The organism is Castellaniella sp. GW247-6E4 (genome assembly GCF_040276065.1).
GTDB lineage: Bacteria > Pseudomonadota > Gammaproteobacteria > Burkholderiales > Burkholderiaceae_B > Castellaniella.
On the sequence record NZ_JBELOI010000012.1, the window covers coordinates 1 to 110982 of the forward strand.

Annotated in this window: 108 protein-coding genes, 1 tRNA gene and 1 pseudogene (1 of these 110 only partly in view); 53 read left to right on the top strand and 57 right to left on the bottom strand. The window is 65.6% G+C overall.

Annotated features, from left to right (window positions below):
* Nucleotides 1-62: 62 nt before the first annotated feature.
* Both ABS761_RS14030 and ABS761_RS14035 read left to right on the top strand, forming a co-directional pair.
* Nucleotides 63-194 (top strand): annotated as a pseudogene (locus tag ABS761_RS14030) (hypothetical protein); the annotation flags it as partial.
* A 60-nt stretch (nucleotides 195-254) separates the two neighbouring features.
* A complete protein-coding gene (locus tag ABS761_RS14035; RefSeq protein ID WP_350409062.1) occupies nucleotides 255-3992 on the top strand; it encodes an Ig-like domain-containing protein in 3738 nt (1245 codons plus the stop codon).
* 60 nt (nucleotides 3993-4052) lie between these two features.
* Here ABS761_RS14035 and ABS761_RS14040 read toward each other — a convergent pair whose 3' ends face one another.
* The 6 genes from ABS761_RS14040 to gshA all read right to left on the bottom strand — a co-directional run bounded on the left by ABS761_RS14040 (nucleotide 4053) and on the right by gshA (nucleotide 11901).
* Complete coding sequence (locus ABS761_RS14040; RefSeq protein WP_350408962.1) at nucleotides 4053-4679, bottom strand: response regulator transcription factor; 627 nt, start codon at nucleotides 4677-4679, stop codon at nucleotides 4053-4055.
* A gap of 12 nt (nucleotides 4680-4691) precedes the next feature.
* A complete protein-coding gene (locus ABS761_RS14045) occupies nucleotides 4692-6035 on the bottom strand; it encodes an HlyD family type I secretion periplasmic adaptor subunit (RefSeq protein ID WP_350408963.1) in 1344 nt (447 codons plus the stop codon).
* Nucleotides 6032-8221 (bottom strand): type I secretion system permease/ATPase, encoded by a 2190-nt coding sequence (locus tag ABS761_RS14050; protein ID WP_350408964.1) that lies wholly within the window; start codon nucleotides 8219-8221, stop codon nucleotides 6032-6034. Before ABS761_RS14050 ends, ABS761_RS14045 begins: the two co-directional genes overlap by 4 nt.
* Entirely contained in the window at nucleotides 8199-8423 is a 225-nt protein-coding gene (locus ABS761_RS14055) for a hypothetical protein (RefSeq protein WP_350408965.1), read from the bottom strand. The genes ABS761_RS14050 and ABS761_RS14055 overlap by 23 nt, the downstream gene beginning before the upstream one ends.
* 14 nt (nucleotides 8424-8437) lie before the next feature.
* Complete coding sequence (locus ABS761_RS14060) at nucleotides 8438-10033, bottom strand: TolC family outer membrane protein (RefSeq protein WP_350408966.1); 1596 nt, start codon at nucleotides 10031-10033, stop codon at nucleotides 8438-8440.
* 305 nt (nucleotides 10034-10338) lie between these two features.
* Entirely contained in the window at nucleotides 10339-11901 is a 1563-nt protein-coding gene (gene gshA, locus ABS761_RS14065; protein WP_350408967.1) for a glutamate--cysteine ligase, read from the bottom strand.
* 96 nt (nucleotides 11902-11997) lie between these two features.
* Here gshA and ABS761_RS14070 point away from each other — a divergent pair, with 96 nt between their 5' ends.
* Nucleotides 11998-12504 carry a hypothetical protein gene (locus ABS761_RS14070; protein WP_350408968.1) on the top strand — a complete coding sequence of 169 codons (507 nt, stop codon included), beginning with the start codon at nucleotides 11998-12000 and terminating at the stop codon, nucleotides 12502-12504.
* On the opposite strand, the gene ABS761_RS14075 is transcribed toward ABS761_RS14070, so the two are convergent.
* On the bottom strand, nucleotides 12392-12703 hold the full coding sequence (locus ABS761_RS14075; protein WP_350409063.1) for a helix-turn-helix domain-containing protein: 312 nt from the start codon (nucleotides 12701-12703) through the stop codon (nucleotides 12392-12394). The genes ABS761_RS14070 and ABS761_RS14075 overlap by 113 nt on opposite strands.
* A 215-nt stretch (nucleotides 12704-12918) precedes the next feature.
* On the opposite strand from ABS761_RS14075, the gene metX reads away from it, so the two are divergent.
* Genes metX through ABS761_RS14090 form a run of 3 tightly spaced genes read left to right on the top strand, consistent with a single transcriptional unit; the run spans nucleotide 12919 to nucleotide 16015 of the window.
* Nucleotides 12919-14145: a homoserine O-succinyltransferase MetX gene (gene metX / locus ABS761_RS14080; RefSeq protein WP_350408969.1), complete on the top strand. Its 1227-nt coding sequence runs from the start codon at nucleotides 12919-12921 to the stop codon at nucleotides 14143-14145.
* On the top strand, nucleotides 14142-14771 hold the full coding sequence (gene metW / locus ABS761_RS14085; RefSeq protein ID WP_350408970.1) for a methionine biosynthesis protein MetW: 630 nt from the start codon (nucleotides 14142-14144) through the stop codon (nucleotides 14769-14771). The genes metX and metW overlap by 4 nt, the downstream gene beginning before the upstream one ends.
* A complete protein-coding gene (locus ABS761_RS14090; RefSeq protein WP_350408971.1) occupies nucleotides 14768-16015 on the top strand; it encodes a muropeptide transporter in 1248 nt (415 codons plus the stop codon). Before metW ends, ABS761_RS14090 begins: the two co-directional genes overlap by 4 nt.
* Nucleotides 16016-16071: 56 nt before the next feature.
* Here the strand turns inward: ABS761_RS14090 and ABS761_RS14095 are convergent, their stop codons facing one another.
* A complete protein-coding gene (locus tag ABS761_RS14095) occupies nucleotides 16072-16908 on the bottom strand; it encodes an AraC family transcriptional regulator (protein ID WP_350408972.1) in 837 nt (278 codons plus the stop codon).
* 84 nt (nucleotides 16909-16992) lie between these two features.
* Here ABS761_RS14095 and ABS761_RS14100 point away from each other — a divergent pair, with 84 nt between their 5' ends.
* Nucleotides 16993-17997, top strand: a complete 1005-nt coding sequence (locus ABS761_RS14100; RefSeq protein WP_350409064.1) for a bile acid:sodium symporter family protein — start codon at nucleotides 16993-16995, stop codon at nucleotides 17995-17997.
* A gap of 7 nt (nucleotides 17998-18004) precedes the next feature.
* Here the strand turns inward: ABS761_RS14100 and ABS761_RS14105 are convergent, their stop codons facing one another.
* From ABS761_RS14105 to ABS761_RS14120, 4 genes are all read right to left on the bottom strand, one after another.
* On the bottom strand, nucleotides 18005-19330 hold the full coding sequence (locus ABS761_RS14105; protein ID WP_350408973.1) for a sensor domain-containing diguanylate cyclase: 1326 nt from the start codon (nucleotides 19328-19330) through the stop codon (nucleotides 18005-18007).
* Nucleotides 19314-20108, bottom strand: a complete 795-nt coding sequence (locus ABS761_RS14110; protein WP_350408974.1) for an exodeoxyribonuclease III — start codon at nucleotides 20106-20108, stop codon at nucleotides 19314-19316. The genes ABS761_RS14105 and ABS761_RS14110 overlap by 17 nt, the downstream gene beginning before the upstream one ends.
* Before the next feature lie 86 nt (nucleotides 20109-20194).
* Nucleotides 20195-20992, bottom strand: coding sequence for a DODA-type extradiol aromatic ring-opening family dioxygenase (locus ABS761_RS14115; RefSeq protein ID WP_350408975.1), 798 nt, complete (start codon nucleotides 20990-20992; stop codon nucleotides 20195-20197).
* Between the two features lie 21 nt (nucleotides 20993-21013).
* Nucleotides 21014-21424 (bottom strand): DoxX family protein, encoded by a 411-nt coding sequence (locus ABS761_RS14120; RefSeq protein ID WP_350408976.1) that lies wholly within the window; start codon nucleotides 21422-21424, stop codon nucleotides 21014-21016.
* A 183-nt stretch (nucleotides 21425-21607) separates the two neighbouring features.
* Between ABS761_RS14120 and pyrE the strand changes: the two genes are divergently transcribed.
* On the top strand, nucleotides 21608-22276 hold the full coding sequence (gene pyrE / locus ABS761_RS14125) for an orotate phosphoribosyltransferase (RefSeq protein WP_350408977.1): 669 nt from the start codon (nucleotides 21608-21610) through the stop codon (nucleotides 22274-22276).
* A gap of 5 nt (nucleotides 22277-22281) precedes the next feature.
* Here the strand turns inward: pyrE and ABS761_RS14130 are convergent, their stop codons facing one another.
* The 7 genes from ABS761_RS14130 to gatC form a co-directional block, all read right to left on the bottom strand.
* Entirely contained in the window at nucleotides 22282-22989 is a 708-nt protein-coding gene (locus ABS761_RS14130) for a class I SAM-dependent methyltransferase (protein WP_350408978.1), read from the bottom strand.
* A gap of 25 nt (nucleotides 22990-23014) precedes the next feature.
* Complete coding sequence (locus tag ABS761_RS14135) at nucleotides 23015-23827, bottom strand: endo alpha-1,4 polygalactosaminidase (RefSeq protein ID WP_350408979.1); 813 nt, start codon at nucleotides 23825-23827, stop codon at nucleotides 23015-23017.
* The gene (locus tag ABS761_RS14140) at nucleotides 23805-24869 is read right to left on the bottom strand and encodes a glycosyltransferase family 4 protein (protein WP_350408980.1); all 1065 of its coding nucleotides are present in this window, start codon (nucleotides 24867-24869) and stop codon (nucleotides 23805-23807) included. Before ABS761_RS14140 ends, ABS761_RS14135 begins: the two co-directional genes overlap by 23 nt.
* Nucleotides 24866-25123 (bottom strand): hypothetical protein, encoded by a 258-nt coding sequence (locus ABS761_RS14145; protein WP_350408981.1) that lies wholly within the window; start codon nucleotides 25121-25123, stop codon nucleotides 24866-24868. The genes ABS761_RS14140 and ABS761_RS14145 overlap by 4 nt, the downstream gene beginning before the upstream one ends.
* 579 nt (nucleotides 25124-25702) lie before the next feature.
* Nucleotides 25703-27157: an Asp-tRNA(Asn)/Glu-tRNA(Gln) amidotransferase subunit GatB gene (gene gatB, locus ABS761_RS14150; protein WP_350409065.1), complete on the bottom strand. Its 1455-nt coding sequence runs from the start codon at nucleotides 27155-27157 to the stop codon at nucleotides 25703-25705.
* Nucleotides 27157-28680 carry an Asp-tRNA(Asn)/Glu-tRNA(Gln) amidotransferase subunit GatA gene (gatA, locus tag ABS761_RS14155; RefSeq protein WP_350408982.1) on the bottom strand — a complete coding sequence of 508 codons (1524 nt, stop codon included), beginning with the start codon at nucleotides 28678-28680 and terminating at the stop codon, nucleotides 27157-27159. Before gatA ends, gatB begins: the two co-directional genes overlap by 1 nt.
* A 9-nt stretch (nucleotides 28681-28689) precedes the next feature.
* Entirely contained in the window at nucleotides 28690-28998 is a 309-nt protein-coding gene (gene gatC, locus ABS761_RS14160; RefSeq protein WP_350408983.1) for an Asp-tRNA(Asn)/Glu-tRNA(Gln) amidotransferase subunit GatC, read from the bottom strand.
* A 241-nt stretch (nucleotides 28999-29239) separates the two neighbouring features.
* On the opposite strand from gatC, the gene ABS761_RS14165 reads away from it, so the two are divergent.
* The 5 genes from ABS761_RS14165 (at nucleotide 29240) to rodA (ending at nucleotide 34985) form a co-directional block, all read left to right on the top strand.
* On the top strand, nucleotides 29240-30283 hold the full coding sequence (locus tag ABS761_RS14165) for a rod shape-determining protein (RefSeq protein WP_269496766.1): 1044 nt from the start codon (nucleotides 29240-29242) through the stop codon (nucleotides 30281-30283).
* Nucleotides 30284-30348: 65 nt separating this feature from the next.
* Nucleotides 30349-31224, top strand: coding sequence for a rod shape-determining protein MreC (gene mreC, locus ABS761_RS14170; protein ID WP_350408984.1), 876 nt, complete (start codon nucleotides 30349-30351; stop codon nucleotides 31222-31224).
* Nucleotides 31217-31780 carry a rod shape-determining protein MreD gene (mreD, locus tag ABS761_RS14175; RefSeq protein WP_350408985.1) on the top strand — a complete coding sequence of 188 codons (564 nt, stop codon included), beginning with the start codon at nucleotides 31217-31219 and terminating at the stop codon, nucleotides 31778-31780. Before mreC ends, mreD begins: the two co-directional genes overlap by 8 nt.
* Nucleotides 31781-31791: 11 nt before the next feature.
* On the top strand, nucleotides 31792-33849 hold the full coding sequence (gene mrdA, locus ABS761_RS14180) for a penicillin-binding protein 2 (protein WP_350408986.1): 2058 nt from the start codon (nucleotides 31792-31794) through the stop codon (nucleotides 33847-33849).
* The gene (gene rodA, locus ABS761_RS14185; RefSeq protein WP_350408987.1) at nucleotides 33846-34985 is read left to right on the top strand and encodes a rod shape-determining protein RodA; all 1140 of its coding nucleotides are present in this window, start codon (nucleotides 33846-33848) and stop codon (nucleotides 34983-34985) included. The genes mrdA and rodA overlap by 4 nt, the downstream gene beginning before the upstream one ends.
* 7 nt (nucleotides 34986-34992) lie before the next feature.
* On the opposite strand, the gene mutY is transcribed toward rodA, so the two are convergent.
* From mutY to ABS761_RS14200, 3 genes are read right to left on the bottom strand one after another with little or no spacing between them, the layout of a single operon-like run.
* Nucleotides 34993-36060 carry an A/G-specific adenine glycosylase gene (gene mutY, locus ABS761_RS14190; RefSeq protein ID WP_350408988.1) on the bottom strand — a complete coding sequence of 356 codons (1068 nt, stop codon included), beginning with the start codon at nucleotides 36058-36060 and terminating at the stop codon, nucleotides 34993-34995.
* Nucleotides 36060-36968: a cell division protein FtsX gene (locus tag ABS761_RS14195; protein WP_350408989.1), complete on the bottom strand. Its 909-nt coding sequence runs from the start codon at nucleotides 36966-36968 to the stop codon at nucleotides 36060-36062. Before ABS761_RS14195 ends, mutY begins: the two co-directional genes overlap by 1 nt.
* Nucleotides 36965-37636, bottom strand: a complete 672-nt coding sequence (locus tag ABS761_RS14200; protein ID WP_350409066.1) for a cell division ATP-binding protein FtsE — start codon at nucleotides 37634-37636, stop codon at nucleotides 36965-36967. Before ABS761_RS14200 ends, ABS761_RS14195 begins: the two co-directional genes overlap by 4 nt.
* 163 nt (nucleotides 37637-37799) lie before the next feature.
* Between ABS761_RS14200 and ABS761_RS14205 the strand changes: the two genes are divergently transcribed.
* The 5 genes from ABS761_RS14205 (at nucleotide 37800) to ABS761_RS14225 (ending at nucleotide 42719) form a co-directional block, all read left to right on the top strand.
* The gene (locus tag ABS761_RS14205) at nucleotides 37800-38816 is read left to right on the top strand and encodes an amino acid ABC transporter substrate-binding protein (protein ID WP_350408990.1); all 1017 of its coding nucleotides are present in this window, start codon (nucleotides 37800-37802) and stop codon (nucleotides 38814-38816) included.
* Nucleotides 38817-38908: 92 nt separating this feature from the next.
* A complete protein-coding gene (locus ABS761_RS14210; protein ID WP_350408991.1) occupies nucleotides 38909-40096 on the top strand; it encodes an amino acid ABC transporter permease in 1188 nt (395 codons plus the stop codon).
* Nucleotide 40097: 1 nt separating this feature from the next.
* A complete protein-coding gene (locus ABS761_RS14215) occupies nucleotides 40098-41192 on the top strand; it encodes an amino acid ABC transporter permease (RefSeq protein ID WP_350408992.1) in 1095 nt (364 codons plus the stop codon).
* A 51-nt stretch (nucleotides 41193-41243) separates the two neighbouring features.
* Nucleotides 41244-41984: an amino acid ABC transporter ATP-binding protein gene (locus ABS761_RS14220; RefSeq protein WP_350408993.1), complete on the top strand. Its 741-nt coding sequence runs from the start codon at nucleotides 41244-41246 to the stop codon at nucleotides 41982-41984.
* 78 nt (nucleotides 41985-42062) lie between these two features.
* The gene (locus tag ABS761_RS14225) at nucleotides 42063-42719 is read left to right on the top strand and encodes a YiaD family glycine zipper/OmpA-like lipoprotein (protein ID WP_350408994.1); all 657 of its coding nucleotides are present in this window, start codon (nucleotides 42063-42065) and stop codon (nucleotides 42717-42719) included.
* A gap of 10 nt (nucleotides 42720-42729) precedes the next feature.
* Here ABS761_RS14225 and thiC read toward each other — a convergent pair whose 3' ends face one another.
* Entirely contained in the window at nucleotides 42730-44643 is a 1914-nt protein-coding gene (gene thiC, locus ABS761_RS14230) for a phosphomethylpyrimidine synthase ThiC (RefSeq protein WP_350408995.1), read from the bottom strand.
* 262 nt (nucleotides 44644-44905) lie between these two features.
* Entirely contained in the window at nucleotides 44906-45271 is a 366-nt protein-coding gene (locus ABS761_RS14235; RefSeq protein ID WP_350408996.1) for a helix-turn-helix domain-containing protein, read from the bottom strand.
* Nucleotides 45272-45379: 108 nt separating this feature from the next.
* On the opposite strand from ABS761_RS14235, the gene ABS761_RS14240 reads away from it, so the two are divergent.
* Nucleotides 45380-46102: a helix-turn-helix domain-containing protein gene (locus ABS761_RS14240; protein WP_350408997.1), complete on the top strand. Its 723-nt coding sequence runs from the start codon at nucleotides 45380-45382 to the stop codon at nucleotides 46100-46102.
* 12 nt (nucleotides 46103-46114) lie between these two features.
* On the opposite strand, the gene ABS761_RS14245 is transcribed toward ABS761_RS14240, so the two are convergent.
* Complete coding sequence (locus ABS761_RS14245; protein ID WP_350408998.1) at nucleotides 46115-47365, bottom strand: D-amino acid dehydrogenase; 1251 nt, start codon at nucleotides 47363-47365, stop codon at nucleotides 46115-46117.
* Nucleotides 47366-47539: 174 nt separating this feature from the next.
* Between ABS761_RS14245 and ABS761_RS14250 the strand changes: the two genes are divergently transcribed.
* Complete coding sequence (locus ABS761_RS14250; RefSeq protein ID WP_350408999.1) at nucleotides 47540-48028, top strand: Lrp/AsnC ligand binding domain-containing protein; 489 nt, start codon at nucleotides 47540-47542, stop codon at nucleotides 48026-48028.
* Here the strand turns inward: ABS761_RS14250 and proB are convergent.
* The 6 genes from proB to ABS761_RS14280 form a co-directional block, all read right to left on the bottom strand.
* Nucleotides 48009-49169, bottom strand: coding sequence for a glutamate 5-kinase (gene proB, locus ABS761_RS14255; RefSeq protein WP_350409000.1), 1161 nt, complete (start codon nucleotides 49167-49169; stop codon nucleotides 48009-48011). The two genes, ABS761_RS14250 and proB, sit on opposite strands and share 20 nt — an antisense overlap.
* On the bottom strand, nucleotides 49166-50233 hold the full coding sequence (gene obgE / locus ABS761_RS14260) for a GTPase ObgE (protein WP_350409001.1): 1068 nt from the start codon (nucleotides 50231-50233) through the stop codon (nucleotides 49166-49168). The genes proB and obgE overlap by 4 nt, the downstream gene beginning before the upstream one ends.
* A gap of 193 nt (nucleotides 50234-50426) precedes the next feature.
* Nucleotides 50427-50684 carry a 50S ribosomal protein L27 gene (gene rpmA, locus ABS761_RS14265; RefSeq protein WP_350409002.1) on the bottom strand — a complete coding sequence of 86 codons (258 nt, stop codon included), beginning with the start codon at nucleotides 50682-50684 and terminating at the stop codon, nucleotides 50427-50429.
* 30 nt (nucleotides 50685-50714) lie between these two features.
* On the bottom strand, nucleotides 50715-51026 hold the full coding sequence (rplU, locus tag ABS761_RS14270) for a 50S ribosomal protein L21 (RefSeq protein ID WP_350409003.1): 312 nt from the start codon (nucleotides 51024-51026) through the stop codon (nucleotides 50715-50717).
* 183 nt (nucleotides 51027-51209) lie between these two features.
* A complete protein-coding gene (locus ABS761_RS14275) occupies nucleotides 51210-52379 on the bottom strand; it encodes an ABC transporter substrate-binding protein (RefSeq protein ID WP_350409004.1) in 1170 nt (389 codons plus the stop codon).
* An 86-nt stretch (nucleotides 52380-52465) separates the two neighbouring features.
* Nucleotides 52466-53263 carry an enoyl-CoA hydratase-related protein gene (locus ABS761_RS14280; protein ID WP_350409005.1) on the bottom strand — a complete coding sequence of 266 codons (798 nt, stop codon included), beginning with the start codon at nucleotides 53261-53263 and terminating at the stop codon, nucleotides 52466-52468.
* A gap of 123 nt (nucleotides 53264-53386) precedes the next feature.
* On the opposite strand from ABS761_RS14280, the gene ABS761_RS14285 reads away from it, so the two are divergent.
* Entirely contained in the window at nucleotides 53387-54349 is a 963-nt protein-coding gene (locus tag ABS761_RS14285) for a LysR family transcriptional regulator (protein ID WP_350409006.1), read from the top strand.
* Here the strand turns inward: ABS761_RS14285 and argJ are convergent.
* From argJ to ABS761_RS14310, 5 genes are all read right to left on the bottom strand, one after another.
* On the bottom strand, nucleotides 54327-55553 hold the full coding sequence (gene argJ, locus ABS761_RS14290) for a bifunctional glutamate N-acetyltransferase/amino-acid acetyltransferase ArgJ (RefSeq protein ID WP_350409067.1): 1227 nt from the start codon (nucleotides 55551-55553) through the stop codon (nucleotides 54327-54329). The two genes, ABS761_RS14285 and argJ, sit on opposite strands and share 23 nt — an antisense overlap.
* A gap of 86 nt (nucleotides 55554-55639) precedes the next feature.
* Nucleotides 55640-56125 carry a MarR family winged helix-turn-helix transcriptional regulator gene (locus ABS761_RS14295; protein WP_350409068.1) on the bottom strand — a complete coding sequence of 162 codons (486 nt, stop codon included), beginning with the start codon at nucleotides 56123-56125 and terminating at the stop codon, nucleotides 55640-55642.
* A gap of 265 nt (nucleotides 56126-56390) precedes the next feature.
* Entirely contained in the window at nucleotides 56391-57668 is a 1278-nt protein-coding gene (hemL, locus tag ABS761_RS14300; RefSeq protein ID WP_350409007.1) for a glutamate-1-semialdehyde 2,1-aminomutase, read from the bottom strand.
* Between the two features lie 38 nt (nucleotides 57669-57706).
* A complete protein-coding gene (gene thiE / locus ABS761_RS14305; protein WP_350409008.1) occupies nucleotides 57707-58345 on the bottom strand; it encodes a thiamine phosphate synthase in 639 nt (212 codons plus the stop codon).
* Nucleotides 58342-59160, bottom strand: coding sequence for a bifunctional hydroxymethylpyrimidine kinase/phosphomethylpyrimidine kinase (locus ABS761_RS14310; protein WP_350409009.1), 819 nt, complete (start codon nucleotides 59158-59160; stop codon nucleotides 58342-58344). The genes thiE and ABS761_RS14310 overlap by 4 nt, the downstream gene beginning before the upstream one ends.
* A 124-nt stretch (nucleotides 59161-59284) precedes the next feature.
* On the opposite strand from ABS761_RS14310, the gene ABS761_RS14315 reads away from it, so the two are divergent.
* The 4 genes from ABS761_RS14315 (at nucleotide 59285) to ABS761_RS14330 (ending at nucleotide 61280) form a co-directional block, all read left to right on the top strand.
* Nucleotides 59285-59449 (top strand): rubredoxin, encoded by a 165-nt coding sequence (locus ABS761_RS14315; RefSeq protein WP_350409010.1) that lies wholly within the window; start codon nucleotides 59285-59287, stop codon nucleotides 59447-59449.
* Nucleotides 59450-59497: 48 nt separating this feature from the next.
* Nucleotides 59498-60094, top strand: coding sequence for a YqgE/AlgH family protein (locus ABS761_RS14320; RefSeq protein ID WP_350409011.1), 597 nt, complete (start codon nucleotides 59498-59500; stop codon nucleotides 60092-60094).
* Nucleotides 60087-60497 (top strand): Holliday junction resolvase RuvX, encoded by a 411-nt coding sequence (gene ruvX, locus ABS761_RS14325; protein WP_350409012.1) that lies wholly within the window; start codon nucleotides 60087-60089, stop codon nucleotides 60495-60497. The genes ABS761_RS14320 and ruvX overlap by 8 nt, the downstream gene beginning before the upstream one ends.
* Before the next feature lie 75 nt (nucleotides 60498-60572).
* The gene (locus tag ABS761_RS14330) at nucleotides 60573-61280 is read left to right on the top strand and encodes a lysophospholipid acyltransferase family protein (protein WP_502881446.1); all 708 of its coding nucleotides are present in this window, start codon (nucleotides 60573-60575) and stop codon (nucleotides 61278-61280) included.
* Between the two features lie 21 nt (nucleotides 61281-61301).
* On the opposite strand, the gene ABS761_RS14335 is transcribed toward ABS761_RS14330, so the two are convergent.
* The 6 genes from ABS761_RS14335 to mpl form a co-directional block, all read right to left on the bottom strand.
* Nucleotides 61302-62126, bottom strand: coding sequence for a symmetrical bis(5'-nucleosyl)-tetraphosphatase (locus ABS761_RS14335; RefSeq protein ID WP_350409014.1), 825 nt, complete (start codon nucleotides 62124-62126; stop codon nucleotides 61302-61304).
* Entirely contained in the window at nucleotides 62123-63295 is a 1173-nt protein-coding gene (gene lptG, locus ABS761_RS14340) for an LPS export ABC transporter permease LptG (RefSeq protein ID WP_350409015.1), read from the bottom strand. Before lptG ends, ABS761_RS14335 begins: the two co-directional genes overlap by 4 nt.
* Before the next feature lie 72 nt (nucleotides 63296-63367).
* Nucleotides 63368-64078, bottom strand: a complete 711-nt coding sequence (gene mtgA, locus ABS761_RS14345) for a monofunctional biosynthetic peptidoglycan transglycosylase (protein WP_350409016.1) — start codon at nucleotides 64076-64078, stop codon at nucleotides 63368-63370.
* On the bottom strand, nucleotides 64075-64959 hold the full coding sequence (locus ABS761_RS14350; RefSeq protein ID WP_350409017.1) for an energy transducer TonB: 885 nt from the start codon (nucleotides 64957-64959) through the stop codon (nucleotides 64075-64077). The genes mtgA and ABS761_RS14350 overlap by 4 nt, the downstream gene beginning before the upstream one ends.
* Nucleotides 64960-64966: 7 nt before the next feature.
* Entirely contained in the window at nucleotides 64967-66847 is a 1881-nt protein-coding gene (locus ABS761_RS14355; RefSeq protein WP_350409018.1) for a ribonuclease catalytic domain-containing protein, read from the bottom strand.
* Nucleotides 66848-66880: 33 nt separating this feature from the next.
* Complete coding sequence (gene mpl, locus ABS761_RS14360; RefSeq protein ID WP_350409019.1) at nucleotides 66881-68260, bottom strand: UDP-N-acetylmuramate:L-alanyl-gamma-D-glutamyl-meso-diaminopimelate ligase; 1380 nt, start codon at nucleotides 68258-68260, stop codon at nucleotides 66881-66883.
* A 134-nt stretch (nucleotides 68261-68394) separates the two neighbouring features.
* Between mpl and ABS761_RS14365 the strand changes: the two genes are divergently transcribed.
* The 7 genes from ABS761_RS14365 (at nucleotide 68395) to ABS761_RS14395 (ending at nucleotide 74415) form a co-directional block, all read left to right on the top strand.
* The gene (locus ABS761_RS14365; RefSeq protein ID WP_350409020.1) at nucleotides 68395-68847 is read left to right on the top strand and encodes a TlpA family protein disulfide reductase; all 453 of its coding nucleotides are present in this window, start codon (nucleotides 68395-68397) and stop codon (nucleotides 68845-68847) included.
* 267 nt (nucleotides 68848-69114) lie between these two features.
* Nucleotides 69115-69564 (top strand): acetyl-CoA carboxylase biotin carboxyl carrier protein, encoded by a 450-nt coding sequence (gene accB / locus ABS761_RS14370; protein WP_350409069.1) that lies wholly within the window; start codon nucleotides 69115-69117, stop codon nucleotides 69562-69564.
* Nucleotides 69565-69567: 3 nt separating this feature from the next.
* On the top strand, nucleotides 69568-70914 hold the full coding sequence (gene accC, locus ABS761_RS14375) for an acetyl-CoA carboxylase biotin carboxylase subunit (RefSeq protein ID WP_350409021.1): 1347 nt from the start codon (nucleotides 69568-69570) through the stop codon (nucleotides 70912-70914).
* A gap of 14 nt (nucleotides 70915-70928) precedes the next feature.
* Entirely contained in the window at nucleotides 70929-71849 is a 921-nt protein-coding gene (prmA, locus tag ABS761_RS14380; RefSeq protein ID WP_350409022.1) for a 50S ribosomal protein L11 methyltransferase, read from the top strand.
* Nucleotides 71850-71858: 9 nt separating this feature from the next.
* A complete protein-coding gene (locus tag ABS761_RS14385; protein ID WP_350409023.1) occupies nucleotides 71859-72908 on the top strand; it encodes a zinc-ribbon and DUF3426 domain-containing protein in 1050 nt (349 codons plus the stop codon).
* Nucleotides 72909-72916: 8 nt separating this feature from the next.
* A complete protein-coding gene (locus ABS761_RS14390; protein ID WP_350409024.1) occupies nucleotides 72917-73864 on the top strand; it encodes a carbohydrate kinase family protein in 948 nt (315 codons plus the stop codon).
* Nucleotides 73865-73914: 50 nt separating this feature from the next.
* Complete coding sequence (locus ABS761_RS14395) at nucleotides 73915-74415, top strand: outer membrane lipoprotein (RefSeq protein ID WP_350409025.1); 501 nt, start codon at nucleotides 73915-73917, stop codon at nucleotides 74413-74415.
* Between the two features lie 83 nt (nucleotides 74416-74498).
* On the opposite strand, the gene ABS761_RS14400 is transcribed toward ABS761_RS14395, so the two are convergent.
* From ABS761_RS14400 to ABS761_RS14420, 5 genes are all read right to left on the bottom strand, one after another.
* Nucleotides 74499-75065, bottom strand: coding sequence for a YggT family protein (locus ABS761_RS14400; protein ID WP_350409026.1), 567 nt, complete (start codon nucleotides 75063-75065; stop codon nucleotides 74499-74501).
* A gap of 133 nt (nucleotides 75066-75198) precedes the next feature.
* Nucleotides 75199-75792 carry a histone H1-like repetitive region-containing protein gene (locus ABS761_RS14405; RefSeq protein ID WP_350409027.1) on the bottom strand — a complete coding sequence of 198 codons (594 nt, stop codon included), beginning with the start codon at nucleotides 75790-75792 and terminating at the stop codon, nucleotides 75199-75201.
* A 147-nt stretch (nucleotides 75793-75939) separates the two neighbouring features.
* Nucleotides 75940-77064 (bottom strand): ribonucleotide-diphosphate reductase subunit beta, encoded by a 1125-nt coding sequence (locus ABS761_RS14410; RefSeq protein ID WP_502881445.1) that lies wholly within the window; start codon nucleotides 77062-77064, stop codon nucleotides 75940-75942.
* Between the two features lie 34 nt (nucleotides 77065-77098).
* Nucleotides 77099-80023, bottom strand: coding sequence for a ribonucleoside-diphosphate reductase subunit alpha (locus ABS761_RS14415; protein ID WP_350409028.1), 2925 nt, complete (start codon nucleotides 80021-80023; stop codon nucleotides 77099-77101).
* Nucleotides 80024-80383: 360 nt separating this feature from the next.
* Nucleotides 80384-80824, bottom strand: coding sequence for a CopD family copper resistance protein (locus tag ABS761_RS14420; protein WP_350409029.1), 441 nt, complete (start codon nucleotides 80822-80824; stop codon nucleotides 80384-80386).
* Nucleotides 80825-80958: 134 nt separating this feature from the next.
* Between ABS761_RS14420 and ABS761_RS14425 the strand changes: the two genes are divergently transcribed.
* Complete coding sequence (locus tag ABS761_RS14425) at nucleotides 80959-81438, top strand: hypothetical protein (RefSeq protein ID WP_350409030.1); 480 nt, start codon at nucleotides 80959-80961, stop codon at nucleotides 81436-81438.
* Here the strand turns inward: ABS761_RS14425 and gltX are convergent.
* Nucleotides 81435-82847 carry a glutamate--tRNA ligase gene (gltX, locus tag ABS761_RS14430; RefSeq protein WP_350409031.1) on the bottom strand — a complete coding sequence of 471 codons (1413 nt, stop codon included), beginning with the start codon at nucleotides 82845-82847 and terminating at the stop codon, nucleotides 81435-81437. The genes ABS761_RS14425 and gltX overlap by 4 nt on opposite strands.
* Nucleotides 82848-82960: 113 nt before the next feature.
* Between gltX and ABS761_RS14435 the strand changes: the two genes are divergently transcribed.
* Nucleotides 82961-85438 carry a bifunctional acetate--CoA ligase family protein/GNAT family N-acetyltransferase gene (locus ABS761_RS14435; protein ID WP_350409032.1) on the top strand — a complete coding sequence of 826 codons (2478 nt, stop codon included), beginning with the start codon at nucleotides 82961-82963 and terminating at the stop codon, nucleotides 85436-85438.
* Nucleotides 85439-85462: 24 nt separating this feature from the next.
* Here the strand turns inward: ABS761_RS14435 and ABS761_RS14440 are convergent, their stop codons facing one another.
* Both ABS761_RS14440 and yjgA read right to left on the bottom strand, forming a co-directional pair.
* On the bottom strand, nucleotides 85463-86146 hold the full coding sequence (locus ABS761_RS14440; protein WP_350409033.1) for an alpha/beta hydrolase: 684 nt from the start codon (nucleotides 86144-86146) through the stop codon (nucleotides 85463-85465).
* Between the two features lie 17 nt (nucleotides 86147-86163).
* Nucleotides 86164-86739, bottom strand: a complete 576-nt coding sequence (gene yjgA, locus ABS761_RS14445; protein ID WP_350409034.1) for a ribosome biogenesis factor YjgA — start codon at nucleotides 86737-86739, stop codon at nucleotides 86164-86166.
* Nucleotides 86740-86811: 72 nt separating this feature from the next.
* Between yjgA and pmbA the strand changes: the two genes are divergently transcribed.
* The 7 genes from pmbA to erpA all read left to right on the top strand — a co-directional run bounded on the left by pmbA (nucleotide 86812) and on the right by erpA (nucleotide 92846).
* A complete protein-coding gene (gene pmbA / locus ABS761_RS14450) occupies nucleotides 86812-88179 on the top strand; it encodes a metalloprotease PmbA (RefSeq protein ID WP_350409035.1) in 1368 nt (455 codons plus the stop codon).
* A gap of 138 nt (nucleotides 88180-88317) precedes the next feature.
* Complete coding sequence (locus ABS761_RS14455; RefSeq protein WP_350409036.1) at nucleotides 88318-89415, top strand: TRAP transporter substrate-binding protein; 1098 nt, start codon at nucleotides 88318-88320, stop codon at nucleotides 89413-89415.
* Nucleotides 89416-89705: 290 nt separating this feature from the next.
* Complete coding sequence (rplM, locus tag ABS761_RS14460) at nucleotides 89706-90134, top strand: 50S ribosomal protein L13 (protein WP_350409037.1); 429 nt, start codon at nucleotides 89706-89708, stop codon at nucleotides 90132-90134.
* Nucleotides 90135-90146: 12 nt separating this feature from the next.
* On the top strand, nucleotides 90147-90539 hold the full coding sequence (gene rpsI / locus ABS761_RS14465) for a 30S ribosomal protein S9 (RefSeq protein ID WP_269496699.1): 393 nt from the start codon (nucleotides 90147-90149) through the stop codon (nucleotides 90537-90539).
* A 146-nt stretch (nucleotides 90540-90685) separates the two neighbouring features.
* A complete protein-coding gene (gene argC, locus ABS761_RS14470) occupies nucleotides 90686-91744 on the top strand; it encodes an N-acetyl-gamma-glutamyl-phosphate reductase (RefSeq protein ID WP_350409038.1) in 1059 nt (352 codons plus the stop codon).
* An 11-nt stretch (nucleotides 91745-91755) separates the two neighbouring features.
* A complete protein-coding gene (locus ABS761_RS14475) occupies nucleotides 91756-92484 on the top strand; it encodes a DUF6776 family protein (protein ID WP_350409039.1) in 729 nt (242 codons plus the stop codon).
* Nucleotides 92481-92846, top strand: coding sequence for an iron-sulfur cluster insertion protein ErpA (gene erpA, locus ABS761_RS14480; protein ID WP_350409040.1), 366 nt, complete (start codon nucleotides 92481-92483; stop codon nucleotides 92844-92846). Before ABS761_RS14475 ends, erpA begins: the two co-directional genes overlap by 4 nt.
* 61 nt (nucleotides 92847-92907) lie before the next feature.
* Here erpA and ABS761_RS14485 read toward each other — a convergent pair whose 3' ends face one another.
* Entirely contained in the window at nucleotides 92908-94005 is a 1098-nt protein-coding gene (locus ABS761_RS14485) for an anhydro-N-acetylmuramic acid kinase (protein WP_350409041.1), read from the bottom strand.
* 28 nt (nucleotides 94006-94033) lie between these two features.
* The gene (locus ABS761_RS14490) at nucleotides 94034-95377 is read right to left on the bottom strand and encodes a M23 family metallopeptidase (RefSeq protein WP_350409042.1); all 1344 of its coding nucleotides are present in this window, start codon (nucleotides 95375-95377) and stop codon (nucleotides 94034-94036) included.
* Between the two features lie 189 nt (nucleotides 95378-95566).
* Here ABS761_RS14490 and tyrS point away from each other — a divergent pair, with 189 nt between their 5' ends.
* The 7 genes from tyrS to ABS761_RS14525 all read left to right on the top strand — a co-directional run bounded on the left by tyrS (nucleotide 95567) and on the right by ABS761_RS14525 (nucleotide 101329).
* On the top strand, nucleotides 95567-96793 hold the full coding sequence (gene tyrS / locus ABS761_RS14495) for a tyrosine--tRNA ligase (RefSeq protein ID WP_350409043.1): 1227 nt from the start codon (nucleotides 95567-95569) through the stop codon (nucleotides 96791-96793).
* 30 nt (nucleotides 96794-96823) lie between these two features.
* Entirely contained in the window at nucleotides 96824-97456 is a 633-nt protein-coding gene (locus ABS761_RS14500; RefSeq protein ID WP_350409044.1) for a YbhB/YbcL family Raf kinase inhibitor-like protein, read from the top strand.
* Between the two features lie 118 nt (nucleotides 97457-97574).
* Nucleotides 97575-98819, top strand: coding sequence for a serine hydroxymethyltransferase (gene glyA, locus ABS761_RS14505; RefSeq protein WP_350409045.1), 1245 nt, complete (start codon nucleotides 97575-97577; stop codon nucleotides 98817-98819).
* Nucleotides 98820-98854: 35 nt separating this feature from the next.
* Nucleotides 98855-99322, top strand: a complete 468-nt coding sequence (gene nrdR / locus ABS761_RS14510) for a transcriptional regulator NrdR (protein WP_269496816.1) — start codon at nucleotides 98855-98857, stop codon at nucleotides 99320-99322.
* 7 nt (nucleotides 99323-99329) lie between these two features.
* Nucleotides 99330-100463, top strand: a complete 1134-nt coding sequence (gene ribD, locus ABS761_RS14515; RefSeq protein ID WP_269496690.1) for a bifunctional diaminohydroxyphosphoribosylaminopyrimidine deaminase/5-amino-6-(5-phosphoribosylamino)uracil reductase RibD — start codon at nucleotides 99330-99332, stop codon at nucleotides 100461-100463.
* Between the two features lie 42 nt (nucleotides 100464-100505).
* Complete coding sequence (locus ABS761_RS14520; RefSeq protein ID WP_350409046.1) at nucleotides 100506-101129, top strand: riboflavin synthase; 624 nt, start codon at nucleotides 100506-100508, stop codon at nucleotides 101127-101129.
* A gap of 109 nt (nucleotides 101130-101238) precedes the next feature.
* Nucleotides 101239-101329: transfer RNA gene (locus ABS761_RS14525), tRNA-Ser, on the top strand.
* A 21-nt stretch (nucleotides 101330-101350) separates the two neighbouring features.
* Here the strand turns inward: ABS761_RS14525 and ABS761_RS14530 are convergent.
* Nucleotides 101351-101764: a low affinity iron permease family protein gene (locus ABS761_RS14530; protein ID WP_350409047.1), complete on the bottom strand. Its 414-nt coding sequence runs from the start codon at nucleotides 101762-101764 to the stop codon at nucleotides 101351-101353.
* A 70-nt stretch (nucleotides 101765-101834) separates the two neighbouring features.
* Between ABS761_RS14530 and ABS761_RS14535 the strand changes: the two genes are divergently transcribed.
* Nucleotides 101835-102371, top strand: a complete 537-nt coding sequence (locus tag ABS761_RS14535) for a hemerythrin domain-containing protein (RefSeq protein WP_269496687.1) — start codon at nucleotides 101835-101837, stop codon at nucleotides 102369-102371.
* A 31-nt stretch (nucleotides 102372-102402) separates the two neighbouring features.
* Here ABS761_RS14535 and ABS761_RS14540 read toward each other — a convergent pair whose 3' ends face one another.
* Nucleotides 102403-103452 (bottom strand): quinone oxidoreductase family protein, encoded by a 1050-nt coding sequence (locus ABS761_RS14540; protein ID WP_350409048.1) that lies wholly within the window; start codon nucleotides 103450-103452, stop codon nucleotides 102403-102405.
* A 133-nt stretch (nucleotides 103453-103585) separates the two neighbouring features.
* Between ABS761_RS14540 and ABS761_RS14545 the strand changes: the two genes are divergently transcribed.
* The 4 genes from ABS761_RS14545 to ABS761_RS14560 all read left to right on the top strand — a co-directional run bounded on the left by ABS761_RS14545 (nucleotide 103586) and on the right by ABS761_RS14560 (nucleotide 108603).
* Nucleotides 103586-105676, top strand: coding sequence for an AAA family ATPase (locus ABS761_RS14545; protein WP_269496685.1), 2091 nt, complete (start codon nucleotides 103586-103588; stop codon nucleotides 105674-105676).
* Between the two features lie 42 nt (nucleotides 105677-105718).
* Nucleotides 105719-106675 (top strand): helix-turn-helix transcriptional regulator, encoded by a 957-nt coding sequence (locus ABS761_RS14550; RefSeq protein WP_350409049.1) that lies wholly within the window; start codon nucleotides 105719-105721, stop codon nucleotides 106673-106675.
* Between the two features lie 56 nt (nucleotides 106676-106731).
* Nucleotides 106732-107679, top strand: coding sequence for a DNA translocase FtsK (locus tag ABS761_RS14555; protein WP_350409050.1), 948 nt, complete (start codon nucleotides 106732-106734; stop codon nucleotides 107677-107679).
* Between the two features lie 90 nt (nucleotides 107680-107769).
* Nucleotides 107770-108603 (top strand): isocitrate lyase/PEP mutase family protein, encoded by an 834-nt coding sequence (locus tag ABS761_RS14560; protein WP_350409051.1) that lies wholly within the window; start codon nucleotides 107770-107772, stop codon nucleotides 108601-108603.
* A 71-nt stretch (nucleotides 108604-108674) separates the two neighbouring features.
* Here the strand turns inward: ABS761_RS14560 and gorA are convergent, their stop codons facing one another.
* The 3 genes in view from gorA to fabI are tightly spaced (at most 55 nt apart) and all read right to left on the bottom strand, a layout consistent with a single transcriptional unit that may run on beyond the window.
* Nucleotides 108675-110027, bottom strand: coding sequence for a glutathione-disulfide reductase (gene gorA / locus ABS761_RS14565; protein ID WP_350409052.1), 1353 nt, complete (start codon nucleotides 110025-110027; stop codon nucleotides 108675-108677).
* 16 nt (nucleotides 110028-110043) lie between these two features.
* The gene (locus tag ABS761_RS14570; RefSeq protein ID WP_350409053.1) at nucleotides 110044-110874 is read right to left on the bottom strand and encodes a 5'-methylthioadenosine/adenosylhomocysteine nucleosidase; all 831 of its coding nucleotides are present in this window, start codon (nucleotides 110872-110874) and stop codon (nucleotides 110044-110046) included.
* A gap of 55 nt (nucleotides 110875-110929) precedes the next feature.
* Nucleotides 110930-110982: the final stretch of an enoyl-ACP reductase FabI gene (gene fabI, locus ABS761_RS14575; protein ID WP_350409054.1), read on the bottom strand. Its footprint extends 730 nt past the window's final position; 53 of the gene's 783 nt are visible here — the last part of the coding sequence; the start codon falls outside the window, past its right edge; its stop codon occupies nucleotides 110930-110932.

Consider the following 110982-nt stretch of genomic DNA (forward strand, 5'->3'; position numbering starts at 1 on the left):
CGGTCTCGGTTGATTCGATCACTGCTGACAATGTGATTAATGCCGCAGAGTCTGGCGCGTCGGTGAATGTCACCGGTGCGGTGTCTGGTGAATTCAATGAAGGCGATGTCGTCACTTTGACGGTTGGCAGCACTTCGCGCACTGGTGCGGTAGGTGCCGATGGCACGTGGACGATCGCGGTTGCGGGCTCTGATCTGGCTGCTGCTGATTCTCTGAGTGTGTCGGTCACGACTGCGGATGCTGCAGGCAATAGCATGACAGCCACGATCAGCCACGATTACGCGGTTGACACCACTGCGCCTGAGCTGACTGTTGTGGTTGACCCGATAACCTCTGACAACATCATCAATGCGGCCGAGTCTGGCACATCGGTGAATGTCACAGGCACGGTGACCGGTGAGTTCAATAAAGGTGACGCGATCACCTTGACAGTCAACAGTGCTGAGTACACCGGGGCGGTGGGCGCTGACGGCACGTGGGCGATCGCGGTCGCGGGCTCTGACCTTGCGGCCTCTAGCTCGCTGGGTGTCTCGGTCACGACTGCGGATGCGGCGGGCAATAGCACGACAGCCACGGTCAGCCACGATTACTTGGTGGACACGGCTGCGCCGGAGCTGACGGTCACGATCGACCCTATCAGCGGCGACAACTATCTCGATCGTAGCGAGGCGGCCTCGACCGTCGTGGTCACGGGCCGCTTGAGTGGCGAGATCAATGCCGAGACCTCTGTGCAGATCACGGTGGGTGCGCATGTCTACGCGGCGATTCTTGCGCAGGACGGCAGTTGGTCGGTGTCCGTGCCCGGTGGGCAACTGGCCGGTGTGGGCAGTGTGCAGGCGACGGCGGTGTCCACGGATGCGGCTGGCAATGTGGGCGGTGGGTCGGCGACGCAGGTCTATGAGGTCCAGCCGCCTAACGAGGTTCCGACGGCGACCGGCGGTGTGGTCCAGGGGGTCGAGGACACGGTACTGGTGCTGGGCTGGGATCGGTTCAACGTGAGCGACGATTCGCCCGCGAGCGATCAGGGTCTTGTGATCACCGGTCTGCCGGGTGATGGGGCACTGCAGTTCAACGCGGCGGCGCCTGGCGAGGCGCCGGCATGGACCACGATCGAGCTCTCGAATGGACGCTATGAGGTCTCGCGCGCGGACATTGAGGCCGGGCGCTTGCGCTTTGTGCCGGATGCGCACGAGTCGGGCTGGGATTCCTCGGCGGGCGCTGGCGTGGGCAACAATCAGGCGGATTACGCGCATATCGTATATCGCCCCACGGATGGCGAGCTTGAGGGGTCGGAGGCCACCCTGGTGGTCGACATTGCGCCGGTTGCCGATGCGCCAGTGGTCAGCATCGAGGTCGGGGCGACGGGTGTGGTCCAGGGCGCCGAGGCGAGCTATGTCTTGGGCGGCGGGGTTGTGCTCTCGGTGGCGGACGGGGTATACACGGCGACGGGCCTGAATGGGGGGCAACTGCTGCTGCCGCCGTTTGCGGACCAGAATATCAATCCCAATGATGTGACGCACAAGCAGACGGATATTATCGCGCTGGTGGGGGATTTCGATAGCCTGATGGCCGACGGGCAGGCGCTGCACCTGATCAATGGCGACGTCGGCCGCGATTATGTGTTCCTCAGCAAGGATCATGACCAGTATGCGCTGAGTAACTTGAACACGAACCATGGCCGCCTCGATGTGACGGTAACGGACCTGGCGACGGGCGAGTCGGTGCAACTGGTCAATGTGAAGGGGCTGATCTACGGGGACGGCTACTCTAGCGGCAATATCAGCGTGGATTACCAGGCTGATGGGGCCTACAAGCAGGTGGCGCTGAGCGTGCATGCGGCCTTGGTGGACCAGGACGGCAGCGAGACCTTGTCGGGCGTGACTCTGACCGGAATTCCGGCGGGCGTGACGCTCGAGGGGGCGGTGCTGCTGGCCAACGGGGACTGGTATGTGGCCAATTCCGAGGGCTTGTCGTCGCTGGACCTGTCGCTGACCCTACGGGTGCCGGAGGGCACAGAGGCCTTTACGGTGACGGCATTTGCGGGTTCCACGGAATATGGTATCGCGACAGTGGCGAGCGGCAGCGCCACGGCCGAAATCGACGGCGGCCCCGTCAACGAGGTGCCGACGGCCACCGGCGGCTCGGTCGAGGGTTTGGAGGACACGGCGCTGGTGCTGGGTTGGGATCACTTCAACGTCAGCGACGATTCGCCGGCTGGCGTACAGGGTGTCCTCATCACGGGACTGCCAGCCGATGGGGTGCTGCAGTTCAATACGGCGACGTCGGGCTCGGTGGCGGTGTGGACGCAGGTCGAACTGGTCGACGGCCAGTATCGGGTCTCGCGTGCGGACATCGAGGCGGGTCGTCTGCGGTTCATGCCGGCCGACGATGAGTCGGGCGGCGATGTCTACGGCGGCAGCGGCGTGGGCGATCAGCAGGCTGATTATGCGCAAATCGTGTTCCGGCCGACGGACGGCACGAACACGGGCGATGAGGCCACCTTGCGTGTGGATATCGCGCCCGTAGCCGATGCGCCCGAGGTCAACGTCACTCTGACGCGCACGGAGACGGTCTCTGATAGTGGTGGGGCGGCGTCGGGCTCGGACATTGTTCAGGTCAACGGCGGCAGCGGAGTCGCGGGCGGGTTCGATGTCCAGGACGGGAAGATTGTCAAGATCGGCGATGGGGTCCGGGTATGGCTCACCGAGGGAGATACGGCGCCCGAGGCGGCGAACCCCAGTGACCAGCTCAGGTACTACACTCAGGGCAATCAGGGCGGCGACGCGAGTTACGCCGATATCTATGTGGTCCATTCCCAGAGCGGCTGGTTCTATCGCCAGAGCGATTGGCCGGACGACCGGAAGGAATTGCGCAGGTTGGATTCGGTGGGCGGCAATCGCGAGGAGAACGCCGTCGGCAACAAGGATTACATCTTTGTTCAGCAGGAAGACGGGTATTCGTACAGTGCGACCCATAGCACCAATAACAACAATGCTACCCATGTGAACACTCTTGATGGGGTGCGGGTGGCGTACGCCGGGTCCCACGGCTCAGGGTCGCTGATCGGCCAGGTCAGCAACAGCCTTGAAGGCGTGATCTTCGGCGGGGGTACCCTGTCGCATCTCGCGGATGCCAATGGCACGACGTTCGAGACGGTCTCTCCGACCCCTGCCGTCGAGGTGTCGTATGACCTCGCCATCCAGGTCGCGGTGAGTGATACGGACGGCAGCGAGTTCCTGGGCGACCTGGTGCTGAGCGGCATTCCCGCCGGGGCCACGGTGTCCGTCGCCGGCGATTTGCCGGACGGTTTGAGCCTGGTGCAGGCGGACGATACCTGGGTGCTGCGCTGGGACGAGGATGCCGGCGTCGGGTCGCGGCAGACGGCGGATGTTGTGTTGAAGGTGGCGGATGTGCCTGAAGGGGCGAACTTTACGGGCGTGACGGTGCAGGCCGTTGCGCACGAGGTCAACGGCTCGATGGCGTCGGTGACGGATAGCGCCCTGCTGGATCCGGATGGCGGATCGAACATCCCGGCGGCCGTGGCCGCCCTGGCCGAAGAGCAGCCGGTGGCCGGCGCGGTGCAGGGCGCCGACGAGGGACCCTCTTTGCCCGAGCACGTGCTGATGGGCACGGCCGGCGATGATGTCTTCGAGTGGTCCTTGGGCGATGGCGGCGTCACGCACGATGTGATTCAGGATTTCGGCACGGGCGACAACGGGCGGGGCCATGATGTGCTGGACCTGCGCGACTTGCTGGATGGCGAGCAGAACGGGGACCTGACGCAGTACCTGCACTTCTCGACCGCCGCAAACGATCAGGGGCAGGCCGATACGGTCATCAATGTCCAGACGCAGGGCAGCCTGGCGGCCGATGGCAGCGGCTACAACCATCAGATCACGATCGAGAACGTCGATCTCGTGGGCTCCGTCACCGATCAGGCGCAGTTGATCCAGGGTTTGATCCAGGAGGGCAAGCTGAAGGTCGATCAGTGAGCGAATGCGCGGCGGGCGTTAAGCGCACGCTATGCGGGTGGTCTTCGCCCGCCGTGCGCGTCAGTGTATGCCGTGCACGCGCAGGGCGAGTTGCAGGCGGTCCTGGACGTTCAGTTTTTCGAACGTCGCCGACAGGTGGGCGCGCACGGTGCGCTCGCTGATGCCCAGTGCATCGGCGATGTCCTGATTCGAGCGGCCGTGGGCCGCTTGCCGTGCGACTTCGATTTCGCGCTCGGTCAGGCCTTGCGTCCATTCGCTGTTTGCCGGCAGGCGCCGGCTGATGTCCCTGAGCATGCGCGACACGAGCGAGCGGCCCATCCAGATCCCGCCGGATGCGATGCTCTCGAGCGCGCGGCCGAGGACTTCCGGGGGACTGTAGGCGTGCAGGTAGCCGCAACATCCGGCGGCCAGGGCCTGGGCGGCCTGCTCGTCGTCGGGTCGCGAGCTGGCCACGATGATGCTGGTGTCCCGGCTGAGTTCGCCCCAGGCCGGATCCTCCCAGCCGGGCCGCCGTGGTAGGTGGCTGTCGAGGATGACGAAAGAGCGCTTGGCCGCGCGCCAGCGGGCGAGGTCGTCGAGGGTGGCGCCGCGCGCGGGCATCCAGCGTGTCGGGTCGAGGGCGCGCCAACGATCCCAGAGGTTGACATCGTGTGTCAGCAGCAGGACGGGGTGCGCGGTGTTCGACATCCCTGGGTGCCTTCAGCGCTCGATGAGCGAGTCGGACTTGGCTCGCAGAATGGGTTTGAGCAGATACTGCATCACTGTGCGCTTGCCCGTCAGGATGTAGACCTCGGCCACCATGCCCGGAATGATGGTATTGGCGGGATCGCGCACGTAGTTGCGCGCGGTGCGGATCTTGACGATATAAAAGGCGTTGCCCTTTTCGTCGACGGTCGTGTCGGCGCCGATCTGCTCGACGCGCCCTTCCAGTCCGCCATAGATGGCAAAGTCGTAGGCGGTGAACTTGACCTCGGCCTTTTCACCGTCGCGCAGGAAGCCGATGTCGCGGGGATGGACGCGGACCTCCAGCAGCAGGGTGTCGTCCGTCGGGACGATTTCGAGGATATCCTTGCCGGGCTGCACCACGCCGCCCACGGTGTTATAGGCCAGGGATTTGACCGTGCCCCGGACCGGCGAACGGATGTCCGACAGTTTGACTTTGTCCAGCAGGGCTAGCTGACCCTCGCGCAAGGCCGAGAGCTTGGCCCGGGTATCCGAGAGTTCGCTTCGAGCCTGGTTGCGAATGTTCAGTTCGGCCTCCTCGAGCTTGCTCTTGGCCTCTTGGATCGCCGCCGATAGGCGGTCGATCTGGGCCTCGGCGGCTTTCTGGTCGCCGCAATAGCGGGCGACGTCGCGCTCGAGGCGCAGCAAATCGACCTGTGAGACGGCGCCGGTCTTGAGCAGCGGCCGGGTGACCTGAAGCTCGCGCCCGGTCAGATCGCAACTCGCCTTGGCCTGGTCCCGTTTGGCCCTGGTCTCGCGCAGTTCCTGTTCGCGCTGGTTGAGCTGCTCGCGAGCGATGTTGATGGTCGCCTCCAGCTCGCGAGTCTTGTTCCGCCAGATGCGCATTTCGAGTTCGATGATCTGCGGGGCCTCGCTCTCGACCTGCGGCGGCGCGACAAAGGGCTGCCCAGAGGCCACAGCCTCGAGGCGCGCCGCCTTGGCCGCCAGCGCCAGGGCTTCCGCCCGGTTTTCCCCCAGCGAGGACGAGTAGCGCGTCGGGTCGATGCGCAGCAGCACCTGGCCGGGTTCGACGTGCTGGCCCGGCCGCACCAGGATGTCCTTGACGATGCCGCCATCGAGGCTCTGGATGACCTGGACCTGCTGAGAGGGGACCACCTTGCCTTCCCCCTTCACCATTTCGTCGATCTCGGCCAGCGAGGCCCAGGCGATCAGCGAGCCGATGGCCAGCAAAGCGATCCAGAGCAGCAGGCGCGTGCCCCGGGCCTGATGCTGCCCGGCGGTCCAATAGTCGTCCGGCGAGAAGCCGCCGGTGGGACGGCCGGATGCGCCGCGAATCGAGAAGGCATGCTTGTCGCTCATGCCGCCCTCGTCGCGCGGGTGATGCGGCCTTCGCGCAGGGCGTCGATCACATAATCCCTGGGGCCGTCGGCGACGATCCGGCCCTCGTCGATGATGATGAGGCGGTCGACCAGGCTGAGCATTGCGGTGCGGTGTGTGACGATGATGAGGGTCTTGTCTTTGCAGGTGTCCCCGAGGCGGGCCTTGAGCGCCGCCTCGCTCTGGTTGTCCATGTTGCTGCTGGGCTCGTCCAGCAGCACGATCGGAGGATTGTTGATCAAGGCCCGGGCGATCGCGATGGATTGCCGCTGACCACCCGAGATCGAGTCGCCGCGCTCGCCGATGATCATGTCGTAGCCGTCGGGATGGCGCGCGGCGAACTCGTCGATCCCGGCGAGCGCGGCGGCGGCCAGCATGTCGGCGTCGTCGACGAAGGGCGCCCCCAGGGTCAGGTTGTGTTTCAGTGAACCGTAGAACAGGATCGGGTCCTGTGGCGCGTGGCCGATGGCGCGCCGCAAGTCGATCGGGTCGATCTGGCGGATGTCGATGCCATCGATCAGGACTGCGCCTTCGCTAGGGGTATACAAGCCGAGGATCAGTTTCCCGAGGGTGCTCTTGCCGGATCCGATCCGACCGACGATGCCGATTTTTTCGCCCTCGAGAATCTTGAAGCTGATTTCGCGCAGCGATGACTGGGTGTTCCCGGGATAGCTGAACGAGACGTTGCGGAATTCGATGTCGCCTCGCAGGGCCGGGCGCCCCACGTAGGCTTTGTCGATGGGGTGCTCGACCGGCATGTTCATGTAGTCATCGATCGATCCTAGCGAGGCGCGCGCGTTTTCGTATTGCATCATCAGGCCGGCGACCTGGCCCAGGGGCGAGAGGCAGCGTCCAGCCAGCATGGACGAGGCGATGATGCCGCCCAGCGACAGCAGGCCGTCCTGCAGCAGGTAGACGCCGACGATGATCACCGCAACGCTGACCAGTTGCTGCAGCATCTGCACGAAACCCACGGTGGCCGAGGAAATGAGCTTGATATGCGTTCCCAGGTGCGCCAGGAACCGAGTCGTGTCTTCCCATGAGCGCTGGGCGTGGCTTTGGGCGTTCAGGGCCTTGACGGTTTCCAGGCCGCCGATCGTCTCGACCAGCACGCCGTTGCGCTGCGCGCCGGCCTTGAAGGTTTCGACGACGAGCTTTGCCATGCGCATCTGCGAGATCGCTGATACCCCCAGGGCGAGAATGATGGCGACCGCGGGCGGGAGGACGAGCCAGGGCGAGATCCAGGCCAGGGTGGCGAGAAACAACAGGATGAAAGGCAAGTCGACCAGGGTGGTGAGGCTGGCCGAGGCGATGAAGTCGCGGATGGTCTCGAACGAGCGGACGTTGGAGGCAAAAGAGCCGACGGATATCGGCCGGCTCTCCATGCGCAGGTCGAGGATGCGCTCCATGATCTGCGCCGAGAGCCGGATGTCGATGCGCTTGCTGGCGGTGTCGACCACGTGTGCCCGCGCGGTGCTCAGGATGTAGTTGAAACCCAGCGCCAGTGTGATGCCGGTTACCAGCACCCACAGAGTGGCGATGGCGTTGTTTGGCACCACGCGGTCGTAGACGTTCATGGTGAACAGCGGCATGACGATCGCGAAGATATTGATCAGCAGCGCGGATAGGAGGGCGTCGCGGTAGAGGCGGCGGTTCTCGAGGATCGCGGACCAGAACCAGTGGCTGCCGCGCGATTCGCCGGTCTTCGGGGCCCGCGCGTCGAAGCGGAAGCGCGGCTGGACGAAACAGACGAGGCCCGAGTAGTCGGCGCGCAGCGCTTCGGCAGATACCTTGGCGGCCGTGCCGGTCTCGGGATACTGGACCAGGTAGTGGTCGTCGTGCGCTTCAAGCAGCAGGCAGGCGCGGTCGTTCGCGAGCAGGAGGATGGCGGGCAGCAGGCCCTGTCCGATGGCCTCCAATGGGCGCCGGACCACGCGGGCCGAGCATTGTGCCCGTGCGGCCGCCCGCGGCAGCAGGGCGGGGGTGAGCCGGTTGCCGACGAGCGGCAGGCCGCTGGAGAGTGCCTGCGCGGTGCACGGGTTGCCGTGCAGGTGCGCCAGATCGACGAGACAGCCGAGCAGCGGGTCGTCGTGCGTGGTGTGGGGCGGTAGCCGCCAGGCGGAGCCGGCCGCCGCGGATGTCGCTTCAGAGGGTGGTGTGATCGTCATCGAGCAGGTCCAGTGCATCGCGCAAGCGTTGTCGCGCCCGTTTGCGTTGGCTGAGTTTGCGGATCGCCTCGGGGGGCAGGTCCGTGAGCCGGAGCGTGCCGTTGGCCAGCAGCGCGTCGATCAGATCCTCGAGCACGCGGATGAAGTCCACGTCCAGGGCTGAGAGTGACTGCTGGTCGTGTTCGCGTTCATGTTCGTCCATGATTCCCTCGAGGCTCAGCGGTGAGTCGGAACCGCCGGCGGATCGCCGCCGGGTGTGCCGGTGCTCGGCGACAGCGTGGGTGGTGCCATCCCCTTGTGGTAGGTGATGGCCATGGGCTGCAGGCTGCGGGTGTCGGGTGCCGGCGCGGCGCAGGCGGCGAGTGTCTCGCGGCTCAGCGCCAGAGCGCCGGCCTCGTCCGGGGCTTGGGCATTGGGCGGCGCGATGTCCAGCGCCGCGAGGACGCGGTGTGCCAGCGCCAGCCAGCGATATTGCTGCTGCACCAGATCGAATTCGCCGTTGAGGTGTGCGCGGCGGGCCTCGAAGAGCTCATTGGAGGTGTCGAGCAAGTCCAGCAGCGAGCGTTGGCCGATCCGGAATTGCTCTTCGGCGGCGATGCTGACCTTGTTCATGGCCTGCTCGCGCTGGCGCAGGAACGGCAATTGCTCCTGCAGCCGTGTCATATTGCTCCAGGTCAGCGCAAGCTCCTGCTGGGCGTTGCGGCAGGTGTAGTCGCGCACGTCGCGCGCCGCATAGCGGTCGGCCGCGCTCTGGCGCAGGCGCGCGGCGTCGGCCCCGCCGCGGTACAGGTTGTACGAAAGCACGACCGCGACGCTGGAGCTGTGCAGATTGCGTGAGCTGTCGTCGGGCAGGGTGGTATCCACGCCGGTGCCGGCGCGTAACTGGATGGTGGGCGCGAAGCGGCCGCGGGCGGCGTCGCGCGCGGCGTCGGCGGCCAGCAACAGCGCCTGCTTGGACAGGATGCCGGGACTGCTCGCCAGCGCGGGCAGGAAGTCGGTCGGCCGGACGGGAATCTGCGCAGTCACGTCGGGCGCTTGCGCCAGGCGCTCGGGGGGGGCCTCGCCGGCGATGCGCCGGTAGCGCTGTTCGACCGAGATCAGGTTGTTGGATTCGGTGATCAGGTTGGTCTGGGCGAGCGCGAGGCGGCTGACGGCTTGTTCGTAATCCACGCCGCGACCCACGCCCGAGCTTTCCCGCTCGGCGAGCAATTTCAGGGTGTGCTCGTGGATCCTGTAGTTGTCCTTGGCCAGCGCGATCATCTGGCGATAGCGCTGGAGGTCGAGGTAGGCGTTGATGGCGTCCGCCGCCAGGGTATCCGTGGTGGCCAGCAGCTCGTAGTACTTGGAAACTTTCTCGAGGCCGAGCTTGCGCACGCTGTTGATAGACGTGAAACCGTCATACAGCAGTTGCGTCAGTTGCAGCGAATAGGCGTTGCGGTGCCAGTCCGACGGGGGCGCGCCCGGCGTGTCGCCGCGCCATTCGTGGCCGGTCTGGCCCTGGAGTTGGATCTCGGGCCGCAGCGCGCCGCGGGTGATGTTCTGGCCTTCGAGCGCGGATTGGAAGGCCTGGAACTGGGCGAGAATTTCCGGGTTGGTGACGATGGATTTTTCGACGACTTCGCGCAACGTCGTGCCGGAGGCGGGCGGAAACTGGGCGGCGCCCACCCAGCCGCAGACCGCCACGCCGATCAACGCGGTCGGCAGGAGGAGGCTGGCGCGCCAGCGGTGTGGCGGGCGGGGGGATGTCTGGAGGTAGGTGCAAGCGATCGGGGGTTTGTCAGCCGATCGCCTTGCATCTGGTCGAAACTGCATGCCTACGATGTCGTCATATATGGCACGGCGGAGCTACAGGTTTCTGGCCTTGTATTCTTGGGGCATGACCGTGCATCTGGGCCGGTGCGCCGTGGTGCGCCGCTTTGGGAAGCCATTCTGGCGTGGATTCATCGGCACTGCCGGATGCAGGTGGAATTATCCATGAAACTCATGGAATTCACAAATGTTTACCATAGTATTTCCAAACATTCCAAAGACAGGCCGGCCTGGCGGCGAGTCATGGGGACAGCCAGCTCCGGATCGCGTCGCTGACAGTACCAGAAACTCCGGGTCTGCTCGCTGGCTCACCTGAGCGCCGCATGAAAGCGCGCCACGTACTGCTCGAATGTCTCGGTGTCGCTCGCCTCGAGGGCGGCCTGCTCGTCGATCGAGCGGCGGGCCGCCTCGTCGTAGTCCGCCACGGATGCCGGGGCGAGGGCGCGCGCCTTGAGGGCTGCCCAGTGAGCCTGGCTTTGGCGTAAGGTCCAGTCGTGGAATTCGGCGCCGTTGTCGCGCAGTTGGGCGAGCAGGTGGGCCGAAGGGGTCGCCTCGGGGTCGAGGAGCTTGGCGCGTTGCGTCTCGAGCGCCGTTGCGTGGACGTCGCCGCCCAGCGCCTGGTCGAGCAAGGCGGCATAGGGCTGCACGTGGTCCAGGATTTCAAGCCCCCAGTCGCGCAGCGGCGCCTCGCGTCCACCGCGCGCCAGGGCCAGGCCGGGGCGGCGCCCCTCACGCGCGACGAGGGCAAAGTTGCCTTGGCTTTCCTGGCAGAAACCAGGGGGCGGGAACAGCGGGCTGTCCTCGACGGCGCAGTGGAGCAGGAAGGCGTCGAGGAACCGGCTGGTCTGGACGTCGATGCCTGCAGGCGCTTGTGGGTCGATGTCCATGCAGCGCACCTCGATGTACTGGATGCCGCGTTGGCGCAGTGCCGTGATGGGGCGTTCGCAGCGGCCCGTGATCTGCTTGGGCCGGATGCTCGAGTAGTACTCGTTCTCGATCTGGAGGATGTTGGTGTTCAACTGGATCCAGCGCCCGTCGCGGTGCGTGCCCAGGGCCTCGTAGGCCGGCCAGGGGGTGGTGACCGCGGCGTGGATCCGCGCCGAGAAGGTGTCCAGGTCGTTGTAGCAGAGGGCGAGGTCGGACTGGATGGGATTCTTGTAGCCCAAGTCGCTCATGCGCAGGCTGGTGGCCCAGGGCAGGATGCGGGTGTCGGGGCCGAGGGCCTGGAACTGGCGCTCGATCCCCGAGCGCTGAAGGAAGCTGCGCGAGACGGCCGGCGAGGCGCCAAACAGGTACATCAGCAGCCAGGCTTGGCGCATGAAGTTGCGGATCAGGGCCATATAGCCCGAGTTGCGTTGCTCTGTCGGGGTGTCGCCCTCGGCCCCGAGCACCTCCCAAGCCGCCTCGGGCAGTGAAAGGTTATAGTGCACGCCGGCGATGCACTGCATGACCTTGCCATAGCGCCAGGACAAGCCTTCACGGTATACGTGCTTGAGCATTCCTGTATTCGAGGTGCCGTACCAGCCGACCGGAATGTCGGCCTCGACCGGCAGGTGCGCGGGCATGGATTGGTTCCAGACGGCTTCGTCGGGATTGCGCAGCGCCACGAAGGCGTGCGTGTCCAGCAGCTCGTCGATCAGGGACTGTGCGTCCGTGTGTGTCCCGGTGATCAGCTCCAGCAGGGCCTCGGAATAGTCGGTGGTGATGCGGGGATTGGCCAGAGCCGATCCCAGCGCGCTGGGGTGCGGCGTGTTGGCAAGCAGACCCTTGTCATCGACCCGCAGGCCTTCCTTTTCGATGCCGCGCAAAATGCCCCGCAGTAGATCGGGCCGTGCGGCCAGGCGTGCACGCCGTTCGGTGGCGTTGGTCATGATGGAATCGGGTTGATGTCGAGGGCGCTCATTTTAACCGAGGTCGTACAATGCACGGTTGGCTTGCTCTGGAGAGGGGGCATCTTGGTTCGATGGATGTTGGCTGCGGCATGCGCTCTGGCGCTGACGGGGTGTTCGCCCGAATTTGATTGGCGCTCGGTCCAGGTCGCCGATGGCGTGATCACCGGGGTCCTGCCGGCGCGACCCCGGTCCGAGACTCGGGAGGTGAACTTTGACGGGCATCCCCTGAATCTGACGATGACGATGGCGCAGGCCGGTTCGGTGCTGTTCGCTCTGGGCCATGCGCCCTTGCCGGACGCTTTGCGCGCGGATTCGCAGGCGGCCGAGGCGCTGGCTCGCGGCGTCATCTTGTCGTTTTACGCCAGTCTGGGCGTGCCGCCGCCCGAGCCGCCGCCCGCACCGGGCGAGCGCTTCGTCATCGAGGGCGGGGCGCCGGGGCAATCCGTCCGGCTCGAGGCGCTGGTGACCTTCAGCACGCGGGATTTGCTCGAGGCAGTGGTGACTGCCGAGCCAGCCGCCTTTGATCGGGCGCCTGTGAGGGATTTCTGGCTGGGTTTGCGAATGCCGTCCGGCGCACGCTGATCAGCCCACCCTGCAAGGCCGTCGTGATCGCGGCCTGCCGCGTCCGTACGGCGAGCTTGGTGCAGGTATTGGAGATGTGAAAGTTGACGGTGCGCTCGGCGATGCCCAGGATCCGGCCGATCTCCCAACTGGTTTTGCCTTGGGCCGCCCAGAGCAGGCATTCCCGTTCGCGGGCAGTCAACGGTTTCATGGTGCTCATCCTCCTGTGAATCTCTTTTTTATCCGAAAACGTTAGCAAAAGTATCAGCTTCGTTCGAAGGGGTAAACCCACAGGTGCCGCATCCTTGATTCAGGTTCAGGTCGAAGGCCGAATTGTGGGGCCTGCGGCAGCGGGTGCTAGAATGGTCCCACGAATTTGCGCCGATTTGCCTGATCCGCTTGCGGGCGCTCCATAAATCCAGCTAAAGAGGTCCCATGACCGTTATTCCCGTGACTTCCGCCCCCGCCGTGCGCGCCGAGGTGCCCGCAGGCAGCGTGGGCTACGTATCCCCTGAGTACCTCTCTTTTGGCGAGCCCCTCGCCCTGTCCAGCGGTCAGATCCTGCCCGCCTACACTCTGGCGGTCGAGACGTATGGCGTGCTGAACGCCGAACGCAGCAACGCGGTCCTGATCTGCCATGCCCTGAACGCGTCGCACCACGTGGCCGGGATGGATGCCGACCAGCCCGACAGCGTGGGCTGGTGGGACAATATGGTGGGCCCGGGCAAGGCCGTGGATACCGACAGGTTCTTTGTGATCGGTGTCAACAACATTGGATCGTGCTTTGGCTCGACCGGCCCGGTCAGCATCAATCCCGAGACCGGCGAGCCCTGGGGAGCCTCCTTTCCCCTGTTGACCGTCGAGGACTGGGTGCGCGCGCAGGCGCGGGTGGCCGATCATTTCGGCATCGAAAAGCTCGCGGTCGTGATGGGCGGGTCGCTCGGGGGGATGCAGGCGCTGAGCTGGTCGATCACCTGTCCGGAGCGCGTCGGCCACTGTATCGTGATCGCCAGCACGGCCCGCCTGAGCGCCCAGAATATTGCGTTCAACGAGGTGGCCCGGCGGGCCATCATCACTGATCCCGATTTCCGGGGCGGCCACTATTACGCGCATGGCGTGGTGCCGGCGCACGGCCTGTCGGTCGCCCGGATGGTGGGACACATCACCTATCAGTCCGACGAGGTGATGGCCGAGAAGTTCGGCCGCGCCCAGCGCGCGCCGGGCCCCGGCGGCCAGTTCCACTACAACTACGATGTCGAGTTCGAGGTCGAGTCCTATCTGCGCTATCAGGGCGAGAAGTTCTCGCGCTATTTCGATGCGAACACCTATCTGCTGTTGACGCGCGCGCTGGATTATTTCGATCCGGCGCGCGATCACGGCGGCGACCTGGCAGAAGCGCTGGCGCCGGCGCAGGCGCGCTTTCTGCTGGTGTCGTTCTCGACGGATTGGCGTTTTGCCCCCGAGCATTCCCGCGAGATCGTGCGCGCGCTGCTCAAGAATCGCCACGAGGTGACCTACGCCGAGATCGACGCGCCGCATGGCCACGACGCCTTTTTACTCGAGGATCGCCGCTATCACGCGATCGTGCAAGGCTATATCGACGGCATCGCCGATCGCCTGGGGCTCCCGGCGCGCGAGCGCACGACGGGGGTACTGGCATGAGCATGCTCCATCGCGGATCGGGCCCGGCGCCGCGCGCCGACCTGTTGCGCATCGCGGACTGGATTGAGCCGGGCAGCCGGGTGCTCGACCTGGGGTGCGCCGATGGCACCTTGCTGGCCCATCTGCAGGGCACCCGGCAGGTGCGCGGCGCGGGGGTCGAACTGGATGACGACAGCGTGATCGCCGCAGTGCGCCGCGGCGTGCAGGTGATCCAGCAAAATCTTGAAGAAGGCCTGGCGCTATTTGGCGACGGGCAGTTCGACACGGTCGTCCTGTCGCAGACTCTGCAGTCCATGCACCATACCGAGCATATCCTGCACGAAATGGCCCGGGTGGCCCGCTATGGCATCGTGTCGTTTCCCAATTTCGGGTATTGGCCACATGGCTGGTCGATCCTGTGCGGACGCATGCCCGTGACCGGCCAGATGCCCTACGAGTGGTACAACACGCCGAACATCCACCTGTGCACCCTGCAGGACTTCCAGCGCCTGGCCGCGAAACTGGGCCTGCGCATCACGCATCTGGCAACGTTCCATGGCCAGCGCGAGATCCGCTTTCTCCAGGGATGGCGCAGCACGCTGGCGGTGTATCGCTTCGAGTCGCCCAATCCACGGACGGGCGCGTGAGCGAGGGCTGGCGCGTCTATGCCAGCCGGCGGGTCGCGCCGCTGCTGGTCTTGGGATTCGCCAGCGGCCTGCCCCTGGCCCTGACCGGCGGCACTCTGCAGGCCTGGGCCACGGTCGAGCAGGTGTCCCTGCAGCAGATCGGTTTTCTGACACTGGTGGGTTCGGCCTATACCCTGAAGTTTCTGTGGGCCCCCCTGGTCGACCGCTATGCGCCGCCCTGGCTGGGGCGGCGACGCGGCTGGGTGTTCCTGACCCAGATCCTGCTTGCCCTGTCGATCGCCGCGATGGGTTTTTTCGCGCCGGGTGGGCATCTGGGCCTGCTGGCGCTGTTGGCGGTCTGGGTGGCCTTTCTGTCGGCGACCCAGGATATCGCCTTCGATGCTTACAGCACGGACGTCCTGCACAGGGATGAGCGCGCGGCGGGCGCGGCCCTCAAAGTCCTGGGCTACCGGTTGGCGATGATCGTCTCGGGCGGGCTGGCGCTGATCCTGGCGGATCAGTGGCTGGGTTGGCGCGGCATGTATATCGCCATGGGAGGCGTGATGGCGGCCTGTTCGCTGTCCACGCTGGTCGCGCCCGAGCCCGAGCGGGTGGCGGCGTCGCCACGCACCCTGCGCCTGGCGGTGGTCGAGCCGCTGCGCGAGTTCTTTCTGCGGCCCGAAGCCCTGTCGATTTTGCTGCTCATCGTCCTGTACAAGCTCGGCGACGCGTTTGCCGGTGCTTTGTCGACGACCTTTTTGCTGCGCGGTGCCGGCTTCGATGTCACTGAGGTCGGCATGGTCAACAAAGTCTTCGGGCTGGCGGCCACGATCGTGGGCGCCCTGCTGGGCGGTGGACTGATGACGCGCCTGGGCCTGTATCGCTCGTTGATGCTGTTCGGCATCCTGCAGGCGGTGTCGAATTTCGGGTACTGGGTTCTGGCGGTCACGCCGGCGCACCTGTATTCGATGGCTGTCGTCGTGGCCGTCGAGAATCTCTGCGGCGGCCTGGGCACGGCGGCGTTCGTCGCGCTGCTGATGGGCCTGTGCCGGCAGCAGTTCTCGGCCACCCAGTTCGCTCTGCTGTCGGCCTTGTCGGCGGTGGGCCGCACCTATCTGGCCGGCCCGCTGACGCCGGTGCTGGTCGAGCGCTATGACTGGCCGCTGTTTTTCGTGCTGACCGTGCTGATCGCATTGCCCGGCCTGGTGCTGTTGTGGGCGCTGCGCCGCGAGGTCCGCGCTCTGGATGCGCCGGAAGCGGGCTGATGGCGCAGATGGGCGCAAGCGCCGGCACGCCCTGGGCTCGGTACGGGGTCGGGCCTTCAGACGGGCGCGGAGGATCCGGACGGGGTGTGCAGTCCGGCGTCGGTCATGAAGGCGCGTGGGGTCAGGCCGGTCGATTCCCGGAATGCGGCAATGAAGGACGACAGGCTGTCATAGCCACAGGCCAGGGCCACGTCGGTGATGCGGTCGCCGCGCTCGAGCAGCGGCAGGGCGTGGACCAGGCGGGCGCGCTGGCGCCACATGCGGAATCCCAGGCCGGTTTGCCGCATGAACAGCCGCGTCAGGGTTTTGTCGGAAACCCCCAGGCGGCGGCTGTAATCCGTCAGGGACAGCGCCTCGTCGGGATGGCGATGCAGGTGTTCGCAGATGGAGTGCAGGCGAGGGTCCGAGGGCCAGGGCAGGATCAGCCCGGCCTCGGGCGCCTGTGCCAGCCGATCAAGCATGACCTGGACGAGGCGCCCTTGGGCGCCGGCCTCGTCGTATTCGATGGGGAGGGTGCTGAAGCTGCGGATGAGCTCGTGCAACAGGGGGTCGATGACGAGGATGCGGCAGTCGGACCAGTGCAGCGGCAGCGCCTGGGCATCCAGATACAGGCTGCGGATGACGGTCCGGGGAGTGGTGCGCACCCTGTGTTCGATACCCGGTGGAATCCAGATGGCTCGGTGGGGCAGGGCCACGAAACGGGCATGCGCCGTCCAGACTTCAAGGTATCCTTGGATGGCATAGGACAACTGCGCCCACGTGTGCTTGTGGCGGCGCGGGATAATCATGTTGGGTTGGCTCAGGATGTGGCCGTACACTCGCCGGGGCAGCTTGCGCAGCAACTGCCGCAACCCCGGGAGGGGGCCCCTGGTGTCCGTTGGCGAATATTTCATATCCTTTTACGGCCAAACATTGGCTTCCATCCAGTTTAATCTACTCCTCGAGAGCCCCGGACCGCCGGAGCATTTCAAACCATGTTGTCGAAATTACGTCTGCTGTTCGATCGTTTCACGCTCATCCTGATCGTCGTCGTCATCGCCGCTTCGGTGGTTCCGGCGCATGGACTGGGTGCGGTGTTCTTTGAATGGCTCACGACCGCGGCGATCGCCTTGCTGTTCTTCCTGCATGGCGCCAAGCTTTCGCGCGAGGCGATCATTGCGGGGGCCATGCACTGGCGCCTGCACGGCGTGGTGTTCCTCTGGACATTCGTGATTTTTCCAATTCTGGGATGGATGCTCCGGCCGGTTCTTTTGCCCTTGCTGGGCGAACCCCTCTACATCGGCGTCGTCTACCTGTGCGTGCTGCCGGGCACCGTTCAGTCGGCCATCGCATTCACCTCCATCGCCCGCGGCAATGTGCCGGCGGCGGTCTGCGCGGCCTCGGCGTCGAGCATCGTCGGCATCGTCATCACCCCGCTGCTGCTGCAGTTCATGCTGAGTGCCGACACGCAGGCGCTGGGCAATTCCTCGCTGCTGGGCGCCATCCTCAAGATCAGCATCCAAATCCTGCTGCCTTTCGTCCTGGGGCACTGGATGCGTCCGGTGATCGGTCCCTGGATGGCAAAGCACCGCAAGCTCGTGGTCGGCGTCGACCAGGGCTCGATCCTGCTGGTTGTCTACACGGCGTTCAGCGAGTCGGTCATCAGCGGCCTGTGGCAGACCGTGCCGCCGGATGCCCTGCTCATGCTCTTTGTCGTGTGCTGCGCGCTGCTGGCGCTGGTGCTGATATTGAATACTTGGAGCACGCGCCGGTTGGGATTCAGGCGCGCCGACGAGATCACCATCGTGTTCTGCGGTTCAAAGAAAAGCATGGCGACCGGGGTGCCGATGGCGCAGGTGCTCTTTAGCGCCGCGGCGATCGGGCCGGTCCTGCTGCCCTTGATGATTTTTCACCAGATCCAGCTCATGGTTTGCGCCGTGCTGGCACAGCACTATCTGCGCTCCGCGCCGGATGCGTCGCCCGCAAGGCAGGCGGCGGTCTGAACTGGGCTCAGGGCGCGGTCTCGATCCGGTTGCGACCGTTGCGTTTGGCGCGGTAGAGCGCGCGGTCGCTGCGGATCAACGACGCTTCCGCCGATCCGTCGACGGCGTGCATGAGGGTGATGCCGATGCTCAGCGCCAGTGCGGCGCGTTCCCCCGATTCGACGACAAAGGGCGTGGCGGCCAGTTGGTGTTGCAGGCGGCGCGCGAAGGTTATGGCGCTCGTCATGCTGGTGCCGCGCAGCATGACGGCGAATTCCTCGCCGCCCATGCGCCCGACCAGATCGGCGGCGCGCAGCTCGCTGCGCAGGATCGAAGCGAAATGGCGCAGCGCCGCGTCTCCCGCGGCGTGTCCCCACCGATCATTGATTTGCTTGAAATGATCCAGGTCGCACATCAGGAGGGCGACGCAGTCGTCGCTGTCCCGCTGGGCAAGCCGGTCAAGGACGGTCTGGACCTGAGCCATGAAGTGGCGTCGGTTGGGCAGCAGGGTCAGGCCGTCCGTCGTTGCGGACTCGCGCAGTTCCGCCTCGATGCGCTTGTGCTCGGTCGCGTCGGTGATGAAGCCGTGCCACAACGTGCCGCCATCGGCCGTGCGCTGCGGCCGCGCGTCGGCCTGACGCCAGCATAGGCCCTGGCGGGGTAGGCAGACGCGGTATTCGAGATGCCAGGGCGTGAGGGCCGCGGCGCAGGTCCGCAGCGATTCATGATATTGCGGCAGGTCCTCCGGGTGGATCAACGCATCCAGGATCCGCGCGTCGGCGGCCAGCGCCCAGGGCTCCAGCTCGTAGATCTCGCGCGCGCCCGCGCTGGCATAAGAGAAGCGCGCCGGGCCATCCGGCGGCATCCTGTACTGGAAGACCAGGCCGGGCACCTCGTTGGTGAGGTTCGTGATGAGGTCGGCGGTCTCGCGCAACTGATCGGACACCGTGCGCAGCGCCGTGATGTCGGTCGTGGTGCCGATCATCCGCAGGGGCGCGCCCCGCGCGTCGCGGCTGACGACTCTGCCCCGGCTGTGCACCCATTTGTAGCTGCCGTCCTTGCAGCGGATACGGTGCTCGACCTCGTAGGCGTCGGTGCGCCCATCGAAGTGGGCCTGGATCGTGGCCTTGACGTATTCCAGATCGTCAGGATGGACGCGCAGGTAGCTGTCGCCGATCTCATCGCCGATCTCGTGTTCAGCGTACCCGAGAATGGCCTTCCATCCGGCCGAGTAGCGAATCTTGCCGGCGGGCACGTCGCGATCCCAGATGCCGGTGCCGCTCTCGGCGATCGCCATCGACAGCGTTTGCTGCGATTCGCTCGTCAATGCATCGACCCTATAAGGTCCAGTCATACTCGATGGTCAGGGGTGCGTGGTCGCTGAACCGTTCGTCCTTGTAGATCGAGGCCGACCGGGCCCGAGCCGCGATGCCTGGCGTGGCGATCTGGTAATCGATCCGCCACCCGACGTTTTTGGCCCAGGCCTGGCCGCGGTTGCTCCACCAAGTGTAAGCTTCCTCGCCGGCTTCGGGATACAGGCGGCGGTACACGTCCACCCAGCCCATGTCGCCGAGCACTTTGCTGAGCCAGGCGCGTTCCTCGGGCAGGAAGCCGCTGTTCTTGAGGTTGCCCTTCCAGTTTTTGAGGTCAATTTCCTTGTGGGCGATATTCCAGTCGCCGCACAGGATGAACTCGCGCCCGCTCTGGCGATGTTCGTCCATCAGGCCCGCCAGCCAGCCTTCGTAATGGTCGAGGAACCGGTATTTGGCGCTCTGCCGCTCGTCCCCGCTGGATCCGGAGGGTAGATAGGTGCTGACGATGCTCAGGCCGGGCCAGTCGGCGCGCAGGATGCGGCCCTCGGCATCAAATTCCGGGCAGCCCATGCCCGGAGTGACGGCCTCGGCATCCCGCGCAAGATACAGGCCCACGCCGCTGTAGCCTTTCTTTTCGGCGTGGTGGAAATGGCCGCTGTAGCCTTCCGGGTGCCGCAGGTCCTCGGCGAGGTCGCTGTCCTGGATCTTGATTTCCTGTAAGCAGGCCGCATCGGGGCGGGTCTGCGCCAGCCATGGGCCCAGACCCTTGCGAAAGGCCGAGCGGATGCCGTTGACGTTCAGGGAGGTGATGCGCAGCACATGGGGCTCCTCGAGTTGGTTCAATCTTGAACTTTACCCGAACTGCGGGTGTGCACGGCGGTATGGCCCGTCCACCCGGAGGGGCGTCAACCGAAGCGAAAGCTCGAGACGGTGATGCCACCGAAGGCCCGGGTCTCGTGGTGAAAGCAGGTAGCGGCGTCCCCACCGGCCGCGCCCAGCGCCAGATGCAGCGGGATCAGATGGTCTTCTTGCGGGTGGGCGATACGGGCCGCGGGAGCCTGCTCCCAGGCGCACAGCGCCGCCTCGCGCCGATCGGCCGGCCCGTCGATCAGGACGGATTGCAGCCAGGCGTCGAATTGCGCCGAGGGCTCGGCGCCGTCCGGGCCCAGTCGACGCAGATTATGGTAGCTCAGGCCGCTGCCGACGATCAGGATGTTTTCACCACGTAACGGCGCCAGCGCCCGTCCCAGGGCGATGTGCCGGGCGGGATCGAAGTCGGCCTCGATCGAGAGCTGCACCATGGGGATGTCGGCCTCGGGCGCCATGACATAGGCGGGAACGAAGGCTCCGTGGTCGTAGCCGCGCTGTGCCTCGGCCTCGGCGGGGATGCCGCCCGCCCCCAGCAGCTCCAGCACGCGGCCGGCCAGGGCTGGGTCGCCGGGCGCCGGATAGCGGATCTGGTAGGTGTGCGCCGGGAAGCCGTAATAATCGTAGACCATCCCGGGATGCGGATGGCTGCCCACACGCACGCCGCCTGGCGTCATCCAGTGCGCCGATACCATGAGGATGGCGTCCGGCCGGGCCGGCAGCGTGCCGGGGATGGCCGACAGCGCCGCGCTCAGCGGGCCGTAGGCCTCGCGGGCCTCGGCCATCCAGGGCCAGGGCCCGCCGCCGTGCGAGATGAAGTAGACGGGCTGGCGCATGGCGATTCCGGTGTGCCGCCGTCAGTCCTTTTTGCCTCTCATGGCGTCGATGCTCCACGGGCCGGGGCCGTGGAGGAACAGCAGGAAGAAGACGAACGAAAACAGCAGGGCCGCCTCGCCGCCGTTGAACATGGGAATGAAGAAAAACCCTTTGGTGGCCACGTGGCCGATCAGGTAGGCGGCGGCGCCGAAGCCGGAAGCGATAAACGCCACGGGCCGGGTGAACAGGCCGATCAGCAGCAGCACGCCCGCGATCAACTCGATCAGGCCGGCAATGCCGTACAGCGAAAAGAGCTGCAGGCCGTCGAACATCGGGGCGTGCGGGATACCGAGGAGTTTGGCCGAACCGTGCAGCATCAGCATATAGCCGCTGCCGATGCGGATCAGGCTGGTGAGGCGGGGCGCCCAGGCGGCGCAGCAGGTATTGTCCATGGCGATGTCCTTTGTAAGGGCCGTCATGCCCGGTCTGGGCTGCGGATGAAACGCATCTTAAGAGAATCGATGCGGGAAATAAACAATTAAATTATGACTGAAAAACCATTCTGCCGGTGTCGCCGCCGGGACTGGCGGGAAATGTCGGATAATGACGGTTTTGCATGCCTAGAGGCCGCGACCATGCCGGGAATCCAAGCCGAGGAGTTCGTTCATTTCGCTCTGGATCAGGGGGTGTTGAGGTTCGGTCAGTACAAGGTCAAGTCGGGGCGGCTGAGTCCGTACTTCTTCAATGCGGGCCTGTTCGACGATGGTGCCTCGGTGGGACGCCTGGCGCGGTTCTACGCCCAGGCGCTGGTGGACGCGGGCATTGGTTTCGACATGCTGTTCGGGCCGGCCTACAAAGGCATTCCCCTGGCTACCGCGACCGCCGTGGCGCTGGCGGCGCATCCCGCCCTGGCCGGACGGTCGGTGCCGTTCGCCTTCAACCGCAAAGAGGCCAAGGATCATGGCGAGGGCGGCACGCTCGTGGGGGCGCCGCTGGCCGGCCGGGTGGTGATCATCGACGACGTGATCACCGCGGGGACATCGGTGCGCGAGTCGGTGGCGCTGATCCGGGGCGCGGGCGCGCAACCGGCGGCGGTTCTGATCGCTCTGGACCGGATGGAGCGCGCCGGTGCCGACAACGCCCTGTCGGCGCATTCCGCCGTGCAGGAGGTTGAGCAGACCTATGGCATCCCGGTGATCAGCATTGCCTCCTTGGCCGATATCTTGGCGGTGCTGGGTGGCGATGCCGGCTTGTCGGCGCATGGCGAGGCGCTCGCCGCCTATCGGGTGCGCTACGGCGTCTAGGCTGGTCAATCGGCGCGCCGGTATTTCAGCAGGCGTCCCTTGTACCGGTGAGCGCCGGTCAGGCAGGGTGCCCGGTTCAATCGGACCTCGTCATACAGCACGAAACGATGTCGCGCCATGTGGCGATTGAAGGCCTGCCGGTGTCCGCGGTTGGCGTCGACGATCCATGCTTCCGCGCTGGGGAGCGCGTGGCGGTCGATGAAGCCGGCCAGAGCGGGCGGGGTGTCGCGCTCGTACAGCAGATCGCTGCCGATAACGAGGTCGTGCCGCCCCGTCAGGGCCTGTGCGTGCGGCGGCTGCGCGGACGGGGCATCCGGGCCCCAGTGGCCATGGCGATATCGGAGCGTCGGGGGCAGGCGGTTCAGGTGAAGGTTTTCGCGCAGAAAGGCCCCGGCGAGCGGGTGGCGGTCGCTGGCGGTGACGCGAGCCCCCCGACGGTGGCACACCAGGCTCGGCAGCGCCAGGCCGCAGCCGATCTCGAGTATTTGTTCCTCGGGGCGGGTCGAACGCAAGGCCAAGTGCCCGGCGAGATAGATCGCCGATGGCCATAGCAGTCCAAACAGGGGCCAGAGGGCGGAGCTGATGCCCAGTTGCGCGGCTTCGCCATCGGGGTCATGGTATTGCCGCTGGTCGAGCAGCGAGCGGATCAGGAGGTTTGCCGTGTTCGGGACGGTGACTTCCTCCAGCTTGATGCGATAGGGAACATGGGGCATGGGTCGGCTCCAGGGGCGTGAGTTCTCAGGGCCAAGCGCTCGAGGCGATGGTCAGCAAATGTTTGTCGCCGACGCAGGGCACGATTCCGTGGGCGGCGATTTTCCGCATCAGCGCCGGGGCTGATGCGAAGTCGTCCGCCGGGCAGTAATCGATCGAAATCGCCGGCAGGTCGCAGGCGCGCGCAGCGGATGCCTGGTCGAGCAGCCAGGCCCGGTCCTGGGGAGGCACCTCGATGTATCGCTGGTGTGCTTCGTCCCATCCCTGGTACAGGGATTCAAAGGCCAGCGCATCGATGTTTGTGCCCAGCGCCTGCAAGAGTTCGAAGCCGCGGTTCACGATGATGACCGCCTCGGGAAATGCGGTGCGCAGGCTGCCGATGGCCCGCGACAGACCTTGGCGCTGGCGGTCGCGCGCGGCCGGGCTCAGCTCGAGCAGCAGATAGGAATCCATGGTGTCGAGGAAAAAGCCCCGATAGCCGGCCTGCCAGATGGGTGACGCGATGGTGTCCACCAGGAAACCGGGCCAGTCCGTGGCGGCCTGGTCGATGATCTTGCCGCCCCAGGTGCCGTTGCGGCCGATCAGCCATTCGTCGGGCATGGCGTCGAAGTGTGGGGTGGCCTCCAGGACCTCGCCAATGCCGATATATCCCAACCACAGGGTGCCCGGCGGGCCATGGCGGGCAGGGCTGAACCCGTGGCCCGGCTCGACCACCGCCACGTCGAATCCGTCCAGAGGACGGTCCTCATCGAGGGCGCCGTAGTAGAACACCATGCGCGGAAACGGCCGCGCCATGGCGGCGGCGAACGCCGAACGCTCAGGAGAGGACTGCCGGTGCATTGGATGTTTCCAGGAGTCGGTCAAAGAACTGTCGGAAGTTTTCGGCTTTTCTGTCCCAGCTCCAAGCCCGAATCTTGAGCAGGCCGTATTCCGAGATTCTGCGGATCCGGCCGGGCTCGCTTTCATAGTGGCGCCGGATGCGGGCCTTTAGCGCGGCCACGCTGCGTTCGGGCAGAATCATGCCGAACGGGTCGCCGTCGAATACCTGGGGCACTACGCCCACATCGGTGGAAATGACCGGAACGCCGCACGCCATCGCCTCGAGCACCGGGTTGGGCGTGCCTTCGATCTTGGAGGGGCAAACGTACAAGTCCAGCTTGGCATAGTATTCCGGCATGTGCTCGTGCGCGATCAGGGATTGCTGCCGATCGGCCAGTTCGAGGCGGATGTCCAGGCCCTCGCGCTGCAATTGATCGACCGCCGGCTTCAGAATGGTGTGCAGCCCCTTGAAGTCCTCTCCGCGCTCGCGGGACCAGAGGGAGTTCCCCGCCCAGCCGATCACCATGGGGCGTTGGCGCGGCACACCGAAGCGGGGCGGTCCGAGGGGCTTGAATAGGCCGAGATCCACACCGTCTTCAGTCACGCCGTCCGGATTCGGAAAGCGGTCAATGTTTTTGTACGCGTCCATCAAACGCTGCGAGCTGACCGTGTAGCCATCGATGATGTCGTTGAACAGCGGCGTGCGCGAGCCGATTTCCGCGTCTGTCAGGAACAAGTGGTCGTAGATGGAGGTGGTGATCGTCCGGTTACGCACGTAGCGGCTCAGGAAAGCCTCGTGAGATGCGAATCCAAGGCCATGGCAATAGTCCTTTGAAACACCCTGTGTCACTGCGTTCAGGAAATCGCGCCAGAAGAAATGCGTGACGGCGCAATCGCGCGTCATCATCAGAACTTGCACGATGTTGTCGATGATTTCCGCCGGTATGACGCGGAAATCGAATTGATCACCCAAGTGTTTGACGAGCTGTCGGGAGATATTGGCGAAGGCCCAGGATTCCGAATCGATGATGAGCGCGATTTTCGGTTTTGCGGGGTTCGTCATATTCCTTGCCTGGCGATTGAGCGCGTCGCGTCGGTTGCGCCGAACCTTTCCCGCAGGAGGGCGTTCTCCCGCATCAGGAGGCGGATATTTTCCCGCATGGCCGCGTTTTCGGATTGCGCCGCCGACAGACGCAGGGTTTTATGCCGCAAGCGCTGTATTTCCTGTGTCAGGCGTTGTTTGAGCCTGTCGTTTTCCTGTTGCGCATTCACCTGGGCGGCTGGGGGCTGTTTAATCGAAAGGAGTATTGCGCTCATGCTTGGATAGCCGTGCTGCCGGCTCCGCATGTCCGGTTCCTGAATATTCAACATAATGAAGATGATTTACCCGCGGTCGGAGACCGCGTGCCGCGGGCAAGCGCCGTGGCGGTTGATCGGAGCGGCCTGTCGGCCAGGTTTCTGAGGGTGTGTCGCCTGGATTCGATGCGTGCCGGCTTTATACGGCGCGAATCCTGAAACGGGAGGGCACGGTGGGTACCGGTGCTGAATGAACGGCCCGGTGCGACGGGTTTACTCGGGCGGCTTTGCGACGCAATGCCGGATGCTCATGCCGAAGATGCCATTCGTCGATCGGTCCGGTGCGGTCTTGGAAATCTGGCCGTGATTGTCATTCATCCGGTTCTTGAATAAGCGAAGAGAATGGCAATTTCCAGTCATGGCGCGATAAATGGATTTCCTCGGGGTGTTGGCTGAACGAAACGATATTCAAATTTAAATTGGGCGTGTGTTCCGCAAAAATGCTCCACCTATTATGTCATAAATAGGGTGGCCCGGCAAAAATCGATGGATTCACTCGCCTGGTTGTCCATTTTTATACTCAGGGCGCGAGGGTCGGGATTATCCCAATTTTTTCAGCAGCAGGGCGTTGACCTGCTGTGGATTGGCCTTGCCGCGCGCCGCTTTCATGACCTGACCGACCAGCGAGTTGAACGCCTTTTGCCTGCCGGCGCGGTATTCTTCGACGATGGCGGGATGGGCCGCCAGGACCTCGTCGATCATGGCGCCGATTGCGTCCGTGTCGTTGATCTGCTTGAGGCCGCGCGCCTCGATGATGGCGTCGGGGTCGCCGCCGGATTCGCCGGCCCACATGGCCGCGAACACGTCGCGGGCGATCTTGTTCGAGAGCGTGCCGTCGATGATGCGTGCGATCAGCGCCGCGAGCCGTGCCGGGACGACGGGCGAGTCGCCCGGCTCGAGGCCATCACGGTTGAGTGCGGCCGACAGTTCGCCGAGAATCCAGTTGGCGGCGAGCTTGGCCTGGTCGGCGGGCAAGGCCGCGGCCGTGGCCTCGAAGTAATCGGCCATCGGCCGGTGCACGGTCAGTTGCGCCGCGTCGTAGGCGCTCAGCCCCATGTCGGCCTCGAAGCGCGCGCGCTTGTGCGCGGGCAGCTCGGGCATGCCGTCGCGGACCCGTTCAATCCAGTCGGCCGTGACGACAAGCGGCGGCAGGTCGGGGTCGGGGAAATAGCGGTAGTCGTGCGAGTCCTCTTTGCTGCGCATGCTGCGGGTCTCGTCGCGGTCGGAATCGTACAAGCGGGTTTCCTGGACCACGGAGCCGCCGTCCTCGATGAGCTCGATCTGGCGGCGGACCTCGTACTGGATGGCGCGCTCGAGGAAGCGGAAGGAGTTGAGGTTCTTGATCTCGCAACGGGTGCCGAACTCGGCCTGGCCCTTGGGGCGGACCGATACGTTCGCATCGACGCGAAACGAGCCTTCCTGCATATTGCCGTCGCAGATGCCCAGCCAGACCACCAGGCCATGTAAGGTGCGGGCGTAGGCGACCGCCTCGGCGGCCGAACGCATTTCAGGCTCGGAGACGATCTCGAGCAGGGGCGTGCCCGTGCGGTTGAGGTCGATGCCGCTGGAGGATTCGCCGTGTGGTCCCGTGAAGTGCTCGTGCAGGGATTTGCCGGCGTCTTCTTCGAGGTGGGCGCGGGTCAGATTGATCGTGTGCTCCCGCTCGTCGACGAAGAACGACAGCGAGCCGCCGACCACGATGGGCAGCTCGAACTGGCTGATCTGATAGTTCTTTGGCAGATCCGGATAGAAGTAGTTCTTGCGCGCGAACACCGAACGCGGCGCAACGGTGGCTCCGACAGCCAGCCCAAAGCGGATTGCGCGCTCGACGGCGCCGAGGTTCATGACCGGCAGCGAGCCGGGCAGGGCCATGTCCACCGCATTGGCCTGAGTGTTGGGCGCGGCGCCGAAACGGGTGCTGCTGTTCGAGAAGATTTTGGATTCGGTCGACAACTGGGTGTGGGTTTCCAGACCGATGACGATTTCCCATTCCATCATTGCCGTCCCGGAGTGCGTTGATGCCAATCGGTGGCCTGCTGGTAGCGGTCGGCGACCGCCAGCAGGCGTCCTTCGTCGAAGTAGTTGCCGATGATCTGCAGGCCGATCGGCAGTGGGCGGGCGTCGCTGCTGAAGCCGCAGGGGATCGACATGCCCGGCAGGCCGGCGAGGCTCACGCCCAAGGTGTAGATGTCGCCGAGCCAGTCGGCGATCGGGTCCTGGCGGTTGTCGCCGATGCGCCGCGCGACGGCTGGGGTGACCGGCCCCATGATGAGGTCGCAGTCCTCGGCGAGGGCCTTGCGGAAGTCGTCGACGATCATGCGGCGCACACGCTGGGCTTGCAGGTAATAGGCGTCATAGTAGCCGTGGGACAGCACGTAGGTGCCTATGAGGATGCGGCGTCGCACCTCATCGCCGAAGCCCTCGGTGCGCGAGCGGCTGGTCATGTCGGCCACATCGCCGTACTCGGCCGCCCGGTGGCCATAGCGCACCCCGTCGTAGCGCGACAGGTTGCTGGAGGCCTCGGCCGGGGCGATGACATAGTAGGCGGGGATCGAGAGCGCCGTGCGCGGCAGCGAGATGGGCACGCGCCGGGCGCCCAGGGACTCGAACACGGACAGCGCGGCCTCGATGGCGGCGCCGACCTCGGCCGACAGGCCCTCGTTGAAGAACTCGCGCGGCACGCCGATGCGCAGGCCCTCGAGCGGGCGGCCGTCGGCGGCCTGAAAGCGTGCTTGCGCCTCGTCGAAGTCCCCCTGGACACGGCCCGGCGCGTTGGGTCGTCCGTCGCAGGTCTCGAGGCTGGTGGAATCCAGAGGGTCGAAGCCGCTGATGGTGTCGAGCAGGGGCGCGAGGTCGCGCGCGCTGCGGGCGATCGGTCCCGCCTGATCGAGGCTGGAGGCGTAGGCGATGATGCCGTAGCGCGACACTGTGCCGTAGGTCGGCTTGATGCCGCTCACGCCGCACAGGGCCGCGGGCTGGCGCACCGAGCCGCCGGTATCGGTGCCTGTTGCGCCCAGCACCAGGCCGGCGGCGACCGCGGCGGCCGAGCCGCCGGACGAGCCGCCCGGGATCCGCTCGGCGTCCCAGGGGTTGCGCACCGGACCGCGGGCGGAGTTCTCGTTGCCCGAGCCCATGGCGAACTCGTCGCAGCTCAGCTTGCCCAGCGAGACGGCGCCCGCCTCGTTCAGGCGCGCCACCACCGTGGCATCGAAAGGGCTGACGTAGTCGGCGAGCATCCGGCTGGCGGCGGTGCTGCGCCAGCCGCGCGTCACGAACAGATCCTTGTGGGCGATGGGGATGCCGGTGAGCGGCCCCGCGCGACCGGCGGCGAGGGCGGCGTCGGCCGCGCGGGCCTGGGCGAGCGTCAGGTCCTCGTCGATGTGAAGGAACAGATTGGGGTCGTCGTAGCCGCGCGCCGCGCGCAATGCGTCGCCAGCGAGCTCGACCGCGCTCACACGGCCTTGTCTCAGGGCATCGGCCAGGGCCTGGATGCCGTCGAATTCATGGATGGCGGACATGCGTGGGTATCACTCGATGACGGTGGGCACGAGGAACAGGCCTTCGTGCTGGGCGGGAGCGTTGGCCATGTGGGCCGCACGCTGTTCGAGGGTTTGGGCCGGCGCGGCCTGATCTGCCCGCAGCCGCAGCGAGATGTCCTGGTGTGCCGCCAAAGGATGGGCCATGGGCTCGATGCCGGTGGTGTCGACGGCCTGGAGCTGTTCGATCAGGTCGAGAATCCGGGTGAGCTCGTGCTGGGCGCGTTGCCGGTCCGACGAGTCGAGCCGCAGCCCCGCGAGGCGCGCGAGGCGCGCGATGTCCTGTTCAGTGAGTGCCATGAGTCGTGCGGTGTCGTTGGCGGGTCGAATTTGTATGGGGAAGTTACCGATAGCCTGAATAGGGGGGAATTGGTGAGTATTTCCCCCTAAATCCTGCCTTGTACGCCTTCGATTATAAGTTATCATTCCTGATTCCATGCGGAACGCCCGGCCCGGACCGCCTGCGCGGCGTGATCACCTGTGGCTGCGCCGGGCCCCTCGCGCGGATTCAGATCCCCCAATATTTTACGTTTGAGCGCCCATGTTCGGATTCTTACGCAGCTATTTCTCCAGCGATATGGCGATCGACCTCGGGACGGCCAACACGCTGATCTATGTCCGCAGCAAGGGCATTGTCCTCGATGAGCCGTCGGTCGTCGCCATCCGCCACGATGGCGGCCCCAACGGCAAGAAAATCATTCAGGCGGTCGGCCAGGAGGCCAAGCAGATGCTGGGTCGGGTACCTGGCAATATCGAGGCCATCCGCCCGATGAAGGACGGCGTGATTGCCGACTTCACCGTGACCGAGCAGATGCTCAAGCAATTCATCCGGATGGTGCATCCGCGCAGCATGCTGGCACCCAGCCCGCGGATCATCGTCTGCGTGCCCTGCGGCTCGACGCAGGTCGAGCGCCGCGCCATTCGCGAGTCGGCGCTAGGCGCCGGCGCGAGCCAAGTCTATCTGATCGAAGAGCCCATGGCGGCGGCCATCGGTGCCGGCCTGGCCGTGTCGGATGCCAGCGGCTCGATGGTGGTGGACATCGGCGGCGGCACCACCGAGGTGGCGATCATTTCGCTGGGCGGCATGGTCTACAAGGGATCGGTGCGGGTGGGCGGCGACAAGTTCGACGAGGCGATCATCAACTACATCCGCCGCAATTACGGCATGTTGATCGGCGAGCCCACCGCCGAACTGATCAAGAAAGAAATCGGCTCGGCGTTTCCGGGTTCTGAAATCCGCGAGATCGAGGTCAAGGGGCGCAACCTGTCCGAGGGGGTGCCGCGCAGCTTCACCGTGTCCTCGAACGAGATCCTCGAGTCCCTGACCGATCCGTTGAACCAGATCGTTTCGGCAGTCAAGACCGCGCTCGAGCAGACGCCGCCCGAACTCGGTGCCGACATCACCGACAAGGGGATCGCCTTGACTGGCGGGGGCGCCCTGCTGCACGACCTCGACCGCCTGCTCCAGGAGGAGACCGGCCTGCCCGTGGTGGTGGCCGAGGATCCCTTGACCTGCGTGGTGCGCGGTTGCGGCGAGGCCCTCGAGCACCTCGAGCGCCTGGGCGGAGTCTTCATCTACGATTGATCGTTGCGTCCGGGCCGGCCGGGCCCCGCCTGGGCGGCGGTTCGGTCGGCCGGGCGCCGGACACCATGCAAGAACACGGGACACTCAGACTCTTCAAACGCGGCCCCAGCGTCGACGTCCGTCTGTTTCTCCTATTCATCCTGAGCCTGAGCCTTCTGGTGGTCGATGCCCGCTCGACGCTGCTCGCGCCGGCGCGCCAGGCGCTGGCCGTGGCCATCTATCCGTTTCAGCGCCTGGCCCTGGCGCCGCGCGACGCGATGGACTACATCGATAGCTGGTCGCACGCCGCGGCGCTTGCGCGCGACGAGCAGGATGCCCTGCGCCGCCAGCATATCGAAATGGCGCAGCTCTCGACACATGCGGCGCAGCTCGCCGCCGAGAACGAGCAATTGCGCCGCCTGCTCAATATCTCCGAGGAAATCTCGCAGCATTCGGTGGCGGTCGAAGTCTTCTACGTGCCGCCTAATTTCTTCAGCCATCGCCTGGTGTTCAACAAGGGCACGCGTGACGGCATACAGCCGGGCATGCCGGTGATCGACGAGGGCGGCGTGGTCGGCCAGATCATCCGCGTGACGCCGTATTCGTCCGAGGCGGCGCTGCTGATCGACGACCAGGTGTCGATCCCGGTGCAGGTGCTGCGCAACGGCTTGCGCCTGATCGCCTTCGGCAGCAACGAAGCCGGCAAGATCGAGGTCCGCTACCTGACGGCCAGCGCCGATGTGCACGAGGGCGATACGCTGGTCACCAGCGGCATCGGCGGTCTCTTCCCGGCGGGTCTGCCGGTGGGCCGCATCGAAAAAGTGGACCGCGATCCGGGGACCGGTTTCGCGATGGCCATTGCGCAGCCCCTGTCGCACCCCGAGCGCTATCGGCATTTCCTGGTCCTGCGGGTGGACGTGGGCGATGCGCCGACTCCGGCACACGAGGCCTCGCATGAATAATCGAACCAGCCGGGGGAACGGCGTCTCGTCGCTGGCGTCCCTGCAGCCGATCGACGCCTCGCCGTTCCAACGTCCCTCCAACCCGTTCTTCGTCTGGGGCACCCTGCTGTTCGTCTGGATCGTGTCCCTGCTGCCTTGGCGCATCTGGCAGCCCACGCCCGATATCCTGCTGCTGGTGCTCGCCTTCTGGTGCCTGCACGAACCCCGGCGCGTGGGCCTGGTGAGCGCCTTTGTCCTGGGCCTGTTGATGGACGTGCACGACTCCGAGCTCCTGGGGCTGCATGCGCTGGACTATCTGCTGGTCGCGTACGGAGCGGTCTTGCTGCGCCGGCGTCTAGAGCATTTCAGCGCGCTGGTGCAGGCGCTGCACATGCTGCCGGTGTTCGTCGTGGCGGCCGCGGCAATGGGCTTGCTCGGGTCCTGGCTCAACGGCGAGTGGGCGGGGTGGGACTGGCTATGGTCGGCGCTCATCACCGCCGTGCTGTGGCCTTTGGCCGACATCTTGTTGTTCCTGCCGCAGCGCCGCCTGGACGATGCGGACGTGAACGCGGTCTGAGCGGCCGGCCCATGTTCGAGTTCCGGAAGACCGACTACCGCCAGAAGCAAACCGTCCTCCTGCGTGCCTGGGTGGCGGCGGCCTTTGCCCTGGTCTGTCTGCTGTTGCTGGTGGGGCGGCTCTGGCACCTGCAGGTGGTGCGCTACGAGAACCTCGCCGCGCGCGCGGACCAGAACCGCATCACCATCGTGCCCATCCCGCCGCGCCGCGGCCAGATCGTCGATCGCAACGGCGAGGTGCTTGCCCGCAACCATCGCGACTACACCCTGTCGGTCACGCGGGCCAATGTCCAGGGCGACATCGGGCAACTCCTCGACCAGTTGGGGGAACTGGTCTATCTCGGCCCGGGGGATCGACGCCGATTCCTGCGCCTGTATGGGCAGAGCGGGCGCTACGCGCCGGTGCTCCTGCGCAACAACCTGAACGACGTCGAGGCCTCCTGGTTTGCCGTCCATGCCTACCGCTTTCCGGGCGTGACCCTGGAGGCGCGCTGGGTGCGGTCCTATCCGCGGCACGAGTCCGCGGCGCACGTCCTGGGTTTCGTCGGCCGCATTTCCGAAGAGGACGAGCAGCGCCTCGAGGCGGCCGGCCAGCTCGGCAATTATCGCGGCACGCTCGTCATGGGCAAGAAGGGCATCGAGAAGACTTGGGAGCGGACTCTCCATGGCCGCACCGGCGTCGAGGAACTCGAGGTCACCGCCGTCGGCCGGCCCGTCCGGGTGCTCAGCCGCACGGATCCGCAGCCAGGGGCCAATCTCGAGCTCTCGCTCGATGCCGGCCTGCAGGCGCTGGCCGAGGCACAGTTCGAGGGCAAGCGCGGCGCCTTGGTGGCGATTCAGCCCAAGACCGGAGAGATCCTTGCGTTCGTGTCGGCGCCGTCCTTCGATCCCAACCTGTTCGTCGATGGCATCGACGTCGAGAGCTGGCGCAATCTGAACGAATCCCCCGACCATCCCCTGATCAACCGGCCACTCTACGGGACTTATCCGATCGGTTCGACGTACAAGCCATTCGTTGCCCTGGCGGCCCTCGAGATGGGACTGCGCTCGGCCCGGGAGCTGGTGTCCGATCCCGGTTACTTCGAGCTGGCTGGCCAGCGCTTTCGCAACGCCGGAGGCGCCGTGTACGGCCCGACGGACATGCATCGAGCGATCGTGGTGTCGTCGGACACTTATTTCTTTTCCCTGGGGGCGATGATGGACATCGACGCCCTGCACGATTTCAGCAAGCAGTTCGGCTTTGGCCAGATCACCGGCATCGATCTCGATGGCGAGCGGCACGGCGTGCTGCCCTCGCGCGAATGGAAGCGCCGGACTTACAAGCGGGCCGACCAGCAGCACTGGTACCAGGGCGAGACGGTATCGGTGGCGGTCGGACAGGGCTACAACGCGTTCACGCTCCTGCAGCTCGCGCAGGCGACCTCGGTGCTGGCCAATGACGGGGTGTACATGAAGCCTCACTTGGTCCGGCGGATCATCGATCCTCTCAGCGGCGCATTCGAGTACCCGGTGACCGGGCCTCAGTACACGATCCCGCTCGATCCCCGGGACCTCCAGGTGGTGCGCAGCGCCATGGTCGACGTGATCCGCAAAGGGACCGCGCGGCGCGCATTCGATGGCGCCGCCTACCAGGCGGCCGGCAAGACCGGCACGGCCCAGGTCTACAGCCTGCGGGGCGCCAAGTACCGCGCGGGTGCGGTGGACGAGCGTTTGCGCGACCACGCGCTGTTCATGGCGTATGCGCCGGTCGACGATCCGCAGATCGCGGTCGCCCTGATCGTCGAGAACGGCGGCTGGGGCGCCTCGGTCGCCGCCCCGATCACGCGCAAGGTGTTCGATTATTGGCTGGATCCAGCGCGGCAGGCCGCGCGCCTGGAGCACCTGCGCCTCGAACAGGCGGCGGCGGTCGCGCGGCACGCCCCGGGCGCCACGGCGCAACCCGAGATCGCCGAGGAGCCCCTGGCCGACGGCGAGCCGCCCGAACCCGCGCCCTTGCCCTCGGCGGATCCCGGCGCGGCGGAAGAAGGCGCCGGCGACGAGGGGTCGGCCGCCCCGGAGGAGTCACCATGAGGCTGGTGTTGCTGACCGTGCGTCGCATGTTGGGAGCCCTGGATTGGCCGCTTTTGATCCTGCTGATCATCATGGCGGTGGTGGGCATGGCCACCATGCACTCGGCAGTGGGCAATACCGATTGGCGCTTTGCCGACCAATTTCGTAATTTCATGGTCGCCTTCGCGGTCATGTGGGCCGTGGCGATGCTGCGCCCGGCGTTCATCATGCGCACCGCCCCATATTTCTACGTTTTCGGGTTGGCCCTGTTGCTGGCGGTGATGTACTTTGGCGTGACCAGCAAGGGAGCGACGCGTTGGCTCGACCTGGGCTTCATCCGGATCCAGCCTTCCGAGATGATGAAGATCGCCGTGCCGCTGATGCTCGCCTGGTATTTCCAGCGACATGCCGCCAGCACGATGCGGGTGCGCGATTTTCTGGTGGCGGGTGTGCTGCTGCTGGGTCCGGCTGCACTGATCATCGACCAGCCGGATCTGGGCACGGCCTTGCTGGTCCTGGCTTCGGGCTTTTGCGTCATTTATTTCGGCGGGCTGTCGTTCAAGCTGCTGGTGCCGGTGATACTCGTCGTGACCGTGTCGCTGGGGGCTCTGATCTACTACGAGGATCAGATCTGCCAGCCGGGCGTGGATTGGGTGGTGCTGCACGACTATCAGAAGTATCGCGTTTGCGTGCTGCTGAATCCGGGCTCGGACCCGCTGGGCAAGGGCTTTCATACCATCCAGTCGATGATTGCCGTAGGGTCCGGCGGCATCTATGGCAAGGGCTATATGCTGGGCACGCAGTCGCATCTGGATTTCATCCCCGAGCGCACGACGGATTTCATTTTCGCGGTCTATGCCGAGGAGTTCGGCCTCTACGGCAGCGTGATGCTGTTGATCCTCTACGGCCTGATTGTCGTGCGGGGCCTGACTATCACCATCCGCGCGCCGACCCAGTTCGGCCGCCTGCTCGCGGGCGCGATGTCCATGATGATGTTCGTCTATGTATTTGTGAACGTGGGGATGGTCACGGGCGTGCTGCCCGTGGTGGGCGTGCCACTGCCCTTCATGAGTTATGGCGGCACTGCCTTGATGACGCTGGGCATCGCCTGCGGCCTGCTGATGAGCGTCAGCAGGCACCAGCCCCTCAAGGACTGAGGCGCGTTCAGCCGGTCGGCGGCGGGTACAGGCCGGCGAGCAGGCGGGCGACGGGTGCGGGCAGGCCGTGGCGATCGAGCTGCGCGATGGGCACCCAGGCTTCGTCGGGCGCTGGGTCGGCGGGCGTGTCGTCGCATTGCAGCCGCCAGGGCGAGACGCGCAGGCGAAAGTGCGTGAACTCATGGTCGAAGCCCGCCAGGGCGGTTGGCCCGCACGCTTGCGGCGCGTGCGTGGCGCACGCCGCCCGCAGCTCGGCCAGCGTATCGAATTGCGGCAGGCTCCACAGCCCGCCCCAGATGCCGCTCGGCGGGCGTTTGTGCAGCAGGATGCGGCCTGTGCATTCCAGGATCAGCATCAGGCCATCGCGCGCACCCCGCGCGCGACGCGCGCGGGGTGAGGGCAGTTCGTTCTGGCGGCCTTGAATGCGGGCCTGGCAATCGTCGGCGATGGGACAGCGCGCGCAGTCGGGCGCGTGCCGCGTGCAGATCATCGCGCCCAGGTCCATTTGGCCCTGGGTGTAGGCGCGCATGTCCAGGCCCGCTGGCGCGGCGTCCAGCAGGGCCTGGGCGTGAGCCCAGAGGCGGCGGCTGACCGGGCCTGATGCGGGATCGCCGTCCACGGCAAAGTAGCGCGCCAGCACGCGCCGCACATTGCCGTCCAGGATGGGACGGCGCGCGCCGAAGGCGAAGGCGGCGATCGCCGCGGCGGTTGAGGGGCCGATGCCGGGCAGTTCCGCCAGCGCCTCGGATTCGCGAGGAAAGCGGCCCGCGTGCTGGTCGCGCACGGTCTGCGCGCAGCGCTGAAGGTTGCGGGCGCGTGCGTAGTACCCCAGCCCGGCCCAGGCGCGCATCACCGCGTCGGTCGGTGCGTCGGCCAGCGCGTGGACGTCGGGGAAGGCCTCGAGGAAACGTTGGTAGTAGGGGATGACCGTGGTCGCCTGCGTCTGCTGCAGCATGATCTCGGAGAGCCAGATCCGGTACGGGTCGCGCGTTCCCTGCCAGGGCAGATGGTGGCGTCCCGCCCGCCGTTGCCAGCGGGCGATGCGCTGTGCCGCGCCGGGCGCCGCGTCCGTCATCAGAAGCGAGTGCGGCGCGTCACCGACAGGCGGGCGGCGGCCGCGCCAAGGATGACGACCACGACCCCGGCCAGGGCGAGGTCGGCGGCGGCGGGCAGGGTGACCGACCACTCGATGCCGTAGCTGTGGGCAAAGCGCCCGAGGATCTCGTTCAAGGGGAGCAGCGCCACGCGCGCGAGCGCGAGCGCGAGCAGGCTGGCCGCCAGGCCGGTCAGCGCCCCCAGGTACAGGAACGGCCGGCGCACGAAACTCTCGGTCGCGCCGACCAGACGGGCGACGGCGATCTCCTCGCGTTGCGTCAAGGCCTGCAGGCGCACCGTGTTGAACACCGTGGCCAGCACCACGATCGCGACGGCCGCGGCCAGCAGGCCCACGCCCCAGCGCACGAATGACAGCAGCGATTCGAGGCGGCGCACCCAGTCGCTGTCCAGTTGCACATGGTCGACGCCCGGCCATTGCCGCCATTGGTCGGCCAGCGCGGTGGCCTGGCGCACCGGTGTTTCGCTGTCGCGCAGGGTCACCACGATAGCATCGGGCAGCGGGTTGTCCGGCAGCGCGGCAAGGGCCTGGGCCCAGGCGGGCTCGGCGCGCAGGGTTTCGAGGGCCTTGTCCCGCGGCAGCAGTGCCGCGCCGGCCACAGCCTCACCTGACTCGGCGCGGATGCGCTCGAGCAGGGCGTGCTGCGCGTCCGTCGGGAGGTCGGCGGCGAGGAATAGCGTCAGTTGCGGCGCCACCGAGAGTTGGCGCGCCAGCGGCTGGCTGGATTGCAGCACGGAGGCGCCCAGAATCGGCACGGCCAGCATCAGCGCGATGACCACGATGTTGGCGAGCGACGAGAGCGGATGCTGGCGCAGTCGGCGCAGGGCGACCCTCAGGGCGTATTGGTGGTGGCGCAGCCAACGGTTCATGCGGGGACTCCCTGGAGATCGCTGAATCGGCCCGCATCGAGGTGCAGCGTCCGTTGGGCGTAGCGCGCCATGAGGGCAGTGTCGTGCGAGGCGATCAGGGTGGTCACGCCGACTTGGTTGAAGTCCCGGAATACATCCATGATGTGTTGCGCGCTGTGATGGTCCAGGTTGGCGGTGGGCTCGTCGGCGATCAGGATGGCGGGGCGGCCGACAATGGCGCGCGCGATCGCCAGCCGCTGTTGTTCGCCGCCGGACATTTCGACCGGATTGAGGTCCTCTTTGCCGCGCAAGCCCACCTTTTCCATCGCGGCGCGCGCCCGCACGGTGGTGGTGGCGCGGTCCAGGCCGATGACCGCCAGCGGCAGCCGCACGTTGTCGATCGCGTTGCGGTCGAACAGCAGGTGGGCATCCTGCAGGATCAGGCCGACGGTGCGCCGCAGGTAGGGATGGGCGCGCGCGGCGAGTCGGTCGATGCGGTGCCCATTGACGGTGACCGCCCCGCGGCTGGGCGGCTCGAGGCCGCCGACGAGCTTGAGCAGGGTGGACTTGCCCGCGCCTGACGGGCCCGAGACAAAGATGAACTCTCCCGGCTTGATCCGGAAGTTCACGTCGGCGAGGATGTTGCGTCCCCGTCCGAAGGATTTGAAGACATGCTGGAACTCAATCATCTGCGCGAATGGGGTCTGGTTCACGGAAGGCCATGCGGTTGCCAGGGATATCCCGCATGTCTTTGCCCTCCTGTAACAGGCTACGATTTGAACCCTGACGGTGCAATCCAGAAGATTGTATTCCGTGTTCAACAATGCCACTCGCTCACAGAAAGGGACTGATATGAAACTGACCAAGATCGCGGCCGTTTGTGCCGCGCTGACTTTTGCGGCGGGTGCCGCGCAGGCGGGCGAGACCTACAACACCGTCAAGCAGCGCGGATTCGTCCAGTGTGGCGTAAACACCGGGTTGCCGGGGTTTTCACAGGCTGACAGCAAGGGCGAATGGAAAGGCCTGGATATCGACATGTGCCGCGCCGTCGCCGCGATGGTGTTCGGCGATGCCACCAAGTTCAAAGTCACGCCTCTGACCACCCAGCAGCGCTTCACCGCGCTGCAGTCGGGCGAGATCGACGTCCTGACCCGCAACACCACCGTGACCATGACGCGTGACACGACGCTCGGGCTCATGGGCGCCGGCGTGAACTACTACGACAGCCAGGGCGTGCTCGTGAAAAAGAGCCTCGGTGTCAAGAGCGCCAAGGAACTCGGCGGCGCGGCGGTCTGCGTGCTGCAGGGCACCACCACCGAACTCAACCTCGCGGACTGGTTCCGCGCCAACAAGCTCGACTTCAAACCCGTCGTCATCAATACCTCCGAGGAGGGTTTCCGGACTTTCGAATCCGGCCGCTGCGATGTGGTGACCAGCGACAAATCTCAACTGGCCAGCCTGCGTGCATCGTCGGCGGCGCCTGACGATTACATCATCCTGCCCGAGAACTTCTCCAAGGAGCCCCTCGGGCCGATGGTGCGCCAGGGTGACGATGAGTGGTTCATGGTCGTGCGCTGGGCGCTGAACACCATGGTCGAGGCCGAGGAATACGGCATCACCTCCCAGAACGTCGACGACATGACCAAGAGCTCCAACCCGAACATCCAGCGCATTCTGGGTGTCTCGGGCGACATGGGCAAGGGTCTGGGCCTCGACAAGAAATGGGGCTACAACATCGTCAAGCTCGTCGGCAACTACGGCGAGTCCTTCGAGCGCAATCTGGGCATGGGCTCGCCGCTCAAGCTCGAGCGCGGTTTGAACGCCCAGTGGACCAACGGCGGCGTGATGTACGCCTTCCCCGTACGCTGATCGCGCCGAGGCAGGCACGCCACGCCGGGGACGAGGTCCTCGGCGTGGCGCGTTCCGGCGACAGTTGCCGCCGCTACGCTGCCTGATATTCCATGACAGATAAATCCTCACGCGCCCGCGCTCCCCGGCGTCGCCGGTGGTCTTGGAACGATCCCGCCACGCGGGCTCTGGTCTACCAAGTCCTCATCCTCGGCCTGGTTGGTTTCGGGGTCTGGTATCTGGCCTCCAATACCCTCCATAATCTTGCCGCGCGCAATATCTCGACCGGCTTCGCCTTTCTCCACGAGGAGGCCGGCTTCGCGATTGGCGAGTCCGTGGTCGAGTATTCGCCCGCCGACACATACGGCCACGCGGTCGTGGTGGGCCTGCTCAACACCTTGCGGGTCTCGGTGATCGGCGTGATCGCCGCGACCTTGTTCGGCACCCTGCTGGGGATCAGCCGCCTGTCCAAGAACTGGTTGATCTCCCGCCTGGCAGGCCTCTACATCGAGGTCATGCGCAATATTCCGCTGCTGCTGCAACTGCTCTTCTGGTACGCGATCATCACCGAGCTCATGCCCGGGCCGCGCCAGGCGCTCTCGCCGCTGCCCGACGTGTTCCTGTCCAATCGCGGCCTCAAGATCCCCTGGCTCAAGGGCGATGCGATGGACTGGATCTTCGGCGGGCTGGCGCTGGCGATCATCCTCATCGTGGTCCTGGCGCATTGGGCGCGCCGGCGACAGGAGGCGACCGGCCGGATCTTTCCCCTGGTGCGCGCCGCGATCGGGGTGCTCATCGCTGTGCCCGTGCTTGCCTGGCTCCTGAGCGGCAGCACGCTGGAGCTCGATCGTCCCGAGCTCAAGGGTTTCAACTTCGTGGGTGGCCTGAACCTTTCCCCCGAGTTCGCCGCCTTGCTGGCCGGCCTGGTGATCTACACCTCGGCCTTTGTGGGCGAGGTCGTGCGCTCAGGCATCCAGGCCGTCAACCAGGGCCAATGGGAGGCCGCGTCCTCGCTGGGCCTGTCGCGCGGCCGCATGCTGCGGCTGGTCATCCTGCCACAGGCGATGCGGGTGATCATCCCGCCGATGACCAGCCAATACCTGAACCTCACCAAGAACAGCTCCCTGGCGGTGGCCATAGGCTACCCCGACATCGTGGCGGTGACCAACACGATCCTGAATCAGACCGGGCAGGCGATCGAAGGCATTATGATCATCATGGCGGCCTACCTCGTGGTCAGCCTGTCGATCTCGGTCTTCATGAACTGGTACAACAAGCGCATTGCGCTGGTGGAGCGATAAGATGGACAGCGCACTTCCAGGCACGGGACGTCCGCCGCCGCGCATCGATACCGGCCTTGTCGGCTGGTTGCGGGCGCGCCTGTTTTCCTCGCCGCTCAATGCGATCCTGACGATTCTCGCCCTGTGGCTGCTGCTGATGGCGGTCCCGGCGCTGATCGACTATCTGCTGGTCAAGCCGGATTTCGCTGCGACCACGGCGGCCCAGTGTCGCGAGACCGGCGGCTATTGCTGGGCCTTCATCCGCGAAAAGCATCGCCTCATCCTGTTCGGCATCTATCCGTTCGACGAGCAATGGCGTCCCCTGCTCGCTTCGGCCATCCTGGTCGCGGTCATCATCTGCAGCTGCATTCGCTGGTTCTGGAAGCCGTTCCTCGGCCTGCTGTGGGTGGCGGGCTTGGTCGCTGTGGGCATCCTGATGTGGGGCGGCATCTTTGGCCTGAGCTACGTCGAGAACAGCCGCTGGGGCGGCCTGCCGCTGACGCTGATTCTCTCGACCTTCGGGATCGCCTTCGCGTTCCCCTTCGGCCTGCTGCTGGCCCTGGGACGGCGCTCGGACATGCCCGGCGCGAAGGCCGTCTGCGTGGTCTACATCGAGTTGATCCGCGGCGTGCCCCTGGTCAGCCTGCTGTTCATGTCCTCGGTGATGCTGCCGCTATTCCTGCCCGAGGGATTCTCGATCGACAAGCTGCTGCGCGCGCAGATCGCGATCATCCTGTTTGCGGCCGCCTATGTGGCCGAGACCGTGCGCGGCGGCCTGCAGGCGATTCCCAAGGGGCAGTACGAGGGCGCGGAATCCCTGGGCCTGAGCTATTGGCAGCAGATGCGCAAGATCATTCTGCCGCAGGCCCTGAAGATCGTCATTCCACCCCTGGTGGGGATCTTCATTTCCTTGTTCAAGGACACCTCGCTGGTGGTGATCATCGGGATCTTCGACTTGACCCAGGCCGCCAAGGCCGCCGTCTCGGACGCGGTGTGGCGCGGCTTCAGCACGGAATCCTATCTGTTCATCTCGGTCATCTACTTCATCTTTTGCTTTTCGATCTCTCGTTACAGCCTGTCGCTCGAGCGCCAGCTCGACCAGGGGCAGCAGCGTTAATGTCATTGCGCCGGCGGGTTGGGTCCCGTCGGCAACAGGAGCCCGCGGACCATGTCTGAACCCATCATCCGCCTCAAGAACGTCAACAAGTGGTACGGGCAGTTCCATGTCCTGCGCGACCTGAACCTGGATGTCTCGCCCAGCGAGCGGATCGTGATCTGCGGGCCATCGGGGTCCGGAAAATCGACCATGATCCGCTGCATCAACCGCCTCGAAGAACACCAAGAGGGCCAGATCATCGTCGATGGCACCGAGCTGACCAACGATCTCAAGCAGATCGAGGCCATTCGCCGCGACGTGGGCATGGTGTTCCAGCATTTCAACCTGTTCCCACACATGACGGTCCTGGAAAACCTGACGCTTGGCCCGGTGTGGGTGCTCAAGCGCCCCAAGGCCGAGGCCGAGGCGACCGCCATGAAATACCTCGAGCGGGTGCGCATCCCCGAGCAGGCCGACAAGTATCCGGGCCAGCTCTCGGGTGGCCAGCAGCAGCGCGTGGCCATCGCCCGCTCGCTATGCATGAATCCCAAGATCATGCTGTTCGACGAGCCGACTTCCGCCCTGGATCCTGAAATGGTGAAAGAGGTGCTGGACGTCATGGTCGAGCTGGCCGAGGAGACCGGCATGACCATGCTGTGCGTGACGCACGAGATGGGCTTTGCGCGCAAGGTCGCCAACCGCGTGATCTTCATGGACCACGGCGAGATCATCGAGCAAAACGCGCCCGACGCGTTTTTCGACAATCCCCAGAACGAGCGCACCAAGCTGTTTCTCAGTCAGATCCTGCATTGATGGACACATCGGCTTACACCATATTCCCTCGTTCTTGCTAGGCTAGTGGCGTTCAATTCCGCAACAAGGAGAAGCGCCATGAACACTCGTGTCCCCATGATTGGCCGGATGGCCGCCGTCGGCAGCCTGGCCTTGCTGACGGCGTGTGCCAACGTGAGTCCGCAGGGTCAGAACACTGCCATGGGCGCCGGCGCAGGCGCAGCGCTCGGGGCCGGCCTGGGCGTCCTGATCGGCGATTCCAGCAAAGCGGCCTTGATTGGCGCGGGCATCGGCTCGGTCGTGGGCGGCGTGGTGGGCTACAACTGGAAGGGCATCAAGCAGGATGTCGAGCAGTCCGGCGCCTCGAACCTCGGCGTGGCCGTGATCGAGATGCCCGACGGCACACTCAAGGTCAATATCCCCAGCAATGTATCTTTCGACACAGGCAAGGCGATCCTCAAACCCGAATTGCTGCCCGTGCTCGACAGCGTGGCACGGGCGCTGACCCAGCATCCCGAGCTGCGGGCCAAGGCGATCGGCTACACGGACAGCACCGGGTCGGATGCCGTAAACCTGCCGCTGTCGCAGCGGCGTGCCGCCGCGGTGACCCAGCACCTGGCGAACCAGGGTGTGGCGGCCGGCCGGTTGACAACCGAGGGGCGTGGCGCGGCCAATCCCGTCGGGGACAACGGCACGGTCGAAGGCCGGGCGCTGAATCGTCGCGTCGAGCTGTTCCTGTATGCCGTGAAGCAGTAGGGGGCCCTCCTCAGGTCTTCTGGTAGAGTTTCGAGCCCTGTGCGATGAACTCCGCCGATTTCGCCGCCATGCCCTGCGCGAGGGCGGCGGTGTCATCCAGGCCGTTTGCCTTGGCATAGTCGCGCACGTCCTGCGAGATCTTCATGCTGCAGAACTTGGGGCCGCACATCGAGCAAAAGTGCGCGACTTTCATCGAGTCCTTGGGCAGGGTCTCGTCGTGGAACGCGCGCGCGGTATCCGGGTCCAGGCCGAGGTTGAACTGGTCCTCCCAGCGGAACTCGAAGCGCGCCTTGGACAGCGCGTTGTCGCGGATGGCGGCGCCGGGGTGGCCTTTGGCCAGGTCGGCGGCGTGGGCGGCGATCTTGTAGGTGATGATGCCGTCCTTGACATCCTTTTTGTTGGGCAGGCCGAGGTGCTCCTTTGGTGTGACATAGCACAGCATGGCGGTGCCGTACCAGCCGATCAGGGCGGCCCCGATGCCCGAGGTGATGTGGTCGTAGCCGGGGGCGATGTCGGTGGTCAGCGGGCCCAAGGTATAGAACGGGGCCTCGTGGCAATGCTCGAGCTGCAGGTCCATGTTTTCCTTGATCAGGTGCATGGGCACATGTCCCGGGCCCTCGATCATGACCTGTACATCGTGCTTCCACGCGACCTGCGTCAACTCGCCCAGGGTGCGCAGCTCGGCGAACTGGGCCTCGTCGTTGGCGTCGTACCCCGAGCCCGGCCGCAGGCCGTCGCCCAGCGAAAAGCTCACGTCGTAGGCCTTCATGATCTCGCAGATGTCCTCGAAGCGCTCATAGAGGAAGCTCTCGCGGTGGTGGGCCAGACACCACTTGGCCATGATCGAGCCGCCGCGCGAGACGATGCCCGTCATGCGGTTGGCGGTCATGGGCACGAAGGGCAGGCGCACGCCGGCGTGGATGGTGAAATAGTCGACGCCCTGTTCGGCCTGCTCGACGAGGGTGTCCCGGAACACCTCCCAGCTCAGGTCCTCGGCGATGCCGCCCACCTTTTCCAGCGCCTGGTAGATGGGAACGGTGCCGATGGGCACCGGCGAATTGCGGATGATCCACTCGCGGGTCTCGTGGATGTGCTTGCCGGTGGACAGGTCCATGACGGTGTCGCCGCCCCAGCGGATCGCCCAGGTCATCTTCTCGACCTCCTCGCCGATATTCGAGCGGATGGCTGAGTTGCCGATGTTGGCGTTGACCTTGACCAGGAAGTTGCGGCCGATGGCCATGGGTTCGACTTCCGGGTGGTTGATGTTGGCGGGGATGATGGCGCGGCCCCGGGCAACCTCGTCGCGCACGAATTCCGGCGTGATGCATTCGGGGATGGCGGCGCCGAAGGACTGGCCCGGGTGCTGGCGGGTCAGCCGCCGCGCCAGGCGTTCGCCTTCGGCGCCGCTGGCGCGCAGGCTCTCGATGACGTGTTCGCGGCGCAGGTTCTCGCGGATGGCGACGAATTCCATTTCGGGGGTCACGATGCCGCGCCGGGCGTAGTGCATCTGGGTGACGTTGGCGCCGGCGCGGGCGCGTCGTGGCGCACGCGTGGCGGAAAAGCGCAGGGCGGCCAGTTCAGGGTCGGTCAGGCGTTCGCGGCCGTAGCGGCTGGAGAGGCCGGGCAGAGACTCGGTGTCGGCGCGCTCGAGGATCCAGGGTTCGCGTGGCGCAGGCAGGCCCTGGCGGATGTCGATATCCGCCTGCGGATCGGTGTAGGGGCCGCTGGTGTCATAGACGGTCAGCGGCGGGTTCTTTTCCCCACCGAAGAGCGTGGGGGTGTCGGCCTGGAGGATCTCGCGAAAGGGTACGCGGATGTCGGGCCGCGTACCGGTTTCGTAGATTTTGCGGGATTGCGGCAGGGGCTCGATGGCGGCGCGATCGACGTGGGCCTGTTGGGCCAGGAATTGAGGGTTTGTGTTCAAGGGGTAGCTCCAGGTTCGAAAAGGATCGGACGGTGGAGCCGAGTCGGGGAGAAATGGGTCGCGGACCCGGAGGAGAGGGTAGGTGCCGCGCACGCTCCCAGCATCGGCATTATCCGTACTGGTACGAAGGGTTTTTCTCAACACGCCGGACATCCGGCGAGTACCCCTGCGTGCTTGCGAGTATAAGCGGTTTCAGACAGTCGCGGCCTGGTCCTTGCGCCGCGGCCCCGCCCGGTCCAGTGCGTGCCGGCCAAACGGGACACTAGGCGCGTGGCGGCCGGAATGCGCGCATCATGGCGCTGACGGTGTCCTCGATGGCCGAGCGCTCGGCGCCGGACAGCGACCAGTACGCCTCGGGCGGAATGCCCGGAAACGGCCATGCGCCCCCGGCGTCGCGCAGGGGGTGGCCCGGCGGCGCGGGCTCGATGGGGCCGGTCCCCATGCCGAGCCAGACGGGATCGACCTGCAGGGCCTGGGCCAGCCGAAAGATTTTTTGCGTGGATTTGCGGGTGCCGTTCTCGTAGCTCGCGATCGCGCTCTGAGAAACCCCGCTGGCGCGCGCCAACGCGGCCTGCGAGAGGCCGCGCATTTGGCGAGCGAACAGTAGGCGCTGGGCGAAGGTATCCACACTTGTGATTGGACGCGGAATGTCAACCACATTGGTGCTGTAACATATTACAAAACGGATAATTATCGCTGGGCGACGGGATGCCCGGTGCATCGTGGAGGGGGTTCGATGCTGTTCGATCCCAAGGTGCTGGCCTGGGGTAGCGTGACCGACGCGTGCGGCCGGATCGAGGCGCTGCGCGCCAGCGGTTTCGACATTCGCGTCCTGCTGTCGCCCGAGGAGGTGGCCGCCCAGGCCAGTCAGAGAGTCGAGGGCGTCTTTACGCCTGTGCTGCTGATGGGGCTCGGTCCGCAAGCGCATGCGGCGGTCGGATGGTTGCGTGCGCGATTACCCGGCGCCTGTCTGGTGGCCCTGGCGCGAACGGCATCTGAGGACGAGCGCCTGGCCTTGCTGGAGGTGGGCGTGGATTGGATCTGCCGCCCTGACGAGTCCGCGAATCTGGTGGCTGCCGTCCTGCTCGCCTTGTGGCGCAGGCATCTGGGCGTCGCATCTGGCACCGATCCGCGGGTCCATCGCGGCTGGATCCTGCGCGGGTACGCCTGGACCCTCGAGGGGCCCTGTGGTGGTCGCGTGGGCTTGACCGCCGGCGAGCGCGCCGTGATGGCGGCCTTGTTTGGCACCCCGGGGGTGCCAGTCCGCCGTGCCGAGCTGAACAGTGCCCTCGAGGACACGCCCGGCCGCCGGTCCGGCGCCGGTCGGCCTCGGCTGGCTGTCGTGATCAATCGCATGCGCGCCAAGGGTCGGCGTGCGGGCCTGGACATTCCAGTGCGCGCGGTACGCGGCCATGGGTATGTCTTCGGCCCCGAGCCGGATGGGCCGGTGAGCCCGTAGGGCCGCTCGGCGCTAGCGGTAGCGGCTGACCGACAGATCGTCGCTGCGGATGGCGGTAGGCCTGCCCGAGACGATGTCGGCGATCAGGCTGCCGCTGCCGCAGGCCATGGTCCAGCCCAGGGTGCCGTGGCCGGTGTTCAGGTACAGGTTGGACAGCGAGCTGCGTCCCACGATGGGCGTGCTGTCGGGCGTTTTCGGCCGCAACCCGGTCCAGAACGAGACGTCGCCCGGCGTGTAGCTGCCGGGGAACAGGTCGTTGAGAACCATCTCGAGCGTGCGTTCGCGCCGCGGATCCAGCGATGTGTCATAGCCGACGACCTCGGCCATGCCGCCGACTCGGATGCGCTGATCAAAGCGGGTCAAGGCGATCTTGTACGTTTCGTCGAGCAGGGTCGAGACCGGGGCGCGGTCGGGGTCTGAGATCCCCACCGTGATCGAATAGCCCTTCATCGGATAGACGGGCAAGGATTCGATGCCCCGCAGCAAGGTTGGCGAATACGCGCCCAGCGCCATGACGTAGGCGTCAGCCGTGAGCAGTCCGCTCGCGCATTGGACGCCGTTCACCCGGCCCCCCGCGGCGTACAGGGACTGAATGGTTTCACCGTAGCGGAACTCGACGCCGAGCCCGCGTGCCAACTCGGTCAGATGGGTCGTGAACAACTGGCAGTCGCCGGTTTCGTCCCCCGGTGTGCGCAGGCCGCCGACAAGTTTGTGGCGTACGTGTTCGAGAGCCGGCTCGATGGAGGGCAGCTCGGAGGCGTCCAGTAGTTGGTATTCGATGCCCGCCTCGCTGAGCGCCTTGACGTCGCGGTTCGCGTCCTCCATCTGCTGGTGGGTGCGAAAGACCTGCAAAGTGCCCTGCCGCCGCCCTTCGAACTGGATGCCGGTGTCGTCCTGGAGCTGGTGCAGGCATTCGCGGCTGTAGCTCGACAGGCGCAGCATACGTTCTTTGTTGGTGGCGTAGCGGTCCGCCGTGCAGTTGCGCCACATCTGGAACATCCATTGCAATTGGAACAGGCTGCCGTCGGGGCGAATGGTCAGGGGGGGATGTTGCGAAAACATCCACTTGATCGCCTTCAGCGGGACCCCGGGCGCGGCCCAGGGCGAGGAGTAACCGAATGAGATCTGGCCGGCGTTGCCGAAACTGGTTTCCAGCGCCGATGCGGATTCGCGGTCAAGGACTGTGACCTCGTGGCCCTGACGGGCGAGGTAATAGGCGCTCGTGACACCCACGACGCCTGCCCCAAGAACCAGAACCTTCATGTATGATTCCTCAAAATGTTAATTTTTTATGATGTTATTGGAAATTCGTGGGTGATTTTTCATGAAAAATTCGTTTTTTTATGAAAAATAAATATTAGGGATCGGCGCCGGCCGGAGTGGGCAGCATAAATTGCTGGCCCGCTGGACAGCCGGCGCCTGGCAGGAGGCTCGATCGTGCGCATACAACGAGATGCTGTATATACATTGGATAAGCTGGATCGGCGTATCCTGGATTTGCTGCAGCAAAACGGCCGGATGTCGATGACCGAGCTGGCCGACACGGTTGGCCTGACTGTGACCCCGTGCATCGAGCGTGTACGCCGCCTCGAGCGTGATGGCATCATCACAGGCTACCATGCGCGGGTCAATCCTTCGGCCCTCGAGGCCGGCCTGCTGGTATTCGTCGAGATCTCGATGTCCAGCAAATCCGAGCGCACGTTCGAGGAGTTTCGGCGCGAGGTGCTGTGCGTGCCGCAAGTCCTCGAGTGCCACTTGGTCTCGGGCGATTTTGACTACATGGTCAAGGCGCGCATCAAGGAAATCAGCCAGTATCGCAATCTGCTGGGCGATATTCTGCTGCGCCTGCCGGGCGTCACTCAGACCAAGAGTTGCGTCGTGATGGAGGAGGTCAAGGAAACGCAGTTCATTCCGGCGCAGCAGTAGGCTGGCGTCGTATGAACACCATATTGTCCCGATGCATGAGCTCCTGGTCGGACATATGCCCGAGGATGTCCAGGATGCGCGAGCTGGGCTGGCGCAGGATGCGTGCCGTGTCGGCGGAGGAATAGTTGATCAGGCCGCGGCCGCATTCCACGCCGTGCTCGTCCACGCAGGCCACCACGTCGCCGCGCTCGAAATCCCCCTCGACCTTGATCACGCCGATCGGCAGCAGACTTTTGTGACCCTGGGTCAGGGCGCGCACCGCGCCGGCGTCGAGCGTCACGCGCCCTCTCAGGCGCAGGTGATTGGCCAGCCAGCGCTGGCGCGCGGAGCGCACCGGCAGCACGGCCCGCAGTTCGGTGCCGATGGCCTCGCCCATGGCCAGGCGCCGCAGGACCCCGGGCACGCGGCCCGAGGCGATGATGGTGTGGCCTCCGCTATTGGCGGCGCGCCGCGCCGCCAATACCTTGGTCAGCATGCCGCCGGTGCCGATGGCGCTGCCCGATCCGCCCGCCATCGCCTCGAGGGCGGGATCGCCGGCCTGTCCGTAATGGATGAACGTGGCGTCGGGGTGTTTGCGCGGATCGGCGCTGTAGAGGCCGGGCTGGTCGGTCAGGATGACCAGGACGTCCGCCTCGATCAGGTTGGTGACCAATGCCCCCAAGGTGTCGTTGTCGCCGACGCGGATCTCGTCGGTCACCACCGTGTCGTTCTCGTTGACGATGGGCACCACGCCCAGGGCCAGGAGGGTGTAGAGCGTGCTGCGCGCATTCAGGTAGCGGCGCCGGTCGGCGAGGTCCTCGTGCGTCAGCAGGATCTGCGCGGTGCGGATGCCGTGGCGGGCGAAGGCGGCCTCATAGGCCTGCACCAGGCCCATCTGGCCCACGGCCGCGGCGGCCTGCAGCTCGTACATGGCGGTGGGGCGGCGGGGCCAGCCCAGGCGCGCCATGCCCTCGGCAATTGCGCCGCTGGACACCAGCGCCACCTGCCGGCCCTGGGCGTGCAGGCCGGCGATTTGTTCGGCCCATTGGGCGACGGCCTCCAGGTCGATGCCGCGCCCCTCGTTGGTGACGAGCGAGGATCCGACCTTGAGGACAAGCTTGCGCGCGTCGCGCGCGACGGAAGAGCTGGATGCGGGGGTCATGGGTTCGCCGGGTCGTCGAAGCGCGGATCGGGGTCGGGCTGGGTCGGACGGTGTTCGTCAAGCCAGGCCTGCAGGGCCCGCATCAAGCCTTGCGTCCCCTCGCCGGTGAGGGCGGAAATCGCGAACACGGGCCCCGTCCAGGCGAGATCCTCGATGATGCGGGCCTGGGTGGCGGCCGGGTCCTCGACCATGTCGATCTTGTTCAGGACCAGCCAGCGCGGCTTGGCGTGCAGTTCCGGACTGTAGCGCTCGAGCTCCCGCAGGATGGCCCGCGCGTCCTCGACCACCTGCGCGCAGGCGTCGACCTCGGGGTCGGGCGAGTGCACGTCCAGGATGTGCAACAGTACGCGGGTGCGGCTGAGGTGGCGCAGGAACAAATGGCCCAGGCCCGCGCCCTCGGAAGCCCCTTCGATGAGGCCGGGGATGTCGGCAATGACGAAACTGTGCTCGGCCGAGCTGCGCACCACGCCCAGGTTCGGATGCAGGGTGGTGAAGGGGTAGTCGGCGATCTTGGGCCGTGCGTTCGACACCTTGCTGATGAGCGTGGATTTACCGGCGTTGGGCATGCCCAGCAGGCCGACATCGGCCAGGACCTTGAGCTCGAGGCGCAGGCGCCGTTGCTCACCTTCCTGGCCGGGCGTGCATTGGCGGGGCGCGCGGTTGGTGCTCGATTTGAAATGCAGGTTGCCCAGGCCGCCGCCGCCGCCTGCGGCCACCGTGGCGCGCTGGCCGTCGTGGTCGAGGTCAAAGAGCAACTCGTCCGTGTCGGCGTCGAATATCGTGGTGCCGACCGGCATGCGCAGGATGATGTCGGGAGCCCCCGCGCCGTACTGGTCGGATCCCCGGCCGTTTTCGCCGTTGCGGGCGCGGTGCAGCCGCGCATAGCGGTAGTCGATCAGGGTGTTGATATTGCGGTCCGCCACAGCGTGAATGCTGCCGCCTCGGCCGCCATCACCGCCGTCGGGCCCGCCTTTGGGGATGAATTTTTCACGGCGAAAGCTCGCGACGCCATTGCCGCCCTTGCCCGCAATGACTTCGATGGTGGCTTCGTCTACGAATTTCATGATGAGGAACTCGGGCACCGCGATACCGCGGTAGAGGGTGCCGCCTATTCTAAACCAAACAAAAGAGGAAAGCCCCGCCGGGAGGGCAGGGCTTGCATGCGTGGCCCGGACCGGGCCGGTCCGCCGCCCGCTGGCGGCCTGGGCTCGCCGGCAATGGAATCGACCCGCGAGAGGCCGCCCCGCGCCGGGTGCGTTACGCGGCGGTTACCGATACGGTGCGCTTGTTCAGAGCGCCCTTGATGGCGAACTGGACCGTGCCATCGACCAGCGAGAACAGCGTGTGATCCTTGCCGACGCCGACGTTCACGCCCGGGTGGAATTGCGTGCCGCGCTGGCGGACGATGATGCCGCCGGCGGAAATGCGTTGGCCGCCGTAGACCTTGACGCCGAGGCGTTTCGATTCAGAGTCGCGGCCGTTGCGAGTCGAGCCGCCGCCTTTTTTGTGTGCCATGAGTAGCTCCTGTGTGCCGTGGGTCCGTGATCAGGCCGAGACGGCCTCGATGCGGATCTCGGTGTAGTTTTGGCGATGGCCTTGGTGTTTTTGATAGTGCTTGCGCCGGCGCATTTTGAAGATCTTGATCTTGTCGTGACGACCTTGCGCAAGAACGGTCGCGCGCACGGCGGCACCATCGACGAAGGGCGTGCCGATTTTCAGCGTGTCGCCTTCGCCGACCGATAACACCTGGTCGAGCGAGATTTCTTGCCCAATGTCAGCCGGTATCTGTTCGATCTTGAGTTTTTGGCCGGCGCAAACGCGATATTGCTTGCCGCCGGTTTTTATGACCGCGTACATGGGGGATTTCCTGTGAAAATGTTCCCGAAACGGGAATACCAAAAATAGCCTGATGCGAGGCACGCATCGGGCCAAGCCTTGTATTTTAAGCAGGAATGTGTTTGGAAATCAAGTGGCTGCGGCTCGCGAGCCGGCTGGGCCCAAGCGCGGCGCGCTCATGCGTCGCGCCGCGCGTGGTGCCCCTTACTTGCCCGCGGACAGCGGCGGCAGGGTCCCGACGACCTTCTGTTGGCCGTCTACCACTTGCACCAGGAAGCTCTCGCGGTCCAGATCGCCCTTGTCATCCACGGTGACGTCCATCAGCATGCCCGGGTAGTCCTTGACCGAAATGTGGATGCCATGCAGGGTCTTGGCAACCAGTTCACGGTCGAACTTGCCGGCCTTTTCGATGCCCGCCTTGAGCATGTAGACACCGGTGTAGCCCTTGAGGGCATTGTGGTCGGAGGTGTAGCCGTAGGCATCGTGGAAGGCCTTTGCGTAGCGCTGCATTTCGGGCGAGGGCGCGTCTGCGGTCAGCCCGACGTGGGCGACCACGCCGTTAGCGGCCTCACCTGCCAGCTCGATCACCTTTTGGTTGACCAGGGTCGTTTCGCCGATGATCGGCTTGTCCCAGCCCTGCTTCTTCAGTTCGCGCAGCAGGCGTGCCGATTCCTCTTCGTGGAGGTAGGCAAAGATCGCATCGGCGTTGCTTTGCTTGGCCTTGAGCACGGCCGAGCTGAAGTCCACCTGGCCCACGGCGGTGGAAATGTCCGCCGCGACCTTGACGTGGGTGCTCTTGAGTGCCTCGATGATGGCGTCGCGCCCGCCCTTGCCAAAGTCGTTGTTCACGAAAATGACGGCGAGGTTGTTCACGTCCTTGCGGCCGTCCAGGTAGCGCGCGACCTTGGGCATGGCGTCGGATTGGGTCAGGCTGGTGCGAAAGACGTAGGGGTTGCCTTGCTGCGTGATGGCGGCGGCCTCGCCGCCGATGATGTTGGGCACCTTGGCGGCTTCGGTGGTGTGCATGCTGACCATGATGGCGCCCGAGTACACGGGGCCGAGGACGGCGAAGGCGTCGTCATCGATGGCCTTCTGGGCCAGGGCCTTGGAGATGCCCGGGTTGGTCTGGGTGTCGGCCGAGGTCGTGACGATCTGGCGACCCAGGATGCCGCCGGCCGCGTTGATTTCCTTGATGGCGAGGTCGGCGCCGTTCTTGAAGTTGGTGCCGACCGTCGCGCCGTTGCCGGTGAGTTCGACGATTTGCGCCACTTTCACCGTTTCGGCGGCGTGTGCGGAAAAACCGAAACTGGCGGCCGTGAGGCCGATCGCCGTGGCAATGGCGAGGCGTTTGGTCAATGCAATTGGCTTGCGCATGTAATTTGTCTCCATGTACATCGGGTGGGGGATTGACGCCGCCTGTGCGGGCGGCTTTCTGGATGTCGGACGGCTGGGCCGGAGGCTTAGGAGCCCGTCCAATTCGGTTTGCGTTTTTCGGCGAAGGCCTTGGGGCCTTCGATGGCATCCTGGCTCGCCAGCATCTGCTGCAGGATGGGGTAGTTCTCGTGCATGACGGCGGACAGGTCGGCCTGCGCCAGGCTTTGCAGCATGACCTGCTTGGAGGCCATGACCGCGAGCGGGGCGCAGGCGAGGATCTCCTCGGCCAGCTCACGGGCCCGCGCCAGCACTTGATCCGCAGGCACCACTTCGTTGATCAGTCCAATCCGCGCGGCCTCCTGGGCCGAGATGGGCTGGCCGGTCAGCACCAGGGCCATGGCGTGCTTCATGGCAATTTGCCGTGGCAGGCGTTGCAGTGTGCCGCCGCCCGAGGCCGCCAGGCCCACGCGGGTCTCGGGCAGGCCAAAGCGCGCATGCTCGGACGCCACCGCCAGGTCGCAGCCGCCCAGCATTTCCACGCCACCGCCCAGGCACAGGCCGTTGACGGCGCCGATCACCGGCTTCCAAAGGTCGAAGCGGTGGGTCATGCCGGCAAAGCCGGTTTTCGGCTTGTTCGCCAGGCCTGTCTCGGCGAGGAACTTCAGGTCGGTGCCGACGCAGAAAGCCCGGTCTCCGCTGCCGGTGACGATGGCCACGCGCAGCGAGTCATCCGCGGCGAAGCAGTCGAAGGCGTCGGACATTTCCTGGTGGCCTTGCGGGTGCAGTGCGTTCAGCACCTCGGGGCGGTTGATGGTGATGGTCACGACCGGACCGTCGACCTCGTATCGGCAATGCTGGAAATTCTTGGGATTCATAGCTGTCATGCTCGTTGTCTAGGGCTGGTGTCCGCTGGTCTGCGGGGCTTGGATACAAGATAGGGTGTGGGCTCCTATATTGTCCATATAATGAAAACAATCCGATTCATTTAGTTTTTCAATGATGCGTCCATGAATCCGCCCGCCGCCCCGATCGATTTCAAGCTGCTGCGCCTGTTCGACCTGCTCTACACGACAAACAGCGTGACACGCTGCGCCGACCTTCTGGGGCAGAGTCAGCCGACCGTGAGCATTGGCCTGGCCCGGTTGCGCGCCTTGTTCAACGACCCCTTGTTCGTGCGCACGCCCGAGGGGATGCTGCCCACGCCCCGCGCCGACGAGTTGATCGTCACCTGTCGCGAGGCCCTCGACGTCCTGCGCCGACTGAGCGATGCGCCGGTCGAGTTTGCGCCCGGCACCGCGGAGCGGACGTTCAGGATCTGCATGACCGATGCCAGCCATGTCGTGATCCTGCCGCGCCTGTTTTCACAGATGGCGTTGCTGGCGCCCCGGATACGGCTGGAGGCCGTGCACATCGACGACTCGACGGCCGAGATGCTGCGCTTGGGGCGGGCGGACCTGGCTTTCGGCTTCGTGCCCGAGCTCGAGCCGGGCTTCTATCAGCAGGTCTTGTACTCGCAGGATTGGGTGTGCCTGGCGGGACCGGATCGTCCATGCGCGAGCGGCGTGCTGAGCCTCGAGGATTATCGTGAGTTGCCCCATGTGGGCCTGGCGGCGCCGACCGGTCATTTTTTTTCGCTCGACAGTCTGCTGGAACGTGCGGGAATCCGGCGTCGCATTCCGCTGCAGGTGCCGGGGTTCCTGGGCTTGGGGTCGATCGTGGCACGCACCGGCTTGATTGCGACCCTGCCGCGCGACATCGGCGAGGAAATGGCGCGCGCCGAGGGCCTGAGGCTGTTCGACTGCCCGGTGCCGATTCCCTCGTTCGACGTCAAGCTGCACTGGCACACCCGCTATCACCATGATCCGGGCAACGCCTGGCTGCGCAGGCTGTGCGCGGAGATCTTTCAGCGCCAGCACGGGGCGGCCGGCGCTTCGGGATCGGCGCGTGTCAGGACCGGTAGTCCGCGTTGATGCTGACGTATTCGTGCGAGAAGTCGCAGGTGTAGACGGTGTCCGCGACCTGGCCGCGCCCAAGGGATACGCGCACCAGGATTTCCGCCTCGCGCATGATGCGCTGACCATCCTCCTCGCGGTAGTCGGGGTCCCTGCCGCCGTCGCAGGCCACCCTCACATCACCTAGCCAGAGGCGGATGCGGCCGACGTCCAGATCCTCGATGCCGGCATAGCCGATGGCCGCCAGAATCCGGCCCAGGTTCGGGTCCGAGGCGTAGAAGGCGGTCTTGACCAGGGGCGAGTGGGCGATGGCGTAGGCGACCTGCAGGGCCTCGTCCGTGGTGGCGGCATCTTCGACACGGATGGTCATGAACTTGGTCGCGCCCTCGGCGTCGCGCACGATCTTTTGGGCGAGGTCGCGGGCGGCGTCGGTCAGGGCTTTGGCAAGCGGCGCGTAGCGCGGATCGTCGGCGGATTCAATATGGGCGCCGCTGGCGCCGGTCGCCACGACGATGAAGGAATCGTTGGTCGACGTGTCGCCATCGACCGTGATGCGGTTGAAGGATTGGTCGGCGATCCGGCGCGCCAGGGGCTGCAGGAGGGCGGGCGACAGGCCGGCGTCGGTAGCCAGGAACCCCAGCATGGTGGCCATGTTGGGGCGGATCATGCCGGCGCCCTTGCTGATCCCCGTGATAGTGATCGAGGTGTCGCCCAGCGTGATCCGCTGCGAGTGGATCTTGGGCTGGGTGTCGGTCGTCATGATGCTGTGCGCCGCCTCGAACCAGTGTGCGTCGGTGGCATCGGCGATGACTGCCGGCAGGGCCTCGACGATGCGCTCGACGGGCAGCGGCTCGAGTATGACCCCGGTCGAGAATGGCAGGATTTGTTCGGCGCGCAGTCCGAGGCGGGCGGCGAGGGCCGTGCAGGTCTGGTGGGCAGCGCGCAGCCCGGGCGCGCCGGTGCCGGCGTTGGCATTCCCCGTGTTGATGATCAGGGCGCGGATGTCGGACGCGGCGGCCAGGTGCGCCTCGCAGACCTGGACGGGGGCCGCGCGGAAGCGGTTTTTGGTAAAGACCCCGGCGACCGAAGCGCCCTCGGCGAGCAGCAGCAGGGTCAGGTCGCGCCGCCCGGCCTTGCGCACGCCGGCCTCGGCGGTGCCGATCCGAACGCCCGGGACGGGATGGATGGCGTCGCGCGCCGGGATGTGCAGATTGATGGGCATGGCGTCGATCAGGGTCAAAAAAAACGAACCCCCATTCTATCCGTTTGGAGGTTCGTCCGGTGGGCCGTGGTCCGCGACCCGCGGCGTCACTGGGCCGGCAGGCGGCTGTACATGGCGAGCTTGAGCTCTGCGAGGAGGTCGAACAGGGCCGAGCGCGTCGACTGGGGCAGGCCGCCCATCAGTGACTCGATCCAGGCCTCGTGGGCGCGTTGCATCTTGCGCTGGTAGCGCCGGCCCTTGAGGGTCAGCCGGATCAGCGAGCTGCGCCGGTCGGTGGGGTCTTTGAGGCGCTCGACCAGACCGTCTTTTTCGAGTTGGTCGGTAATGCCGGTGATGTTGCCGTTGGTCACCATCATTTGGCGTGAGAGTTCGCTCATTTTCAGGCCCTTGGGGGCATGGGTGAGTTGCGACATCAGATCGAAGCGCGGCAGGGTGGTCTTGAATTCGGTGCGCAGGCGACTGCGCAGTTCGTTTTCGATCAGGTTGCAGCAACTGAGCATCCGCAGCCACAAGCGGGTGTCTTGGGGTTCGTGCCCAGTGATGCGGGTTTCGAGATCCGGGGCCTGCGGCATCACGGCCTGATGCTGGACGGCGGCGTATTGCGAGTAGTCGGTCATGGCGGAACCTCCGGGCCGGGGGACGGCCGATGCGGAAATGGGGGGGCATGCCAAACCAGTGTATGGGTGACCGTTACACCTGTCTTTGTCCTGCATCAATAAATTTGAAGTCCGGACTATTTAGATCCCCTATTCCAGGTCCGTCACGATGTCGCCACCCGTTGCCTGCGCGCGCCGCCCGCAAGGCGTGTGGCGCCGCGCGGGCGGTGTGGGTCTAGCTCTATAGCGACGCGAACACGCGCTCGGCCGCCTGGAGGGTCGCGTCGATCACGGCCTCGTCGTGTGTCGCCGATACGAAGCCCGCCTCGAACGCGGACGGCGCGAAGTGCACGCCCGCCTGGAGCATGCCGTGAAAGAACCGGGAGAATGCCTGGGTGTCGCTGGCGGAGACCTCGGCCAGGCTGGTGGGCGGTGTGTCGCGGAAATAAATGCCGAACATGCCGCCCTGCCAGTCGCCGGAAAAGGCCACGCTGTGCGCACGGGCGCGCTCGACCAGGCCCTGGACCAGGCTGCCGGTGCGGCGCTCGAGGGTGTCGTAGAAGCCCGGCTCGCGCAGGCGGCGCAGCGTAACGAGCCCGGCGGCCACGGCGACGGGATTGCCCGAAAGGGTCCCGGCCTGGTAGACCGGCCCCAGTGGCGCGATCTTGTGCATGATGTCGGCGCGTCCGCCGAATGCGCCCACCGGCATGCCGCCGCCGATGATCTTGGCCAGGGTGGTCATATCGGGGCTCACCCCGCACAGGCCCTGCATGCCGCCCGGGCCGACGCGCAGGCCGGTCATCACCTCGTCGAAGATCAGCACCGCGCCGTGGCGCGTGCACAGCTCGCGCAGGCCCTCGAGGAAGCCGGGTGCCGGGCGCACCATGTTCATATTGCCGGCGATGGGCTCGACGATGATGCAGGCGATGTCCTCGGGGAACTCGCGAAAGGCCGCCTCGACCGCGTCGAGGCGGTTGTAGTCCAGCACCAGGGTATGACTGACGAACTCGGCGGGCACGCCGGCCGAGGTGGGGTTGCCAAAGGTGAGCATGCCCGAGCCGGCCTTCACCAGCAGGCTGTCGGCGTGGCCGTGATAGCAGCCCTCGAACTTGACGATCTTGTTGCGGCCGGTGTAGCCGCGCGCCAGCCGGATCGCCGACATGGTCGCCTCGGTGCCCGAACTCACCAGGCGCACCTGCTCTATCGAGGGAAAGCACGCGATGATGGCCTCGGCCATTTCGACCTCGGCCTCGGTGGGCGCGCCGAAGGACAGGCCCCCGACGGCCGCCGCTTGCACCGCCTGGACGACCTCGGGGTCGGCGTGGCCGAGGATCGCGGGACCCCATGAGCCGATGTAGTCGATATAGCGTGTGCCTTCGGCATCCCACAGGTAGGGACCCTGGGCGCGCTGGATGAAGGGTGGTGTGCCGCCGACGGAGCGGAAGGCTCGCACCGGTGAATTGACGCCGCCGGGAATGGAGCGGCAGGCCCGGTCGAAGAGTTCCGAATTGCGTGACATGATTGGCATCCGTAATAAAGGGTGGAGTGGGGACGGGCCTAGGCGAACAGTGCGGCGCAGCGCGCCGCCGCCTGGCGGATGTCGGCGGCCTCGAACAGCGCGCTGATCACGGCGATGCTGTCGGCGCCCGCCTCGATGACGGGCGCGGCGTTGTCGGGCGTGATGCCGCCGATCGCAACCACCGCGGCGCGCGGATGGTGGTCCTGGGCGAGCCTGTGGCCGGCGTGGATGTGGTCCAGGGTGGCGCGCACGGCGCCGGGCTTGACCTGCGAGGGATAGACCGCGCCGAAGGCCACGTAGTCCACATCCTCGGCCAGCCGGCGGGCGGCGAGGTCCGGTTGGTCGTAGCACGAGCAGCCAATGATTTTTTCCGAGCCCAGCGCCATCCGCGCCTGTGCGATCGAGCCGTCATCGCGGCCCATGTGTACGCCGTCGGCATCGACGTCGGCGGCCAGGCGCCAGTCGTCGTTGACGATCAGCAGCAGGCCCAGGTCGAGGGCGAGCCGCCGCAGGGCCAGCAACTGCGTCCGGCGCTCGCTCAGCGAGCCATGCTTGCGGCGCCATTGCACGGCCGCCATGCCGCCCGCATGCGCCTGCTCGACGGCGGCCAGCATGCGGTCGGTATCGGCCCAATCGGGGGTGATGCCGTAGAGGCCTCGGGGAAAGCGCATCGTCATGGCTGGGGGCGTGCGTGCAGGAGGAGGCGCTGGCCCATGCCGGGGTGGAAGCTGCGCTCGAGCATGGCGGCGCCCTGGGCGACTGCCTCGCGAATGGCATCGACGGGCTCCAGGCCGCGGGCCAGCAGGGCCGCCATGAGGCTGGCCAGCATGCCTTCGGCATCGCCCAGCCTTACGTGGGAAAGGGGCCAGGGCCAGCGCAATCCGGGCTGGTCGTGGATATGCAGAGCCAGGCCGTTGAGGCCGGGGCTGAGCGCCGTATTGCAGCACACCACGTAAGGCGCGCCGAACTCGTGCAGCGCAGCGACGGGGTCGTCCGCCCGCGAGGACGACAGCAGGCCCTGGGTGCCCCATTGCTCGAGCAGTCCGCGGTCGACGACCACGATGCGGGCTTGGGGGACCAGCAGCTCGAGCATGGCGCCCACGGTTTCCTCGGGGTCCAGGTCCTCGAGGTCGCTGATCTCGGGCGGCGCACACAGCTGCATGACCAGCGGCAGGCTGCTATAGTCGGCCGCGATCTGTGTCAGGATGCTGATGGTCTCCGGATCGTATAGGGGGCCGATCTTGATCGCGCCCACGGCCATGTCCTCGAGCAGGCATCGGGCCTGGTCGTCGATCAGGTCGGCGCCTAGGCGCTGGATGGATTCGATGCCTGCGGAGTCCTGCACGTGGATGGCGGTCGCGACCGAGAGGGCATGCGAACCCATCTGGGCACAGATGACCGCGTCTACGGGGAGGTTTCCGGCGCCGCTGGGGTCGAACGGTCCGACAATGAGGGGTAGCGGGGCGTGAAGGGATGGGTCGGCTTGGGCCATGACGGGCGGTAACGAGGTGCCGGCGGCCTTGCCTCCGGCTTGTGTAATATGGCTCCATTCTAATCGAACGGATGCCGGGCCTAGCCCCTGGCGGGGATCGATGGTCATAGTGTAAGGGAATCGGATGCGTACCTGGATGTGCCTGATCTGCGGGTGGGTTTATGACGAGGCTGCGGGCTTTCTCGAGGACGGGATTGCGCCAGGCACGCGCTGGGAGGACGTGCCGCCCAATTGGGTCTGTCCCGAGTGCGGCGCCCGCAAAGAGGATTTCGAGCTGATCGAGATCTGAATCTGATAACCTAGAGGCTGGACATGAGGTTCGCACAAGGGGACAGCCATGGCACCTTCCACGCAAACACCCGAGACCAGCCCCCGCATCGATCTGTCCCGGCAATTCCTGTTGGCCATGCCGGGCAGGGTGGCCGGCGAGTTGGCCAATACCGTCATCTATGTGTGCGAGCACACCGAGCATGGCGCCCTGGGCCTGGTGATCAACCGACCCACCGACCTGACCGTCGGTGACCTGCTGCAGCGCATCGATCTCAATCTTTCCCTCGAAATCGGTCCCGTGAGCCACGCGCCGGTCTTTTTCGGCGGGCCGGTCCAGACCGATCGCGGTTTTGTGCTGCATGTGCCACAGGGTGCCTACAGTTCCAGCATCGCGCTGGGCGAGGACGTGGCCCTGACGACCTCGCGCGACGTCCTGCAGGACGTCGCGGCGGGCTGCGGGCCGGCGCGCATTCTGGTGACCCTGGGCTACGCGGGCTGGGGATCGGGCCAGCTCGAGGATGAGCTTGCTCGCAATGCCTGGCTCAATGTGCTTGCCAACAACGACATTCTGTTCGATACGCCGGCCGAGGAGCGCTACGACGCGGCCCTCGCCCAGCTTGGCATCCGCTCGTCCATGCTGGCTTCCGAAGCCGGCCATGCCTGAGGAAACCCTGCTGGCCTTTGATTTCGGTACGCGCAAGATCGGCGTGGCCCTGGGCAATACCCTGACCGGCCAGGCCCGGCCGTTGCGTATTCTGATGTCCACCACGCGCGCGCAGCGCTTCGCCCAAGTGGGCGCCCTGCTCGAGGAATGGCGGCCCGACCGGGTGATCGTCGGCCTGCCGCTGACGCTCGATGGTGGCGAGCAGCCCGCCTCGCGCTTGTCCCGCCGGTTCGCCAATCAGCTCCAGGGGCGTTTCGGGGTCACTGTCGAACTCGTCGACGAGCGCGGCTCCAGCCTCGAGGCCCAGCAACTCCTGGGCACCCATGCCGACGACGATGCGATGGCCGCCTGCGTGATCCTGCAGCGCTATCTGGATGCGCGGGCGCACGCCGCCCAGGTATGATGTGCGGCGTGCCCGGGTAGCGGGCTGGTTTCTGGAGTGCCCGTGGCGCCGATCCTGTTTTTCCTGCGTGCGTTGATGACGGTCTGCTGGATCGCTGCCGGCCTGCTGGCCGAGTTGCTCGCTTTTCCCCTGCTCGGGCTGCGCGGGCGGCAGGCCCTGATCCAGGGATGGTCGCGCATCCTGCTGCGCCTGTGTGGCGTGCGGATGCGTCGCCACGGGCGGCCCGTTCTCGACGGGCCGGTGCTCTGGGTCGCGAACCACGTCTCGTGGCTCGATATCTTCGTGATCGATGCGGTGCGGCCCACTTCTTTCATTGCCAAGAGCGACATCCGCCGCTGGCCGGTGATCGGCCTGCTGGTGGCCTGGGCCGGGACCCTGTTCATTGATCGCCGCCAGCGCCACGCCGTGCGCGAGGCGGGGCGGCAGATGTTGGGCTGCTTCGAGCGCGGCGATGCCGTGGGCTTGTTTCCCGAGGGCACCACGACCGAAGGGCTGGATGTGCGGCCCTTCCATGCGGGCCTGTTCGAGGCCGCGGCGCAGGCCGATGTGCCGGTACAGCCGATCGCCTTGCGCTTTTTGCAGCACGGCCAGCGGACCGTGCGCTTTGCCTTTGTCGGCGAGCAGACTCTCGTGGGCAATCTGTGGACCCTGCTGGGCGCGCGCGGCGTCGAGGTCGAGGCGGAGTTTCTGCCGCCGCTGGCTGCCGGTGCCGAAGGCGGCCGCGCCGAACTGGCGCGTCGCGCGCACCAGGCGATTGCCCAGGCCGTGCGCCCGCGCGGCTAACGCGCCGCCGGCTCGACGGGCTCAGCGGCAAAGCGTGCAGGATTGCTGCACGCAATGGCGGTCGTGCAAGCGCAGCGCCGTGAGCGCGCGGCCCCAGACGCAGCCGGTGTCCAGGCAAATCCGGTGGTCGTCGATGTGCAGGCCCAACGTGGACCAGTGGCCGAAGACGATCGTCTCGGCATCCCCGTGCGCGGCGCGCAGCGAGAACCACGGCACCAGGCCAGGGGAGCCGTCGGGTGGCCCCTTGTGGCGCAGGTCCATGGCCCCTTCGGGGGTGCACATGCGCATGCGCGTCAAGGCATTGACGATGACCCGCATGCGGTCCGGCCCTTGCAGTGCGTCGTCCCATTGCAGGGGGTTCTCGCCGTACAGGTCGGCCATGGCCTGGTGCCAGTCCGGGCCGCGCAACGCGGCCTCGATTTCGCCGGCCAGGCGCTGGGCCTGATCGATGGTCCAGGCCGGCAGGATGCCCGCATGGACCATGACATGCCCGTGGGCACGGACCATCAGCGGCCGGTGGCGCAGCCAGTCGATCAGGGCATCGGCGTCGGGCGCCTCGAGGATGTCGTGGAAGGTATCGGATTTTCCTGGTCGGCGCACACCCGCGGCCACTGCCAGCAGGTGCAGATCGTGGTTGCCGAGAATGGACTGGGCGCGGTCGCCCAGTGACATGATCAGACGCAGCGCGCCCAGCGAGTCGGGGCCGCGGTTGACCAGGTCGCCGGCGAACCAGTAGCGAGCGTCCGGCGCGGACAGCTCGGGCTGGGCCAGCAGCGCTTGCAGCGCTTGCGCACAGCCCTGGACATCGCCGATGACCCAGACCGATTCGGAGTGCGGCGGACTCATGCCGCCCCCGCCGCATGGCGGCGTTGGATGAATCCGGCCACTGCGTGGCGATGCTCCATGGCGGCGATGGCGGCCAGGGCCAGCGCCAGGCTGAGCAGGCTGGGGACGAGTGCTGTCGCCCAGGGCGGCCAGTCGCCCAGCATGCCGGCATTGAGGGCCAGCTGGTTGAGCATGAAGAACCCCACCCCCAGGATGATGCCCGCGAAGACCTTGGGGCCGACGCCGCCGCGGCGCGTCTGCATGAAGCCGATCGGCGCCGCGATGGTGATCATGACGAGCAGCGTGAAGGGGTAGGCGATCTTGCGCCACAGCGCGATCACCTGGCGGTCGGTCTGCAGGTGGTTCTTTTGTAGATAGCTGATGTAGTCGACGAGGTCCGCGATGGACATGCGTTCGGGCGTCAGGATGCGGGCGATCAGGCGTTCCGGGGTGAGCGAGGTGTGGATGGCGAGCGTCTGGCGGTGGCTGACGCTCGCCAGCGGCTTGGCGCGCGCGCGCGCGTCGGCCAGCGCCTCGGTAGAGCGCGGATCGATGTGGGTTTCGGTGACCTCGCGCAGGATCAGCGCGCCGCCGCTGAATTCGCCGGAATTCGCCTCGATCATGTTGCGCAGCGCCTGGCCCTTGCCCAGTTCGTACAGGACCACGCCCTCGACCGAGCCCTTGCCGGTCAACTGGCGGATATTGATGACGCGGGTGGCGCCCTGGTCGTCGAATTCCTTGAACCAATAACCGCTCTCGAGGCGGCCGCCGTCGGCGCGCCCCAGCAGTGCCAGGCGGGATTCGCTGCCGCGCAGCTCGGCCGCCGGCGTGATGAACTCGGACAGCACGAAGGCGCCCAGCACCAGCGGGATGGTGATGATCCACAGCGCGCCCAGCAGCTTCATGCCGCTGACCCCGGCGCAGCGCAGAATCGTGAGCTCGTTGCGCTGAGCCAGGCCGGCGAGGGCGAGGACCGCGCCGATCAGCAGGCCGATGGGCAGCAGCTCGTAGAGGTGTGTGGGCAGATTCAGGAACTGGAGGTAGAACAGGTTCAGCAGCGTCAGGCGCGTGCCGACCTTGTCCAGACCCTCGATCAGCGCGAAAAAGATGAATAGCCCCACCAGCGCCAGCAGCACGACGGCGGTGGATCGGTAGATTTCACGGGCGAGGTACCGGCGGGCCGTGCGCATGGAGGATCGGGTCGAATGATGGACGTTTGCAACGCCCAATAGTACCGCGTTCCGTGCAGGGGCACGGCCTGCTCAGGGGATGTCCACCTGGCGCATCCGTGCCTGGATCGTGGCGCTGCGGGCACGCAGGTAGCGGGTGGCGCCGTGGGCGTCGTAATAGGCCGGATTGGGCAGCATGGCGGCCAATTGGGCCGCTTGCGCGCTCGAGAGCCGGGTGGCGTCGCCGCGATAATAGTGCCGGGCGGCGGCCTGGGCCCCGAAGACGTTGCGGCCCCATTGGGCGATATTGAGATACAGCTCGAGGATGCGGGCCTTGCTCATCACCACCTCGATCATATAGGTCAGGACCAGTTCCTGGCCTTTGCGCAGGTAGCTGCGCTCGTTCGATAGGAATAGGTTCTTGGCGACCTGCTGGGTGATGGTCGATCCACCCCGGCGCCGGTCCCGCCCCAGGTCCGCCTGCCGCTGATTGTATGCCCACGCCTTGCGGATGGCCTCCCACTCTACGCCATCGTGCTCGGTGAAGCCGGTATCCTCCGAGGCGATCACCGCGCGTTTCAGGTTCGTGGAGATGCGCTCGTAGGGCACCCATTGATAGTCCAGCATCGCCTCGGGATCCTCGGATCGCAGCGTCATCAAGGTCTCGCGCATGACGGGGGTGGCTCCCGGATCGCGGAAGTTGAACCAGACGACCATGGCGAACAGTCCGAGCTGATACAGCAGCAGCGCCAGTATGCTCGCCAGGCCGGCTCCCAGGATCAGACGCCGAAAGGGGCGGCTCATGGGTCCGTGTCCAGCCGGTCGTTGGTGAAGCGCCAGGTTCGCGTGATCACCAGGCTGTCGGTTTTTGCGGCGAGCGCCGCGGGCAGGGGCTCGAAAGGCGCGGCCAGCTCGACGATGCGCCTCGCCGCGCTGTTGAGCACCGCCTGGTTCGAGGGCCGCTGAATGTCGACGCGCTCCAGGCTGCCGTCGCTGCGGATGTAGACCGTGACTTGCAGGCTGCCGTAAATCCTGCCGCGTGCCTCAGGTGGGTAGTGTTCAGTGCCGATGAGCTCGATGCGCTTGCGCCACGCCTCCACGTACCGTGCATAGTCCACGGCCTGGGTCGAGGGCGCGGCATAGATTCGGCGGGGCTGGGCGTTGTAGCGTTCGATGCGCGCCTTGAGGGCCGCGATCCGGGCATTGAGCACCAGACTGTCCTGATCGTGGTTCTCGTCGCCCGGGTCCTGGTGGCTGCCCAGCAACTCGGGCCTGCGGCGCGGCGCGGCCACCAGGTCGAGGGATTCCAGGCGGGTGAGCAGTGCCTGCTGTTCGGCCTCGAGCTCGGCCTGGCGACGCCGCATGGCCTCGAGGACGAGCTCGTCGGCCGATTGGTCAGTGGTGCGCGGCAGGGGCGTGGCGGCCAGCCCGCTGGCCTGTTCCCCGCCGCCGTCCAGAGATTGCTGGGCGAGCGCCTGCGGCCGTGGGGGCGCGGTGTCGCCGCTCGCGTTCACCAGCGTGATCTCGAGCGTCGACTCCACGGGCGCCGGGGGCGGCGGCGAGGCGAAGCGCCAGGCGATGAGCGCGCCGTGCAGACAGATTGATATTGCGAGCGCCGCCGCCAGCCTGCCCCCGCCTTCGCGCGGGGTTTCCAGTAATTGCAGGGTGAGCGTGCGCGTGCTCATGCGCGCCCTATGCGGCTTCGCGCAGCCGGCAGTCGATGTCCAGGGCGAGTTCGTCGTAGCCGAGGATATCGAGCGTGATTTCGCGGCCGCGTTCGATGTCCGGCAAGCCGTTGATCCGCGTCACGAAGGGAGCACAAGCCAGGCGCACGAGGTTTTCGCGCAGGACGTTGGCCTTGACCTCGCGCAGGCCCTGCTGCTGCATCCAGCGTATGCACCAGTAGCGTTCCATGGCGGACTGGAATTCGCCCCACAGCGTGTACTGGGAGTCAAAGGCGCCGATGATGGCGTACAGGTCGGCGTCCTTGGGGCGAAAGGGGGCCGCCAGCCGCGCCGAGACGCCGTGCTCGGCGGCGGCGATGATCTGGCCCTGATTGATCAGGTCGACGTAGCGGCGCAGCGGCGAAGTGGACCAGATGTATTGCGGCACCGCGATGGCTTCGTGCGGGAGGGCCTGTGTCGACATGCGTACACGCCCGCCCTGCTGCGAGCGGTAGATTCCCGGGACTCCGTGGCGGGCCAGCAAGCCGCCCCACTCGGCGTTGGCGAGGATCATGTATTCAGAGACCAGGCGATCCAGCGGCGCATTGCGCCGCCGTGGAATCAGGTGGACGATGGAGGACGGATCGTCGGCTGGCCCCTCGATTTCGAAGCTATAGTCGATGCGGTCGTTGTTTTCGGGTTTGCCGCGAATTTCGTCGCGCCGCGCGCACAGGTGCTGCGAGAATTGCCACAAGGGCCTCAACCAGTCCCCGTGAGGCAGCGGCGCCTCGGGATCGCTCAGGGATGCCTCGGTGACGGCGTCGTCGAGACGGTCATGGCGCAGATTGCCGGCGACCTGGATCTGCTCGAGTCGGGTCTCGGTCGCCAGCACCTCGCCCGTGTCGCGCCGGCCGGTGACATATAACGACAGCGCGGGCCGCCACTGGCCCTCGTCCAGTGAAAAAGCGGCGATGAGTTCGGCGGGCAGCATGGGGATCTTCTGGCCCGGCATATAGACGGTGGACATGCGGCTGCGCGCCATGCCGTCGAACTCGCTGCCGCGCGTCACCGCCAGGGCGGGTACCGCGATGTGGATGCCGACGCGGATGGTGTGTTCGTCGGGTAGCGTGACCGAGAGGGCGTCGTCGATTTCGATGGTGTGCGAGTCATCGACGGAGTAGGCCTCGACCTCGGCCCGCGGCAAGTTCGCACCGTAGGCGTCCACCTCGATAGGCGGCCAGTCGACGCCCTTGGGAAAGTGCTGCGACAGAAAGCGGTGGCGCATCAGGGCCAGCGTGTGCGGCCAGACGCCCAGTGACAGCAGCAGCTTTTCGGGGGCGACACCCAGTTGTTGCACGGCAGCGTCGAAGGCCTTCCATTCGGTGGTGTTCTTGTCGGGGCGGTCCAGAAAGCCGGCGGCCGCCTCGCGCAAGGCCTCGGGCAGTGCGCCGCGGACCAGGGCGTCGGTCCATTGCTGCTGCTGCTCGGCTTGCAGGCGTTTTTTCTCGATGGCGGCGAGGGCCGCCTTGAGGATATCGGGCGGCGCGGGGCGGTATGCGCCGCGTCCGCGTCGATGGAAATAGGCCGGCGCGGCGCCCAGGGTCATGATCAGCGCGGCTTTCTCGACCGCGTTGGGGGGGTGGCCGAAGTATTCCTCGGCCAGGGCGGCCGCCTCGAATTCCTCTTGGGGCGCGCACTCCCACAGGAAATCGATGTCCAGCTCGTCGGCCAGCGACTGGGCCTGTTCGAGCAGGGCGTCGGGGGACGGCTGCTCGAACTCGAACAGCACGGTGTTGCGCTTGATCTTGCTGCGCTTGCCCGAAGCCGACTCGACTTGCAGAGACGTGTCGGCTTCGAAAAAAATGGTTTCGGCTTTCAGTTTGCCGCTGTCTTCGTATAGGACGTGCATGATGGATGGTGAGTGGTGGGGCTGGCGGCGGGCTCAGGGGGTGCCGCTCGCCAGGGCGTCCAGCAGTTTGCCATGGATGCCGCCGAAGCTGCCGTTGCTCATGACCAGGACGTGGTCCCCGGGGCGGGCCGCCGCGCTCACCGCGGCCACCAGGGCGTCCAGGTCCGAACCCGACCAGGCGCGCGCGCCGAGGGGCGCCAGGACTTCGGTGGGGTTCCAGCCCAGGGCGTGCTTGCCCTCGGCCGCGCCGTGGCAGAACACCAGATCGGCCTGGGCCAGCGCGTCCGGCAGGCGCCTGGCCATGGCGCCGAGCTTCATCGTATTGGAGCGCGGTTCGATCACCGCCAGGATGCGGGCCGAGGGTCCGATGCGCCGCCGCAGGCCGTCGATGGTGGTCGCAATGGCGCTCGGGTGGTGCGCGAAATCGTCATAGACATGCACCCCGCGCGCCTCGCCCCGGTGTTCGAGGCGGCGGCGCACGCCTTGGAATGCGCACAGCGCGCGGATGCCGTCCTCGGGCGCGATACCGGCGTGTTGAGCCGCCGCCAGGGCCGCGAGCGCATTGGACTGGTTGTGTGTGCCGCTCAGCCGCCAGTCCAGTATGCCGATGTCCTGGTTCCGGTGGCGCACAAGGCAGCGTCCGGCGCCGTCCCCTTCGGGATGTGCCTGCCATTCCCCGTGCGCACCGAAGGTGTCGACGGGCGTCCAGCAGCCGCGCGCCAGCACGCGGTCGAGTGCCGGATCATCCGCTGGGCGGATGATCCGGCCGCCGGCCGGGACCGTGCGAACCAGGTGATGGAACTGGGTCTCGATCGCGTGCAGATCGGGAAAGATGTCGGCGTGGTCGTATTCGAGATTGTTGAGGATGGCGGTGCGCGGCCGATAGTGTACGAACTTCGAGCGCTTGTCGAAGAACGCCGTATCGTATTCGTCGGCCTCGATGACAAAATGCGATGCCGACGGATCGAAGCGCGCCGAGACCTCCAGGTCCGGTGCCACGCCGCCGATGAGAAAGCTCACGGGTCGCCCGGCATGCCGGAAGATCCACGCCAGCATCGAGCTGGTGGTGGTCTTGCCGTGGGTGCCGGCCACGGCCAGTACGTGCCGGCCGGCCAGAACGTGGTCCGCGAGCCACTGCGGGCCCGACGTGTAGGGCAGGCCGCGATCGAGGATGGCCTCCATCAGGGGGTTGCCTCGGGTCACGACATTGCCCACGATGTATAGGTCGGCGCCCAGCGCCAATTGATCGGCGTCGAAACCCTCGACCAGTTCGATGCCCTGTTCGCGCAGTTGGGTGCTCATGGGCGGGTAGACGCCGGCGTCGCAGCCGGTGACCGTATGGCCGGCCGAGCGCGCGATCAGCGCCAGTCCGCCCATGAACGTGCCGCAGATCCCCAGTATGTGTATGTGCATCGCGATCCTCCAAGCCGTATTGTACGGGCCCAATGCTATGATGGTCGGCGTGGTATCGAGTTTTGACGGGTGACGGCGTGGTCGGCAGGCGGGCATTCATACAAAGAGCGGGTCGATGGGCCCTGGGCGCCGGCATGGCCGTTGCCGGGATCCGCGCGGCGGCGTCTCTTCTCCCCGCGGATCCCTTCTTCGGACGGTCGTTCCAGGACCTGAACGGCGAGGACTTCCCGCTGTCGACGTTGGTTGGCCGGCCGGTGCTGGCCAATTTCTGGGCGAGCTGGTGCCCGCCCTGCGTGCGCGAGATGCCCGATCTCGACGCCCTCCATCGCGAGCATCCGGGCGTCGCCTTCGTCGGGCTGGCGGTCGATACACGAGCCAACGTCGAGCGTTTTGTGCAAAAGGTGCCGGTTTCGTATCCGGTGCTCCTCACCGGCACCCAAGGCATTCCGCTGATGCGCGAGCTGGGCAACAAAGGGGGCGGCCTGCCGTTCACGGCCTTGTTCGATGCTCGCGGGCGATCGGCGGGCGTGATCCTGGGCGAGGTCGATCCCGCCGACATTCGACGCCGGATCGCCGAGATACTTTAGGTTTCAAGACTTGGGATTTTTTGGCTGGCCATGCACGTTTCATGGACAAATCGACGGTTTTAGCGTAAAAAGACGCTTTGTCGGGGTGTCCAACCCCCAGAGGGCGGTCGCTCCGGCACCCCGCCCGACTGCAGATATTCTTGCGGCCGTCGCTCTATCCCGCCCCTTGGTCCGGGAGGCAGATCGACGGCGCATTTGTCTGTACCGTGCAGAATTCCGGTATCTGGTGGCCGCGCCTGTCGCGCGGCGACGTTCATGGGAACATATATGGATCTTAGAAAACTCAAGACACTGATCGACCTAGTGGCTGATTCCGGCATTGCCGAGCTCGAGATCACCGAGGGCGAAGGCAAGGTCAGAATCGTCAAGTTTTCCCAGGCGCCGCAACCCGTGGCCTATGCGCCGGCGCCTGTGCCGGCTGCGGTCGTCGCCCCGGCGGCGGAAGCGCCCGCGGCGGCGCCGGCTGCGGCTCCGGCCGTCCAGGGGCACCAAGTCAAGGCACCCATGGTGGGCACCTTCTATCGCGCGCCCAACCCCAATTCCGCGCCGTTCGTCGAGGTTGGCCAGGCCGTCAAAGAGGGCGAGCCGCTGTGCATCATCGAAGCCATGAAGCTGCTCAACGAGATCGAGGCCGACAAATCCGGCGTCATCAAGGAAATCCTCGTCGAAAATGGCGAGCCGGTCGAATATGGGCAACCGTTGTTTGTGATCGGTTGAGCCATGTTCGAAAAGATCCTCATCGCCAATCGCGGGGAAATCGCGCTGCGCATCCAGCGCGCCTGCCGTGAACTGGGCATCAAGACCGTCGTGGTCCACTCAGAGGCCGACCGGGAGGCCAAGTACGTGCGCCTGGCCGACGAATCCGTGTGCATCGGCCCCGCCCCCGCGCGCGACAGCTACCTCAGCATGCCGGCCCTGATCTCGGCGGCCGAGGTGACCGATGCCGAGGCCATCCATCCGGGCTACGGTTTTCTGTCCGAGAACGCCGATTTCGCCGAGCGCGTCGAGAAAAGCGGTTTCGTGTTCATCGGGCCGCGCCCCGAGAACATCCGCATCATGGGCGACAAGGTCAGCGCCAAGCAGGCCATGATCGCCGCCGGCGTGCCGGTGGTGCCCGGATCGGGTGGCGCGCTGCCGGACGATCCCGCCGAAATTCAGCGCGTCGCGGCCAAGGTCGGCTATCCGGTCATTATCAAGGCCGCGGGTGGCGGCGGCGGGCGCGGCATGCGGGTGGTGTACACCGAGGCGGCCCTGCTCAATGCGGTGGCCATGACCCGCGCCGAAGCCGGCGCGGCTTTCAACAACCCCGAGGTCTACCTAGAGAAGTTCCTCGAGAATCCGCGCCATATCGAGATCCAGGTGATGGCCGACGGCGAGGGCGAGGCCGTCTGGCTGGGCGAGCGCGACTGCTCGATGCAGCGCCGCCACCAAAAAATCATCGAGGAGGCGCCGGCGCCTGGCGTGGATCGCGCCTTGGTCACGCGCATCGGCGAGCGCTGCGTCGAGGCCTGCCGGACGATGCGGTATCGCGGCGCGGGCACCTTCGAATTCCTCTACGAGAACGGCGAATTCTTCTTCATCGAGATGAATACCCGTATTCAGGTCGAGCACACGATCACCGAGATGATCACTGGCATCGATTTGGTGCAGCAGCAGTTGCGCATCGCCGCGGGCGAGCCCTTCACCCTGCGTCAGCGCGACATCCACCTGCGCGGCCATGCGATCGAATGCCGTATCAATGCCGAGGATCCCTTCAAATTCACCCCCAGTCCGGGGCGCATCACCAACTGGCATACCCCAGGCGGTCCGGGCGTGCGCATGGACTCGCATGTGTTCAGTGGCTATACCGTGCCGCCGTACTATGATTCCATGGTCGCCAAGCTCATTACTTTCGGCGATGACCGCCACCAGGCTCTCATGCGCATGGACATCGCCCTGTCGGAGATGATCGTCGAGGGCATACAGACCAATATTCCCTTGCATCGCGAGTTGCTGCAGGACGCCAATTTCGTCCGCGGCGGAACCAGCATCCACTACCTCGAGCACAAGCTCTCGCAGCGGGCCTGAGGAGGCGTAGACAGATGCGAGAGCTCGTGCTGTGCTGCCCGGAGGCCCTGGCTGAAGCCTGGGCCGACGCCTTGCTCGCGGCCGGCGCCCTGGCCGTGTCGGTCGAGGATGCCGACGGCGACACCGAGCATGAGCAAGCACTGTTCGGTGAGCCTGGGACCGAGCCCGAGGTCCAGGCCTGGCGGCACAATCGTCTCGTGGCGCTCCTGCCCGATGGCCAGGACCCCGTCCAGATGGTGGCGGTGCTGGATGGGCCTGATGCCGGGGGCGCGCCGGCGCCGGCCATTGACTGGTCCGTGCGCGAGGTGCCCGACGAGGATTGGGTGCGCGTGACGCAATCCCAGTTCGGCCCTATCGCGGTGGGCGATCGGATATGGATCGTGCCGAGCTGGCATCGCGAGGATGCGGATTTGCCGGCGGCCGGCGCGGCCGACGGCAGCGTGCGCATCGAACTCGATCCCGGCCTGGCGTTCGGGACCGGCAGCCATCCGACCACGCACTTGTGCCTCGAATGGTTGTCCGATCATGTGGGCGGCGGGGAAACGGTTCTGGACTACGGCTGTGGCTCGGGGATTCTGGCAATTGCCGCCCGCCTGCTGGGCGCCGCACGCGTACATGCGGTCGACATCGACGAGCAGGCGGTACTGGCCACCGAGCGCAATGCGCAGGCCAATCACGTGCAGGTCGAGGCGTGGTTGCCCGACGGCCTGCCCGATGGAGGCTACCGGATCGTGGTCGCCAACATTCTGTCCAACCCCCTGAAGGTGCTGGCACCAATGCTGGCCAGCCGGGTCGAGTCCGGCGGCAGCCTCGTGCTGTCCGGGGTGCTTGAACGCCAGGCGGGCGAGGTGGCCGCCGCCTATGCGCCCTGGATGGCGCTCGAGGTCTGGCGTGCCCGCGACGGCTGGGTCTGCCTGACTGGGCGCAAGACGTAGGCGGCCGCCATGGATCTGACCACGCGCTGCCCGAGCTGCGGGACCGTATTCGACGCCAGCCTGCAGGAACTCCAGTTGCGCAAGGGCTACATACGCTGTGTGCAGTGCGCGCACATATTCGATGGTTATGCCGAGGTCGTGTCCGAGTCCGGATCGCAGGCGGTGGCGGCCGAACCCGCCCGAGCCGCCGCGCCACAGCCGCCCGCCGCAGAGCCTGCGCCGATCGCTGCCGCGCTGCCCGGCCCCCAGGTGTTCCGGGCCGGGCGCGCGAGCCGCGAGGAACCCCATTTCACGGTGGGCATCACCCCGGACGCCGGACGCGGCGACCCGTCCGCCGGCCCGCCCCTCGCTCCGTCCGTCGGCCGCGACCCCGAGGAAGGCGGCGCGCCGCGCGCCGAGCGGATCGTCATCGGCGAGGCCACGTTCGCGCCTCGGGGCGCTTCGCGCCCGGCGCCCTTCGTCGTCGAGCCACATCCCGTGCGAGCGGGCCGGGGCGGCTCCGCCGCGCCGCTGATGCGTGATGAGGACGAGGACGGCCCGCTCGCGCGGCTGGGCCGCGCGTTCATGATGCTGGTCGTGGGGCTTCTGGCCCTGCTGGCACTTGCGCAGACAGTCTACATTTATCGATCGCAGATCGCCCTGGCGTTCCCGGCCTTGCGGCCGGCCATCGAGCGCGCGTGCGCGCCTTTGCGATGCCAGGTGCCCTATGCGCGTGACTTGTCGCACCTGAGTATCTCTGGATCGGCGCTGCGGGCCGACGCGCAGGCGCCGAACGCGGCGACGGCCGATGCCGCGCACGAAACGGAACGCCGCTTTACCTTGAACGTGACCTTGCGCAACCTGGGCGAACGGCCGCAGGAATGGCCGACCCTCGTGCTCGATCTCAACGATGCCTCGGGGACTCGGCTGGTGCGCCGCAATCTCGCGCCTCGCGATTATCTGACCCCCGAGCAACTTGCGGGGCCTTTCGCCGCGCATGGTGATATTCTCGTGCGCGTGCCCCTGACGGTGACCGGTGTCCAGGTCAACGGCTACCAACTCGATCTCTTCTATCCCTGAGGAACCCCATGTCCAAGGAAGTCCTGATTTGCGGCTCGATCGCATTCGATACGATCGCCGTATTCGAAGGCCGGTTCAAGGATCACATCCTGGCCGATAATATCCAGTCCCTGAGCGTGTCGTTCTTCGTCCCGAGTCTGCGCAAGGAGTTCGGCGGCTGCGCCGGCAACATCGCCTACAACCTGCGCCTGCTGGGCGGGCAGCCCGTGCCGGTGGGCACGGTGGGCATGGATGCCGACGACTACCTCCAGCGCTTGCGCGGCCTGGGCATCGATACCCGGCTGGTGCGCGTGCTGCCCGATGCCTACACGCCGCAGTGCTTCATCACCACCGATCTGGACAACAACCAGATCACCTCCTTTCATCCGGGGGCGATGCTGCGTTCGGCGGAAAACGATTTCGGCGACGAGTCCTGCGCCTGGGCGATCATTTCGCCAGACGCCAAGGACGGCATGTTCGCCCATGCGCGGCGCCTGCATGCCAAAGGCATCCCCTTCATTTTCGACCTGGGCCAGGCGATGCCGCTTTTCGACGGCGATGAGCTGCGCGAGATGATCGGCATGGCCAGCATCCTGACGGCCAACGACTACGAGGCCAGCGTGATCGAGCAGCGCGTGGGTGCCCCCATCGAGCGGATCGCCGAGGGGCTGAAGGCCGCCGTCGTGACGCGCGGCGCCCAAGGGGCATCGCTGTACGAGGGCGGGGTGCGCGTCGATATCGCCTCCGTGCCGGTGAGCGATCCCGTGGATCCGACGGGCTGCGGCGACGCGCACCGCGCCGGCCTGCTGTACGGCCTGGTCGAAGGCTGGACGCTGCGCGATGCCTGCTGCTTGGCGAACATCATGGGGGGCCTTAAAATCGCCTCGAAAGGACCCCAGAACCACCAGCCGGCCCGCGGCGATATCGCGGCGGCGTTGCGGTCGAACTACGGCGTCGACGCCCCCGGGCTATCCTAAGCATTGGCCACACAGACGTTTTTGTCCCATTCGATTCAGGAGCTATCGTCATGCAAACCATGAACACAACCTCTGCGCGCGTGCGGGCGCTGCGCGGGCTGGCGGTGGCCAGCGTGGTTGCGTCGCTCGCCGTGCTGGCGGGCTGCGCAAACCACAGCGCCTCCAGTTCCGCCTATACCTACGGCCAGGCTCAACAAGAGCAGATCGTGCGCTACGGCACCGTGGTCTCGGTGCGTCCGGTCACGATCCAGACCGACAAGACCTCGGGTGTCGGCATGGTGGCCGGCGCCGCCGTGGGCGGCGTAGCCGGCAGCACCATCGGCGGTGGCACGGGACAGATCCTCGCCTCGATGGGCGGTGCCATCCTGGGCGGCCTCGCCGGCAACGCGATCGAGAACGCAGCCAGCAAAACCAAGGGCCTCGAGATCACGGTGCGTCTGGACAATGGCGAGACCCGGGTGATCGCCCAGGCGGACGATGTACGGCTCGCGTCCGGACAGCGAGTACAGGTCATCAGCGGCGGTGGGCCCAGCCGCGTCGTGCCGATGTGATTGGCGCGCGTGGCTACGCGCCGCGCGCCATTGCAACTGCGGCGCCCCTCGGGGCGCCGCATGCGTTTCCAGGGCACGTGGACCTATAGTCCGAAAGCCGAGAAGGCCAGGTGCTGCACCACCATCATGGCGATCTGGGCGATCACCAGCAGGACCAGGGGCGAGAGGTCCAGACCTCCCATGCGAGGCAGGGCGCGGCGAATGGGATCGAGCAGCGGTGCGGTGAGGGTATAGAGCACCGGCATGACCGGCGACAGCGGGTTGATCCACGACAGCACGGCCTGGATCAGAGTCATCCAAACGATCACGTTGAAGAACCACTTGAGCGCGGTCAGCACGGCCGCCAGCATGGCGGGCACGATCATTCCAACCGGTGGCAGGCTGCCTGCTGAGAGGATGAATCCGCTCAGCAGCAGGTAGATCAGCGCGGTCAACCAGCAGGCGAGGATGCAGGGCCAGTCGAAGCGACCGGTCGCTGGGATCACCTTGCGCAGCGGTTGGACGAGCCAATCGGAGACCCGCAGGATGGCCTGAGAGTAAGGGTTGAAAGGGTGCAGGCGGATGGCATACATCCAGGCGCGCAGGATGAGTGCGATGCCGAACAGGGAAAAGACAATGTCGATCAGGAACAGCAGGATGTCACGAAACATGAGGGGTCGCTCGCGGGCCTTTTGTAATCGCCCATTTTCGCATCAATGAAAAAGGCCCGGCAAGTCGATTGCCGGGCCTGGGTATCGAGCTCCGCGCGCAGCCCCGTCCTTGAGACCGGGACCGCGACGCGTGTCAGGGACGGTTGGCGGTTGGGAACGGCCAGGAGTTGGCCGGGTTCGAATCGGTGCGCGCTTCGGGTGCCGGGGTCTCGGGTTTGGCGGCGGCCTTCTTGGGCGCAGCCTTGCGGGCCGGGGCAGGCTTGGCGGCGGGTTTCTTGGCGGCAGCCTTTTTTGCTGGCGCCTTCTTGGCCGGTGCCTTTTTGGCGACAGTCTTTTTGGCGGCAGTCTTTTTGGCTGCGACCTTTTTTGCCGGCGCCTTTTTCACAGCGGCCTTTTTGGCGGGGGCCTTTTTCACAGCCGCCTTTTTTGCCGGCGCTTTTTTGGCAACGACCTTCTTGGCGACTACTTTTTTGGCGGCTGCTTTTTTAGCGACTGCCTTTTTGGCGACTGCCTTTTTGGCGACTGCTTTTTTAGCGACTGCTTTTTTGACCGGCGCTTTCTTTACGACCGCCTTTTTGGCGACGGTCTTTTTGGTGGCTGCCTTTTTGGTGGCGGCCGCCTTGCTCACTGCTTTCTTGGCGGTTTTCTTGTCCTCGGATTTACTGCTGGATTTTGCGGGTGCAGCTTTCTTGGCCGGCTTGGCGGAGGCCTTTTTGGCGGTTGCCATAGTCATGCTCCTTGAGGTCGAAAGTGAACGTCCACCCATTTGATATGGCCCCCACCGTTGGCGCGGCCCATCTCAAATGGCGCAGGCGTGCGATGGTGATGTCGCACGCCTTAGAGTCTAACGTAAGCAATCAATCTATTCCAAGCATTATTCCCAGCTCAGTGCACCACCGGTTTGATATTCGATGACTCGTGTCTCGAAAAAGTTGCGTTCCTTTTTCAGGTCGATCATTTCGGCCATCCACGGGAACGGGTTTTCCTCGTTGGGGAACAGCGCTTCGAGGCCGATCTGCTGGCTGCGTCGGTTGGCGATGAAGCGCAGGTAGGACTTGAACATCGAGGCGTTCAGGCCGAGCACACCGCGCGGCATGGTGTCCTCGGCATAGGCGTACTCCAGGTCGACAGCCTTGAGGAACATGTCTTTGATCTCGGCGCGGAATGCCGGCGTCCATAGATGCGGGTTCTCGAGTTTGATCGTATTGATCAGGTCGATGCCGAAATTGCAGTGCATGGATTCGTCGCGCAGGATGTACATGTACTGCTCGGCGGCGCCGGTCATCTTGTTCTGGCGGCCGAGCGCGAGTATCTGCGTGAAGCCGACATAGAAGAACAATCCCTCCATCAGGCAGGCAAAGGCAATCAGCGAACGCAGCAGGGTCTGGTCCGCCTCGGGCGTACCGGTCTTGAAATCGGGATCGGCGATCGCGTCGATGAAGGGCAGCAGGAATTCGTCTTTGGCGCGGATCGAGGGGACCTCGTTGTAGGCGTTGAAGATCTCGCCCTCGTCCAGATCGAGGCTCTCGACGATGTACTGGTAGGCGTGGGTGTGGATCGCCTCCTCGAAAGCCTGGCGCAGCAGGAACTGGCGGCACTCGGGCGCGGTGATGTGGCGGTACGTTCCCAGCACGATGTTGTTGGCCGCCAGCGAGTCGGCGGTCACGAAGAACCCGAGGTTGCGCTTGACGATTCGGCGTTCGTCTTCGGTCAGGCCATCGGGGTTCTTCCAGAGGGCGATATCGCGGGACATATTGATTTCCTGCGGCATCCAGTGGTTGGCGCAGGTGGCGAGATATTTTTCCCAGGCCCACTTGTACTTGAAGGGCACCAGTTGGTTGACGTCGGTGGTGCCGTTGATGATGCGCTTGTCGGCGGCGCGCACGCGCCCGCCATCGCCTGAGGACGATACGCTCGCCTTTGGCGCGTGGGTGGCCGGCGCGCCGGCCATTGGGGCGGGTGCGCGGGCCGGGGTTGGGGTGTCTTCGAAACTCAACATGATGGGACTCCTTTGTACGTTCTATGGAGGCGCCTTACTGGCACGCCTCGCATTCTTCGAAACCTTCGTCGCCCGGGCGCATCGTGCAGACCGCGCCGACGATTTCGGCCTCGGGTAATTGGATAGGGGCGGAGGCCGCCAGGCCGCCGGACGAGCCCTGGCTCGAGACCGCGTTCAGTTCGCCGCCGCGGCCGGTGGATTTCTCGGCGTTGGTGGCGCTGCTCGAGCGCAGGTAGTAGGTGGTCTTCAGGCCGCGGATCCAGGCGAGCTTGTAGGTCTCGTCGAGCTTCTTGCCCGAGACGCCGGCCATGAATATATTGAGCGACTGCGCCTGGTCGATCCATTTCTGGCGCCGCGCGGCGCACTCCACCACCCATTGGGGTTCGACCTCGAAAGCGGTGGCGTATAGCGCGCGCAGTTCCTGCGGGACGCGGTCGATGCGCGCCAGGCTACCATCGAAGTACTTCAGGTCCGCGACCATGACTTCGTCCCACAGGCCGCGCGCTTTGAGGTCGCGCACCAGGTAGTCGTTGACCACGGTGAACTCGCCCGACAGGTTGGACTTGACGTACAGGTTGCGGTAGGTCGGCTCGATGCAGGGGGACACGCCGATGATGTTGGCGATGGTCGCGGTCGGCGCGATGGCCACGCAATTCGAGTTGCGCATGCCGTTGACGCGAATCTGCTCGCGCAGGCCGGTCCAGTCCATGCGGCTGGACATGTCGATCTCGACGTGGCCGCCGCGCTCCTCGCGCAGCAGGTCCAGCGTGTCCTGCGGCAGGATGCCGCGGTCCCACAGCGAGCCGGTATAGCTTTCGTAGCGGCCGCGCTCGGCGGCCAGGCCGCTGGAGGCCGAGTAGGCGTAATAGCAGACGGCCTCGGTCGATTCGTCGGCGAACGCGATGGCCTCCTGCGAGGCGAAGGGAATGCGCATCTTGAGCAGGCAGTCCTGGAAGCCCATGATCCCCAGGCCCACGGGACGATGGCGCAGGTTCGAGTTGCGCGCCTTGGGCACCGCGTAGTAGTTGATGTCGATGACGTTGTCGAGCATGCGCATCGCGGTGGCGATGGTCTTGCGCAACTTGTCGTGGTCGATGGCCAGGCTGCCGTCCGCGGCCTCTTTGATGTGGGCGACCAGGTTGACCGAGCCGAGGTTGCACACGGCGATTTCGGTGTCGCTGGTGTTCAAGGTGATCTCGGTGCACAGGTTCGAGCTATGCACCACGCCCACGTGCTGTTGCGGCGAGCGGATATTGCAAGGGTCCTTGAAGGTGAGCCAGGGATGCCCGGTCTCGAACAGCATGGACAGCATCTTGCGCCACAGCGTCATGGCGGGGATTTTCTTGTAGAGCGTGAGCTCGCCACTGGCGACTTTGCGCTCGTAGCCAACGTAGGCCTGCTCGAAGGCGCGGCCCACCTTGTCGTGCAGGTCGGGTGCGTCCGAGGGCGATAACAGCGTCCATTCGCCGTTCTCGATGACGCGTTTCATGAACAGGTCGGGGATCCAGTTGGCGGTATTCATGTCGTGGGTGCGGCGCCGCTCGTCGCCGGTGTTCTTGCGCAATTCGAGGAATTCCTCGATGTCCAGGTGCCAGGTCTCGAGGTAGGCGCAGACCGCGCCTTTGCGCTTGCCGCCCTGGTTGACCGCCAGGGCCGTGTCGTTGACGACCTTGAGGAAGGGAACCACGCCCTGGCTCTCGCCGTTGGTGCCTTTGATGTGGCTGCGCAGCGCGCGCACCGGCGTCCAGTCGTTGCCCAGGCCGCCGGCGTACTTGGCGAGCAAGGCGTTTTCCTTGATCGCATCGTAGATGCCCGAGAGATCGTCGGAGACGGTGGTCAGGTAGCAGGAGGACAACTGCGAGTGCAGGGTGCCGCTGTTGAACAGCGTCGGCGTCGAACTCATGAAGTCGAACGAAGACAGCACCTGGTAGAACTCGATGGCGCGCTCTTCGCGGTGGATCTCATTGAGCGCCAGTCCCATGGCCACGCGCATGAAGAAGATCTGCGGCAGCTCGATGCGCCGGCCGCGGACGTGCAGGAAGTAGCGGTCGTACAGGGTCTGCAGGCCCAGGTAGTTGAATTGCTCGTCGCGTGACGCGTCCAGGGCCTGCGCCAGGCGCGGCAGGTCGAACAAGGCGAGCTCGCGGTTCAGCAGCTCGGCCTCGATGCCGAGCTTGATGAACGTCGGGAAGTATTCGGCGTAGCGCGTGGCCATGTCGGCCTGCAGGCATTCCTGGCCGAGGACCTCTTTGCGGATCGTGTGCAGCAGCAGGCGCGCGGTGACCTGGCTGTAGGAGGGGTCGGTCTCGACACGGGCGCGCGCGGCCAGGATGGCGGACTTGTGGACCTCATCGACCGGCACGCCTTCATAGAGGTTCTTGACCGTTTCCTGCAGGATGCCATCGACGTCGATATCGTGGGGCAGGTTGTGGGCGGCCTCCTCGATGGTCTTGCGCAGCAGCGCCATGTCGAGCGGGCGCCGGGTGTCGCCATCCTGTACCGAGAGCGTGGCGGCCGGCGCCACGGGGGCCTGAGCGGCGAGCTCTTGTTGGCGCGCCTGGGCGCGTTTTTCACGGTACAGCACATAGGCGCGCGCCACGTCGTGCTCGCCCGAGCGCATCAGCGCGAGCTCGACCTGGTCCTGGACTTCCTCGATATGGAAGGTGCCGCCGCCCGGACGGTTGCGCACCAGGGCGCCGACGACGTGTCCCGTGAGGGATTCGACCAGTTCGCGCACGCGCGCCGAGGCGGCGCTCTGTCCGCCGTGCACGGCGAGGAAGGCCTTGGTCATGGCCACCGCGATCTTGCTCGGCTCGAACCCCACCACCGCGCCATTGCGCCGCATGATGTGGAAACTCTGCCATTGACCACTTTCGGTGGCGCCTTCCAGGGCGGCCGGCGAGTGCGCGAGGGACCGTGAGGAAGGGGTGTCCTGTTCGGCGAGATAAGAGCTGTGCATGGGATCTCCTGACGATCGGATGTCAGCGGCAAGGGCCGGGATCCGGCGTGCCGCAGAACAAAAAAGGGGTGGAAACGGGCTATCTTTCTGTTTTTGTTGGGTAAGCAGCAGCCTGCTGGGCACTACAACATATAGTGGTGTTGAGTGTGTCGCCCACAAATTGTAGTAGGGGAATTGAGGGGGATCAAGCGCTGCGCCTGGTGGGTTCCCTCAATTCCTGGCCCTTGACCCTGTCGAGCTTGTGGACAACTGCGCGTGGCCCGCATGCCGTGGGCTCTTCAGCGATTTTGAAACCAATTGTTCAGGGGGGTGGTAGTGGCCCGCCCATCCCGTCGCGGGTCGCCGCGCCGGCCCTGGACGCTACCAGTGCAGGTAGAACATGGCCTTGGCGAGGAACACGATCAGCACGACGTGACAGAACACGCTCAGGTGGATTCGCTGGAAATGCCGGGTTTTGAGGCGGCCGGTGCCGCCCAAGGTGATGGCGGTGATGAAGTGGACGAGCACGCTCGCCGCCAGGAGGATCTTGAGCCACAGCAAGGTGGCGAAGGCGCTGGCGAAGGGATGCGCCAACTCGGCGCGGTAGGACCAGGCCATGCCGATACCAGCGCCGAACAGGATCAGGATGACGAAGGGCATGAAGCGCCGGGCGCGGCGGCCGATGGCGAGCTCGACGTCGCGCATGGTCTCGCGGCCCAGGGGCTTGCGGATGCCCTCGAGAATCAGCACCTCGAAGAACACCGTGCCCACGAACAGGATCGCCGCAAAAAGATGCAGGGTGAGGAGGAGTGGGTGGCTCATAGTGGTTAGAATGGTCGTCTGGCGGGCGGGGGCGTCCTTGCGTTCGATTGTAGGGCGCCCGCTGTCCATGCGGCGGATGACCCCTGGCGCGCCACGGTCTTCGAATGACATTTGTCATGGATGGGAACCAAGAAATGCGGCTTATTCCGATTCGTATCCTGGGGATATGCCTGGCGGCGGCCGGGCTCGCGGCATGCGCGCCGACCGGGCCGGCGCGCAAGGCCGAGCCGGCCGTTCCGCAGTGCCAGGCGGCGGCGGCCGGCGATGCCATGGTCGGGAATTGGCTGAGCGTGGCAAGCCAGCGGGGGGTGGCCGGCGCCCTCCGGACGCTCTATACCCTCAATCCCGACGGCACCATGGTCTATGTGCAGCAGATCAAGCGTCCGCGCGCGCCCTCGCAGGGCCTGCACGAGAGCGGCTGCTGGCATCGCGAGGGCACGGCGCTGGTCTTGCGCACGATCCTGTCCAATGGTTCGCCCGTGAATCTCGACGATCCGATCTACACCAATCGCTATGAGGTCCAGCGCGCCGACGCCACGACCCTGCGCATGCAGGGCGTGGACGGCACAGTGGATGCCCGGCGCATGTCGCCGGGTTACCGCCTGCCGTTCTAGAGCACGGAGGTCAGGCGGCCCAGGACGGTTTCGCGGCCCAGCAGGGCCAGGACTGCGCCGATCGAGGGCGTGTGCTTGACGCCGGTGGCGGCAACCCGCAGAGGGATGGCGAGCTTGGGCATTTTGACGCCGTGCGCCTGTAGCATGTCCTTGATCAGCGCATCGAGCGCCGCCTCGGTCCAGTCGGGCAAGCCGCTGGCGCGTGCCGCGAAATCTGCGATCAGGGCGCGGGCGGCGGCGTCCAGGACCTCGGCTCGCACGGTGTCGTCGGCCGGCTGGTGGGGGCCACAGAACAGCATGGCGCCCTCTGCGAGCTGTTCGAGGGTTTCGCTGCGGTCCTTGAGCAGGTCCATGACCGCCGCCAGGTCGATGGCCGCCGCGTCGCCGCCGCGGCGCCGGATCCGCGGCGCCACGCGCGCGGCCAGGTCCTCGTTCGAGGATTGCCGGATCGCGTGGGCGTTGACCCAGTTGAGCTTTTTGGGGTCCCATTGAGCCGCCGAGCGACTGAGGTTGCGCGGGTCGAACCACTCGACGAACTGTTCACGGGAAAATAATTCGTCGTTGCCGTGGCTCCAGCCTAGCCGCGCCAGGTAGTTCACCATCGCCTCGGGCAGATAGCCGAGCGCGTCATATTCCATCACGCTGACCGCGCCGTGGCGCTTGGAGAGCTTTTCGCCGTCGGGGCCCAGGATCATGGGCACGTGGCCGTAGCGCGGCGGCTCGGCGCCCAGGGCGCGCAGGATGTTGATCTGGCGCGGCGTATTGTTCACATGATCGTCGCCCCGGATCACATGGGTGATGCGCATGTCCCAGTCGTCGACCACCACGCAGAAGTTGTAGGTGGGCGTGCCATCGGGCCGGGCGATGATCAAGTCGTCGAGCTCGGCGTTGTCGAAGCTGATCGGGCCCTTGACCAGGTCGTCCCAGTGCGTGGCGCCCTCCAAGGGGCTGCGGAAGCGCACCACCGGGCGTGCGCCCGGCGGCACGGGCGGCAGGGCCTTGCCGGGTTCCGGGCGCCAGGTGCCGTCGTAGCGCGGTTTGGCGCCGATCAACCGGGCCCGCTCGCGCATGGCCTCGACCTCTGCGGGGGTGCTGTAGCAGCGGTAGGCCGTGCCTTCGTCCAGCATCCGGGCGATGACTTCGCGATAGCGGTCCATCCGCCGCATCTGGTAGAAAGGACCCTCGTCGGGGTCGAGGCCCAGCCAGGCCATGCCGTCGAGGATGGCCTGCACGGCCTCGGGGGTCGAGCGCTCGAGGTCAGTGTCCTCGATCCGCAGCACGAATGTGCCCCCGAAGTGGCGGGCGAAAGCCCAGGAAAACAGCGCGGTGCGCGCGCCGCCGAGGTGCAGGTAGCCGGTGGGCGAGGGTGCGAATCGGGTGCGCACGGCATTTGTATGGGACGCGGTCATGGTGTCGGGTCGGGCGGCCGGGGCAAAGGTTTCCCGCGCGCCGTGGGTTGGAGTCAAAGCGCTATTTTAAAGTACAGTTGAAGTCTTGCTCCGGGCCATATTTTCAGGTTTCCATGTTGCGTCATCGTTTGGCCGCCTTGTTCGAGCCGCGCTCCGTGCTGGTCGTCAGTGCGCACGAGCTTCCCGTCGTGGGCCGAACGCCCGCGCATCTGCGCGGGCGGATCGCTGACGTCAGGGTCGATGCCTCGGGCGGATTCCGCATGCCCGGGCGCCTCGAGTACCTCGAGCCCGGGCAGCGCCCCGACCTGGCTTTGCTGTGTGTCGACCCCGCCCATCTGCCGGCCATCCTGGACGCGCTACGCGGGTTGCGGCCGCGCGCCCTGGTGCTGCTGCCTCACGAAACGCCGTCGCGCGATCCGGTGGAAACACGCGTGTATTGCCAGAGCTGGGGCCGGATGAACGACTGCCTGGTGCTCGGCCCGGGGGCGCTGGGCGTACAGCGCCCGCACCTGAATCTGAACCTCAGCCTCGAGGCCGAGACGGCTCCGGCCGGGCGCGTCGCACTGGTGGCGCAGTCGCGCATGGTGCCCGCCGCGGTGCTGGATTGGGCAGGCGATATTCAGCTCGGATTCTCGGCCGTGGTATCAGCGGGCGACGAGGCCGGGGTGGCGGTGGCCGAGGTCCTGGAATATCTGGCCATGGACCCGCGCACCGACAGCATGGTGCTATATCTCGAAGAGGCCGACTCCTCGCGCCGGTTCACCAGCGCGCTGAACGCCGCCGCCAGCGTCAAGCCCGTCATCGTGCTCAAGGTCGGCCGCCAGGCCGGCCCAGGCGGGGCGTCGCTGGCCAGCGACGCGGTGTTCAGCGCCTTGCTGCGGCGCACGGGCGCGGTGAGGATCCAGTTCTTCGTTCAGTTGTTCTCGGCGCTCAAGGTTCTGGTCCACTGCCCGCGCCACCGTGGTCGGCGCATCGCCATTGCCTCGAATGGCCACGGCGCGGCGCACCTGGCGCTGGATGTGATCGGCCTGGGTGGTCCCGTGACCCGGGCGGAGCTGAGCGGCCAGACCCGCAAGGACCTGGCCGCCCTGTTCGAGCCCGGCGCGGCGGTGGACAATCCGGTGGTCAGCCATGCGCCCCTGAGCCCGGAGCACATGCGCCGGATGCTCGGCCTGCTGGTCGCCGATGCCGGCGTCGATGGCGTGCTGGTCCTGATTGCGCCCGACAGGCTCTCGGACATGGAGCCGGTCACCGATGTCCTGGCCGAATTCTCGGCCAGCGCCCACAAGCCGATCATCTGCTGCTTCATGGGGGACGCCTCGATGCGTCCCTTGCGTCGTCGCCTGGACCTGGTGGGGCTGCCGGCCTTTCGCACGCCGGAGTCGGCGGCCAACGCCTTTGGCATCCTGGCCTCTTATCAGTACAACCAGACCCTGGCCCAGCAGACCCTGCCGCCCGAGATGCTCACCCGCCTGCCGCGCCTGGACGAGGCGCGCGCGCTGTTGGCCGATGCGCGCATGAGCGGCCGCACCCGGCTCGATGCGCAGGCCTGCCGCTGGCTGTTCGACTGCTTCGATATCCCCGTCGTCCCGCGCGGCCGCCCGCCGGCGCAGGCGGACGTGGACGGTCTGCCGATGGCGATTCACATTCACCAGGATGTGCGTTTTGGCCCCTATATTCAGTTCGGACCCGGCGGACAACTGGCTCAGATCGCCAATCCGAACCGCGAGATCGAGCTGCCTCCGCTGAACAATTACCTGGCCCGCCAGTTGATCCAGCGCGGCAAGTTTTGGAGCCGCGCCCTCTCGCGCACCCTGAGTCCGGCGGTCTTCGAGCAGTTGCGCGAGACCCTCGAGCGAATCTCCGAGATCGCCAGCGAGATGCCCGGCATCCGCCGCCTGACCATCGATCCCCTGTGGGCTGACGACACGGCGCTGTATGCCGAGGCCATCGAGGTGGAGCTCGATGTCCGTGACGATGGCGAGCGGCCCGAAAACCGTGCCTACCGGCACATGGCCATCCATCCCTATCCCCGGCGCCTGGTGCGCGCGATGCAGTTCGAGGATGGGCAGGAGTGGCTGCTGCGGCCGATCCGTCCAGAGGACGCCGTGCTGTTGCAGGAATTCGTCCGTGGCCTGTCGGACGAATCACGCTACATGCGCTTTGTCTCGATGCTGCGCGAGCTCACGCCGCGCATGCTGGCGCGCTATACCCGCATCGACTACGACCGCGAGCTGGCTTTCGTTGCCACGATCCAGGTTTCCAATCCCGAAAACCGGGGCTTGTTGCGCGAGCGCATCATTGGCTTTTCGCACTATCTGCGCAATGCCGACGGGCTGGGGGCCGAGTACGCCCTGGTGATCGCCGACGATTGGCAGCGTCGGGGCCTGGGCCAGGAATTGATGCGCGGCCTGATCCGGGCGGCGCGTCGCCAGGGCCTGAGCTACATCGATGGCGTCGTCCTCGCCACCAACCGGTCGATGCTCGGCCTGATGGCGCGCCTGGGCTTTCGCAATGACCCCGACGCGGACGATCCGGGCATGCGTCGGGTCTGGCTCGACCTCAAGGGGGCGGGATCGAGGGACGGCTGAGCCGCGGCCCGAACGGCCGGCAGTTCAGTCCGCGCGGTCGAGCGCCAGGACCCGCGCGAGGAAATCGCGGATGTCGGCGATTTCCTGCGGATGGACCGAATGAGGCATGGGGTAGGTATGCCATTCGGGGGCATAGCCCAGGTCGCGCAGGATGTCGCGACCGGCTTCCCCGCGCGACAGCTCGACGACGGGATCCATGGTCCCGTGCGCCATGAACAGTGGCACCTCGGCGTTGGCGGGGTGTCGTTCGGTGGCGGTGGTGTTGCGCAGTGGCAGGTAGCCCGATAGTCCGATGATGCCCGCCAGGGGCTGGTCCATGCGCAGGCCCGTGTACAGGGCCATGGCGCAGCCTTGCGAAAAACCCGCCAGGACGATCCGGTCGCTGGAGATGCCGCGATCGAGCTCGCGGGCCACGAGTTCCATGATGGCGTGGCGCGACGCACGGATGCCATCGATATCCTCGCGGGCGTCCGGGCCGAAGGCGACGATGTCATACCAGGCCCGCATTGGCATCCCCTGGTTGATGGTCACGGGGCGCACCGGGGCATGTGGAAAGAGGTAGCGCACGGGGGGGATGGCGGGCGCTTCGAGCTCGGGCACGATGGACAGGAAATCATTGCCGTCGGCACCCAGTCCGTGCATCCAGATTACGGCGTGCCGAGGCTCGGGGCCGGTTTCGTGCTCGACGCAGTCCAGCAGTTCGGTCATAGTCTGTCATCCTGATTTCAGGGGGCTTCGGGCGTGGGCGTCCCGTCGCCGAAGTCCAGTTGCTTGAGGGTCTGAAAGAGCGCGCGGTAGTGCTTGCGCGCCGGTTCGCGGCCTTCGGGCAGGGCCTCGTTTTGCTGCAATTCCTTGCGAGCGGCCCGGATCTGCGCGCGCAGGGCCTGGGCGTCCAGCGCCGGGAACCGGGCGATCACGGCGGTCAGCGCGGTGTCGTCCGCGATGAGCTGGTCGCGCAGCGCCTCCAGGCGCTGCATGGCGCGCGCCTGCTCGCGCGAGCCGCTTTCCCACAGGTCCAGCTGTGCGCGCAAGGCGTCGGCGTCGGCCTGGCGCATGAGCTTGCCCACGTAGTGGATTTGTCGGCGTCGGCCCTCGTGGCTGTGGATGCGCTGCGCCAGGGCGATGGCGTCGCGCAGGGGCTCGTCGAGGTCCAGCTTGGCCAGGCGCGCGGCCGGCAGATCCACCAGGCGCCGGCCCAGCGCCAGCAGGGCATGCATGTCGCGCTTGACCTGGGACTTGCTGGGACGATCGTGCGCGAGGGGGGCGGCGGCCTCTTGGGTTTCGTCCATGGGGATGGGCATAAAATAATCGTTGATCGACTATGATAACCGTCCGGCGAGCAGGTCGCCGCCGGACCACCGCAGGATGCACGCATGAACGAGAACGCCGAGGTCCTCCTGGACATTCCCACGCAGCAAGGCGTGTTTCGCCAATTGGTGACTGATGCTTTGGGCTATGCCCGCGAGGCGGGCGCCACCGATGCCGCAGTCGAAGTGTCCGAGAGTCAGGGCCTGTCGGTCGCCGTGCGCCAGTGCGCGATCGAGACCATCGAGCAGACGCGCGACCGCTCCCTGGCGGTGACCGTGTTCGCGGGCAATCGCCGGGGCTCTGCCTCGACCTCCGATTTTTCGGTCGAGGCCTTGCGCAGGACGGTCGATGCCGCCTGGCATATCGCGCGCTACACCGCCGAGGATTCAGCCGCGGGCCTGCCCGAAGAGGATCTGCTGGCCCTGAATTACCCCGATCTCGACCTGCACGAGCCCTGGGCCATCGACCCGCGCGAGGCCGCGCGCCTGGCGATTCGAGCCGAGCGCGCCGCGCTGGCGGTCAGCCCCCGGATCACCAATACCGAGGGGGCCTCCCTGGACACCATGGAGGGGCATTTCATCTTGGGAAATTCGCGCGGGTTCCTGGGCGGATACCCCTATTCGCGTCACAGCCTGTCGGTGGCGCCGATCGCCGGACAGGGATCGGGGATGCAGCGCGATTACTGGTACACCTCGGCGCGCCGGCCGGCCGACTTGGCCGACCCCGTGCGTGTGGGCCGTTATGCCGCCGAGCGCGCGTTGTCGCGCCTGTCGGCGCGGCCGGTGCGCACCGGCCATTTTCCGGTGTTGTTCGAGGCGCCGTTGGCCGTTGGCCTGCTGGGGGCGTTGACCCAGGCCGCCAGCGGCGGCGCCCTCTACCGCAAGGCCAGTTTTCTGGTCGATGCCCTGGGCAAGCCGGTGTTCGCCGATCACCTGGACGTTATCGAGAACCCCTACATCCCGGGCGCCCAGGGCAGTTCGCCCTTCGATGGCGAGGGGGTGCGCCCGCAGGCCCGCCGAGTCGTGGGCGCGGGCGTGCTCGAGGGCTATTTCCTGTCCAGCTACACGGCGCGCAAGCTCGGCATGCGTACGACGGGGAATGCGGGCGGCTCGCACAATCTGAGCTTGCGCTCGCGCCTGACGCGGCCTGACGACACCTTGGAGGCCATGCTGCGCAAGATGGACACGGGCTTTCTGGTGACTGAGCTCATCGGCCAGGGCGTGAACTACGTCACGGGCGATTATTCCCGGGGCGCTTTCGGGTATTGGGTTCAAGGCGGGCGCATCCAGCACGCCGTCGATGAGGTCACCATCGCCGGCAATCTGGCCGACATGTTCCGCCGGATTGTTGCGGTGGGCGCCGATGTCTATGGGCGGGGCGCAAAATCCACAGGGTCCGTGCTGATCGAACGCATGGCCATTGCCGGCCGCTGAGGCGGCCCGCGCGGCCCGGGGGCACTGCGCGCTGCCGGGTACACGCGCATGCGCGCGGGGTGTAATATCGGGGCCACTGCACGAAAAATCGACAGTTTGTATCATCCCCAACGAGACCCCAAAAGGAGATCACCCACTATGCAGCGTCGCTCATTCCTCAAAAAGGCCGGCCTCGGCGCAGTCGCCGGATCGGCGGCCGTCGCGGCCCCCGTGTTCGCGCAGGGCACCCCCCAGATCAACTGGAAGATGACCTCCACCTACGGCCCGCAACAGACCGCGCTGTTTCCGACGGCACAGATGTTCTGCGAGTTGATCAAGGAGGCCTCCGACGGCAAGTTCGACATCCGCCTTTATCCGGCGGGCGAGCTGGTACCCGGCTTTGGCGTGATGGACGCGGTGGGTAACCGGACGGTCGAGTGCGGCCAGACCGCCTCGTACTATTACTATGGCAAGGACCCGTCCTTCTGCTTCGACACGGCGGTGCCCTTCGGTCTGAACGTGCGCCAGATGTACGCCTGGATGTACGAGGGCGACGGCCTCAAGCTCATGCGCGAGCTGTTCGCGCCGCACGGGATCATCAATTTTCCGTTTGGCAACACCGGTACCCAGATGGGCGGCTGGTATCGCAAGGAAATCAAGTCGGTCGAGGATCTCAAGGGTCTCAAGATGCGCACCGCCGGGTTCGCGGGCGAGGTGCTTGCCCGCCTTGGGGTGATCCCCCAGCAATTGCCGCCCAGCGACACCTATCCCGCGCTGGAAAAGGGCGCCCTCGACGCGGTCGAATTCGTCGGCCCGGTTGATGACGAAAAACTAGGCTATCAAAAGGTCGCTAAATACTATTACTATCCGGGCTGGTGGGAGGGCTCGGCCCAGGTGTCGCTGTACGTCAACGACAAGGCCTATGCCGAATTGCCCAAGGCCTACCAGGCCATGATCGACATGGCCTCGCGCGCCGCGGGCAGCCGAATGGTCGCCGATTACGACACCCGCAATCCGGCCGCGCTGCGCCGCCTGATCGCCAGCGGCGCCGTGCTCAAGAGCTTTCCGCGCGACGTGATGGACGCTTCCTTCAAGGCCTCCAACGAGGTTTACAAAGAGTTCTGCGACAAGAACGCGGGCTTCAAAAAGATCTTCGACAACTACATGGCCTTCCGTGACGGGATCGTGCCCTGGTTCCGCGTGGCCGAAGGCTCCTACGACAACTACCTCAGCGCGGCGCTGGGCAAGGCCAAGTAAACTCGCCGCCGCCCGTGGACGGCGGTGCGGTGGACCGGCCCGGATTCGCCCAGCATGGGTGGGGCCGGGCCGTTTTTGCTTTATTTCCAGTTGCTTGCTAAAATTTATGGCTTTTCGCGGTTTGGGGCATGCCTTTGTGCCATCGTGCGGTGCGCGTCATGGGGCAGGGTTTTTTCCGGCGGTTGGGTGGGATTTGTACGGACGGGGTCAGAACGTCCTGGCGGGTTCGCCTATTGGTACCGAGTATCGATACCGCGGAATGTTTTCTTTTACTTTCTCTAGGGACCATCATGAAGACCTTTGTGGCCAAGCCGCATGAAGTCAAGCGTGACTGGTTTGTGATCGATGCCAAGGGCAAGGTCCTTGGCCGTGTGGCCAGCGAAGTCGCACGCCGCCTGCGTGGCAAGCACAAACCCGAATTCACGCCTCACGTCGACACCGGCGATTACATCGTCGTCATCAATGCGGCCGACATCGTCGTGACCGGCGCCAAGGCGCAGGACAAACGCTACTATCGCCACTCGACCTATCCGGGCGGCATCACCGAGACCAACTTCGAGAAAATGCAACAGCGTTTTCCCGGCCGCGCTCTGCAGAAAGCCGTCAAAGGCATGCTGCCCAAGGGCCCGCTGGGCTACGCCATGGCCAAGAAGCTCAAGGTCTACGCCGGCGGCGAGCATCCGCACACCGCGCAGCAGCCGCAATCTCTGGACATCTAAGGACGGGCCATCATGATCGGTAATTGGAATTATGGCACCGGCCGCCGCAAGACCTCGGTGGCGCGTGTGTTCCTCAAAAAGGGAACGGGCAAGATCATCGTCAACGGTCGCCCCGTTGACGAGTACTTTGCCCGCGAGACCGGCCGCATGGTCGTGCGCCAGCCCCTCGCCCTCACCAACCACCTCGAGTCGTTCGACTTTCACGTCAACGTCCATGGCGGTGGTGAATCCGGCCAGGCCGGCGCCGTGCGCCACGGCATCACGCGCGCCCTGATCGACTACGACGAGACGCTGAAGCCCTCGCTCAAGCAAGCCGGGCTGGTCACGCGCGACGCCCGCGAGGTCGAGCGCAAGAAGGTCGGCTTCCACAAGGCCCGCCGTCGCAAGCAGTTCAGCAAGCGCTGATCCGGTTTGCGGCCTTTCGCGCCCGCCCAGAAACCCCGGCCCGGCGCCGGGGTTTTTTGTTGAGGGGCCGCTGGTGGCAGGGGCAAGGCGGGTTAAGTTAAGCTAGACAGTCAGTCCATGGGTACTTCTTCGGAACGGAACAGCATATGAACGCAGCATCACGGATCAAGGTCGGCATCGTCGGGGGCACGGGATATACAGGCGTGGAGCTGCTGCGCCTGCTCGCGGCCCATCCCCACGCGCAGTTGCACGCCATCACCTCGCGCAAGGAAGAAGGCCTGCCGGTCGCCGACATGTTTCCCAATCTGCGCGGCCACGTCGATCTGCGCTTCCAGACGCCCGAACACGCCGCGCTCGAGCAATGCGACGTGGTGTTCTTTGCGACGCCCCATGGGGTGGCGATGGAGCAGGCCCGCCACCTGCTGGACCACGATGTGCGGGTTGTCGACCTAGCTGCCGACTTTCGCCTGCAGGATGTCGACGCCTTTCAGAAATGGTACAAGATGCCCCATGCCTGCCCGGACATCCTGCGCGAGGCCGTCTACGGCTTGCCGGAACTCGATCGCGAGGCCATTCGCAAGGCGCGCGTGGTGGGCAACCCGGGCTGCTATCCGACCACTGTTCTGCTGGGCTTGGCACCGCTGTTGCAGGCCGGGCGGGCTCTGGTCGACGTCGGCCACGTGATTGCCGACTCCAAGTCCGGCGTCTCGGGAGCGGGCCGCAAGACCCAGGTCGGCTCGCTGTTCTCCGAAGCCAGTGATAATTTCGCCGCCTATGGCGTCGCGGGCCATCGCCATCATCCCGAGATCTCCGAGTGCCTGCAGCGTATCGCCGGCGCCCCGGTGGGGCTGGTGTTCGTGCCGCATCTGGTGCCGATGATCCGTGGCATGTTCTCGACGCTGTACCTGCGCATCCTGCCCGAGGCCATGGACACCGATTTCCAGGCCTTGTACGAGACGCGCTATGCCGACGAGCCCTTCGTCGACGTGATGCCACCAGGCAGTTTGCCGCAGACCCGTTCGGTGCGCGCGTCCAATATGCTGCGCATCGCCCTGCACCGCCCGGGCGGCGGCGATCAACTGGTGGTGCTGGTCGTCCAGGACAACTTGGTCAAGGGCGCGGCGGGGCAGGCCGTGCAGAACATGAATCTGATGTTCGGCTTTCCCGAGACCGCCGGCCTGGAGCACGTCGCGGTGCTGCCTTAGGAGGCCAAGAGATGACCGTGCGACGCCTGATCTTGCGAGGGCTGGGCCTGATTCTGGCACTGCTGCTGGTTTTTGTGGCCGGCGCGCTGGTCATGCACTTCGGCATGCACCGCGGCCAGCACCAGCAGATTCTCGACTTGCAGGCGCGCGTCGATACCTTGCGGATGACCGAGGCCGAGACCAATGCGCGCCTGGCGGGCCTGCAAGGACAGCTCGATGTCGAGCTGGCGACCCGGCGCACGCTCGAGGACACGCTGGCCAGGCAGCAACAAGAGCTCGGCCGCACCCGCGACCAGCTCGCCTTCTACGAGCAGTTGATTCCGCCCGGGCCCGCGGGCGCGGTTGCCATCCGGGCCTTTGATATTCGGCGTCAGGGCGATTTTCTGCATTACCGGGTCCTGCTGACGCGAAACGCGCCCGGCCAGGAGGCCTTCAGAGGCCGCATGCGCTTTATGGCCGACGCCCTGAAGGACGGTAATCCCGTTAAAATAGAGTTGTCGGCGGCGACGGCCGTGGCCGCGCCGCCGAGCGAGATCGCCGCGCCCGGCGTGGGCGCCGATCCGTTCAGCCTGGTTTTCGAGCAGTTCCAACGCAGCACCGGCGTTCTGCGTCTGCCACCTGGCGTCGCGATCCGCTCCGTCAACCTCGAGGTTCTCGAGGACGGGGTGATCCGCGCCACGCGGGACGCCACCATCGTGGACGCCGCCCCCGAGGGCAGCGCCCCAGGAGTCACCCCATGAGCATGATTGAGCACGTAGATTTCGAAGCCCCCCCCGTTCCCCTCTTGTTCACCGACGCCGCGGTATCCAAGGTCCGCGAATTGCTGGCTGAGGAGGGCAATCCGGACCTGAAGCTGCGCGTGTTCGTGCAGGGCGGCGGCTGCTCGGGGTTCCAGTACGGGTTCACCTTCGACGAGGAGGTCAACGACGATGACACCACGATCGAGCGCGAAGGGGTACGGTTGCTGGTCGACCCCATGAGCTTCCAGTATCTGGCGGGCTCCGAGATTGACTACAAGGACGACCTCGAGGGTTCCCAGTTCGTGATCCGCAACCCCAACGCCAACACCACCTGCGGCTGCGGGTCGTCGTTCGCGCCCTGATTTCCCTGCCTTCTGGGGGATACCACCCCTCGCTCGGCGAGGGTGGCCCTCTGTCGTTCATTCAGGCGGGATAGAGGCACCCGGCAATCGTCGCATGCCGCGCACCAGTCACCGCCGGCAGGCAGGCGGGATGCCCGTGGATGTGCGCGCGCGCGAGCCAGGCGAAGGCCAGTGCCTCGACTGACTGGACCGGCATGCCGTGCTCTGCGGTGCTGGCCAGCCGACAGGGCAGGGCCTGGTCCAGGGCCGTCATCAGCGCCGTGTTCAGGGCCCCTCCGCCGCAAGCCAGGACCTCGTGCGTATCCGGGGCATGCCGGTCGATGGCCTCGGCGATGGTCACGACCGAGAGCATCAGCAAAGTGGCTTGCACGTCCTCCGGCGCCAGTTGTTTCGTCCCCGGAGTGGCCTCCAGGTGCGCCCGCAGCCAGTCGGGGCTGAACAGGTCGCGGCCCGTCGATTTCGGTGGCGCCAGGCTGAACCAGGGCTCGCCGCGCAGGCGCGCCAGCAGGCCTGCGTGGCAATGGCCGCTCGCCGCCCACGTGCCATCCCGATCATAGGGTTGCCCCAGGTGGCGCTGCGCCCAGGCGTCCATCAGCATATTGGCCGGGCCGGTATCGAAGCCGCGCACCGGTTCGCCGAGTAGCGTGACGTTGGCGATGCCGCCCAGGTTGAGGATGGCGCGGCCCGGCCGATCGCCGAACCAGGCGGCATGAAAGGCCGGCACCAGCGGCGCCCCCTGGCCGCCCGCCGCGACGTCCCGGCTGCGAAAGTCCGCCACCACTGCGATGCCGGTCCGTTCGGCCAGCCGCGCGGGCGCATTGATCTGCAGGGTATAGCCCGCCTCGGGAGCATGGCGCACGGTCTGGCCGTGGGCACCGATGGCGCGCACCCCGGCGGGTGCAAGGCCGGATTCGGCCAGCAGCCGTTCGACGATCTGCGCGTAGCAGTCGGCCAGCCCGTTTGCCGCCCGCGCGGCGCGCGCGAGTTCGTCGAGTCCCGTGGCGTTCAGGGCGAGCAGGTCGCGGCGCAGCTCGGCGGGCAGCGGCAGGCTCGCCGCTGCGGCGATCTGGATGGCGGCGCCTTCGAATTCGGCAAGCACTCCGTCCACGCCATCGGTGCTGGTGCCCGACATCAGGCCAATATAGTGTTCGGTGGGCATGGCGGCCGGACCGTCGATGTAACCGGCGCTAGCGCTGCGCGACTTGCGGGGGCTCGTCCAGCGCTTCCTGCATGCGGGCCAGGAAGTCGATGTGGCTGCGGAATTGCGCCGCCACTGCAGCGAAGGCCTTGCGGTCGGCGGCCTCGAGCGTGCGCGCCACCGGCAGATCGATCGCCAGCGGATCGACCGGGCGGTTGTTGATGCGGAATTCGTAATGCAGGTGCGGGCCGGTGGCCCAGCCCGTCGAGCCGACATAGCCGATCAATTGGCCTTGCTGGATGCGGTCGCCCTTTTTAAGGCCCTTGGCAAAGCGGCTCTGGTGCGCATACAAGGTCGAGTACTGGCCGAAATTCTTGAGGATGATGACGTTGCCGTAGCCGTTTTGCCGGCCGATGAACTGGACCGTGCCGTCGGCTGTCGCATGGATCGGCGTGCCGGCGGGTGCCGCGTAGTCCACCCCCTTGTGACCCGCCCAACGCTTGTGGACGGGATGCATGCGCATCCCGAAGCGTGAGCTGATGCGGGTGAACTTGATGGCCGTGCGCAGGAATGCGCCCTTGAGGCTGGCGCCGTCGAAATCGTAGTAGCCGCCTCTGCCTCCGGCCCCTTTGAACCAGACGGCGCTGTAGGTCTTGCCGCGATTGATGAATTCAAGGGCGCGAATGCGTCCCGAGCCGACCTCGACGCCGTCGTGCATATAGGCGTCGTACACGATGCGGAAGCGGTCGCCCTTGCGCAGGTCCTTGAGGAAGTCGATCCGACTGCCGAGAATTTCGACCATGTCCAGGGTGATGGCGTCCGGAATGTCGGCCTCGTCGGCGGCGCCGAACAGCGAGCTGTTGATGTCGCCTTCGGCGATGCGCAACTGAGTCTGCGCCGGTGCCGAGCGCTCTTCGGCCCGGAATCCGCCCTGACTGTCGGGGCGCACCTCGAGCCAGCGCGATACGTAGCCGCTGTCGTCCCGGGTGCCGGGGGTGTGCACGTAGCGCAGCCACACCAGCGAGCCCTGCTCATCCAGCGCCGCCCGTACCAGACGGCCCGGGTAGAGCTTGTAGATCGATCGGGCGCCCTTGTGCTGGACCAGGAAGGGCAGCAGGCCGCCCTCGTCGATGCCCAGGCGCTGCAGCAGCGCCGCGACCGTATCGCCGGACCGGATGCGGGTCTGGGCAATGAAGGGCGCCGTTTCGTCGCCTGCGCCAGGCTCGGCGAGCGGGCGCAGGTCCAGGGTCTGGCGCGCCTGGTAGATGGGCTCGGGCGGGGTGGAGGGCTTGACGACCGCGATCGCGGCCGCGGTGAGGAAGAGGCCGCCGGCGGCGAAGAGCAGGCTTCGGGTGACGTGCTGGCGGCGTTGTTGAGGGTCTTGAGACGTCATGGACGGTGGATGTGCGTTCCAGGATGCGCCCGTCCGCGGCGGCGTCACGATGGGCTCTGATAATATGAGGCCCCGGGCCGCCTGGTTAGGCGTCGAATTGTTGTACAGAAGCTGCGATGGCACGTTATGCTAGCGCATTGACCGCGAATTTTCGAGCATTTTTTCATTTTCTCTGTAAAAGCGTATATCATGTCGTCCCCTCCCGCCCCCGCCGACCTCCAGACGGACGCCGACCTGCGCGTCGTCCAGCGGGGATGCGACGAGCTCCTCGTCGCCTCGGAATTTGCCGTCAAACTCGCGCGCAGCCGCGCAACGGGCGTGCCCCTGCGCATCAAGCTCGGCTTGGACCCGACGGCCCCGGACATCCACTTGGGTCACACCGTGGTGCTCAACAAGATGCGCCAGCTCCAGGATCTCGGCCATACCGTGATCTTCCTGATCGGGGATTTCACCGCGCTGATCGGCGATCCCAGCGGACGCAACGCCACCCGGCCGCCGCTCACGCCCGAGCAGATCCAGGAAAACGCCAAGACCTACTACGCGCAGGCCAGCCTGGTGCTGGATCCGGCGCGCACCGAGATCCGCTACAACTCGGAATGGTGCGACAAGCTCGGCACCCGGGGGCTGATCCAGCTGGCCTCGCGCTATACGGTGGCCCGCATGATGGAGCGCGACGATTTCACCAAGCGCTACAAGGGCGGCATCCCGATTTCGGTGCACGAGTTCCTGTATCCGCTGCTGCAGGGCTATGACTCGGTGGCCTTGCGCGCCGACCTCGAGCTCGGCGGCACCGACCAGAAATTCAATCTTCTGGTGGGCCGCGAGCTGCAAAAGGAATACGGCATCGAGCCGCAGTGCATCCTGACCATGCCGCTGCTCGAGGGCACCGACGGCGTCGAAAAGATGTCCAAGTCCAAGGGCAACTACATCGGCGTCACCGAGACGCCGGATTCCATGTTCGGCAAGCTCATGTCGATTTCCGACACGCTGATGTGGCGCTACTATGAGCTGCTGTCCTTCCGCTCGCTCGAGGACATCGGCGCGCTGCAGGCCGAGGTCGTCGCCGGGCGCAATCCGCGCGACGCCAAGGTCATGCTGGCGCAGGAACTGGTCGCACGCTTTCACAGCGCGCGCGAGGCCGAACGCGCCCTGGAGGGCTTCAACGCCCGGTTCCGGGACGGCGCGATTCCCGAGAACCTGCCCGAGGTCGCCGTGGGCGGCGCGCCCATGGGCATACTCAAGGTGCTGCGCGAGGCCGGCCTGGCGGCATCGGCCTCGGAGGCCCAGCGCAACGTCGAGCAGGGCGGGGTGCGCGTCGATGGCGACCGGATTTCCGACAAATCCCTGCAATTGCCGCCAGGGACTTATGTGATGCAGGTCGGCAAACGCAAGTTCGCGCGGGTGATCCTCACCTGACACGCCGGCCATCGAACCACGGGAGGCACCATGAAACTGCACAGCGATTCCTTTCCCGACCAGGGCGTAATCCCCGAGCACAATGCGTTTGCGCGTATCGACCCCGAATCCCACGTGACGCTGGCGGGCAACGTCAATCCGCATCTGGCGTGGTCCGAGGTGCCAGACGGCGTGCGCTCGTTCGCCGTGGTGTGCTGCGACCCGGACGTGCCCAGCAAGCCCGATGACGTCAACCAGGAAGGCCGCGAGGTTCCGGCCGACCTGCCGCGGGTCGATTTCTACCATTGGGTGCTGGTCGACATCGCCGCCGAGATCCGCTCGATCGCGGCCGGCGATTATTCCAGCGGCATCACGCCGCGCGGCAAGGCCGGGCCGCTGGCCCTGGACGGCACCCGCCAGGGCGTCAACGACTATACGCAGTGGTTTGCCGCCGACCGCGACATGAGCGGGGACTATTTCGGCTATGACGGGCCCTGCCCGCCCTGGAACGACGCCCTGGTGCACCGCTACGTGTTCACCGTTTACGCGCTGGACGTCGCGGAACTGGGCGTCGAGGGGCGCTTTACCGGCCAGCAGGCGATTGAGGCGATGCAGGGCCACATCCTGGCCCAGGCCTCGATCACCGGCACCTACACCCTCAACCCCCGGTTGCACGCCTTGTAGCCGATTGCATCCCGCATGCGCCACCGGCGCCCGCGCGGGCGCCGGCCGCGGGGCACGACGCCGGGGGTTCACGATAGAATAGTCCATTCGATCGCCCGTCCATTCTCTAGGAACCTTCATGTTTGACCGCTCCCGCACACTCGATCAGGTGGATCCCGACCTCTGGGCTGCCATCCAGCAGGAAAACCTGCGCCAGGAACAGCACATCGAGCTGATCGCCTCCGAAAACTATGCCAGCCCCGCCGTCATGCAGGCCCAGGGCACGCAGCTCACCAACAAGTACGCCGAAGGCTATCCGGGCAAGCGCTACTACGGCGGTTGTGAATACGTGGACGTGGTCGAACAGCTCGCCATCGACCGCCTGAAGGCGATCTTCGGCGCCGAGGCGGCCAACGTGCAGCCCAATTCCGGCTCGCAGGCCAACCAGGGCGTGTACATGGCGGTGCTCAAGCCCGGCGATACGGTCCTGGGCATGAGCCTTGCCGAGGGCGGCCACCTGACCCACGGCTCGCCTGTGAACGCCTCGGGCAAGCTCTACAATTTCATCTCCTACGGCCTGGATGCCAACGAGGTCCTGGACTACGACCAGCTCGAGGCGCTGGCGCGCCAGCACAAGCCCAAGCTCATCGTCGGCGGCGCCTCGGCCTATGCCCTGCGCATCGACTTCGAGCGCATGGCGCGCATCGCGCACGACAACGGCGCCCTGTTCATGGTGGACATCGCCCACTACGCGGGCCTGGTGGCCGGCGGCGTCTACCCCAACCCGGTGCCGCACGCCGACTTCGTGACCTCCACCACGCACAAGTCCCTGCGCGGCCCGCGCGGCGGCGTCATCATGATGAAGGCCGAATACGAAAAGGCCATCAATTCGTCGATCTTCCCCGGGATCCAGGGCGGCCCCCTGATGCACGTCATCGCCGCCAAGGCGGTGGCCTTCCAGGAGGCCCTCAGCCCCGAGTTCAAGGCCTATGCCGCACAAGTCGCCGCCAACGCGCGCGTGCTGGCCGACGGCCTGGTCGCGCGCGGCCTGCGCATCGTGTCCGGGCGCACCGAAAGCCACGTCATGCTGGTCGACTTGCGCGCCAAGGGCATCACCGGCAAGGAAGCCGAGGCCGTCCTGGGCCAGGCGCACATCACGGTCAACAAGAACGCCATCCCGAACGACCCGGAAAAGCCCTTCGTCACCAGCGGCATCCGCGTGGGGACGCCGGCCATGACCACCCGGGGCTTCAAGGAGGCCGAGGCCGAACTCACCGCCAACCTGATCGCCGACGTGCTCGACAATCCGCACGACGAGGCCAACATCGCCAGTGTGCGTGAACGCGTCCATGCGCTCACGACCCGGCTGCCGGTCTACCGCTAACCACCACCACGGGCGCCTTGGGCGCCCGCATGCTTATGAAGTGTCCGTTCTGCAGCAGCTTCGACACGCAGGTCATCGACTCGCGGGTCTCCGAGGAAGGCGACACGATCAGGCGCCGGCGTCGCTGCACGGCCTGTGACCGGCGGTTCACCACCTACGAACGCGTCGACCTCATGATGCCGGCGGTGGTCAAGCGCAACGGCACCCGCAGCGAGTTCGATGTGTCCAAGCTGCGCGCCAGCATGGGGCTGGCCCTGCGCAAGCGGCCGGTCAGCACGGCCGAAGTCGATGCCGCGGTCGCCCGCATCCAGGATCGGCTGATGGCCAGCGGACGCCGCGAGGTGCCCTCGGGCCACATCGGCGAGCTGGTCATGGCGGAACTGCGGCAGCTCGACCAAGTGGCCTACGTGCGCTTTGCCTCGGTCTACCGCAGTTTCGAGGACATCCAGGAATTCGTGCGGACCATCGACGAGTTCCAGTCCTCGCCGGACCCCGAAGACTGAGGCCGCCGTGTTTTCGCCCCAGGATCATCGTTGGATGCGCCGCGCCCTGGCCGTGGCCGAGGGCTCGCTGGACATCAGCACCCCCAATCCGCGCGTGGGCTGCGTGCTGGTGCGCGACGGCCGCTGGCTGGCCGAGGGCTATACCCGGCACGCCGGCGGACGCCATGCCGAGGTCGACGCCTTGCACGAGGCGGCCAGCCAGGGGATCGACGTCCGCGGCGCCACCGCTTACGTCACGCTCGAGCCCTGCAGCCATTTCGGCCGTACGCCGCCTTGCGCGGATGCCCTCGTGGCGGCCGGCATCGTGCGCGTGGTCGCCGCGATGGGCGACCCCAACCCCAAGGTCGCCGGTCAGGGGGCGGCCCGCCTGCGGCGGGCGGGCATCCAGGTCGACATGGGCCTGTGCGCATCCGATGCGCTGGCGCTCAACCCGGGTTTCGTCGCCCGCATGACGCGGGGCCGACCCTGGGTGTGGCTCAAGACCGCCGGATCGTTGGATGGCCGCACGGCCCTGCCCAACGGCTGGTCCCAGTGGATCACCGGCGAGGAGGCGCGTGCCGACGGGCACCGCTGGCGCGCCCGCGCCTGCCTGATCCTGACCGGCATCGGCACCGTGATGGCCGACAACCCGATCATGAATGTACGCGTGGTCGCCACCACCCGGCAGCCAGTGCGTGCGGTCCTGGATACGGACTTCCGGATCGCCGAGGATGCCAACCTGTTCAACGGCGACCCCGTGTGGATCTTCACGGCGCGCCCGGACGCGGCCAAGATCGATCGGCTGTCCCGGCGCAACGCGCGCGTGATCCGCCTGCCGCAGGACGCCGCCGGCGGACTGGACCTCGGCGCCCTCATGGACTGGCTGGGCGCACACGAGATCAACGAGGTGCACGTCGAGGCGGGCGCACGCCTCAACGACGCGCTGGTGGCCGGCGGCTGGGTGGACGAATGGATCGCCTACGTGGCGCCGCGCGTGCTGGGGGCCGGGCATGGCCTGGCGGGGAATTCCGGTGCGTTCGACGACTTGTCCGAGGCGCCCCGCTACGAGTTCGTGGATGCGGTACAGTTGGGTCGGGACATGCGCCTGCGCTTGCGCGATCAGGCGCGTTGGCAGGCATTGTGCGCGGTGCTCGAGGCCTGAGGGCCCGGCGCGTCCGCCATTCATTCTTTTGACGGAATCACCATGTTTACTGGAATTGTGGCGGCCGTGGGCCGCATTACCGAGGTGCGCCCGCTGGGCGAGGCGCCCGAGGCCGGCGTGCGCGCCCGCATCGAGGCCGGCGGCCTGCCGCTGGACCGCACACGGCTGGGGGATTCGATCGCCGTCCAGGGCGCCTGCATGACGGTGGTGGCAGTGCACGAGGGCGCCTTCGAGGTCGACATCTCGCGCGAAAGCCTGGATCGCACCTGCGGCCTGGACCGCCCGGGCGAGGTCAACCTCGAACACGCGATGCGCCTGGGCGATTCCCTGGACGGCCACCTGGTGTCGGGCCACGTCGACGGCGTGGGGCAGGTGACCTGCATGGAGGCCGTGGGCGAATCCTTCGACTTGCGGGTCATCGTCCCCGCGCACCTGTCCAAGTACCTCGCCTACAAGGGCTCGCTGGCGGTCAACGGCGTCAGCCTCACCGTCAATCGCGTGGTCGACCAGGAGGAAGGCACCGAGGCCTACATCAACCTGATCCCCCACACCGTCGAGGTCACCACCTTGCGCCACCTGGACGTCGGCTCGCCGGTCAACATCGAGGTCGACATGCTGGCGCGCTACGTCGAACGCATGGTGGGTGCCGGGGGTGTGCCCGGCTGAAGCGGCGGCCGAACCGCGCCGGACATGGGGGGCGGCGATCTGCTAAAATGGCGGACTTTCGCCCAGGCCCCTCGGATCCATCCGGGATTTGCGTCCTGCGGCCGAATCAGGACAGGTGGCCGAGTGGTTGAAGGCGCACGCCTGGAAAGCGTGTATACGTGAATAGCGTATCGGGGGTTCGAATCCCCCTCTGTCCGCCAGAATTCCCCGCTGCTGCAGATTCACGGCGCGTTGCCTGCCGTGGGGTTTTCGTTTCTTTCGACTGGTTCTTTCGAGCCCTCCTTTGCGTGCGCCAGCTGTTGAAAATTTCTGCGCAGCGTAGCCAGATCCGCCTCTGTCAGTTGATCCAAATCGATCATTCCCACGCGGGCGCCTCGCACTGCACATAGCAACTCATCCAGTTTCAACTGCAGGGTCAGCGAGTCTCTGTTTTGAGCATTCTGGATCAGGAATACCATCATAAATGTCACTATCGTGGTGCACGTATTGATGACCAGCTGCCACGTATCAGAGTATTCAAAAATGGGCCCCGACACTGCCCACGCCAAAACAAGCGTTACCGCTATACAGAATCCCCAGGGCGACCCCGCAGCCTTGGAGGCGATCTCGGCACATTTTCGAAATTGTTCTTGCATGATTTTTCTCTCGTGGATGAAATTCCTCTGATAGTGGCAAATTGCATGCCGACGCAGGCGGGTACGGCGCTTGCTGAAACAGACTGCTGGTTACGGCACGCCTTTTTCAGGGAGAAGAATAATGGCTATGAATAAAACGCACGTTCCTACAGCGCAGCGAAGTGTGCTGGGCATGTTGATCGATGATCATCGCGAAGCGCAAAAGCTGTTCAAGGAATTTGAGTCCGCTAAAGATGACGCTCAAAAGAAGCAGATCGCCCAACGGGCCTGTGCAGCACTAACGGCGCACACTGAGATCGAGGAACAGCATTTTTATCCTTTGCTGCGGGAGGCGGACCCCAAAGAGTTTGGTAGCCTGCTCAACGAAGCGAAGGTGGAACATGCCAGCGCAAAGGATCTCATAGCCCAACTTCAAACGATGAAACCTACTGATGAAATGTTTGACGCACACTTCACAGTACTCGGAGAATATACCAACCACCACATCACCGAAGAAGAGGATGAATTGTTCCCCAAGGTGGTAAAGAAAGACATTGACCTACGGGATCTAGAAGCGCCTATGAAGGAAACCAAGGAGGCCATACTGGCCGCTACCGCGCACGCTTAAACGATTCCATTGGCGTAAGCGGCCAGGCAAGCTAACCCGGCGCGCTGGCGCGGCCGCCCGGTGCGCAAATCCCCCCTCTGCCTGCATGACTACGATCCCCCGTCGTCAAAATGACCGACCCCTGGGTCGCCCGGCTTTCGATCATCCGGTGCGCCTCGCCGGCCCTGCTCAAGGGCAGGGCGGCGTGGATTCGCGCATGGATCACGCCTTTTTGCAGCGCGTCGAAAACCCGTTGGGCGCCCGCCTCCAGGTCGTCGCGGCTGGCCGTGTAGTCGCCGATGGTGGGCCGCGTCACGAACAGCGACCCCATCTGGCGCAGGCGCGCAAGCGGAACCGGGTCGACCTCGCCCGAGGCCCAGCCATAACTGACCAGCAGGCCGAACCGGGCCAGTGCGGCCAGTGACAGATCGACGGTCGCGCGGCCAATGGAGTCGTAGGCAATCTGGACGCCTTGCCCGCTCAGCCACTGCCTGATCTGAGCGACCCCCTGGTCAACGCCGACCGGCAGCACCAGGACATGATCGCAGCCGATGGCTCGCGCGGCGTCGACCTTGTCGGGGCTGCCCACGGTGCCGATGACCGTGGCGCCGGCCTGTTTCAGCATCGGCACGGCCAACTGGCCGACGCCGCCCACGGCCGCGGTGAACAGGACGGCATCGCCGGGCGCGATGGGGCGCAGGCGATGAACCAGGTAATCCGCCGTCAGTCCCTTGAAGAAGATCGCCGCCGCCGTCCGGTCGTCGACGTGATCGGGCAGGCGCACTGCGCGCGCCGCCGGCAGCAGCCGTGCCTCGGCATACGCCCCCATCGGGCCCCCGGCATAGACGATCCGGTCCCCAGGGTTGAATTCTTGCACGTCGGCGCCCACGGCCAGCACCTCGCCGGCCGCCTCCAGGCCGAGGCGATAGGGCAGGTCGGGCGCCAGGTCCCCGCGCCGCTGTAGGATGTCGATGAAATTGATGCCGATCGCCATGTGGCGCACCAGCAGTTGATCGGGACCAGGGTTCCCCAGTGTCTCGGATTGCAGAGACAGGACGGTGGAATCGCCGAAGGCGTGTCCCTGGATGAATTGGGCGTGCATCGTGGTCTCCACATTGGGGCCGTGTTTTTCAACCATGAATATACGTGAGGCACACCAGGCAGGTGCGTCCGAGCACGACACATAATGTCGCAGTGATCCATATCATGGTGATTCCCAGCCAGGAGAATTCGCCATGCTTCGGCACTACATCAGAGATATCCGCCACATCACTGACATTGATGCGATAGTGCGCCTGTGGCTGTTGCGGATTCTGGTTCCTTTGGGCGCACATCGCAATTTCGTGGCGCCGCAAAGTTTCGCGGACGACGGTGTGGCGGCATCCATTGGTCTTGAGCACTGGATCGAGCAACCTGACAACAGTTTCGACGCGGGGGCGGTGCTGTCTGAATTGCGGCAATTGCATCGCACGGCGGAACAGCAAAGTGCCAAGGCGGTGCTGCCAACTCGTTTGCGCGGGAATGTCCAGAAACTATCCGGCTTGATGAGGTTGGATAAGGCTGATTCCCAGATACTGGAATTTACCGTGACGCTGCACAGCGAGCGCGTGCTGGATGACGCAGCTGACTTACTGGGTGGCCTATCGTCGATCAAGGTGTTCAGAACACTGTCTATTATTCTGGATCTGCCTGAATCCGTTGTCCGTAGCGCGCTTGACGAAAACAGCGTACTCGCCCGCACGGGCCTAGTCTCGGTCGATCATAGGGGCACAGGCGTTTTGCGAACGAAGCTGAAGCTCCTGTCCGATACATTCGCGGATCTGATGGTCTCCTCCGAGGCAAATCCGATCGCGCTGCTGCGCGGCATGGTGTCCGCTGTCGGCCCAGGCCGCCTACAGTTGTCGAATTACAGGCACATCCAGTTGGCATTGGATATTCTGTGCCCTTACTTGCGCCATGCCATGGCAAGTGGGCAGCGCGGCGTCAATGTTTACATGCATGGGGCGCCGGGGACGGGTAAGACCCAACTCGCGCGCGCCTTGGCGTCGACGCTGGGCGTGGAGTTGTTCGAAGTCGCCAGTGAGGCTGTTGACGGAGAACTAGCCAGCGGCGAGCAGCGCTTGCGTGCTTATCGCGCTGCACAAAGCTTCTTTTCTCAGAGGCGGGCGATGCTGGTTTTTGATGAGGCCGAGGATGTATTCAGTGACGGGGATGGCCCGTTTGGCCGCAAAAGCACGGCGCAGTTGCGCAAGGCGTGGATCAACAACATGCTCGAGGATAATCCCGTGCCAACCTTGTGGCTGTCCAACTCCATCGGCGGTCTGGATCCGGCTTTTATCCGCCGTTTCGATCTGGTGTTCGAAGTGCCTGTGCCTCCCAGGCAACAGCGCCAGCGGATCCTGCATGAAAACTGTGCGGATTTGCTCGATGCGGATACGTTGTCTCGTGTCGCCGACATTGAAACATTGGCACCCGCTATCGTAACCAGGGCTGGATCCGTTGTGCGGTCGATTCGAGATCAGCTTGGTTCGGTAAATACGGGCGCAGCATTCGAGTACCTGATTTCGAATACGCTGGCGGCTCAGGGCCACCAGCCCTTGCCGTCCCATGATCCCGCCAGACAATCAGGCCCCTACGATCTGGACTTCATTCATGCTGACGCAGATCTGAGTGTTGTTGCGGAGGGATTGATTGCGGCGCGTGCGGGCAGACTTTGCCTGTACGGGCCGGCCGGCACCGGCAAGACGGCGTATGGGCGTTGGCTGGCGCAGCAGCTTGACGCCCCCTTGCTGGTCAAGCGCGCCTCGGATCTGATGTCAATGTGGGTGGGTGAAAACGAAAAGAACATTGCCGGCGCTTTTCGCCAGGCGGAAACCGAAGGGGCCATCCTGCTGATTGACGAGATCGATACCTTTCTGATGGATCGGCGCGATGCGCGATTGGGGTGGGAGACCCGCCTGGTCAACGAGGTGTTGACCCAGACCGAGTCTTTTTCAGGTGTGTTCATCGCCACGACAAATCTGATGCAGGGGCTGGATCAGGCCGCCTTGCGTCGATTCGATCTGAAAGTGAAGTTCGACTTTCTGCGTGGCGACCAAGCGTGGAAGCTACTGTGTCGCGTTTGCGAGGTGCTTTTTTTGGCGCCGCCGATGGCTGCGGAACAGGCCAGAATCGCGCGCCTACATCAACTGACGCCCGGTGATTTCACGGTTGTTCTGCGGCAGCACCGATTCCGCCCGCTGAAGTCCGCAGCCGCCTTGTTGTCGGCGTTGGAAGCCGAATGTGCTATGAAAGAGGGGGTTCGGCAATCCATGGGGTTTCTGTGATTGTGGGTCTGAGGGGTTCTATATTGAACAAAGGATTCGGCGATGGCAAAGCGCTCTGACACTCTCGATACCGCCCTGTTGGCGGTTGAGTTGTTGCGTCGTATTCCGCGTGGCCGCAAGGTGACGGTCAACGAGCTACACCGACAGCTCGAGGAGGCCGGGATATATCGTGACTTGCGCACCATTCAGCGACAGATGAAGATGCTCAGTGAGCATTTCGAGATCGAGTGCGATGATCGCAGCAAACCCTACGGATATCGGTGGCTGGACCGCGCCCGGGTCTTGGCGGTCCCCACTCTCACACCGCAAGAGTCACTGTTGCTCCAGTTGGCGGAAGACCACTTGAAGCATTTTCTGCCGCCCCGCCTGATGAAGTCCATGGAGGGCTTCTTTCACCAAGCCAGGCGTAATCTTGGTCCTGATGGTGATGCTCGGCTTGAGCGGGAGTGGCCAAGCAAGGTGCGAGTGGTCGCCACCAGTCAACCCCTGCTGCCGCCCAGGATCGAGCCGGAGGTCTTTGAAGTCGTCAGCGATGCACTATTTGCCAATCGCTGGTTGTATCTGGACTACCAGAATGCCAGCGGCTGGCGTAGTACCGTCGATGTCATGCCGCTGGGACTCGTGCAGCAGGGGCCGCGTCTGTATCTTGTTTGTCGTTATCGTGGTTTTGACAATGAACGCAATCTTGCATTGCATCGCATCATCAGTGCACGGATGTCGACGCTTGCGTTCGAGCGCCCCAAGGATTTCGACCTGAAGCAATATGACGACGATGGGCGTTTTGGTTTTGGTGATGGTGAGAAAGTGCGCTTGAGCTTCCATATCACTCACGATGCTGGCCAACACCTGATCGAGTCGCCGCTATCCGTGGACCAGAAGGTGGTCCGACATCGGGATGGCTCTCTTGGCATTACTGCGTCCGTCGTGGATAGCGCCATGCTGGAGTGGTGGCTGCGCGGATTCGGTGATGCAATCTGGGATATCCAGCGGCGATGTTAACCTAAGGCGGCAGATGGCATAACCGCCGGCACCTCAATCATCAACAGGAGCGGACTATGCAAGAACCTTCGATCGATCATACAGCCGACGAATGGTATGAGCAGGCCAAAACCATCGTCATTCAAAGACAGTCCGTGTCGATCTCGCTGATTCAACGCCATTTGCGGATCGGTTACAGCATTGCTTTGTCACTGATGGAGCGGCTCGAAGCGGACGGTATTGTCACCTCTTTGATGCCTTTGGGGGGCCGTCAACTTACGAGTTCGTACAGGAGGAACCACTCAATGCAGGCACACATGAACCCCAACTTGATTGAGATGCTGGACAAGTTCTATGGCTGCGAAGGCGGCGATGCGGGTAATGCGACATCCCCAACGATCTGGCTCTTTGGTCTGGAGCCTGGGTGGTCAAAACGTGATCAGAAACGCGCTGAATCACCCTCCGGCCAAGAGGATGATGGCTATTCCGTGGAGACTCAACTGGGATGGGTGTATAACCGCAAGGCATTTAAATTGTTCGCTGCCATTGAAGGCATTCCAGTCTCGCGATATCGTGAATTCGCATTCGAGCGTCGGCCGTTCGAACGGGGTTCCAGCGGTTACTTCAAGGGCAATCTGTATCCATACGCCTGCACTGACCTTGCTCATTGGCCTGAGGATGCAGTGGAGGAAACGGGGCTGACGAGTAAGGCTGAATACCAGGCATGGTGCGCACAATATCGTTGGCCGGCCATCAAGAACTGGGTTGACGAGCATCAGCCCAAGCTGTTTATTGGTGTGGGCAACTCCTTCCGGACAGATTTTGCCTTATCCGTATTCGGTTACGACCTTGAGTCTGAATATCATGAAATCCTTATAAACGGGTATAGGAAGAAGATCTATTTAAGCCAGTTCGATGGCCGAAAGCTGGCTGTCGTACCCCATTTTTCTGGAAGGAATGGCTTGAATAGTGATGCTGCCATCGAGCAAGCTGGGGCGCTCATCAGCGATTTTCTGCAACGCTAGAGGCATGGGAAGGGCATGCCAGGAACCCCGACAGTCGTTCGTCGGCCTCTGCCCTATACTGCATGAATCATTCATCGTCAGAGCCGACTCATGATTTCTCAAGCGGACAAAGCCCGCGCATTCCGCGCCTTGCATGAACGAGACCAGGCGTTCGTCATCCCCAACCCCTGGGATGTCGGCACGGCCCGCCTGCTGGCCGACATGGGGTTCGAGGCGCTGGCCACCACCAGCGCCGGCTACGCCTACACCCTGGGCGTGCCGGACATGCGGGTGGGGCGGGATCGCATGCTGGCGCACGTGGCGGAACTGGTTCGCGCCACGGACCTGCCCGTCAGCGCCGACCTGGAAAACGGTTTCGCCGATACGCCCGAGGGCGTGGCGCAGACCTATCGGCTGGCATCCGAGGCCGGGCTGGTGGGGGCCTCGATCGAGGACTCCTCGGGTGATGCGGATGCGCCCATCCAGGAGCTGTCCCGGGCTGTGGAGCGCGTTCGGGCCGCGGTCGAGGCGGTGCGCGCGCTGCCGTTCCCGTTCACCTTGACGGCACGCGCCGAGAATCACCTGCACGGGCGCCCGGATCTCGTGGATACGATACGTCGCCTGCAGGCCTATCAGGAAGCGGGCGCCGACGTGCTGTATGCGCCGGGTCTGCGCACGCACGACGAGATCGAGGCGGTGGTGCGCTCGGTCGACCGGCCGGTCAATGTGTTGATGGGCTCTCCGGGTATTTCTTTCAGCGTGGCCGACTTGTCCACGATGGGGGTCAGGCGCATCAGCGTGGGTAGTGCGTTCAGCCGCGCGGCGCTGGGGGCGTTCCTGCGCGCCGGCCGTGAGGTGTTGGAGCAGGGCACCTTCGCCTTCGGCGCGGAGGCGGTCGGTTATGCCGATATCGGGCAGATGTTCGCGGCCTGGGATCGGGATTGAGTGCGTAGCTCGCCGAGCGGCTCCCGGCGGGCGGTCGCGCAGAGGCCATCCGCGCCGTCGCGCGGCGGCGTTCAACGCATGGTGACGAATTCCTCGGCGGCCGTGGGGTGGATCGCCACGGTGTCGTCGAAATCCTTTTTGGTCGCACCCATCTTCAGTGCCACGGCGAAGCCCTGCAGGATCTCGTCCATGCCGAAGCCGATGCCGTGGATACCGACGACTTTCTCGTCGTCCCCGACGCACACGAGCTTCATTCGGCAGGGCTGCCTGTGGCGGGTCACTGCCGTGTACATGGCGGTGAACGAGGTCTGGTAGACCTTGACGGCCGCGTCGCCGTGGCGCTCCCGGGCCTGGGGCTCGGTCAGGCCGACCGTACCGATCGGCGGATGGCTAAATACCACGGTGGGCACGTTCTCGTAGTCGAGACGCTCGTCGGGCTTGTCGTTGAAGAGCCGTTCGGACAGGCGGCGGCCGGCCGCCACCGCGACCGGCGTGAGTTCGAGCCGACCGGTGATATCGCCCACCGCGTAGATGCCCGGCACGTTGGTGTTTTGGTAATCGTCCACGTCGATGTAGCCCCGCGCGTCCAGGGCGACACCCGCGGCGTCCAAGCCCAGGGCCGAGGTGTCGGGGTCGCGGCCGATGGCCCAGATCACGCAGTCCGTGTCGTGGCTGCCGCCGTTCTTGAAGCGCAGGGTCAGGCTGCCGTCGTCATGGCGGATCACGGCCTCCGGGTCGGAATGGGGATGCAGCGTGGGCCCCTCGGTGCGCATGACCTCCATCAGGGTGTCGCGCAGCAGGGGATCAAAGCGGCGCAGGGCGGCTTCTTTGCGGATGAACAGGTGCGTATCCGACCCCAAGGCGTTCAGGACGCCCGCGAGCTCGACGGCGATGTAGCCCGCACCCACGACGGCCGTGCGCCGGGGCAATGCGTCCAGCGCGAAGAAACCGTCCGAGTCGATGCCATGCTCCGCGCCCGGGATGGCGGGGCGGGTGGGCCGGCAACCGGTGGCGATCAGGATGTGATCGGCGGTGTAGCGCTCGTCGCCGACCGCGATGGTGCGCGCATCGATGAAACGGGCGGTGCCTTCGATCAGGTCCACCTTGTTTTTGTCGAAGCCCGCCTGGTAGGAGGCATGGATGCGGTCGATGTAGGCGCTGCGGCTGCGGACCAGGCGAGTCCAGTCGAGGGGGGCCAGGGTGGCGTCGAAGCCGTAGTCGGGGCCGTAGTGGCGGATGGCTTCGGCGATCTGGGCGGCGTGCCACATCACTTTTTTCGGGACGCAGCCCACGTTCACGCAGGTGCCGCCGATGACGTTGGACTCGATCAGCGCGCAGGTCTTGCCGTGCATGGCGGCGCGGTTGGCGGACGCGATGCCGCCGCTGCCCGCGCCGATGGCGATGTAGTCGTAGTGCTTGGTCATGGTAGGACTCTCGGTGTCATGTCGCCCGGGCCTTGAGACCCGGCGCGTTTAGCGGCGGCTGCGGGTCTGTCCGGGCGGGGCCGGCGGGTGGAATGCCCGCCTCGAACAGGCATTGTAGGATCCCGTGAGCGTAGTGGCTGGCAACCTGGCCGAGAAAGGCCGGGAAATCCCGGTGGGCCTGGTCGTCCGCGGTGTCCGACACGGTGCGCATGACGGCGAAGGGGATGCCGTACTCGTGGCAGACCTGGGCGACGGCCGCACCCTCCATCTCGACCGCCAGGGCGTCGGGCAAGGCCTCGCGCAAGGCGCGGACCCCCGTGGCACTGCCGATGAACTGATCGCCGCTGGCAATCAGGCCGCGATGCACGCGCGGCTGAACCAGGTCGAATTGTCGACGGACGTCCGGCCCGATCCGCTGCCATATGGTGCCGTCCAGGAATGCCTGCGCGGCGGTCTCGAGCCGTCCGGTCAGATCCGGGTCCGCTGCGCAGTGGCTGGTGTCCAGCAAGGGAATTTCGTGGCGTGGGAAGAAAGGTCGCGCGTCCAGGTCGTGCTGGACCAGGGTGTCGGCGATCACGACGTCGCCGATTCGCAGGCCGGGCGCCACGCCGCCCGCCACTCCGGTGAAGATCAATCGGTCGACGCCGAAGTGCTCGATCAGCGCGGTGGCCGTGGTCGCCGCCGCGACCTTGCCGATGCGTGCAAGGACGATGACGCAATCATGCCCGTGGATCGTACCGGAGGTGTAGTCGCGCAAGGCGATTCGCGTGCGGCGTCCGCCCGGTTCCAGGTCCGCGAGCAGGTGGGAGGCCTCCTCTCGCAGGGCGGCCAGGATACCGATGGTCATGAGGCGTGGGCGGACCGGCGCCGCGGACGCGTCTCGGCGTGCCCGGGCGGGATGCTCATTCCATGCCCGGGACGGTATTGGAGAATCCGCAGTCCACGTGCAGGATTT

Bases quoted from the DNA above. Each gene is read 5' to 3' on its own strand.
- ABS761_RS14035 (WP_350409062.1), top strand. From the start codon at position 255: ATGACAGCCACGATCAGCCACGATTACGCGGTTGACACCACTGCGCCT.
- ABS761_RS14040 (WP_350408962.1), bottom strand. From the start codon at position 4,679: ATGTCGAACACCGCGCACCCCGTCCTGCTGCTGACACACGATGTCAAC.
- ABS761_RS14045 (WP_350408963.1), bottom strand. From the start codon at position 6,035: ATGAGCGACAAGCATGCCTTCTCGATTCGCGGCGCATCCGGCCGTCCC.
- ABS761_RS14050 (WP_350408964.1), bottom strand. From the start codon at position 8,221: ATGACGATCACACCACCCTCTGAAGCGACATCCGCGGCGGCCGGCTCC.
- ABS761_RS14055 (WP_350408965.1), bottom strand. From the start codon at position 8,423: ATGGACGAACATGAACGCGAACACGACCAGCAGTCACTCTCAGCCCTG.
- ABS761_RS14060 (WP_350408966.1), bottom strand. From the start codon at position 10,033: ATGCAGTTTCGACCAGATGCAAGGCGATCGGCTGACAAACCCCCGATC.
- gshA (WP_350408967.1), bottom strand. From the start codon at position 11,901: ATGACCAACGCCACCGAACGGCGTGCACGCCTGGCCGCACGGCCCGAT.
- ABS761_RS14070 (WP_350408968.1), top strand. From the start codon at position 11,998: ATGTTGGCTGCGGCATGCGCTCTGGCGCTGACGGGGTGTTCGCCCGAA.
- ABS761_RS14075 (WP_350409063.1), bottom strand. From the start codon at position 12,703: ATGAGCACCATGAAACCGTTGACTGCCCGCGAACGGGAATGCCTGCTC.
- metX (WP_350408969.1), top strand. From the start codon at position 12,919: ATGACCGTTATTCCCGTGACTTCCGCCCCCGCCGTGCGCGCCGAGGTG.
- metW (WP_350408970.1), top strand. From the start codon at position 14,142: ATGAGCATGCTCCATCGCGGATCGGGCCCGGCGCCGCGCGCCGACCTG.
- ABS761_RS14095 (WP_350408972.1), bottom strand. From the start codon at position 16,908: ATGAAATATTCGCCAACGGACACCAGGGGCCCCCTCCCGGGGTTGCGG.
- ABS761_RS14105 (WP_350408973.1), bottom strand. From the start codon at position 19,330: ATGACTGGACCTTATAGGGTCGATGCATTGACGAGCGAATCGCAGCAA.
- ABS761_RS14115 (WP_350408975.1), bottom strand. From the start codon at position 20,992: ATGCGCCAGCCCGTCTACTTCATCTCGCACGGCGGCGGGCCCTGGCCC.
- ABS761_RS14120 (WP_350408976.1), bottom strand. From the start codon at position 21,424: ATGGACAATACCTGCTGCGCCGCCTGGGCGCCCCGCCTCACCAGCCTG.
- pyrE (WP_350408977.1), top strand. From the start codon at position 21,608: ATGCCGGGAATCCAAGCCGAGGAGTTCGTTCATTTCGCTCTGGATCAG.
- ABS761_RS14130 (WP_350408978.1), bottom strand. From the start codon at position 22,989: ATGCCCCATGTTCCCTATCGCATCAAGCTGGAGGAAGTCACCGTCCCG.
- ABS761_RS14135 (WP_350408979.1), bottom strand. From the start codon at position 23,827: ATGCACCGGCAGTCCTCTCCTGAGCGTTCGGCGTTCGCCGCCGCCATG.
- ABS761_RS14140 (WP_350408980.1), bottom strand. From the start codon at position 24,869: ATGACGAACCCCGCAAAACCGAAAATCGCGCTCATCATCGATTCGGAA.
- ABS761_RS14145 (WP_350408981.1), bottom strand. From the start codon at position 25,123: ATGAGCGCAATACTCCTTTCGATTAAACAGCCCCCAGCCGCCCAGGTG.
- gatB (WP_350409065.1), bottom strand. From the start codon at position 27,157: ATGGAATGGGAAATCGTCATCGGTCTGGAAACCCACACCCAGTTGTCG.
- gatA (WP_350408982.1), bottom strand. From the start codon at position 28,680: ATGTCCGCCATCCATGAATTCGACGGCATCCAGGCCCTGGCCGATGCC.
- gatC (WP_350408983.1), bottom strand. From the start codon at position 28,998: ATGGCACTCACTGAACAGGACATCGCGCGCCTCGCGCGCCTCGCGGGG.
- ABS761_RS14165 (WP_269496766.1), top strand. From the start codon at position 29,240: ATGTTCGGATTCTTACGCAGCTATTTCTCCAGCGATATGGCGATCGAC.
- mreC (WP_350408984.1), top strand. From the start codon at position 30,349: ATGCAAGAACACGGGACACTCAGACTCTTCAAACGCGGCCCCAGCGTC.
- mreD (WP_350408985.1), top strand. From the start codon at position 31,217: ATGAATAATCGAACCAGCCGGGGGAACGGCGTCTCGTCGCTGGCGTCC.
- mrdA (WP_350408986.1), top strand. From the start codon at position 31,792: ATGTTCGAGTTCCGGAAGACCGACTACCGCCAGAAGCAAACCGTCCTC.
- rodA (WP_350408987.1), top strand. From the start codon at position 33,846: ATGAGGCTGGTGTTGCTGACCGTGCGTCGCATGTTGGGAGCCCTGGAT.
- mutY (WP_350408988.1), bottom strand. From the start codon at position 36,060: ATGACGGACGCGGCGCCCGGCGCGGCACAGCGCATCGCCCGCTGGCAA.
- ABS761_RS14195 (WP_350408989.1), bottom strand. From the start codon at position 36,968: ATGAACCGTTGGCTGCGCCACCACCAATACGCCCTGAGGGTCGCCCTG.
- ABS761_RS14200 (WP_350409066.1), bottom strand. From the start codon at position 37,636: ATGATTGAGTTCCAGCATGTCTTCAAATCCTTCGGACGGGGACGCAAC.
- ABS761_RS14205 (WP_350408990.1), top strand. From the start codon at position 37,800: ATGAAACTGACCAAGATCGCGGCCGTTTGTGCCGCGCTGACTTTTGCG.
- ABS761_RS14210 (WP_350408991.1), top strand. From the start codon at position 38,909: ATGACAGATAAATCCTCACGCGCCCGCGCTCCCCGGCGTCGCCGGTGG.
- ABS761_RS14215 (WP_350408992.1), top strand. From the start codon at position 40,098: ATGGACAGCGCACTTCCAGGCACGGGACGTCCGCCGCCGCGCATCGAT.
- ABS761_RS14220 (WP_350408993.1), top strand. From the start codon at position 41,244: ATGTCTGAACCCATCATCCGCCTCAAGAACGTCAACAAGTGGTACGGG.
- ABS761_RS14225 (WP_350408994.1), top strand. From the start codon at position 42,063: ATGAACACTCGTGTCCCCATGATTGGCCGGATGGCCGCCGTCGGCAGC.
- ABS761_RS14240 (WP_350408997.1), top strand. From the start codon at position 45,380: ATGCTGTTCGATCCCAAGGTGCTGGCCTGGGGTAGCGTGACCGACGCG.
- ABS761_RS14245 (WP_350408998.1), bottom strand. From the start codon at position 47,365: ATGAAGGTTCTGGTTCTTGGGGCAGGCGTCGTGGGTGTCACGAGCGCC.
- proB (WP_350409000.1), bottom strand. From the start codon at position 49,169: ATGACCCCCGCATCCAGCTCTTCCGTCGCGCGCGACGCGCGCAAGCTT.
- obgE (WP_350409001.1), bottom strand. From the start codon at position 50,233: ATGAAATTCGTAGACGAAGCCACCATCGAAGTCATTGCGGGCAAGGGC.
- rpmA (WP_350409002.1), bottom strand. From the start codon at position 50,684: ATGGCACACAAAAAAGGCGGCGGCTCGACTCGCAACGGCCGCGACTCT.
- rplU (WP_350409003.1), bottom strand. From the start codon at position 51,026: ATGTACGCGGTCATAAAAACCGGCGGCAAGCAATATCGCGTTTGCGCC.
- ABS761_RS14275 (WP_350409004.1), bottom strand. From the start codon at position 52,379: ATGCGCAAGCCAATTGCATTGACCAAACGCCTCGCCATTGCCACGGCG.
- ABS761_RS14280 (WP_350409005.1), bottom strand. From the start codon at position 53,263: ATGACAGCTATGAATCCCAAGAATTTCCAGCATTGCCGATACGAGGTC.
- ABS761_RS14285 (WP_350409006.1), top strand. From the start codon at position 53,387: ATGAATCCGCCCGCCGCCCCGATCGATTTCAAGCTGCTGCGCCTGTTC.
- argJ (WP_350409067.1), bottom strand. From the start codon at position 55,553: ATGCCCATCAATCTGCACATCCCGGCGCGCGACGCCATCCATCCCGTC.
- ABS761_RS14295 (WP_350409068.1), bottom strand. From the start codon at position 56,125: ATGCCGCAGGCCCCGGATCTCGAAACCCGCATCACTGGGCACGAACCC.
- hemL (WP_350409007.1), bottom strand. From the start codon at position 57,668: ATGTCACGCAATTCGGAACTCTTCGACCGGGCCTGCCGCTCCATTCCC.
- thiE (WP_350409008.1), bottom strand. From the start codon at position 58,345: ATGACGATGCGCTTTCCCCGAGGCCTCTACGGCATCACCCCCGATTGG.
- ABS761_RS14310 (WP_350409009.1), bottom strand. From the start codon at position 59,160: ATGGCCCAAGCCGACCCATCCCTTCACGCCCCGCTACCCCTCATTGTC.
- ABS761_RS14315 (WP_350409010.1), top strand. From the start codon at position 59,285: ATGCGTACCTGGATGTGCCTGATCTGCGGGTGGGTTTATGACGAGGCT.
- ABS761_RS14320 (WP_350409011.1), top strand. From the start codon at position 59,498: ATGGCACCTTCCACGCAAACACCCGAGACCAGCCCCCGCATCGATCTG.
- ruvX (WP_350409012.1), top strand. From the start codon at position 60,087: ATGCCTGAGGAAACCCTGCTGGCCTTTGATTTCGGTACGCGCAAGATC.
- ABS761_RS14330 (WP_502881446.1), top strand. From the start codon at position 60,573: ATGACGGTCTGCTGGATCGCTGCCGGCCTGCTGGCCGAGTTGCTCGCT.
- ABS761_RS14335 (WP_350409014.1), bottom strand. From the start codon at position 62,126: ATGAGTCCGCCGCACTCCGAATCGGTCTGGGTCATCGGCGATGTCCAG.
- lptG (WP_350409015.1), bottom strand. From the start codon at position 63,295: ATGCGCACGGCCCGCCGGTACCTCGCCCGTGAAATCTACCGATCCACC.
- mtgA (WP_350409016.1), bottom strand. From the start codon at position 64,078: ATGAGCCGCCCCTTTCGGCGTCTGATCCTGGGAGCCGGCCTGGCGAGC.
- ABS761_RS14350 (WP_350409017.1), bottom strand. From the start codon at position 64,959: ATGAGCACGCGCACGCTCACCCTGCAATTACTGGAAACCCCGCGCGAA.
- ABS761_RS14355 (WP_350409018.1), bottom strand. From the start codon at position 66,847: ATGCACGTCCTATACGAAGACAGCGGCAAACTGAAAGCCGAAACCATT.
- mpl (WP_350409019.1), bottom strand. From the start codon at position 68,260: ATGCACATACACATACTGGGGATCTGCGGCACGTTCATGGGCGGACTG.
- ABS761_RS14365 (WP_350409020.1), top strand. From the start codon at position 68,395: ATGGCCGTTGCCGGGATCCGCGCGGCGGCGTCTCTTCTCCCCGCGGAT.
- accB (WP_350409069.1), top strand. From the start codon at position 69,115: ATGGATCTTAGAAAACTCAAGACACTGATCGACCTAGTGGCTGATTCC.
- accC (WP_350409021.1), top strand. From the start codon at position 69,568: ATGTTCGAAAAGATCCTCATCGCCAATCGCGGGGAAATCGCGCTGCGC.
- prmA (WP_350409022.1), top strand. From the start codon at position 70,929: ATGCGAGAGCTCGTGCTGTGCTGCCCGGAGGCCCTGGCTGAAGCCTGG.
- ABS761_RS14385 (WP_350409023.1), top strand. From the start codon at position 71,859: ATGGATCTGACCACGCGCTGCCCGAGCTGCGGGACCGTATTCGACGCC.
- ABS761_RS14390 (WP_350409024.1), top strand. From the start codon at position 72,917: ATGTCCAAGGAAGTCCTGATTTGCGGCTCGATCGCATTCGATACGATC.
- ABS761_RS14395 (WP_350409025.1), top strand. From the start codon at position 73,915: ATGCAAACCATGAACACAACCTCTGCGCGCGTGCGGGCGCTGCGCGGG.
- ABS761_RS14400 (WP_350409026.1), bottom strand. From the start codon at position 75,065: ATGTTTCGTGACATCCTGCTGTTCCTGATCGACATTGTCTTTTCCCTG.
- ABS761_RS14405 (WP_350409027.1), bottom strand. From the start codon at position 75,792: ATGGCAACCGCCAAAAAGGCCTCCGCCAAGCCGGCCAAGAAAGCTGCA.
- ABS761_RS14410 (WP_502881445.1), bottom strand. From the start codon at position 77,064: ATGTTGAGTTTCGAAGACACCCCAACCCCGGCCCGCGCACCCGCCCCA.
- ABS761_RS14415 (WP_350409028.1), bottom strand. From the start codon at position 80,023: ATGCACAGCTCTTATCTCGCCGAACAGGACACCCCTTCCTCACGGTCC.
- ABS761_RS14420 (WP_350409029.1), bottom strand. From the start codon at position 80,824: ATGAGCCACCCACTCCTCCTCACCCTGCATCTTTTTGCGGCGATCCTG.
- ABS761_RS14425 (WP_350409030.1), top strand. From the start codon at position 80,959: ATGCGGCTTATTCCGATTCGTATCCTGGGGATATGCCTGGCGGCGGCC.
- gltX (WP_350409031.1), bottom strand. From the start codon at position 82,847: ATGACCGCGTCCCATACAAATGCCGTGCGCACCCGATTCGCACCCTCG.
- ABS761_RS14435 (WP_350409032.1), top strand. From the start codon at position 82,961: ATGTTGCGTCATCGTTTGGCCGCCTTGTTCGAGCCGCGCTCCGTGCTG.
- ABS761_RS14440 (WP_350409033.1), bottom strand. From the start codon at position 86,146: ATGACCGAACTGCTGGACTGCGTCGAGCACGAAACCGGCCCCGAGCCT.
- yjgA (WP_350409034.1), bottom strand. From the start codon at position 86,739: ATGCCCATCCCCATGGACGAAACCCAAGAGGCCGCCGCCCCCCTCGCG.
- pmbA (WP_350409035.1), top strand. From the start codon at position 86,812: ATGAACGAGAACGCCGAGGTCCTCCTGGACATTCCCACGCAGCAAGGC.
- ABS761_RS14455 (WP_350409036.1), top strand. From the start codon at position 88,318: ATGCAGCGTCGCTCATTCCTCAAAAAGGCCGGCCTCGGCGCAGTCGCC.
- rplM (WP_350409037.1), top strand. From the start codon at position 89,706: ATGAAGACCTTTGTGGCCAAGCCGCATGAAGTCAAGCGTGACTGGTTT.
- rpsI (WP_269496699.1), top strand. From the start codon at position 90,147: ATGATCGGTAATTGGAATTATGGCACCGGCCGCCGCAAGACCTCGGTG.
- argC (WP_350409038.1), top strand. From the start codon at position 90,686: ATGAACGCAGCATCACGGATCAAGGTCGGCATCGTCGGGGGCACGGGA.
- ABS761_RS14475 (WP_350409039.1), top strand. From the start codon at position 91,756: ATGACCGTGCGACGCCTGATCTTGCGAGGGCTGGGCCTGATTCTGGCA.
- erpA (WP_350409040.1), top strand. From the start codon at position 92,481: ATGAGCATGATTGAGCACGTAGATTTCGAAGCCCCCCCCGTTCCCCTC.
- ABS761_RS14485 (WP_350409041.1), bottom strand. From the start codon at position 94,005: ATGCCCACCGAACACTATATTGGCCTGATGTCGGGCACCAGCACCGAT.
- ABS761_RS14490 (WP_350409042.1), bottom strand. From the start codon at position 95,377: ATGACGTCTCAAGACCCTCAACAACGCCGCCAGCACGTCACCCGAAGC.
- tyrS (WP_350409043.1), top strand. From the start codon at position 95,567: ATGTCGTCCCCTCCCGCCCCCGCCGACCTCCAGACGGACGCCGACCTG.
- ABS761_RS14500 (WP_350409044.1), top strand. From the start codon at position 96,824: ATGAAACTGCACAGCGATTCCTTTCCCGACCAGGGCGTAATCCCCGAG.
- glyA (WP_350409045.1), top strand. From the start codon at position 97,575: ATGTTTGACCGCTCCCGCACACTCGATCAGGTGGATCCCGACCTCTGG.
- nrdR (WP_269496816.1), top strand. From the start codon at position 98,855: ATGAAGTGTCCGTTCTGCAGCAGCTTCGACACGCAGGTCATCGACTCG.
- ABS761_RS14520 (WP_350409046.1), top strand. From the start codon at position 100,506: ATGTTTACTGGAATTGTGGCGGCCGTGGGCCGCATTACCGAGGTGCGC.
- ABS761_RS14530 (WP_350409047.1), bottom strand. From the start codon at position 101,764: ATGCAAGAACAATTTCGAAAATGTGCCGAGATCGCCTCCAAGGCTGCG.
- ABS761_RS14540 (WP_350409048.1), bottom strand. From the start codon at position 103,452: ATGCACGCCCAATTCATCCAGGGACACGCCTTCGGCGATTCCACCGTC.
- ABS761_RS14545 (WP_269496685.1), top strand. From the start codon at position 103,586: ATGCTTCGGCACTACATCAGAGATATCCGCCACATCACTGACATTGAT.
- ABS761_RS14550 (WP_350409049.1), top strand. From the start codon at position 105,719: ATGGCAAAGCGCTCTGACACTCTCGATACCGCCCTGTTGGCGGTTGAG.
- ABS761_RS14555 (WP_350409050.1), top strand. From the start codon at position 106,732: ATGCAAGAACCTTCGATCGATCATACAGCCGACGAATGGTATGAGCAG.
- ABS761_RS14560 (WP_350409051.1), top strand. From the start codon at position 107,770: ATGATTTCTCAAGCGGACAAAGCCCGCGCATTCCGCGCCTTGCATGAA.
- gorA (WP_350409052.1), bottom strand. From the start codon at position 110,027: ATGACCAAGCACTACGACTACATCGCCATCGGCGCGGGCAGCGGCGGC.
- ABS761_RS14570 (WP_350409053.1), bottom strand. From the start codon at position 110,874: ATGACCATCGGTATCCTGGCCGCCCTGCGAGAGGAGGCCTCCCACCTG.